This window comes from Empedobacter sp. UBA5924 (assembly GCF_002431085.1).
GTDB lineage: Bacteria > Bacteroidota > Bacteroidia > Flavobacteriales > Weeksellaceae > Empedobacter > Empedobacter falsenii_B.
Genome location: NZ_DJDM01000009.1, coordinates 1 through 112596, shown reverse-complemented (window position 1 = coordinate 112596; position 112596 = coordinate 1). Strand labels below are relative to the sequence as shown.

The 112596-nt window shown below is 32.5% G+C and carries 94 protein-coding genes, 1 other RNA gene and 2 riboswitches; of the genes, 32 read left to right on the top strand and 63 right to left on the bottom strand.

Annotation, left to right across the window (positions count from 1 at the left end; genetic code table 11):
* Positions 1 to 38: 38 nt before the first annotated feature.
* The 3 genes from B3792_RS02555 to B3792_RS02545 all read right to left on the bottom strand — a co-directional run bounded on the left by B3792_RS02555 (position 39) and on the right by B3792_RS02545 (position 1857).
* Positions 39 to 755, bottom strand: coding sequence for a GLPGLI family protein (locus tag B3792_RS02555; RefSeq protein ID WP_115002331.1), 717 nt, complete (start codon positions 753 to 755; stop codon positions 39 to 41).
* A 50-nt stretch (positions 756 to 805) separates the two neighbouring features.
* Positions 806 to 1564, bottom strand: coding sequence for a GLPGLI family protein (locus B3792_RS02550; RefSeq protein WP_291048889.1), 759 nt, complete (start codon positions 1562 to 1564; stop codon positions 806 to 808).
* Positions 1565 to 1638: 74 nt separating this feature from the next.
* Positions 1639 to 1857, bottom strand: coding sequence for a hypothetical protein (locus tag B3792_RS02545; RefSeq protein ID WP_115002328.1), 219 nt, complete (start codon positions 1855 to 1857; stop codon positions 1639 to 1641).
* 405 nt (positions 1858 to 2262) lie between these two features.
* Between B3792_RS02545 and B3792_RS02540 the strand changes: the two genes are divergently transcribed.
* The 4 genes from B3792_RS02540 to B3792_RS02525 are packed head-to-tail and all read left to right on the top strand — an operon-like array spanning position 2263 to position 4825.
* A complete protein-coding gene (locus B3792_RS02540; RefSeq protein WP_221854701.1) occupies positions 2263 to 3618 on the top strand; it encodes a hydroxymethylglutaryl-CoA reductase in 1356 nt (451 codons plus the stop codon).
* Between the two features lie 8 nt (positions 3619 to 3626).
* Entirely contained in the window at positions 3627 to 4058 is a 432-nt protein-coding gene (locus B3792_RS02535) for a pyrimidine dimer DNA glycosylase/endonuclease V (RefSeq protein WP_219034526.1), read from the top strand.
* Entirely contained in the window at positions 4040 to 4537 is a 498-nt protein-coding gene (locus B3792_RS02530) for a YkgJ family cysteine cluster protein (protein WP_171623750.1), read from the top strand. The genes B3792_RS02535 and B3792_RS02530 overlap by 19 nt, the downstream gene beginning before the upstream one ends.
* The gene (locus tag B3792_RS02525; protein ID WP_038333316.1) at positions 4538 to 4825 is read left to right on the top strand and encodes a hypothetical protein; all 288 of its coding nucleotides are present in this window, start codon (positions 4538 to 4540) and stop codon (positions 4823 to 4825) included.
* A 34-nt stretch (positions 4826 to 4859) separates the two neighbouring features.
* On the opposite strand, the gene B3792_RS02520 is transcribed toward B3792_RS02525, so the two are convergent.
* The 23 genes from B3792_RS02520 to mfd all read right to left on the bottom strand — a co-directional run bounded on the left by B3792_RS02520 (position 4860) and on the right by mfd (position 29149).
* Positions 4860 to 5309 carry a hypothetical protein gene (locus tag B3792_RS02520; protein WP_147280029.1) on the bottom strand — a complete coding sequence of 150 codons (450 nt, stop codon included), beginning with the start codon at positions 5307 to 5309 and terminating at the stop codon, positions 4860 to 4862.
* A 154-nt stretch (positions 5310 to 5463) separates the two neighbouring features.
* Positions 5464 to 6504: a PorT family protein gene (locus tag B3792_RS02515; protein WP_286494968.1), complete on the bottom strand. Its 1041-nt coding sequence runs from the start codon at positions 6502 to 6504 to the stop codon at positions 5464 to 5466.
* 29 nt (positions 6505 to 6533) lie between these two features.
* Positions 6534 to 7196 carry a hypothetical protein gene (locus tag B3792_RS02510; RefSeq protein WP_219034523.1) on the bottom strand — a complete coding sequence of 221 codons (663 nt, stop codon included), beginning with the start codon at positions 7194 to 7196 and terminating at the stop codon, positions 6534 to 6536.
* A complete protein-coding gene (locus B3792_RS02505; RefSeq protein WP_219034522.1) occupies positions 7180 to 7755 on the bottom strand; it encodes an RNA polymerase sigma factor in 576 nt (191 codons plus the stop codon). The genes B3792_RS02510 and B3792_RS02505 overlap by 17 nt, the downstream gene beginning before the upstream one ends.
* 145 nt (positions 7756 to 7900) lie before the next feature.
* Positions 7901 to 8674: a type III pantothenate kinase gene (locus tag B3792_RS02500; RefSeq protein ID WP_257468124.1), complete on the bottom strand. Its 774-nt coding sequence runs from the start codon at positions 8672 to 8674 to the stop codon at positions 7901 to 7903.
* The gene (locus B3792_RS02495; protein ID WP_219034521.1) at positions 8674 to 10527 is read right to left on the bottom strand and encodes a M1 family metallopeptidase; all 1854 of its coding nucleotides are present in this window, start codon (positions 10525 to 10527) and stop codon (positions 8674 to 8676) included. The genes B3792_RS02500 and B3792_RS02495 overlap by 1 nt, the downstream gene beginning before the upstream one ends.
* 549 nt (positions 10528 to 11076) lie before the next feature.
* Positions 11077 to 11724, bottom strand: a complete 648-nt coding sequence (locus B3792_RS02490; protein WP_219034520.1) for a DUF6266 family protein — start codon at positions 11722 to 11724, stop codon at positions 11077 to 11079.
* 441 nt (positions 11725 to 12165) lie between these two features.
* A complete protein-coding gene (locus B3792_RS02485) occupies positions 12166 to 12375 on the bottom strand; it encodes a helix-turn-helix domain-containing protein (RefSeq protein ID WP_219034519.1) in 210 nt (69 codons plus the stop codon).
* Positions 12376 to 12648: 273 nt separating this feature from the next.
* On the bottom strand, positions 12649 to 14037 hold the full coding sequence (locus tag B3792_RS02480) for an NADH-quinone oxidoreductase subunit N (protein ID WP_286494973.1): 1389 nt from the start codon (positions 14035 to 14037) through the stop codon (positions 12649 to 12651).
* Between the two features lie 20 nt (positions 14038 to 14057).
* On the bottom strand, positions 14058 to 15476 hold the full coding sequence (locus B3792_RS02475; protein WP_125348902.1) for a complex I subunit 4 family protein: 1419 nt from the start codon (positions 15474 to 15476) through the stop codon (positions 14058 to 14060).
* 7 nt (positions 15477 to 15483) lie between these two features.
* Complete coding sequence (gene nuoL, locus B3792_RS02470) at positions 15484 to 17376, bottom strand: NADH-quinone oxidoreductase subunit L (RefSeq protein ID WP_125348901.1); 1893 nt, start codon at positions 17374 to 17376, stop codon at positions 15484 to 15486.
* A 2-nt stretch (positions 17377 to 17378) separates the two neighbouring features.
* Positions 17379 to 17705, bottom strand: a complete 327-nt coding sequence (gene nuoK / locus B3792_RS02465) for an NADH-quinone oxidoreductase subunit NuoK (RefSeq protein ID WP_125348900.1) — start codon at positions 17703 to 17705, stop codon at positions 17379 to 17381.
* A gap of 16 nt (positions 17706 to 17721) precedes the next feature.
* Positions 17722 to 18240 (bottom strand): NADH-quinone oxidoreductase subunit J, encoded by a 519-nt coding sequence (locus tag B3792_RS02460; protein ID WP_125348899.1) that lies wholly within the window; start codon positions 18238 to 18240, stop codon positions 17722 to 17724.
* Positions 18240 to 18740: an NADH-quinone oxidoreductase subunit NuoI gene (gene nuoI / locus B3792_RS02455; RefSeq protein ID WP_038333352.1), complete on the bottom strand. Its 501-nt coding sequence runs from the start codon at positions 18738 to 18740 to the stop codon at positions 18240 to 18242. The genes B3792_RS02460 and nuoI overlap by 1 nt, the downstream gene beginning before the upstream one ends.
* 22 nt (positions 18741 to 18762) lie before the next feature.
* Complete coding sequence (gene nuoH / locus B3792_RS02450; protein ID WP_019974862.1) at positions 18763 to 19812, bottom strand: NADH-quinone oxidoreductase subunit NuoH; 1050 nt, start codon at positions 19810 to 19812, stop codon at positions 18763 to 18765.
* A 25-nt stretch (positions 19813 to 19837) separates the two neighbouring features.
* Positions 19838 to 20920 (bottom strand): 2Fe-2S iron-sulfur cluster-binding protein, encoded by a 1083-nt coding sequence (locus B3792_RS02445; protein ID WP_260509568.1) that lies wholly within the window; start codon positions 20918 to 20920, stop codon positions 19838 to 19840.
* A gap of 7 nt (positions 20921 to 20927) precedes the next feature.
* Positions 20928 to 22286, bottom strand: coding sequence for an NADH-quinone oxidoreductase subunit NuoF (gene nuoF, locus B3792_RS02440; RefSeq protein WP_291068781.1), 1359 nt, complete (start codon positions 22284 to 22286; stop codon positions 20928 to 20930).
* The gene (nuoE, locus tag B3792_RS02435; RefSeq protein ID WP_038333366.1) at positions 22286 to 22777 is read right to left on the bottom strand and encodes a complex I 24 kDa subunit family protein; all 492 of its coding nucleotides are present in this window, start codon (positions 22775 to 22777) and stop codon (positions 22286 to 22288) included. Before nuoE ends, nuoF begins: the two co-directional genes overlap by 1 nt.
* Before the next feature lie 15 nt (positions 22778 to 22792).
* Entirely contained in the window at positions 22793 to 24034 is a 1242-nt protein-coding gene (locus tag B3792_RS02430; RefSeq protein ID WP_038333370.1) for an NADH-quinone oxidoreductase subunit D, read from the bottom strand.
* Between the two features lie 2 nt (positions 24035 to 24036).
* Entirely contained in the window at positions 24037 to 24576 is a 540-nt protein-coding gene (locus tag B3792_RS02425) for an NADH-quinone oxidoreductase subunit C (protein WP_038333373.1), read from the bottom strand.
* Between the two features lie 9 nt (positions 24577 to 24585).
* Positions 24586 to 25158, bottom strand: coding sequence for an NADH-quinone oxidoreductase subunit B (locus B3792_RS02420; RefSeq protein WP_038333376.1), 573 nt, complete (start codon positions 25156 to 25158; stop codon positions 24586 to 24588).
* Between the two features lie 29 nt (positions 25159 to 25187).
* Positions 25188 to 25553, bottom strand: coding sequence for an NADH-quinone oxidoreductase subunit A (locus B3792_RS02415; protein WP_115002285.1), 366 nt, complete (start codon positions 25551 to 25553; stop codon positions 25188 to 25190).
* Positions 25554 to 25780: 227 nt separating this feature from the next.
* A complete protein-coding gene (gene mfd / locus B3792_RS02410; RefSeq protein ID WP_291048853.1) occupies positions 25781 to 29149 on the bottom strand; it encodes a transcription-repair coupling factor in 3369 nt (1122 codons plus the stop codon).
* A 482-nt stretch (positions 29150 to 29631) separates the two neighbouring features.
* Here mfd and ilvD point away from each other — a divergent pair, with 482 nt between their 5' ends.
* From ilvD to ilvA, 5 genes are read left to right on the top strand one after another with little or no spacing between them, the layout of a single operon-like run.
* Complete coding sequence (gene ilvD, locus B3792_RS02405; protein ID WP_291068779.1) at positions 29632 to 31323, top strand: dihydroxy-acid dehydratase; 1692 nt, start codon at positions 29632 to 29634, stop codon at positions 31321 to 31323.
* Positions 31256 to 33016: a biosynthetic-type acetolactate synthase large subunit gene (gene ilvB, locus B3792_RS02400; RefSeq protein WP_291068777.1), complete on the top strand. Its 1761-nt coding sequence runs from the start codon at positions 31256 to 31258 to the stop codon at positions 33014 to 33016. The genes ilvD and ilvB overlap by 68 nt, the downstream gene beginning before the upstream one ends.
* Before the next feature lie 6 nt (positions 33017 to 33022).
* Positions 33023 to 33616 carry an acetolactate synthase small subunit gene (gene ilvN / locus B3792_RS02395; RefSeq protein WP_180905464.1) on the top strand — a complete coding sequence of 198 codons (594 nt, stop codon included), beginning with the start codon at positions 33023 to 33025 and terminating at the stop codon, positions 33614 to 33616.
* Between the two features lie 41 nt (positions 33617 to 33657).
* Entirely contained in the window at positions 33658 to 35139 is a 1482-nt protein-coding gene (gene ilvC, locus B3792_RS02390; protein ID WP_291068775.1) for a ketol-acid reductoisomerase, read from the top strand.
* Positions 35140 to 35191: 52 nt separating this feature from the next.
* Positions 35192 to 36475, top strand: coding sequence for a threonine ammonia-lyase IlvA (gene ilvA, locus B3792_RS02385; RefSeq protein WP_291068773.1), 1284 nt, complete (start codon positions 35192 to 35194; stop codon positions 36473 to 36475).
* Positions 36476 to 36548: 73 nt separating this feature from the next.
* Here the strand turns inward: ilvA and thrC are convergent, their stop codons facing one another.
* From thrC to B3792_RS02360, 5 genes are all read right to left on the bottom strand, one after another.
* Positions 36549 to 37856, bottom strand: a complete 1308-nt coding sequence (gene thrC, locus B3792_RS02380; protein ID WP_291068771.1) for a threonine synthase — start codon at positions 37854 to 37856, stop codon at positions 36549 to 36551.
* Positions 37857 to 37858: 2 nt separating this feature from the next.
* Positions 37859 to 38842, bottom strand: a complete 984-nt coding sequence (locus B3792_RS02375) for a homoserine kinase (protein ID WP_291068769.1) — start codon at positions 38840 to 38842, stop codon at positions 37859 to 37861.
* 3 nt (positions 38843 to 38845) lie between these two features.
* Positions 38846 to 41299, bottom strand: coding sequence for a bifunctional aspartate kinase/homoserine dehydrogenase I (gene thrA, locus B3792_RS02370; protein WP_286494979.1), 2454 nt, complete (start codon positions 41297 to 41299; stop codon positions 38846 to 38848).
* A 216-nt stretch (positions 41300 to 41515) separates the two neighbouring features.
* A complete protein-coding gene (locus B3792_RS02365; RefSeq protein WP_147280028.1) occupies positions 41516 to 41944 on the bottom strand; it encodes a hypothetical protein in 429 nt (142 codons plus the stop codon).
* Between the two features lie 153 nt (positions 41945 to 42097).
* The gene (locus B3792_RS02360; protein ID WP_038333421.1) at positions 42098 to 42889 is read right to left on the bottom strand and encodes a DUF2797 domain-containing protein; all 792 of its coding nucleotides are present in this window, start codon (positions 42887 to 42889) and stop codon (positions 42098 to 42100) included.
* A 52-nt stretch (positions 42890 to 42941) separates the two neighbouring features.
* Here B3792_RS02360 and B3792_RS02355 point away from each other — a divergent pair, with 52 nt between their 5' ends.
* The 4 genes from B3792_RS02355 to B3792_RS02340 all read left to right on the top strand — a co-directional run bounded on the left by B3792_RS02355 (position 42942) and on the right by B3792_RS02340 (position 48797).
* A complete protein-coding gene (locus B3792_RS02355) occupies positions 42942 to 44453 on the top strand; it encodes a GH3 auxin-responsive promoter family protein (protein ID WP_291068767.1) in 1512 nt (503 codons plus the stop codon).
* Positions 44454 to 44633: 180 nt separating this feature from the next.
* Positions 44634 to 47105 (top strand): phosphoenolpyruvate carboxylase, encoded by a 2472-nt coding sequence (locus B3792_RS02350; RefSeq protein ID WP_286494982.1) that lies wholly within the window; start codon positions 44634 to 44636, stop codon positions 47103 to 47105.
* A gap of 30 nt (positions 47106 to 47135) precedes the next feature.
* Positions 47136 to 47684, top strand: a complete 549-nt coding sequence (ruvC, locus tag B3792_RS02345; protein ID WP_125348885.1) for a crossover junction endodeoxyribonuclease RuvC — start codon at positions 47136 to 47138, stop codon at positions 47682 to 47684.
* 54 nt (positions 47685 to 47738) lie between these two features.
* Positions 47739 to 48797 (top strand): glutaminyl-peptide cyclotransferase, encoded by a 1059-nt coding sequence (locus tag B3792_RS02340; RefSeq protein ID WP_286494984.1) that lies wholly within the window; start codon positions 47739 to 47741, stop codon positions 48795 to 48797.
* A 108-nt stretch (positions 48798 to 48905) separates the two neighbouring features.
* On the opposite strand, the gene B3792_RS02335 is transcribed toward B3792_RS02340, so the two are convergent.
* The 4 genes from B3792_RS02335 to B3792_RS02320 form a co-directional block, all read right to left on the bottom strand.
* Positions 48906 to 49403, bottom strand: a complete 498-nt coding sequence (locus B3792_RS02335; RefSeq protein ID WP_221854727.1) for a hemerythrin domain-containing protein — start codon at positions 49401 to 49403, stop codon at positions 48906 to 48908.
* 60 nt (positions 49404 to 49463) lie between these two features.
* A complete protein-coding gene (locus B3792_RS02330; RefSeq protein WP_286494986.1) occupies positions 49464 to 49898 on the bottom strand; it encodes an RrF2 family transcriptional regulator in 435 nt (144 codons plus the stop codon).
* Positions 49899 to 50037: 139 nt separating this feature from the next.
* On the bottom strand, positions 50038 to 50622 hold the full coding sequence (locus B3792_RS02325; RefSeq protein WP_038336278.1) for a 50S ribosomal protein L25/general stress protein Ctc: 585 nt from the start codon (positions 50620 to 50622) through the stop codon (positions 50038 to 50040).
* A 45-nt stretch (positions 50623 to 50667) separates the two neighbouring features.
* Positions 50668 to 51603, bottom strand: a complete 936-nt coding sequence (locus B3792_RS02320; RefSeq protein ID WP_038336277.1) for a ribose-phosphate pyrophosphokinase — start codon at positions 51601 to 51603, stop codon at positions 50668 to 50670.
* Positions 51604 to 51825: 222 nt separating this feature from the next.
* On the opposite strand from B3792_RS02320, the gene B3792_RS02315 reads away from it, so the two are divergent.
* The 4 genes from B3792_RS02315 (at position 51826) to B3792_RS02300 (ending at position 58270) form a co-directional block, all read left to right on the top strand.
* A complete protein-coding gene (locus tag B3792_RS02315) occupies positions 51826 to 53088 on the top strand; it encodes an OmpA family protein (protein ID WP_286494989.1) in 1263 nt (420 codons plus the stop codon).
* A 106-nt stretch (positions 53089 to 53194) separates the two neighbouring features.
* Positions 53195 to 55135, top strand: coding sequence for a polysaccharide biosynthesis protein (locus tag B3792_RS02310; protein WP_286494991.1), 1941 nt, complete (start codon positions 53195 to 53197; stop codon positions 55133 to 55135).
* Positions 55125 to 55886 (top strand): polysaccharide biosynthesis/export family protein, encoded by a 762-nt coding sequence (locus tag B3792_RS02305; protein WP_125348880.1) that lies wholly within the window; start codon positions 55125 to 55127, stop codon positions 55884 to 55886. The genes B3792_RS02310 and B3792_RS02305 overlap by 11 nt, the downstream gene beginning before the upstream one ends.
* Positions 55887 to 55888: 2 nt before the next feature.
* Positions 55889 to 58270, top strand: coding sequence for a GumC family protein (locus tag B3792_RS02300; RefSeq protein ID WP_286494994.1), 2382 nt, complete (start codon positions 55889 to 55891; stop codon positions 58268 to 58270).
* Between the two features lie 52 nt (positions 58271 to 58322).
* On the opposite strand, the gene B3792_RS02295 is transcribed toward B3792_RS02300, so the two are convergent.
* Positions 58323 to 59018 (bottom strand): hypothetical protein, encoded by a 696-nt coding sequence (locus B3792_RS02295; RefSeq protein WP_219034502.1) that lies wholly within the window; start codon positions 59016 to 59018, stop codon positions 58323 to 58325.
* A 186-nt stretch (positions 59019 to 59204) separates the two neighbouring features.
* Between B3792_RS02295 and B3792_RS02290 the strand changes: the two genes are divergently transcribed.
* A complete protein-coding gene (locus B3792_RS02290) occupies positions 59205 to 60044 on the top strand; it encodes an HAEPLYID family protein (RefSeq protein ID WP_038336266.1) in 840 nt (279 codons plus the stop codon).
* A gap of 138 nt (positions 60045 to 60182) precedes the next feature.
* Here the strand turns inward: B3792_RS02290 and B3792_RS02285 are convergent, their stop codons facing one another.
* From B3792_RS02285 to ssrA, 11 genes are all read right to left on the bottom strand, one after another.
* Positions 60183 to 63377, bottom strand: coding sequence for a DEAD/DEAH box helicase family protein (locus tag B3792_RS02285; protein ID WP_291068765.1), 3195 nt, complete (start codon positions 63375 to 63377; stop codon positions 60183 to 60185).
* A gap of 5 nt (positions 63378 to 63382) precedes the next feature.
* Positions 63383 to 63817, bottom strand: coding sequence for a hypothetical protein (locus B3792_RS02280; protein WP_286474575.1), 435 nt, complete (start codon positions 63815 to 63817; stop codon positions 63383 to 63385).
* A gap of 5 nt (positions 63818 to 63822) precedes the next feature.
* Positions 63823 to 64263, bottom strand: a complete 441-nt coding sequence (locus B3792_RS02275) for a helix-turn-helix domain-containing protein (RefSeq protein WP_291068763.1) — start codon at positions 64261 to 64263, stop codon at positions 63823 to 63825.
* Position 64264: 1 nt separating this feature from the next.
* Positions 64265 to 64792 carry a hypothetical protein gene (locus tag B3792_RS02270; RefSeq protein ID WP_286474569.1) on the bottom strand — a complete coding sequence of 176 codons (528 nt, stop codon included), beginning with the start codon at positions 64790 to 64792 and terminating at the stop codon, positions 64265 to 64267.
* 34 nt (positions 64793 to 64826) lie between these two features.
* Positions 64827 to 67787 (bottom strand): site-specific DNA-methyltransferase, encoded by a 2961-nt coding sequence (locus B3792_RS02265; protein ID WP_291068761.1) that lies wholly within the window; start codon positions 67785 to 67787, stop codon positions 64827 to 64829.
* A gap of 2 nt (positions 67788 to 67789) precedes the next feature.
* The gene (locus B3792_RS02260; RefSeq protein WP_291068759.1) at positions 67790 to 70627 is read right to left on the bottom strand and encodes an SNF2-related protein; all 2838 of its coding nucleotides are present in this window, start codon (positions 70625 to 70627) and stop codon (positions 67790 to 67792) included.
* Positions 70628 to 71137: 510 nt separating this feature from the next.
* The gene (locus B3792_RS02255; RefSeq protein WP_286474559.1) at positions 71138 to 71794 is read right to left on the bottom strand and encodes a hypothetical protein; all 657 of its coding nucleotides are present in this window, start codon (positions 71792 to 71794) and stop codon (positions 71138 to 71140) included.
* A gap of 449 nt (positions 71795 to 72243) precedes the next feature.
* The gene (locus B3792_RS02250) at positions 72244 to 72519 is read right to left on the bottom strand and encodes a helix-turn-helix domain-containing protein (RefSeq protein ID WP_291068756.1); all 276 of its coding nucleotides are present in this window, start codon (positions 72517 to 72519) and stop codon (positions 72244 to 72246) included.
* Between the two features lie 59 nt (positions 72520 to 72578).
* Positions 72579 to 73289, bottom strand: a complete 711-nt coding sequence (locus B3792_RS02245) for a hypothetical protein (RefSeq protein ID WP_291068754.1) — start codon at positions 73287 to 73289, stop codon at positions 72579 to 72581.
* Positions 73286 to 74518 carry a tyrosine-type recombinase/integrase gene (locus B3792_RS02240; protein WP_291068752.1) on the bottom strand — a complete coding sequence of 411 codons (1233 nt, stop codon included), beginning with the start codon at positions 74516 to 74518 and terminating at the stop codon, positions 73286 to 73288. Before B3792_RS02240 ends, B3792_RS02245 begins: the two co-directional genes overlap by 4 nt.
* Positions 74519 to 74666: 148 nt before the next feature.
* Positions 74667 to 75064: a transfer-messenger RNA gene (gene ssrA, locus B3792_RS02235) on the bottom strand.
* Positions 75065 to 75205: 141 nt separating this feature from the next.
* Here ssrA and B3792_RS02230 point away from each other — a divergent pair.
* Both B3792_RS02230 and B3792_RS02225 read left to right on the top strand, forming a co-directional pair.
* A complete protein-coding gene (locus tag B3792_RS02230) occupies positions 75206 to 76711 on the top strand; it encodes an aldehyde dehydrogenase family protein (RefSeq protein ID WP_286474546.1) in 1506 nt (501 codons plus the stop codon).
* Positions 76712 to 76739: 28 nt separating this feature from the next.
* On the top strand, positions 76740 to 77111 hold the full coding sequence (locus B3792_RS02225; protein WP_180905490.1) for a DUF779 domain-containing protein: 372 nt from the start codon (positions 76740 to 76742) through the stop codon (positions 77109 to 77111).
* Between the two features lie 53 nt (positions 77112 to 77164).
* On the opposite strand, the gene gltX is transcribed toward B3792_RS02225, so the two are convergent.
* Positions 77165 to 78673, bottom strand: coding sequence for a glutamate--tRNA ligase (gene gltX, locus B3792_RS02220; protein ID WP_180905491.1), 1509 nt, complete (start codon positions 78671 to 78673; stop codon positions 77165 to 77167).
* 118 nt (positions 78674 to 78791) lie between these two features.
* Here gltX and B3792_RS02215 point away from each other — a divergent pair, with 118 nt between their 5' ends.
* The 4 genes from B3792_RS02215 (at position 78792) to B3792_RS02200 (ending at position 84209) form a co-directional block, all read left to right on the top strand.
* On the top strand, positions 78792 to 79661 hold the full coding sequence (locus B3792_RS02215) for an MBL fold metallo-hydrolase (RefSeq protein ID WP_280061916.1): 870 nt from the start codon (positions 78792 to 78794) through the stop codon (positions 79659 to 79661).
* A gap of 86 nt (positions 79662 to 79747) precedes the next feature.
* The gene (locus tag B3792_RS02210) at positions 79748 to 81421 is read left to right on the top strand and encodes a PSP1 domain-containing protein (RefSeq protein WP_286474538.1); all 1674 of its coding nucleotides are present in this window, start codon (positions 79748 to 79750) and stop codon (positions 81419 to 81421) included.
* Positions 81405 to 81866 (top strand): gliding motility lipoprotein GldH, encoded by a 462-nt coding sequence (locus tag B3792_RS02205; RefSeq protein ID WP_084106949.1) that lies wholly within the window; start codon positions 81405 to 81407, stop codon positions 81864 to 81866. Before B3792_RS02210 ends, B3792_RS02205 begins: the two co-directional genes overlap by 17 nt.
* Before the next feature lie 6 nt (positions 81867 to 81872).
* A complete protein-coding gene (locus B3792_RS02200; protein ID WP_291068748.1) occupies positions 81873 to 84209 on the top strand; it encodes a penicillin-binding protein 1A in 2337 nt (778 codons plus the stop codon).
* Between the two features lie 54 nt (positions 84210 to 84263).
* On the opposite strand, the gene B3792_RS02195 is transcribed toward B3792_RS02200, so the two are convergent.
* Both B3792_RS02195 and B3792_RS02190 read right to left on the bottom strand, forming a co-directional pair.
* Positions 84264 to 84485: a hypothetical protein gene (locus B3792_RS02195; protein ID WP_286501603.1), complete on the bottom strand. Its 222-nt coding sequence runs from the start codon at positions 84483 to 84485 to the stop codon at positions 84264 to 84266.
* Positions 84486 to 84499: 14 nt separating this feature from the next.
* On the bottom strand, positions 84500 to 85024 hold the full coding sequence (locus tag B3792_RS02190; protein WP_291068745.1) for a GNAT family N-acetyltransferase: 525 nt from the start codon (positions 85022 to 85024) through the stop codon (positions 84500 to 84502).
* Between the two features lie 94 nt (positions 85025 to 85118).
* On the opposite strand from B3792_RS02190, the gene metG reads away from it, so the two are divergent.
* Positions 85119 to 87155 (top strand): methionine--tRNA ligase, encoded by a 2037-nt coding sequence (gene metG, locus B3792_RS02185; protein ID WP_291068743.1) that lies wholly within the window; start codon positions 85119 to 85121, stop codon positions 87153 to 87155.
* A gap of 84 nt (positions 87156 to 87239) precedes the next feature.
* Here metG and B3792_RS02180 read toward each other — a convergent pair whose 3' ends face one another.
* From B3792_RS02180 to B3792_RS02165, 4 genes are all read right to left on the bottom strand, one after another.
* Positions 87240 to 88211: an SPFH domain-containing protein gene (locus tag B3792_RS02180; RefSeq protein WP_291068742.1), complete on the bottom strand. Its 972-nt coding sequence runs from the start codon at positions 88209 to 88211 to the stop codon at positions 87240 to 87242.
* Between the two features lie 57 nt (positions 88212 to 88268).
* Positions 88269 to 88595 (bottom strand): iron-sulfur cluster assembly protein, encoded by a 327-nt coding sequence (locus B3792_RS02175; protein ID WP_291046743.1) that lies wholly within the window; start codon positions 88593 to 88595, stop codon positions 88269 to 88271.
* 195 nt (positions 88596 to 88790) lie between these two features.
* A complete protein-coding gene (locus B3792_RS02170) occupies positions 88791 to 89966 on the bottom strand; it encodes a hypothetical protein (protein WP_291059184.1) in 1176 nt (391 codons plus the stop codon).
* Positions 89967 to 90010: 44 nt separating this feature from the next.
* Positions 90011 to 92803 (bottom strand): TonB-dependent receptor domain-containing protein, encoded by a 2793-nt coding sequence (locus B3792_RS02165; protein WP_291059182.1) that lies wholly within the window; start codon positions 92801 to 92803, stop codon positions 90011 to 90013.
* 148 nt (positions 92804 to 92951) lie between these two features.
* On the opposite strand from B3792_RS02165, the gene B3792_RS02160 reads away from it, so the two are divergent.
* Both B3792_RS02160 and B3792_RS02155 read left to right on the top strand, forming a co-directional pair.
* A complete protein-coding gene (locus B3792_RS02160) occupies positions 92952 to 93632 on the top strand; it encodes a response regulator transcription factor (RefSeq protein WP_291068740.1) in 681 nt (226 codons plus the stop codon).
* Positions 93633 to 93641: 9 nt separating this feature from the next.
* Positions 93642 to 94670, top strand: coding sequence for a sensor histidine kinase (locus tag B3792_RS02155; RefSeq protein ID WP_038336818.1), 1029 nt, complete (start codon positions 93642 to 93644; stop codon positions 94668 to 94670).
* A gap of 2 nt (positions 94671 to 94672) precedes the next feature.
* Here the strand turns inward: B3792_RS02155 and B3792_RS02150 are convergent, their stop codons facing one another.
* Positions 94673 to 95074, bottom strand: coding sequence for a hypothetical protein (locus tag B3792_RS02150; RefSeq protein ID WP_038336819.1), 402 nt, complete (start codon positions 95072 to 95074; stop codon positions 94673 to 94675).
* A gap of 110 nt (positions 95075 to 95184) precedes the next feature.
* Here B3792_RS02150 and B3792_RS02145 point away from each other — a divergent pair, with 110 nt between their 5' ends.
* Positions 95185 to 98268 carry a leucine--tRNA ligase gene (locus tag B3792_RS02145; RefSeq protein ID WP_291068737.1) on the top strand — a complete coding sequence of 1028 codons (3084 nt, stop codon included), beginning with the start codon at positions 95185 to 95187 and terminating at the stop codon, positions 98266 to 98268.
* Between the two features lie 252 nt (positions 98269 to 98520).
* Here B3792_RS02145 and yiaA read toward each other — a convergent pair whose 3' ends face one another.
* Entirely contained in the window at positions 98521 to 98910 is a 390-nt protein-coding gene (gene yiaA / locus B3792_RS02140) for an inner membrane protein YiaA (RefSeq protein ID WP_038336823.1), read from the bottom strand.
* A gap of 86 nt (positions 98911 to 98996) precedes the next feature.
* On the opposite strand from yiaA, the gene B3792_RS02135 reads away from it, so the two are divergent.
* The 3 genes from B3792_RS02135 to B3792_RS02125 all read left to right on the top strand — a co-directional run bounded on the left by B3792_RS02135 (position 98997) and on the right by B3792_RS02125 (position 101247).
* Positions 98997 to 99533, top strand: a complete 537-nt coding sequence (locus B3792_RS02135) for a GNAT family N-acetyltransferase (RefSeq protein WP_038336824.1) — start codon at positions 98997 to 98999, stop codon at positions 99531 to 99533.
* 72 nt (positions 99534 to 99605) lie between these two features.
* Entirely contained in the window at positions 99606 to 100298 is a 693-nt protein-coding gene (locus B3792_RS02130) for a hypothetical protein (RefSeq protein ID WP_115002229.1), read from the top strand.
* 7 nt (positions 100299 to 100305) lie between these two features.
* Positions 100306 to 101247 carry a hypothetical protein gene (locus B3792_RS02125; protein ID WP_115002227.1) on the top strand — a complete coding sequence of 314 codons (942 nt, stop codon included), beginning with the start codon at positions 100306 to 100308 and terminating at the stop codon, positions 101245 to 101247.
* An 88-nt stretch (positions 101248 to 101335) separates the two neighbouring features.
* On the opposite strand, the gene metE is transcribed toward B3792_RS02125, so the two are convergent.
* Positions 101336 to 103657, bottom strand: a complete 2322-nt coding sequence (gene metE, locus B3792_RS02120) for a 5-methyltetrahydropteroyltriglutamate--homocysteine S-methyltransferase (protein ID WP_115002225.1) — start codon at positions 103655 to 103657, stop codon at positions 101336 to 101338.
* An 86-nt stretch (positions 103658 to 103743) separates the two neighbouring features.
* Positions 103744 to 103879, bottom strand: a riboswitch (cobalamin riboswitch).
* Between the two features lie 109 nt (positions 103880 to 103988).
* Here metE and B3792_RS02115 point away from each other — a divergent pair.
* Entirely contained in the window at positions 103989 to 104450 is a 462-nt protein-coding gene (locus tag B3792_RS02115; RefSeq protein ID WP_038336827.1) for an Lrp/AsnC family transcriptional regulator, read from the top strand.
* 54 nt (positions 104451 to 104504) lie between these two features.
* Here B3792_RS02115 and B3792_RS02110 read toward each other — a convergent pair whose 3' ends face one another.
* The 6 genes from B3792_RS02110 to B3792_RS02085 all read right to left on the bottom strand — a co-directional run bounded on the left by B3792_RS02110 (position 104505) and on the right by B3792_RS02085 (position 112091).
* Positions 104505 to 106058, bottom strand: coding sequence for a DUF5074 domain-containing protein (locus B3792_RS02110; RefSeq protein ID WP_291068732.1), 1554 nt, complete (start codon positions 106056 to 106058; stop codon positions 104505 to 104507).
* 74 nt (positions 106059 to 106132) lie between these two features.
* Entirely contained in the window at positions 106133 to 106990 is an 858-nt protein-coding gene (locus B3792_RS02105) for a DUF4465 domain-containing protein (RefSeq protein ID WP_052217978.1), read from the bottom strand.
* A 19-nt stretch (positions 106991 to 107009) separates the two neighbouring features.
* A complete protein-coding gene (locus B3792_RS02100; RefSeq protein WP_219035417.1) occupies positions 107010 to 108149 on the bottom strand; it encodes a PKD-like domain-containing protein in 1140 nt (379 codons plus the stop codon).
* 9 nt (positions 108150 to 108158) lie between these two features.
* Positions 108159 to 109295: a YncE family protein gene (locus B3792_RS02095; RefSeq protein WP_221856352.1), complete on the bottom strand. Its 1137-nt coding sequence runs from the start codon at positions 109293 to 109295 to the stop codon at positions 108159 to 108161.
* Positions 109292 to 111289, bottom strand: a complete 1998-nt coding sequence (locus tag B3792_RS02090; RefSeq protein ID WP_291068730.1) for a TonB-dependent receptor — start codon at positions 111287 to 111289, stop codon at positions 109292 to 109294. Before B3792_RS02090 ends, B3792_RS02095 begins: the two co-directional genes overlap by 4 nt.
* 99 nt (positions 111290 to 111388) lie before the next feature.
* A riboswitch (cobalamin riboswitch) is annotated at positions 111389 to 111572 on the bottom strand.
* Between the two features lie 75 nt (positions 111573 to 111647).
* Positions 111648 to 112091, bottom strand: a complete 444-nt coding sequence (locus tag B3792_RS02085) for a cytochrome c oxidase assembly factor Coa1 family protein (protein ID WP_291046770.1) — start codon at positions 112089 to 112091, stop codon at positions 111648 to 111650.
* Between the last annotated feature and the right edge of the window lie 505 nt (positions 112092 to 112596).

The window sequence follows — 112596 nt, the reverse complement described above, 5'->3', positions numbered from 1 at the left end:
ACAAAATTTTGGACAGTGTCTTTTTATATGTTTTTTAATTATTGTTTAAATAATTCATTAAATTTTCTCTCCTCCTCTTTCATCATTTCATCAAATTCTACTTGAGTTATCGATTTACCTTTTGTTGGTTTATTTATTTTTAATTTATCACTCACTTCAACTTTTGTTGCTAAATAAATTTGTTTGTTTACGGAATTTTCTTCTTTATTCGTCAAAATTAATTTTAGAATAATTCCTGGTAATCCTTCATAATTAGAAGGTCCATTTTTTATTTTAATTGTTGACGCATACCAAGCTTCAACAAATGAATTTTCAGAAACTTGTAAAGTTGCTTTTTTAACATCGAACCCTAAAATTTTATCTTTATCTTTTGCTAATATCCAATTTTTGGTTGTTATAGAATCGGTTATTAACATTTTTTTTCCGTTATAGTTCACTTCAGAAAGAGTTGATTTGTCAACTAAATTTTTATAATAAATTCCTCCTGGTCCACTTATAAAGGAAATTGAGACTCCTGATCTACCCTGAGAGTTATCAATTCTATCTATTCTTTGGAAAAGCGATTCTTTATCAGAACTTAAAAACTCAAAATACAATCTATTTTCGTTACTGTTTTTTAATCGTTCTTTGACAACAGCATCTTTTGCATTTTCAATATCAAATTCATTTCGAAATTCGTATTCTATTTGTATTTTTTCTTGACAAAATGTATTTACAAAACACAATAACATTACAAATGAAAGTATATTTTTCATATAGATTCTTATTTTTTTCTAATTTCTGTGGCTTTGGATAGTTAATTGAATCATAAATTATTTTCCCATTCAAATAATAATTCTATATCTATTCTTTCTCCTTTTGGGAATATAAAATTACTGTCTATTTTTCTTAATTTTTCTTTAACTCTTTCTGGCGTTTCAAATTTTAATTGTGGATATTCTTTGATGCTTTTTACAGCATACGTTTTATTTTCTAAAGGATTTTTTATTGTACTTACTTCTATCTTTTTCACGTCCTTTAATTGCCAAGAATATCTCCCGCTGTCTTCATTAACACTTACTATTGCGCCAGGAAGTCCATGCAATTTCCATGGTCCAACATTTACAGGAATATCTAATGTGTACCAAGCTGTATAGTTTCGCCCTCTGAAAGTAGCAGTCGCTTTTTTAAGATTATAATCATTTTCTACTTTTGTTTCATTTGATAATTCCCATTTGATAGTTGGTATTTTTTCTGTAAAATTCATCATTTCAATATCAATCTGTTCTTGAATGACCATTTCTAATTTTTTGAAATTACTATAAATTAATTCATTATCAATCACCTTTTCATCTATAACTAATGAAGTGCTGTTTTTTTCACTCTTTGTTTTTTCTTTTAGTTTTATTACCGTATATAAACTTACCTTATTAGGAACGTCATATACTAATGTTGTGTTATATGTATTTGTTCTATTCAATATTGAAACATGATTATTGAACTGATAATCAAGCTTATAGATTTGCGCATAAATAGAATTAGCAATACAAAATAAAACTATTAATAATAGTGGCTTTAATTTCATTTATTATTTATTTTATAATAGCCTGATTAATTATAATCAGGCTATATTAATGTAGTTGATATTAGTTAATTCAATTATGAATGATCTGCAATATATTGCTCTAAATACTTATCAGCTTGATAATTACAATTTAACTCTGAAGTAGCATAAACTATTGTATAAGCAAGTAATTTACCATTACCATCACGAATTGTTATTTCACAATTATTAACATCTTCAGAAGTATTATAATTTATAACTGATGATAATTCTTTAACTTCATTTGTAATTTTTGTTTCTGTTTCGTTTGCCATAGCAAAAGTTCCGATAAGTGCAAAAGCACTTGCTAATAAGATTTTTCCATTTTTTTTAGTTTAAATATTGTTGTTAATATTTCTAAATTAATATTTTTTTTAAAAAACAAAAAATTTTAAATACTTAATTTAAGAAATATTTAAAAATGAAGTTTTTTACATTAGAGTTGAAATATCTTATAACACCTTTTATGTTAAGTAAAAGGTGTTTTTTATATTTTAGAATATCAATTTTCAAGTGGATATTTTCTTCAAAAATTTATAGTACAATAGCTAATTCTACATTTATTGTGTTTAACCAAATCCACTACTCTACTAAATCGTTAAAAATTAATCAAAAAACAGAAGAAGTATCTTATAACATTCAAAACGTTTGTACTTTTGTCTTATAAAAAAATATCCAATATGAAGCATCAAGCAGTAGAAGGTTTTTCGAAATTATCGAAAGAAGGAAAAATTGAATGGGTTGTCAATGAATATTTGAATGGCGATGAAAAAGCAATTCAAATCATGAAACAATATTGGAATGATGATGCAGATTTACAAAAACTGCACGACGAATTTTCAGAAAATACAGTTTCTAATTTCTATATGCCGTTTGGTTTAGCACCAAACTTTTTAATCAACGACGAATTATATGCCATTCCAATGGCTGTTGAAGAGTCGTCTGTTGTTGCTGCGGCTTCTAAAGCTGCGAAGTTTTGGCAAACACGTGGTGGTTTCAAAACAACTATTTTATCCACAACAAAATTGGGTCACGTTCATTTTATGTACGAAGGCGACAAAGAAAAGTTACAAAATGCATTTGAAACAACGATTAAAAATCAATTAATCGAAACGACAAATGATATCACCAAAAACATGCGTGCGCGTGGTGGTGGTATTTTAGCTTTGGAATTAATTGATAAAACTGCTGATTTAGAAAACTATTATCAAATAAAAGCGTCTTTCGAAACAATGGATTCGATGGGTGCAAACTTTATCAATTCTTGTTTAGAACAATTTGCCAAAACATTACGCAACGAGATAGAAGCTGATTCTACTTTTACAGATGATGAAAAAGATTCAGTTCAAATCGTGATGTGTATTTTATCGAATTATACGCCAGATTGTATTGTTCGTGCAGAGGTTTCTTGTCCTGTTGAGCAATTGGCAGAAGGAAATGTAACCTCAGAAGAGTTTGTAGAAAAGTTTTTGCGCGCTGTTCGCATTGCAGAAATAGAACCATATCGTGCAACAACACATAACAAAGGAATTATGAACGGAATTGATGCGGTTGTGATTGCAACAGGTAACGATTTCCGTGCTGTAGAAGCTTGTGCGCATACATATGCGGCGAAAGATGGGCAGTATTCTTCGTTAACACACTGTGAAGTGAAAGATGGAGTTTTTCGTTTTTGGATTGATTTACCAACTGCTCTTGGTACAATTGGTGGATTGACAGCTTTGCATCCGTTAGTAAAATTAGCAATGGGAATTCTTGGGAAACCGAATGCTAAAGAATTGATGGGATTTGTTGCTGTTGCAGGTTTAGCGCAAAACTTTGGTGCATTACGTTCTTTGGTTACAACTGGAATTCAGAAAGGTCACATGAAAATGCACTTAATGAATATCTTGAATCAGTTAGAAGCAACTGAAGAAGAAAAGAAATATTTTGTCAATTATTTTAAAGATAAAACGGTTTCTCATCACAATGTTATCGAAGAGTTTTGCAGATTACGTGGTGTAAAAAATGTAGAAGAGATCAAAAAAGAGAAGTAATCTAACAAATGCGAATTTGGTCTGTTCATCCGAAATATCTCGATGCAAAAGGAATTGTAGCACTTTGGCGCGAAACGCTTTTGGCAAAAAATGTTTTGGAAGGCAATACAAAAGGTTATAAAAATCATCCGCAATTAACTCGTTTCAAAGCAATTGAAAAACCGCTTGAAGCGATTAATCAATATTTAGCAAAAGTTTGGGACGAAGCCACAAGACGAGGATATAATTTTGACCGAAATAAAATTGATTCTGATTTTACAAAGATTAAAATTGAGGTTACAACAGGTCAAATGCAATATGAATTCAACCATTTATTAAAGAAGTTAGAACAAAGAGATCCTGAGCGATTCAAACAATTTGAAAACCTTAAAATGGTTGATTGCGCGGAGATTTTTGAAGTAAAAGAAGGAGAGATAGAAAAATGGGAGATCATTTCTTAGAAGAATATTTTGCGAAAGCAAAAGAAAAACAACGCGAACACAAAAAGTTTTTGGAGAAGTTGAAGAAGAAACCGCCTAAAAACTTGGATCAGAAAATGGAAGAAATCCACGAAGATGTTTTCAATCGTATTGATTGTCTTTCTTGCGCGAATTGTTGCAAAACAACTGGTCCCCTTTTTACACAAAAAGATATTGAGCGTTTAGCGCATGTTTTTCGCATTAAACCAAGTCAATTTATTGATAAATATTTGCGAATTGATGAAGACAACGACTATGTTTTGCAGCAAGTTCCTTGTCCTTTTTTGGATAGTGAAAATTATTGTTTGGTTTATGAAGATCGCCCGAAAGCTTGTCGTGAATATCCGCATACAGATCGTAAGAAATTTTACCAGATTAATCATCTTACCATAAAAAACACGCTAATTTGTCCTGCAACTTACGAAGTTGTGGAACAAATGCAGAAAGAAATAAAAGTATAAATGGAAACACCTCTAAAAATAATCGCATTTATTATGTTGATATTTCCGACAATTTATCAAGGAATTGCTGGATTTAGAACAAAAGATGCAGCTGTTGTAAAAAAAGTGGCTTGGCGCGCCGTTTTGATGCAAATCATGGGAACACTTTTGGCTTATTTTATCTTCATAAAAATTGGTCAAGACAAGCAAGTTGCCATTTATGTTGGCTTTATGTTTTTTACGTCGGTTGCAATTTTAGTGCTGATTCAAAACATTTTGATTTACTTAAAAAATAATAGTAATAATTAAAACGTCGTCTATGAGCGACGTTTTTTTAATATCATTAAGCTAATAAATTAACGTATTGTTCTGCTTTTTCGGTTAGTTTAGTTTTTACTTGATCATAATTTGAATCAAAAAAACTTCGTAATCTGAACTTTGATTTTTTGGTTTGAATAGTTAGAATTTGATTGCGATTCAAGCGAAAAATGTCTTCTTCTTCGTACAAATAATAAATTGCTCGATATGGAATTTCATCTTTTTTGAAAATTGTTCTGATTTCGAACGTTTCTTCTTTTAACGTAAATAAGGTCAAATTAAACGTTAAATCGTATAAAATAGACATCGATGCAAGTAAAGAAATCATGAAAACGCCAATGCGTAAAAAAGGTTCGTCTATCCAAAAATTTCCTCCAAACCAAAAAGCTTTGACAAACGTGAAGTTAACCATCATTAATAATAGAAAAATGATGACGAGAAGAAGTGTTTGCCAACTAAGTTTAGATTTTACCATCTCTCATTGGATTTGTACTAATTTACAATTTTTTTGAACAGGTTTAGAAAATTTTTCTACAAATAAAAAACCTCAGATAAATCTGAGGTTCATTATATTAAAAAAAATGTTATGTTATAAAATTTCAATACTAAAACTATGATTGAGATAATTGTTATAATCCAAGATTTATGCCAAACTGAATCATTTTACGATTATCGAATGTATTATCTTTAAAATAATTATTAAAATCCTTTCTCACAAAGACATCAATCAATCCTAAACCAATTGTTACTTCGGCTCCGTAGATAAAATTATTCACATTATAATTTCCACGATTTTTGCTGCGAACACCATCTCCTTTGTAAATATTATTCGATGATAACAACGTTCCTCCATACATATATGCTGCGATATAGTGTTTTCCTTGCGGACGATATGCAAAATCTTCGGTAATATTTTTGACTTTCGAAAAATTGTATTTAAATCCAACTGGAACCATAAAATAAGCCGAGCGCAACTTCGATTTGTCTAACGATTTGTCATGTTTTATTAAACCAACATCTCCATTTTCATCACGATTAAAACGCATATCATCGTCAATTCTGTAAGTTCTCCAAGAGAATAATGCTCCTGCTAAAAAGTTAACTGGACTCGTTAAGGATAATTGTCTTTCATACATTAAACCTACTGTTAAATTGCTCGAAAACTTCTCGTGTTTGTTCAATTCTTCGTCTTTTTTTCCTGTAAACGCCATGTATCCAAAAGAAGCATAACCGTTAATTTGATTCGCAATTCGGTAACGTTTCGTCACATCTTGTTTCGTTTTTGGCGTAATTGGATCTTCGCCATTCATAATCGAAAATGCAACTTGTTGTTTGATGATATCATCTAAGTTAAAATTCACTTCCTGAATACGATCATTTATCGTTCCCGAATACACATTTGCAATCGCTTCTTTCTTCGCTGTAGCCTCAGAAGCATTCAGTTTTCCTTCTGCTAATTCTTTGTCAACTGCCGCAATTTTCTTTTCCATTGCAGATTTTTCTTCCTGCACAATTTGACGAATCACTAACGTAAATTCGCTAATGCGATCTTTTACAATTGGACTGATTTTTTCGTCATTTTTATCATTCAAATCAAATGTAAATTTTTGAGCATATAGTGATGTAGCTGATAAGCATAATAATCCTGCTACGATAAGTTTTTTTATCATAATCTTGCTAATTTAGGGATATTAATGTTTTATTTGAAGCCGATAGAAACCACGCGCGATTGGTTTGACTCCTTTAGATTTTCTTTATTTTCGATCGAATACAACAACATATTTGGATCTACAAAATTCTTCTTCTTTTTGTTCACTTTTACAGAATCTAATGTTGTGTTAGCTGCAATATTTTTCTTTGGTTGAGCTTCTGATTTTAACTCTTCTTTCTTCTCTGCAATAGCTTCTTTCTTCGTTGGAAAAGCCATTTCAACTTGTTGAGATTCTTCGTTTATCGCCACTTGAACTTTACCATGTTGAATTGGTTTCTTCTCTTCTTGAGGCTGAATTTCAACTTCTTTTTTAGAAGAATCAATCTTTTCATTATTCGCTAAAATCGATTCTGAAGAATGAACTGTATTAGAATCTGATTGAATTTGTTGCGGATTATTTTGTTCCTGATGATTTACCAATTCTTTTGGTTCATCATTTTTAGATTGATTCGTAAATAAATAAACAGACGTAGTAACTGTAAATAACGCCACAACCGCAGCAGATAACCACCATTTGTAGTTTGATTTTTGTGGTGATGGAGCGACATCCATACGAGCCTGAATTCTGTCCCACGCATCGTGCGAAGGTTTTAGCTCACGATTTTCTAAATCGTTTTTTATATAGTTTGATATTTTATCGTTGTTTTTCATTTGTCATTTTCTTTTTACTTAGAACAATTTCTTTCAGTTTTGCCTTTGCTCGAAACAATTGCGTTTTGCTGGTCGATACCGAAATATTGAGCATTTCTGCAATTTCTTGATGCGAATAATCTTCGAGAATATGAAGATTAAACACCAGTCTATAAGGTTCTGAAAGTTGATCTAACACGTCTTGCACATTAAAATTTAACCATGTTTCTTCTACTTCTTCATCTGCTTCATCATAATTAGAAACTCTTACATCATCAACATAAATCAATGTTTTATTTGCACGTAAAAAAGTTAAACATTCGTTGACCATAATTCGACGCATCCAACCTTCGAAACTTCCTTTATTTTGAAATTTCTCGATATGATTAAAGACTTTACAAAAACCGTTAATCATACAATCTTCTGCATAATGCATGTCTTCGATGTAACTTCTACAAACGCTCAGCATCTTTTTGGAGTTTTGTTCGTAGAGTTCTTTTTGCGCCAAAGCATCGTTCTTTTTTAGTCGATCGACTAAAATTTCTTCTTTACTTTTTCGATTTAGTACAAATAATTTCACGTGTGTTAATTGCTTTCTTACTTAATAGACTCAAGGTTTGTAAAAAGGTTACAGAAAATTAGACATTTTTTTGAAATGATTTGATATAAAATGAAAAAAGCTCGCAATGAGCGAGCTTTTTAATTGTTTTTATCTAAAAATAGATTTATTTCTGAAATGAATCTTTATTCAATTCGTATAATATTTTAAGACCTTTTATTGTGTGTAGACGATCATCGATATCAATTTTATCTGTCAATGATTTGTAAACACCGCCAACTCCTCCTGTTGAAATTACATAAGATTGTTCTCCTTCTTCGGCATTGATACGATCGATCATTCCTTCGACCATACTTAAAAACCCATAAACCATTCCTGATTGCATGCAAGATTCTGTATCTGATCCTAAAACAGTTTTTGGTGCTTTTAGTTCGACTGTTGGTAATTGAGCTGTTTCTCCTACTAAAGAATTTAAGGCAGTAATAATTCCGGGAGCAATTACTACTCCACCGACATTTGCTGATTCGTCTATGCCTAAGAAAGTTAGTGCAGTTCCAAAATCAATGACAATTTTTTTGCCTTGATAATTTTGATAATGTGCAGCTACGGCATTCGCATATAAATCTGTTCCCATTTGGTTTGACTTATGCTTGATTGCTGATGGCGTATTACGATCTACAACCATTGGTTTGAACTTGTGAATCTTTTGTAATGCAATCTTAACGCTTGCTGTAAGTGGTGGTACAACCGAACCTATCACAATATCTGTAATATCATTTTTCGAAATTCCGAAAGGCTCGTACATGTTCGAGAATTTTGCAAAAAACTCGTATTCGGTACGGTAAGGTTTTGAATTGATTGTCCATGTAATAATCTCCGTTTCACTTTTGAAAACTGCGAAACGAAGATTAGTATTTCCAATATTTACTGCTAATAACATTATTTTGTAAATACGTTATTTTTATCGTTTACATCTGCCAAACGTTTTGTTGGATCGATGGTAACTTGTTTAACTTCTTTCGAAACTTTAACATCATAGGTAGGTTTTGTCCAGAACCAATCTTCTAAAATAATTCTTTTTGCACCTTGGTATTCTACTAAGTTTTCTGCTGGTTTTTCTCCACGCATTTCACGTAAAGGAATGTAGAATAATTCTTTTGAGCCATCTGTATATTCTACCAACAAATCGATAGGCATTGCAAAATCTGATTTGTTTGCAATTGTGATTGTGTTTCCGTTTACAGCTTCTACAGCGTAATCAATTTTGCGTGTTGTGTTCAAGAATAAATTGAAGTACCATTTAAGATTAATTCCAGAAACTTCTTCTGCTACACGTTTGAAATCATTCCCTGATGGATGTTTGAATTTCCATTGTTTATAGAATTCTAGGAATGTTTTGTTTAAATTATCATTTCCAATAATATATCCTAATTGAATTGCTAAAACTTGACCTTTGTAATATGCTTCTAAAGAGTATGCATAGTTTGTATTATAATAGTCTGCTAATAAACTTGCAGGTTCTTCTTTACCAGAAAGTGCTAAATTAATATATCCTTTGTAGGCATCTGGATTTGGATTAGAAGGCATTACTTTTAATTTATCTACAACATTAAGGTGCGCCATTTGCTCTACATATGATGTAAAACCTTCGTCGAACCATTCGTTGTATGTTTCATTGATACCAAATAATTGTTGGTACCAAGAGTGAGCTGCTTCGTGGAAAATAGTTCCGATTAAGCTATTTAAATTACTTCCTCCAGCAATTAAAGTTGCAGTACCATATTCCATACCACCGTCACCACCTTGAATGATTGAATATGTTTTCCAAGGATATTCGCCAAAGTGTTCAGAATTATAATCGAAGAAACCTAATGCGTAAGGCATTGCTTGTTTCCATGCAGAAGATTTATCATTGTCTTGGTAAACTAAATATACCTCAACACCATGCTTTGATTTTGCATGTTCTACAATAAATTCTTTGTCTGCAGCCCAAACAAAATCGTGAATATTTTCAGCTTTGAAATTCCAAGCTACTTTTCCATTCTTTGTTTTGATTGTTGGATTTTTTACATAACCTTTTACACTATTAGGGTCTTGTAATTCTCCTGAAGCTCCGATTACATAATCTTTATCGATGTTAATTGTGACATCAAAATTACCAAAAGGCGCAAAAAATTCGCGACCAATGTATTCATCTAAATGCCATCCTTCTGGATCGAATTCTGCCATTTTAGGATACCATTGTGCCATAGAAAATTCTACACCATCTTTCGAATTACGTCCAGAACGACGAATTTGTTCGGGAACTTGTGCATTCCAAACCATATCGAAAGTAGAAGTTTGTCCTTCTGCAATTGGTTTTGCTAATGTAACTTCTAAGATTGTTCCGTCTACTTTATATGAAACGGCTTTACCATCTTGTTTAAGAGATGTTACTTTTTGATAACCAATTTGATCTGGTTTTAATTCAGAAATACGGCTAACATATTTAGGATTTTCTTTTGTTCCGATATTTGTTGCCATTCTTTTATCAGGATCTGAAATGTTTTGTAAACGATTATCCATCATACTTCCTGGTTGAAAAGCATTAAAATATAAATGAAAATAAACTTTATTCAGGCTTTGACCTGAATTGTTGGTGTATTTCAATTGCATTTTTCCATCGTATTGATATGATTTTTCTTTCATATCAACATCTATTTTATAATCTACCTTTTGTTGCCAATATCCTTTACGTTGTGCAAAAGCTAATTGAACCAAACATAAGCAGATTAGTAAAGTGAATTTTCTCATTTCTAACTAATCATTAAACTTTAACTTCAAAAATACAAAAAAGATTGAGATTAAGGTGAAGGTTGGGGGTTGGTTGTTTTTATTTAGTTAACAACCTTCTGTTACTTTTTTTATTCATTGAATATCTATTTTAATTAATTGGTATTCATATGCCCTTCGGGGAACAGTCAAAAAAAGTAACCAAAAAAGACTTGGCTGTAAATCGATTGGACTAAAAATGGTTTTCGCTTCGCTAAAGATTTTAAAAACTCTACGAGCTAAAATCTTTTTAACGCTGCTCTTCAATCATTTTCTTAACGTCATCGATTTAATGCCAATTTTTTGATTTGGAATTTGATTAGAAAATAATGTGAAGCTGAAATGAATTTAGCTTGATAAGTTAGGGTTTACACTCTTCTATGCCCTCTCGAGAGGGATTTTTTTTTGTGTCTTTGGTGAAGTTTTTTCTTTTGATAAAAAAAGAAAAACCGTTTGTATCTTGGACATCAACTTATGTGATTTGTTATGATATAAACGGTTTTTTCTCTCTTTTCTGAATCATAGTCAATGTTAGTTTACTATGATTTTTCCTACGTAAACAGAATTAGATGCAAATAGGTTTTCTGGATTGACAAAGGCAATCCATATATGTAATTCTTTACCTTGATATCTTGGTAATAAACTTAGTTGATATGTTAAGTCTACACGGATTGCATTGGTTTGAAAAAACTGGGTTCCTACATTAAGGTCGTTGTCTTCTGCAAGTAATGCCACCATGTAATCTGTTTCGCCATTAGAGCCCATGGAGTTGTTTTCCCAATCGATCTGAATTGTTAACGGAGTTGGAGAACTGATGGCTAAGGGTTGTAGATCTATTCCTTTTCCTTTTGAAAATTGAATTTGATGATAATTAGGTAGTATTTGTAAATTATCCATATCACAGACTAATGCATTCATGACATTGCTCATTGCAGAATTGTATGTGGAACGTAATCCTACTTTTGTTCCGAAAAATGCTTTTGCATATTCTTTGTAACTCGCAAGAAATAAGACTGATTTGTTGAAACGTTCTTTGATTAATGCTTGTTTTGGAGTTGGTGCTTTTGATAATTTTTTAGGACGAATGCGTGATATTTCGTAACCGTTGACATTTGCGACTACTATTCGACCTGTACGACCGGATGTACCTGAAATGATACTGTCAATAACTTTACCCATACTTTTTGGTTTTAAATGTTTTACTTGATTTTTAATTTCTATGGTGAAGTTCGTAATGGATATCCGTATTAATTCAATTATTGCATACAAATGGAAACATTTGGAATGATTTGCAATGCTTTGGAATGAAATGTACTTATTTGTATTCGTCTGTATATTTCTGTGGTTGTGCTGTGGTTGTTCTGTTGATAAGTACCGCAGCGCTTCGGTGTTTGTTCGGTGTTTGTGTGGTTGTAGTGGTTTTGTTTTACATTTGATTTACACTCTCCTGACCTCTTTCAAACGGGGAAGTTTTTCTTTTTGGTTAAATCTTCTGTCTCTTTTTTTGTCTAAAAAAGGATTCAAAAAAAGAATTGGTTGTTAATTGTTATCTTTAATGATGATCTTATTGAGTATTATTAAATTTATTATAAATAAAAAGAGGCTTAAAAGCCTCTTGATTTATTTGAGTAATTGATTGATTATTGCTTGGTAAACTTCGTGTCTTAAGTAGACGTTTCGACCAAAATAATTGTAGGCTTTTAAAAGGTTTTTCTTTCTGTAATTGTATAATGTACTTTTGCAAATTTTTAGGTATTGCAATACATCCTCCTCTTCCATTAGGTACAAATCTAAAGAACTAATGTTTCCTTCTGCAAATGCTTGTTGCATTTTATTGATTTCTTCTGCTAATTGTTGAAACTAATTGACTGAGTTAAACGCTTGACTTTTCATCTGAAGAATCGTAAGATTTACTCTAAAGATAAATTGATTATCGAAATGATTTTATGGGTTTTAACTTTATTTATCAATAATGTGTTGTTGATAAGTTAGGGTTTACACTCTTTGCAAAATAATCCCATATAAAAAAAAGCTCGTGTCAAGTACTTGACACGAGCTTTTAAATAATAAATAATAAAAAACTATATAATAATCATTCTCCAATTACCACATTGGCGTTTGTAAAAATGACGATAATATTCCTGGAAAAATTCCCATCACAATTAAGATTACCATTCCGATAATTAAAAGGAAATTTGTTAACCCGTCTTGTGTTTTTAATTTGTTTTTCCCTTTTTTGAAATACATGTAGTTGATGATTTTGAAGTAATAATACATACTCAAAACTGCCATAACCAATGCAATTACAATCAAAAATAGGTTTTTATCGTTTGTTCCTCCAATACTCAACGCCATAAATTTCGCAAAGAAACCTCCTGTTAATGGAATACCTGCTAATGAAATTAATGAAATTGTCATCGCTGCTGCTAAAACTGGATTTGCTTTTCCTAAACCAATGAAACTCTCAAATTTTGGATTTTTGAATTGATCAATCGCATAGAAAATAATGAAGTTCGCAACTGAATAAGCAATCGTATAGAACATCAAAGCCTCTTTAGAAGCTGAATTGATATTGAACAAAACAAATAACATGAAACCTGCTTGCGCGATTGATGAATAAGCCATCAAACGTTTGACAGATTTTTGAGAAACTGCTCCGAAGTTTCCGATAAATAACGTCAAAATGATAATTGACGCGAATAATAAACGGTAATATTCGGCATATTCTACATTTGTTGGGAATGATTTTAGGACTAAAATAAATCCTAAAAATGATCCTCCTTTGATGATTGTCGACATAAACGATGTAAACACAGTTGGTGTTCCGTCGTAAACGTCTGGTGTCCATGCGTGGAACGGTGCTGCAGAAACTTTGAAACAAAATGCGAAGATGATTAAACACCATCCTGCGTAATAAATTGTTTCGAAATCTTTGTTATAGTTTACCAATTGATCAACCATAAAAGTTCCTGTTGCGCCGTACAAAAATGTTACACCTAACATCAAAATTCCTGTTGAGAAAGCTCCCATCAAGAAATATTTTACAGAAGCTTCTGTACTTCTAAGACTTTCTTTGTTTGTTCCTGCAATAATGTACATTGGAATTGACATTAATTCGATTCCTAAGAACATAATTACTAAGTTGTGGAATTGTGCTAAAACTGCGATTCCTGTAAAAGAGAAGAAAATTAAGGCATAATATTCTGCCACGTGTTTTCCTACTTTTCCAAACAAATCTTTGTTCAATAATAAGTAAAAAATTGCCAATCCTGCCAATGCGATAAAGAACGAAACGCCGTAAAGCGATTGTCCAATCATATTATCGAATTTTCCTGCGAACATTGAGCAACCTTTCAATTCGAAAATTCCTCCTACAATCATTCCGAAAAACAGAACAACAGAAAGTATATTTAAGGCACGATTATTTTTGATGTAGAATCCACTAAACATCAAAATAATACCTGAAAGTGCTGATAAAATAATCGTATTCATATCTATTTATTCAAAAATGATTAATGTGCTAATAAATTAAAAATTGGTGTTGGATAAACTCCTAAAATAATCACGATGATTGCGATTACAGAAATAACTGCAATTGGTCCAAAACCTCCTTTTTGAGCATCTTTTTGTTTGATGTTTTTCACTTCTCCAAACAATAATGCGCTTGATAATCTCAACGTATAAACGGCAGATAAAATAACACCTAAACAAGCTACTACACATAAAACTGGATTGTGTGTAAATAATGCAGAAAGCATCATAAACTCTCCGATGAATGAGCTTGTCAATGGTAATGCTACGTTTGCTAAACCGAATATCATGAATAAGATAGATAATGTTGGATCAACTTTTGCTAAACCACCAATCGATTTGATGTCTGTCAAATCATATTTTCTTTCCATAATATCTACACATAACCATAATCCTAAAACAACTAAACCATGTGAAAACATTTGGAAATAAGCTCCTGCTACACCATTTGCTAATTCAGAAAATAATGACACAAAAATTAAAGCTAAGTGAGCAATCGAGCTATATGCAATAATTTTCTTCACATTTTTTGCACTCAAAGCTATTAACGAGGCATAAACTAATCCGAAAATTGCTAAATAAGTAATGTATTTGAACAATTCTGAAATCGTTGGAAACATTCCCAAATACCAAGTAACCACTGCAAATAATCCCATTTTCGCCATCAAAGCTGAAAGTACAACTGTTAATGGAGTTGGTGATGTTTTATAGATTGTTGGTTGCCATGTATGAAATGGAAAGATTGGAATTTTAATCACAAAAGCGATTAAGAATAACAATGCCAACGCTGTGTTTGTTGAATAATGCGGTCCTGTAACTTGTACAACATCTGTTAATAAAAATGATGCTGGTTGTAAGAAAAATCCGATGTAAATAATTCCTCCTAACATAAACATCGATCCTAAAATCGTGTATAAGAAGAATGTCATATTTGCGCGAATTTTGTCTTTTCCAATTCCAAATAATCCGATTAAGAAATAAACCGGAATTAAGACAACTTCCCAGAAGAAATAGAATAAAATTAAATCTTCTGCTAAGAAAACTCCGTTTAATCCTGCTAAAGTGATTAACAATAATCCATAGAATGTATTGCTATATTTTTGTTTTGTTGTTGATAAATAAACAAAAAGAGCTAAGTAAGTAAGGTTAGTTAATAGAATCATTAATCCTCCCAAACCTTGAGCATTTAACGCGAAATAAGTTTTAACGCTGTTGAAATTGAACCATTGTGTTTGAAACGTTAACTCGTTGTTTCCACCTTTGCAAGTGATAAACAAGTACAACGCCAACAACGCTCCACCAACGAATGCTCCTAACCATCTTTGTGGTTTTTGACCTTGCATTAATAGCATAAAAACTCCTACTATTAATGGTAAAATGATAAATAAAGATAAAAGCATTACTAACCTATTTTGAAATTAAATACCCCATAAAAAAGATTGCGATACCTGCCACGATTCCTACAACCATTAGCATAATATAGAATCCTACATTTCCGTTTTGTAGCTGACGTACATTTTTTGATGCGCGACCAGAAACAGTTCCAACTCCTAAAACAAAAGCTGCAATTCCTGCTTTTTCTACATATTTTTTCAAGACATCACCCAACTCGAACAATGGTTTTACAATTGCATTGTCATATAACTCGTCGATGTACCATTTGTCTTCAAAGAATTTTGCAATTCCTGTTGCTTCACCATCTACATGGTTTGTGTATTTCTTGATTGCATAATAAATTGCACCAAGTACACAAAGTAATAAAGCTCCCATCATCATCCATTCTGTTGCATGAGAAACATGATGAGCTTCTCCGATTGATACAACTCCACTTAAGAAAGTTTGAAGTTTATGTCCGTCTTGCATAAACAACGCTGGAATTCCGATATAACCTGCAAAAACAGAAAGAACTGCTAAGATGATTAATGGAATTGTCATTGCAGCTGGACTTTCATGCGGATGAGCTTCTTTATCTCTTAAATCTCCTAAGAAAGTCATTGCATATAAACGGAACATATAGAATGCTGTCATCACAGAAACGATAAATCCGATTCCGTAAACAACTGGATTAGAAACAAACATTCCTAATAACATTTCGTCTTTCGAGAAGAAACCTGATAAACCTGGAATACCAGCGATTGCCAAACATCCAATCAAGAAAGTGATATGTGTAATTTTCATGTATTTGCTCAAACCTCCCATTTTGCGCATATCTTGCTCGTGGTGCATTCCGTGAATTACAGAACCTGCCCCTAAGAATAATAATGCTTTGAAAAATGCATGCGTCATTACGTGGAAAACTGCTGCGATATACGCTCCAGATCCAATTGCTGCGAACATTAATCCTAATTGAGAAACTGTAGAATAAGCCAATACTTTTTTGATATCGTTTTGACGCATTGCAATCGTTGCAGTAACAAAAGCTGTTGCAATTCCTACGTACTGAATAACTTGTAATGTGATTGGTGCTGCCGAAAATAATTCGTTACAACGTGTAATCATAAAGATACCTGCTGTTACCATTGTTGCAGCGTGAATAAGTGCTGAAACTGGCGTTGGTCCTGCCATCGCGTCTGGTAACCATGTGAATAATGGTAATTGAGCCGATTTACCTGTTGCTGCTAAAAATAACAATAATGTAATTCCTGTCAATACAAAACCTGTAAATGCAGATGGATCAATTGCTAATTGGCTGAATACTTTTACATATTCTAACGTTCCAAATTCTTTGAAAATCCAAAACATCGCCAATAAGAATCCAACATCTCCGATACGGTTCATGATGAAAGCTTTCTTTGCTGCTTTGATATATTCTGGATTTGTAAACCAAAAACCAATTAATAAGAATGAACAAAGTCCAACCCCTTCCCATCCAATAAACATCATCACAAAGTTGTTTCCCATTACAAGAATCAACATGAAGAAGATGAATAAATTTAGGTAAGAAAAGAATTTTGCAAATCCTTTGTCTTCGCTCATGTAAGCCGAGCTGTACACGTGAATTAAAAATCCAACTCCTGTAATAATTAACAAAAACAAACTCGTTAATGCATCAATTTGAAATGCAAACGGAACTTGTAAAGTTGGAATATTGATAATATCAAATGCCTTAAAAATTAATGGTTGTGCATCTGCTCCTGATGGAACTGACATAAAAACCATGATTGATAAAATGAAACTTGCCAAAACTGCTCCACTTCCGATGAAAGTAACTAAGCTTTTTGAAAGTACATTTCGTCCTAAACCGTTAATCAAAAATCCTATGAATGGAATCAAAGGAATTAACCATATATACTGCTCCATTCTTAACCTTTTAAACGATTTAACACATTAATATCTACCGAGTATACTTTTCGGAACAATAAAATTATTACTGATAATCCTACAGCAACCTCAGCTGCGGCTACAACCATAATAAAGAATACTAAAAGTTGTGCATCTGTTCCTTTTTCTAATACTGAATTTGCGTGATAGTGCATTTTTGAGAACGCTACTAACAACAAATTCACAGAATTTAACATCAATTCTATACACATAAAAATGACAATTGCGTTACGACGTAGCATAACACCTGCCATTCCTATTCCGAATAGGATTAATGATAAAGTAATATAATAACTGATTGGTAACATCTTTTACTTTTTATATTTAATCCAATAATTCTTCGTCCTTTTTCGATAACATCACCGCTCCAATCATTGCAGAAATAAACAAAATACTGCTCAACTCGAATGGTAAAACATATTCTGAATATAACAATGATCCTAAGTTGTGAATCAATCCTAAATCACCTGTTCCCATTTCTACAGCTGTGTTTGCAGAAGCTTGATTTTGTGAGAAAATACCAATTGTCAAGGCAACAAATAACAAAGAGATTAAACTCGCTGCTACTATTTTTGCTGGTCGACCAAATGATTTCTTTTCACTATTCAAGTTCATCAACATCACCACGAATAAGAACAATACCATAATTGCTCCGGCATAGACAATGACATTTACAATTGCCAAAAACTGTGCGTTTAGCAATACATAATGTCCGCTGATGCAGAAGAATGTTACGATTAAATATAAAATGGAATGTACAGGATTTTTACTGAACACCATTAGTAGCGCACTTAACACCGTTAAGCTCGACAAAACATAGAATAAAATGATAGGTAATTCCATTAATTTGTAGCTTTTTTCGGGATTAATAAATCTTCTTTCGAATAGATAAAGTTTTGACGTTTGAAACTTGCTGGTGGAACTGTTTGCGATAAATAAACAGCATCTTTTGGACAAGCTTCTTCACAGAATCCACAGAAAATACAACGTAACATGTTAATTTCATATTTCGCTGCATACTTTTCTTCACGGTAAAGGTTTTCTTCACCAGGAAGTCTTTCTGCCGCTTCCATTGTAATCGCTTCTGCTGGACAAGCCAAAGCACAAAGTCCACAAGCCGTACAATTTTCGCGATCTTCTTCGTCTCTATTCAAAACGTGTAATCCTCTAAATACAGGACTAAACGGTCTTTGTTTTTCTGGATAACTAATTGTTGCTTTCTTCGAAAAGAAGTGCTTCAATGTAATCATCAACCCTTTTGCGATAGAAATCAAATAGATACTTTCCCAAAAAGTAAGGGGTTTACGTTCTACTTGTTTTACTCTATTTGTAATTGGTTTCATACTTTTAATGATTTTGATGATTCTACTTGTTTAATAATAAAATCACTAAGCCTGTAATTAACATATTGATTAATGCTAAAGGCAATAATTTTTTCCAACCTAAATCCATTAATTGGTCATATCTGAAACGAGGAATTGTCCAACGCACCCACATATAGAAGAAGATGAAGAAACAAGCTTTACCGAATAATGAAAGGAAATTAAGAATTGCCGTTCCATTCACTCCGATAGAGTTTACTAATGTTGCATCGTCTACAAATGGGATATCGTATCCACCAAAATAGATGGTAGAAATTACCACAGAACTGATAAACATGTTGATGTATTCTGCAAATAAGAAGAATCCCATCTTCATCGAAGAATATTCTGAGTGATAACCTCCAATTAATTCATTTTCTGCTTCTGGTAAATCGAACGGAGTACGGTTAGTTTCTGCAAACGAACACACCAAGAAAATGATAAATCCTAATGGTTGTAATAAGATAAACCATGCATGTTCTTGTTGATAATGTACAATATCACTCAATTTTAGAGAACCTGTCATCATCAAAATTGTGATTAACACAATTCCCATTGGTAATTCGTACGAAATAATCTGCGAAGCTGCACGCAAACCTCCCATTAAAGAGTATTTGTTGTTCGATGCCCAAGCACCGATCATAATTCCATAAACACCTAAACTTAACACACCTAAAATGTATAAAAATCCGATGTTAACATCTGCAATTTGAGGAACAACTACACGATCTCCAATCTCGAAAGCTGTCGACCATGGAATAACCGCACCTGTCATACAAGCTACAATCATTGCCAAAGATGGACCTAAGATGAATAAAAATTTATTCGAATCTTTTGGTGTAATTTCCTCTTTCGAGAATAATTTTAAACCATCGGCAAGAGGTTGTAATAAACCAAAAATACCTGCACGGTTTGGTCCGATACGATCTTGTAAGAATGCTGCAACTTTACGCTCAGCCCAAGTAGAGTACATGGCAACAACTAATGCAAAACCAATCATTACGCCTACTAAAGCTAACTTTTCTAATGCATCAGCAATAAATTCTTCTGTCATTTTTGTTAATTTTATTTACGAATGATTAATCTTTAAAATCTTTACTTGTTGCTGGTCCATCAATTTTTGATAAATCACGATTTGGTTCATTTACTTTTGAAACCGAGTGAATATCTAATAAAATCTTTGGATCGCGTTTGATAACTTTCGGAAGTGTTTCTTTTGGCTCCACTTTATTCTCAAAGTAATGACCTTGACGAACAACAGAATCTTTAGAAATTTCTGATGGTTTTTCTAACGTCCAATCGTTGATATCTTTTTTATCGAAACGACATGTGTTACAAATCCAATCTTTTACTTCGTTAAATTCATCTTTGCGAGCTGTTACACGGAAAACTTCATTCCCACGGAACCACACTTGTGCTTTACCAGAACAAGTCGGACAATCGCGATGCGCATCAACTGGTTTCAAGAACCAAACACGATTTTTGAAGCGGAACGTTTTATCTGTTAATGCTCCTACTGGACAAACATCAATAATATTTCCAATGAATTCGTTATCTAAACTTTTGTTGATATGCGTTGAAATTTCAGCGTGATCTCCACGATTCATTACGCCATGCTCACGACAACCTGTGATTTGATCCGCAGTTTTTACACAACGATAACACAAAATGCATCGGTTCATGTTCAACTGAATATTTGGACCTAAATCTTCTTTAGGGAATGTACGACGATCAAATTCGTAACGCGTCGCTTCTGCTCCGTGTTCGTAACTTAAATCTTGTAATTTACATTCTCCTGCCTGATCACATACTGGACAATCTAAAGGATGGTTGATTAATAATAATTCAACAATACCTTTACGTGCCTCAACTGTACGCTCAGACGTTTTATTGCCTACAACCATTCCATCCATAACTGTTGTACGACAAGACGGAACCAATTTTGGCATTGGGCGAGGATCTGCTTCACTACCTTTTGATACTTCTACCAAACATGTTCTACAGTTTCCTCCTGTATTTTCTAATTTACCGTAGTAACACATCGCTGGAGGTGCTACTTCTTTACCAATCATACGAGCGGCTTGAAGGATCGTTGTTCCCGCAGGTACTTCAATCGTTTCGTTATCGATAGTAACTTTAAATAATGGTGTTTCTTCTGCCATCTTCGTATTAATTTGCGGTTTCTTTAATTTCGATTGGATCAGCATAATGTGCTAAACCAAAATTACGCATCAAACATTCTTCCGGATTATTAATATGCCATTCAAACTCATCACGGAAGTGACGAATTGCCGCTGCTACTGGCCAAGCCGCTGCATCTCCTAATGGACAAATTGTATTTCCTTCGATTTTACGTTGAACATCCCATAACAATTCGATGTCAGACATTTTTCCTTTTCCTTCATCGATTCTTTTCAATATTTTCTCCATCCAACCTGTTCCTTCACGACATGGTGAACATTGTCCACACGATTCGTGACGATAGAAACGAGCTAATGTATACGTATGATAAACAACATCTTGATCTTCATCTAAAACAATAAATCCTCCAGAACCCATCATTGTTCCTGTTTGGAAACCTCCTTCTGATAAACTTTCGTAATTCATGTAACGAGGTTTACCTTCGGCAGTTTTTAACAATAAGTTTGCTGGAACAATTGGCACAGAACTTCCTCCAGGAATACATGCTTTAAGACGTTTTCCGTTTGGAATACCTCCACAATATTCGTCTGAATAAATAAATTCTTCAACCGTAATTGTCATATCAATTTCATAAACGCCTGGTTTATTAATATTACCACAAGCTGAAATTAATTTTGTTCCTGTAGAACGTCCAACTCCAATTTTAGAATACGCTTCTCCTCCAATTTCAATAATTGGAACAATTGCAGCAATTGTTTCTACATTATTTACAACCGTTGGTCTTCCCCATAAACCTTTAACAGCTGGGAAAGGTGGTTTAAGACGTGGATTTCCACGTTTACCCTCTAACGATTCTAACAATGCCGTTTCCTCACCACAGATATAAGCTCCACCTCCACGTTGAACATAAATTTCGCAATCGAAACCTGTTCCTTGAATGTTTTTACCTAACCAACCAGCAGCTTTTGCTTCGTCGATTGCTTCTTCTAAAATTTCTGCAACCCACGCATATTCTCCACGGATATAAATAAATGATGTATTAGAACCTAAACAGAATGATGAAATCAAAACTCCTTCAATTAATAAATGAGGAATATATTCCATCAAGAAACGGTCTTTGAACGTTCCTGGTTCAGATTCGTCTGCATTTACCACTAAGTGTCTTGGAACACCTTCTGGCTTTGCCAAAAAGCTCCATTTCATTCCAGTTGGAAAACCTGCACCACCACGACCTCTTAAACCTGAAGTTTTTACTTCTTCTAAGATTTCATCCGTTGTCATTTTAAATGCTTTCTCAGCATTTGCATAACCACCGTTTTCGCGGTAAGCTTGGTAATGACGAATACCTGGAACATCAATATTTTTTAACAGTAATTTTTGTCCCATTATGCTAATTTTTTCAATTCCTCGATTAATTCGTCTACTTTCTCGATCGTTAAATTCTCACGATATGTTTTTCCTAACTGTAACATTGGTGCGTAACCACATGCTCCTAAACATTCGGCTGGTTTTAATGTAAATAAACCATCTGCCGAAGTTCCACCAGCTTCGATATTTAATTTTGTTTTGATGTGTTCGATAATTTTGTCTGAACCTCTTAACATACAAGGTCCTGTTTGACAAACTTCTAACACAAATTTCCCTACAGGATTTAAGTTAAACATCGAATAAAATGAAGCTACTTCGTAAACTTCTACTGGTAAAATATTCAATACTTCTGCAACATAATCTAAATGAGGTGTATCTAACCAACCACCAAACTCAGCTTGTGCCACATGAAGCAAAGGAATCAATGCACTTTGTTTTTTATCCTCTGGATAACGTGCAATGATTTTATCTACTTTTTGTTGTGTCTCTTCTGAAAATTGAATTGCCATTTTTAATAATTTTTATTAAGCATCTAATTCTCCAGCGATCAAATTCAAACTACTCATTGTAATAATGGCATCTGAAATCATTGATCCTTCGATCAATTCTGGATAAGCTTGATAATAAATGAAACAAGGTCTACGGAAATGTAAACGGTATGGCGAACGTCCACCATCAGAAACGAAATAATAACCCAACTCACCATTTGCAGCTTCTATTGAATTATAAATTTCTCCTTTTGGCATATCTACTTCTCCCATAATAATTTTGAAGTGATAGATTAACGCTTCCATTTTTGTGTAAACATCTTTCTTTAGTGGTAAATAGAAGTCTGGAGCATCAGCATGATATTGCGTTGCTTCTTCTCCTTCTAATGCATCAATCTTTGCAATTGCTTGTTTGATGATGCTTAAACTTTGCCACATTTCTTGACCACGAACTAAGAATCTATCGTAACAATCTCCCGTTGTACCAACTGGAATATCGAATTCGAATTCTTCGTAACGAGAATATGGTTTCGCAACACGAACATCATAATCTACACCAGCCGCACGTAAATTTGGTCCTGTGAAACCATAATTTAATGCACGCTCAGCCGAAATTCCTCCAACTCCTTGTGTACGATCCATAAAAATACGGTTACGTAAAAATAAGTTTTCAAACTCTGTTAAGACATCTGGAAACTCTCTCACGAAACGATGGATTTTTGTCCATGCAACTTCAGAAAAATCACGTTCGAAACCTCCGATACGACCAATATTTGTTGTTAAACGAGAACCACAAATTTCTTCGTAAATCTCATAAATCAACTCACGATATTTCATCATATAAAGGAATCCTGTAAATGCTCCTGTATCAACTCCCATAATCGAATTACATACGATATGATCTGCCATACGAGCCAATTCCATAATGATAACACGCAAATAAGAAACACGTTTTGGAACTTCAATTCCAACGAATTTCTCAACTGTCATGTGCCAACCTAAGTTATTTAAAGGCGCCGAACAATAGTTCAATCGGTCTGTTAAAGGTGTAATTTGGTACAAAGGTTTGCGTTCAGCAATTTTCTCAAAAGCACGGTGAATATACCCAACTGTAGGAACCGCAGATTTGATGATTTCACCATCAATCTCTAAAATATTTTGAAACACCCCATGTGTTGCAGGATGCGTAGGTCCTAAGTTTAAGGTAATTGTGCTTTTTTCTAACGAACCATCTGGAAGATCAAGATGCTTTAATTTTTTAGTTTTCTCTTTTCCCATGGTTAATTTGCTTTTACATTAAAACCTCCATAATTGAAATCTCCACCACGACCAAACATATCGTCGTCTTTGTCTTTACGTGTTTGATCCTCTAATGGGAACTCTTTGCGTAACGGATGATAATCCATTTCTGGAACATTCATGACACGAATTAAATTTGGATGTCCTACAAAATCAACTCCATAGAAATCATACGCCTCGCGCTCTAACCAGTTAGCTGTTTCGAATAATTTAGTTGCGGTAAAAATCGAAGGTTTTTCGATTGGTAAAGCAAATTTTAATCGAACCTCAACTCCTTCATATAGATTATAAACTAAATAGGTTACAACCAATTCTTCTCCAACATTATTAGGATAATGAATAGCAGTTAAATCCTTCAAAAATTTGAAAGATAATTGCTCATCATCATATAAATATTGTAAAATCTTTAGATTGAAATCTTTGTTAGCGTATAAAGTCAATACACCGAAATGCTCTTCGTATCCGTATATATTTTCTTGAAACTTCTGAACCAAACGGTCTTTTATAAATGAATTGTCCATTATTTCAACTTATTTAATTCCATAACTTGCTAAAAGTTGTTGATATTCTTCGCTACTTCTGCGACGAACACTTTCGCTCTCTACCAACTCCTGAATACGCATTACACCATCGATAATTGCTTCTGGACGAGGCGGACAACCTGGCACATATACGTCTACTGGAATTACTTCATCAATTCCTTGTAAGACCGAATATGTATCAAAAATTCCTCCCGAACTTGCACAAGCGCCAACAGCAATCACCCAACGAGGTTCTGCCATTTGGATGTAAACTTGCTTCAGAACTGGTGCCATTTTTTTAGAAATTGTACCCATTACCATCAACAAATCGCACTGACGAGGCGTAAAAGCCAAACGCTCAGATCCAAAACGTGCCAAATCGTATGTCGAACCCATAGTCGCCATAAACTCGATTCCGCAACAACTTGTCGCAAATGGTAAAGGCCAAATAGAGTTTTTACGCGCTAATCCAACTACTTTTGATAGTTGCATCGCCATAAAACCTTCACCTTCAAAACCTCCTGGAGACTCTACAATCTTCACATTGGTATTGTGTGTTACTGGTCTTTTATTATGAATCATTATACTATTATTTTAGAATTTTAATCGCTCTATTTTTCCCAATTAAGAGCTCCTTTTTTGCGTACATACAAGTACATCACAAAGAATAATCCAACGAATGTTACAACTGCTGCAAAACCTTCCCAACCTAACTCTTTAAAATTCGCTGCATACGGGTAAAAGAAGATTACCTCTACGTCGAATAACACGAATAAAATGGCTACTAAGAAGTATTTAATTGCAAATGGCTGTCTTGCATTTCCAACTTTCTCAATCCCAGACTCGAAATTCTCTAATTTTTCGTCTGTCTTTCTCGATGGCCCAAGAAAATGTGTCGCAACGATAGTACCCGCTACAAACGCAAAAGCAATCACAAAAAGAATGAGAATAGGAATATAACTTGATGCTGTTTCCATAACTACTTTACTATTTTTCCAACTAATATTTTATCGATAAAAATAATAATAAAATATCATATTATTTATGTAAATTAGTTTTCAGCTAGTTACATTTCTTTATATGATAAATTATATATTATTTATTTATATCGGAAGTTTGATAATTGAATAAAAAAAGGAGAACTAACAACTTGGTCAATTCTCCCTATGTATTTTATTAGATTACTAATTAAAACTTAAAAAAGTTAATGAATTAATAAATTTTGTAGACCTTGTAGTGCTTCATTCACAGTTTTAATATGTTCAAATCGTACTAACAATGTTGGGTACTCTTCTCCTTTTTTGGGTGATTTTTCCTTAAAACTGATGTTTTTAGGGTTATTTTGAACGTAATTTAAAATTAATCTAAATTCATCTGACTGATAAAATTCGCTTTGTGGTTTATTAATAAAATAAGCCAATAAAACACCATTTTTCATCACCAAACGTTCGAAACCTAATTTTTTACTGATCCATTTCAGTTGAATTGATTCCAATAAATTTTCGGCTTCAATTGGTAATTTTCCAAAGCGGTCAATCAAATTATTTTTAAACGTTTGTAAATCTGTTTCAGTTTCGACATCAGCTAATTCTTTGTACAGCAATAAACGCTCTTCCGAACTTTCAATGTATTCGTCTGGGAACATAATTTGTAAATCCGAATCAATTTGCACATCCGACACATACGATTTTACTTCTTCCGATTTTTGATCTTCGAACAAATCTTTGAAATCCGTTTCTTTCAATTCTTCTATCGCTTCATTCAAGATTTTTTGATACGTTTCGAATCCAATATCCATCATAAATCCTGTTTGTTCAGCACCTAAAAGATTTCCAGCTCCACGAATTTCTAAATCTTTCATCGCAATATTGAATCCTGATCCTAAATCAGAAAACTGCTCAATTGCTTGCAAACGTTTACGCGCTTCGTCCGTTAAAACCGAAAGTGGTGGCGCAACCAAATAACAAAACGCTTTGCGGTTACTACGACCAACACGTCCACGCATTTGATGCAAATCTGCCAAACCGAAATTCTGCGCATCATTAATTAAAATCGTATTCGCATTCGGAACATCTAAACCAGATTCGATAATAGTTGTTGACACAAAAACATCATATCGACCATCAATAAAATCGAGTAAAACGGCTTCTAATTCTTTCCCATCCATTTGTCCATGACCAATCGCCACACTCGCATCAGGAACTAATCGTTGTACCATTCCAGCAATATCTTTTAACGATTGCACACGATTGTGAATGATATAAACTTGTCCACCACGTTGCATTTCATACATAATCGCATCACGGAAAATCTCTTCATTAAAACCAACCAATTGCGTATCGACAGGTTGTCTATTTGGTGGAGGAGTTTTGATAACCGATAAATCACGCGCAGCCATCAACGAGAATTGAAGTGTACGCGGAATTGGCGTCGCAGTCAAGGTTAATGTATCAATATTTTCGCGAAGTGTTTTCAATTTATCTTTTACACCAACACCAAATTTGTGTTCCTCATCCACAATTAATAATCCCAAATCTTTGTATTCAATTTTTGGATTAACCAATTGATGCGTTCCTATCACAATATCAACTTGACCAGATTTTAAACCATCTAAAACAGCTTTTTTCTTTGCTCCTGTTACAAATCGATTGAGATAAGCAACTTTCACAGGCAAATCTCGTAAACGCTCTGAAAATGTCTTGAAATGTTGAAAAGCTAAAATCGTTGTTGGCACTAAAACAGCAACTTGTTTTCCATCAACAGCTGCTTTCATCGCCGCACGAATCGCAACCTCTGTTTTCCCGAAACCAACATCTCCACAAACCAAACGATCCATTGGGCGTTCAGATTCCATATCCGTTTTTACATCTTGCGTCGCTTTGTACTGATCGGGCGTATCTTCATAAATAAAAGATGCTTCCAACTCATTTTGCAAATACGTATCAGGCGAATACGCAAAACCTTTTCTGGCACGGCGTTTCGCATATAATTTAATCAAATCGAAAGCAATTTCTTTTACTTTAGCTTTGGTTTTATTCTTTAAATTTTTCCAAGCTGGAGATCCAAGTTTTGAAATTTTTGGCTCAGCGCCATCTTTTCCTCTAAACTTTGCAATTTTATGCAACGAATGAATATTAACATACAGAATATCATTATTTTGATAAATCAATTTGATTGATTCTTGCGTTACGCCATTATTATTCAATCGTACCAAACCTGCAAATTTTCCGATCCCATAATCTATATGAGTCACAAAATCTCCAACTTGCAACGAATTGATTTCCTTTAGCGTAATCGCTTCTTTTTTGGAAAATGAATTTCGAAGATTGAATTTATGATATCGACCAAAAATCTGGTGATCTGTATAACACGTTAATTTGATTTCTTCGTCAATAAAACCTTGATAAATAGATCCCAAAACGGGAATATATGAAACTTCTTTTCCGATATCATCAAAAATTTCTTCGAAACGTTTGATTTGATTTTCATTGGAACAAATCAGTGCATTTTTGAAACCTTCGGCTTTATGCTCATTCAAATCATCAATTAATAACTCGAATTGCTTATTAAAACTTGGTTGAGGTTTGAATGGTGATTCTATTTCTTCAACTGTTTCAAAATAAGATTTCATGGAACATTCAATAACTCCATAAGATGAAATTTGTTGAAGAAATGCATTCTCATTCAAAAATAAATGATTCGGTTCTGCTTGTTTAATTTCTCCTTTCAATTCTGAAAAAGCAACTTCCGCTTGTTCAAAATTCTTGGTGATTTGTTTCGCTAAAACAGAAATATTTTTCGCGATAACTAAACTATCTTTCGAAATATATTCTAAGAAACTTTCTCGTTTTTCGTTAATCGATTTACTCTCAAGATTTGGAATAATCGTAATTTCTTTTGTCGTTGCAATGGACAATTGATTCTCGATATCAAACGTTCTGATGGTTTCCACCTCATCACCAAACAACGAAATTCGATAAGGATGCTCATTCGAAAACGAAAAAACATCTATAATTCCACCACGAATCGAGAATTCTCCCGGTTCAGAAACAAAATCAACACGATGAAAATTATAAGAAGATAAAACCTCCGTTAAGAAATCAATTCCTAAATCATTTCCAACCTTCACTTTAAGTGTATTCGTAGAAAGCGCTTTTTTTGTCACTACTTTTTCAGACAAGGCTTCCGCATATGTCACCACAATTTTTGGGCGTTTCGAATGCGATAATACATTTAAAACCTCTGTTCTAATAACAACATTTGCATTATTTACTTCCTCAATTTCGTAAGGACGCTTATAAGAAGACGGAAAAAATAGAATTTGTTCTTTATCAAACAAAGTTTCCAAATCATTTAACACATAAGCCGCTTCTTCTTTATCATCAAAAATTAGAATCGTAGGACGCGCAACACGATCATATAAATGACCAGTTATAATGCTCAATCCTGAACCTAAAAAACCTTTGATATTGACTTTATGCTGTGGATTATTTTTAAAATTGACAATAAGCTTCTGTACGAAATCTGAAGAATCGTATAAGCTAAAAACGTTGTGAATAGTTTTCTGTTCCAAAGTTTTGCAAATATAAAATTTTATAAACTTATTTTTAAACAATCTTTAAAAAAAGCAATGTTAAAATGCGAATTTTCAATTAATGAAAATTTTTCGGAAAATTTATAAAAAAAGTTGAGCTAAGTTAAAAAAATTAATCCTAGCTTTGATTTATCAAAAAAAGAAAATGAAATTAGTTCACAACATTATCAACTTGATTATTTTAGTCATTCTTATTCCAAGGAGTGGTAATTAGTTGTGTACGTACAAAATAACAATTAAAGCCACTTCTTAACGAGGTGGCTTTTTTTTATGGAGAAAAATTAATTAAACAATATTATGCAAAACAATTTCGTCATTATTATCATTATTATTTTAGTCTTGGTCTTACGATTAGGAAAGGTGGTTTTATGACGAATTTTTTGAACGATTTTTTATGAGCCACCTTAATTTAAGGTGGCTTTTTTTATGTTTTTAATACAAACAATGTCAAATAAACAGTGATGAAAAACAACAACGAAGCACTAAACAAACACAGCCGAACCGTTACGCAAGATGACACCTTACCCGCGTCACAAGCGATGTTACATGGGATTGGCCTAACGAACGAAGACCTAAAAAAACCACTAATCGGAATTGCAAGTATGGGGTACGATGGAAATACTTGCAATATGCATCTGAATCAATTTGCACAGTTGGTACAGGACGGAATGAAAGCCGAAAACCTAATCGGATTAAAGTTCAATACAATCGGAATTAGCGATGGAATTACCAACGGAACTTCTGGAATGCGTTACTCTTTGGTAAGTAGAGAAATCATCGCAGATTCTATCGAATCCGTTTGTGCAGCACACTTTTATGATGGCGTAATCACAATTCCTGGTTGTGATAAAAACATGCCGGGTTCTATCATGGCAATGGGACGTTTGAATCGTCCTTCGATCATGATTTACGGTGGAACAATTGCTCCTGGACACTACAAAGAAGAGGAATTAAACATTGTTTCTGCTTTCGAGGCATTAGGTAAAAAATTAAACGGAAATCTTGATGACAAAGATTTTTGTGGAATCATTCAAAATGCTTGTCCTGGTCCTGGTGCTTGTGGCGGAATGTACACAGCAAATACAATGGCAGCGGCGATTGAAGCAATGGGGATGAGTTTACCTTATTCATCTTCTTATCCTGCTCTTAGTCAAGAAAAGAAAAACGAATGTACAACTGCGGCACATTATCTAAGAATTTTATTAGAAAAAGATATTAAACCAAGTGATATCATCACAAAGAATTCGTTAGAGAATGCAATTAAAACAATTGTTGTTTTAGGCGGGAGTACAAATGCTGTTTTGCATTTATTAGCGATTGCCGCTACTATGAATATCAAATTATCATTAGACGATATACAAGCAATCAACGATAAAACACCTGTTATAGCAGATTTGAAACCAAGTGGAAAATACTTGATGGAACATTTGAGTAAAGTTGGTGGCGTTCCTGCTGTTTTAAAATATATGTTACAAGAAGGATTAATCGATGGAAGTTGTTTAACAGTTACTGGAAAAACATTAGCAGAAAATTTAGAGTCAGTTCCTGATTTAGATTTTACGAAACAATATATTATTCGTCCATTATCAAATCCTGTAAAAGAAACTGGACACTTACAAATGCTTTACGGAAACCTTGCTCCAGGCGGATCAGTATCGAAAATATCTGGAAAAGAAGGTTTTTATTTTAAAGGAAAAGCACAAGTTTTTAATAGTGAAGTTGAAGTTTTAAAAGCAATTGAAGATTTAAAAATCAAAGCTGGAAGCGTTATCGTCATCCGAAACGAAGGTCCGAAAGGTGGTCCTGGAATGCCAGAAATGTTGAAACCAACCTCTGCCATTATTGGAGCTGGATTAGGAGATAAAGTCGCTTTGATTACAGACGGACGATTTAGTGGTGGAACACACGGATTTGTCGTCGGACATATTACACCAGAGGCTTTTGAAGGAGGTCCAATCGCATTAGTCGAAAATGATGACCTCATCGAAATTGACATCAACAAGAATGAATTGAATCTTTTGGTTGATGAAAAAACATTAGAAAATCGAAAAAATAACTGGAAACAACCCGCATTAAAAGTAAAAAATGGAGTCTTATACAAATACGCAAAGCAAGTCGGAAACGCTTCAGAAGGATGCCTTACTGACCAATAAACCAACTCAAATTTCAGGTTCACAAGCAATCATTAATGCTTTATTAGCTGAAGGAGTTTCAACAGTTTTTGGCTATCCTGGTGGTGCAATTATGCCTATATATGATGCTTTATATGATTACAAAGACGAGTTAGAACATATTTTAGTTCGCCATGAACAAGGAGGTATTCATGCTGCGCAGGGCTATGCAAGAACTTCAGGAAAAGTAGGTGTAGCTTTTGCTACGAGTGGGCCAGGCGCAACGAACTTAGTAACCGGAATTGCTGATGCCATGATTGATAGTAATCCTATTGTATGCATCACGGGGCAAGTTTTCGCCTCTCTTTTAGGAACGGATGCCTTTCAAGAAACTGATATTATCAACATCACTAATCCTATTACGAAATGGAATTATCAAATTACAGATGCGGAAGAAATTAATGATGTTTTAGCAAAAGCTTTTCATATCGTTCGCTCTGGAAGACCAGGACCTGTGTTAATTGACATTACAAAAAATGCTCAAATACAACTTATCGAAAAGAAAAAGTACGAGAAATGCACACATGTTCGCAGCTATAGACCAGAACCAGAAATAAAAACTGAATATGTAAAAGCTGCTGCAGAACTTATTAATCAAGCAAAAAAACCATTTGCGATTATTGGTCAAGGAATTCTGCTTGGAAAAGCAGAGCAAGAATTAAAAGATTTCTTAGAAAAATCTGGAATTCCAGTGGCTACAACTTTAATGGGATTAAGTTCTTTAGATACAGATCATCCACAATATGTTGGTTTATTAGGAATGCATGGAAATTATGCGCCGAATGTCAAAACAAATGATTGCGATGTATTAATTGCTATTGGGATGAGGTTTGATGACCGCGTAACTGGACGCTTAGACAAATATGCTAAACAAGCGAAAGTTATTCATCTTGATATTGATCCTGCAGAAATTGGTAAAAATGTAAAAGTTGCTGTTCCTGTTTGGGGAGATTGTAAAAAAACACTTCCATTATTAACAAATTTAATTGATCCTAATGATCACTCTCAATGGTTAAAAGAATTTAGAGATCTCGAAAAAGAAGAACGTGCAGAAGTTATTGATAAAGAATTCCACCCAACAACTGATGTGATGTCTATGGCTGAGGTTATCAATACCTTAAATGAGTTAACAAACGGAGAAGCAGTAATTGTGACAGACGTTGGGCAACATCAAATGTCTGCTTGTCGTTATGCTAAATTCAAAGACTCTAAACTTTTGGTTACATCGGGCGGATTAGGAACAATGGGCTTTGGATTACCTGCTGCAATTGGAGCATGGTACGGAGCACCAGAAAAAGACATTGTCATGGTTTGTGGAGATGGTGGCTTCCAAATGACGTTACAAGAAATGGGAACGATTATGCAATTCGGAGCTAAAGTAAAAATGTTAATCCTAAACAATAGCTTCCTTGGAATGGTTCGTCAATGGCAAGAATTATTCAACGACAAACGCTATTCTTTCGTAGATATTACAAGTCCAGATTTTGTTGCACTTGCAAAAGCATACCAAATAGAAGGTCAAAAAATAGAGGCAAGAAATGAATTGAAAAATGCTTTAAAAGAAATGTTAGAACACAATGGCTCTTATCTTTTAGAGGTTATGGTAGGAAAAGAAAATAATGTATTTCCTATGGTAGAACAAGGCACAAGTGTTTCTGAAATTAGATTAAAATAAATTATTATGGACTCAAAACAAGAATATACAATTACGTTATATACAGAAAATTCCATAGGAATTTTAGGAAGAGTTGCAGGAATTTTTACTCGACGAAAAATTAATATTGAAAGTTTAAGCACTTCTCCATCAGAAATAGAAAATGTACACAGATTTACAATTGTTATTGAAGAATCGGAAGAAGTCGTTCGAAAACTTTGCATGCAAATTGAAAAACAAATCGATGTTCTTAAAGCTTATTTCAATAATAATGATGAATTAATCTGGCAAGAACAAGCTTTATACAAAGTGCCAACGAATATTATTGCAGAAAAGGCATACGTAGAACGTTTATTACGTCAATATGGTGCAAATACAGTTGTGATTCGCAATGATTATACGGTTTTTGAAACAGCTGGTCATCGTGAAGAAATTGATAATCTAACACAAGAATTAACGAAATATGGCTTAATAGAATTTGTTAGAGGAGCCAGAATAGCGATTATCAAAGCGAGTGCTGGTTTTCATGAAAAATTATTACAATTCGAGAAAGACGAACCATCAAAAGAAGTAATCGAAAATGAATTCCTAAACGAAGGAACCTCAGTTTTCACAATGTAAAGACAAACAATTCAACAAATAATTCATTAAAAAACACAAAAATGACTAATTACTTTAATTCTCTATCATTGAGAGATCAATTATATCAACTAGGACAAGCAGAATTTCTAAATAACTCAGAATTCGCAAAAGGTACAGACGCATTAAAAGGTAAAAAAATTGTGATTGTAGGTTGCGGTGCGCAAGGATTAAACCAAGGATTAAATCTACGCGACAGTGGTTTAGACGTTTCGTATGCCTTACGCAAAGAAGCCATTGAACAACAAAGAGATTCTTGGAAAAATGCAACAAGTCATAATTTTACAGTTGGTACTTTCGAAGAATTAATCCCAAATGCTGATGTTGTGGCAAATTTAACGCCAGACAAACAACACACGCAAGTTATCAATACTGTTCAACCACTTATTAAACAAGGTGCTACACTTTTATATTCTCATGGATTCAATATCGTAGAAGAAGGTGTGCAAATTCGTAAAGATATTACAGTAATAATGGTTGCACCAAAATGTCCAGGTTCGGAAGTTCGTGCAGAATATTTAAGAGGATTCGGAGTTCCTACATTAATTGCCGTTCACCCAGAAAATGATCCCGAAGGAAAAGGTTTTGATCAAGCAAAAGCATATTGTGCAGGAACTGGTGGTCACAGAGCGGGAGTTTTAAGATCATCATTTGTTGCGGAAGTAAAATCAGATTTGATGGGAGAGCAAACCATTTTATGTGGTCTTTTACAAACAGGTTCTATTCTTTCTTTCGAAAAAATGATTGAAAACGGAATTGATGCTGGTTATGCTTCAAAATTAGTTCAATATGGTGTGGAAGTAATTACAGAAGCCTTAAAACATGGTGGAGTTAGCGGTATGATGGATAGATTAAGTAATCCTGCTAAAATTAAAGCTTTTGAACTATCAGAGGAATTAAAAGATATTATGCGTCCATTATTCCAAAAACATCAAGACGACATTATTTCTGGTGAGTTTAGTAAAACAATGATGGAAGATTGGGCGAATGATGACAAAAACTTATTAAAATGGAGAGCTGAAACTGGTGAAACTGCTTTTGAAAAAACACCAGCTGGCGATGCAAATATTACAGAACAAGAATATTTTGACAACTATACATTAATGGTTGCTTTTGTTCGTGCTGGAGTTGAATTAGCTTTCGAAACAATGGTAGAAGCCGGTATTAAACCTGAATCTGCTTATTACGAATCCTTACATGAAACACCATTGATTGCGAATACAATTGCGCGTAAAAAATTATTCGAAATGAATCGAGTGATTTCTGATACAGCAGAATACGGTTGTTATCTTTTCGATCAAGCTTGTAAACCTTTGTTAAAAGATTTCATGGCAAAAGTAAACGTAGACGTTGTCGGTAAAAATTACAACGAAGGAAAAGACAATGCTGTTGACAATGCGACATTGGTACATATAAATGATGTTTTACGTAATCATCCTGTCGAAACTGTAGGAAAAAAACTTCGTAAAGCAATGACTGCTATGAAAACGATAAAAACGGTGTAGTCAAACATCAAGATTACAAAAAAAAGTTAACAGAACTAACAAACAGTGAATTATGGCAAATGGACTTAGAAATGAAAAAACTGAGACCTTAGGCGTTTCGCTTGACGAAGTAAACTTAGCACAAATGAATTTGAAAGGAGTTGCCAAAAACACTCCTTTCGATTTCAATGAAAATTTAAGTCGTCAATTTGATGCGAATGTCTATCTAAAACGAGAAGATTTACAAGTCGTCCGTTCGTACAAATTACGTGGTGCTTATAATAAAATCGTTCAGTTATCAGAACAAGAAAAAAATAATGGTGTGATCTGCGCAAGTGCAGGAAATCACGCACAAGGTGTGGCGTATTCGTGTCAACAATTAAACATCAAAGGTAAAATTGTGATGCCTACAACGACACCTCAACAAAAAATAAAACAAGTAAAATGGTTTGGTAAAGATCAAATCGAAATCATTTTACATGGTGATACATTTGATGATGCATCGGCTTTTGCGCATCAATTATCGCAAGAAGGAAATATTACATTTATTCATCCTTTTGATGATGAAAAAGTAATTGCAGGACAAGGAACGGTTGCATTAGAAATTTTGAATCAATGCAATCAACCAATCGATTATATTTTCGTGCCAATTGGTGGTGGAGGTTTAGCATCTGGCGTTATTTCTGTAATGAAAACACTTAGTCCAAACACCAAAATTATTGGTGTAGAACCGAGTGGCGCAGCAAGTATGGCAGAAGCTATCAAACAAAAACAATCTGTTGCATTAGCGAAGATTGACCCTTTTGTAGATGGCGCAGCTGTAAAAAAAGCAGGTGAAAAAACATACAAAATCTGTGCAGAAGGTTTAGAAACAACTTGTGCTGTTCCAGAAGGAAAGGTTTGTTCGAGCATTTTGCGTTTGTACAATGAAGACGCAATTGTTGTAGAACCAGCAGGCGCTTTGAGTGTTTCGGCTTTAGATTTTTTCAAGGAAGAAATCAAAGGAAAAAATGTGGTTTGTGTGCTTAGCGGAAGCAACAACGACATTACGCGAATGGAAGAAATAAAAGAAAGAAGTTTGCAATATGAAGGTTTGAAACATTATTTCATTATCAATTTTCCTCAACGTGCCGGCGCTTTGAAAGAATTAGTGAACGAAGTTTTGGGTGAAAATGATGACATCACCTATTTCCAATACACGCAAAAAAATAACAAAGAAACAGGTCCAGCAGTAGTTGGCATTGAATTAGAGAAAAAAGAAGATTTAGATGGTTTAATTTTTAGATTAGAAAATCATCATTTCGATTATCAATATCTTAACACAGACAACACACTCTTTTCGTTAATGATTGGATAATTTTTCCATCATTAATATACTATTCAAAAAAAGCAAAGCTTCTATTTAGTTAGAAACTTTGCTTTTTAATTTATTAATTATTCAACAACCAATTTTTTAACTCATCAAAATTATTGTTCATTTCAACTTTATTCGATTGTTTCAATTTCAATTCTTCGACTTCTTTTGGATAGACAATTTTATCTCGTATTTCTTTCGGAAAAACTTCAGGAAATTTACACGGATGCGCTGTCGATAAAAACACCACTAACTCTTTTTCATCTTGCTTTTTCGCTTGGTATTCCTTCGCCGCCAACCAGGCAATTGACGTATGAGGACAAGCAATATAATTGTATTCTTGATTAATTTCTACGATTGCATTTATTGTTTCTACATCAGAATAAGCTTTTGAAACCATTTTTGATTTTAATTGCTCCACATCTTGCTCAAAAAATTCCATCACGCGAACCCAATTACTCGGATTTCCAACATCCATTGCATTCGATAACGTTTGTACAGAAGGTTTTGGTTGATAATTTTCGGTTTTTAAAAATGAAGGAACTGTATCATTCGCATTTGTAGCCGCAACAAATTGTTCTACTTCCAATCCTAATTTTGAAGCCAAAATACCTGCTGTAATATTCCCGAAATTTCCACTCGGAACAACAAAAGAAACTTTCTCAAAACCTTTTCTTTTTGCTTGGGCAAATGCCTCGAAATAATAGAAAGATTGCGGAATTAAGCGAGCAATATTAATTGAATTTGCTGAGGTTAAGTTTAGATTTTTCATTAAATCTTTGTCTAAAAAAGCTCGCTTGACCAATGCTTGACAATCATCAAAAGTTCCGTCGATTTCTATGGCACGAATATTTTTTCCATTCGCCGTTAATTGCAATTCTTGTATCAGCGACACTTTTCCTTTTGGATACAAAATCGTTACTCTCGTTCCTTCTACTCCCAGAAAGCCAAGTGCTACAGCGCCTCCTGTATCGCCAGAAGTTGCGACCAAAACATCTAACAATTGATTATCTTTTTTTGAATAATGTGCCATCACGCGACTCATAAATCTTGCTCCAAAATCTTTAAAAGCAAAAGAAGGTCCGTGAAATAATTCCAAAATAGCTAAATCATCTTCTAAAAACACCAAAGGCGCAGGAAAATTAATTACATCATCAATTAAATTATTAATCGTTTCTTCAGAAAAATCATCTTTTAATAAGTGATTTGTCACCTTTTTCGCAATCTCTTGAAATGAATAATTTTCAATAGAATTCAACCAATTTTCATCTAATTTTTCCAACGACAAAGGCATATACAATCCTTTATCTTCTGGCAAAGATTGGAAAACCGCTTGTTTAAAATCGACTCTGTTATTATGATTATTTGTACTATATAATTTCATTTTTAGTGTTTTATGTAAGGTCCTTGTTGATTAATTTTAGAGACAAATGATAAATGTTCAATTTCTTTTATCGTCAAAAAATTATTTAATTTTTGTTCGATATTTTCTGCATCCAATTTACTTTTAGATAACGCCATAACTGTTGGTCCAGAACCAGAAATACCGAATGTTAATGCATTATTTTCGAGCGAAATACTTTTCATTTCATTAAAATACGGAATCAATAAAGAACGATTTGGTTCGACAATATCATCCTGCATCGAACGACCAATTTCTTCGTAATCATTCTCATAAAGCGCTGCAACCAAACTTGCAATATTTCCCCATTGCTTTATTGCTTTACTCAATTGCACTTTATCTTTAATTAATTTGCGCGCATCCTTTGTTGGCACTTCTACTTTTGAGTAAATCAGTGTGACATATAAATTTTCAGGAACAGGTAAAGAACGCACCAAAATCGGCTCATAAGAAGGAATCAACGTAATTCCTCCAAACAACGATGGCGCAACATTATCCGCATGAGCAGCGCCACAAGCCAATCGTTCGCCTTCCATACAATAAGGCAAAAGCTCATTTTTAGAAAGTGGTTTTCCTAATAATTCATTCAATGCAAAAAGTCCAGAAACTGTGCTCGCCGCGCTTGAACCTAAACCACTTCCAATTGGCATTTTTTTGTGTAATTCTATCGATAATCCAAAAGAATCTTGTAGACCTAAATCACAAAATAATTTCCATGCCGAATGAGAAACTGTATTTTTCATCGCATCCAAAGGCAATTTACCCTCGTCACCTGTAATTGTCAGAATTTCGATTCCTAACTTTTCTGTCTTTTTCATGATTACCTCATCACCTGGATAATCCACCGCAAAGCCCAAAATATCATATCCACAGATCATATTGGCAACTGTTGCAGGAGCAAAAACATGTACTTTATCTAAAAACTTCGCTTGATCAAGCTTATATTTATTTTCGATTATTTGATTCATCTTTTATCGTATTGAACTTATATTAACTAAATCTGCAAAAACGCCAGCTGCTGTAACTTCTGCACCAGCTCCAGGTCCTTTCACAACCAAAGGACGTTCCTTGTAACGCGCTGTTGTAAAAGAAATAATATTATCGCTTCCAGACAAGGCATAAAACGGATGTTGATTATCCACCAATTCTAACGAAATTGATATTTTCCCATCTTCTAAAATCCCGATGTAACGAATCACTTTCTGCTCCTCATCTGCTTGATGTTTTATCTTTTCGAAATAATCATTTTCGTTGACTAATTCTTGATAAAAATCTTCTACAGTTGCAGCTTCTAAACAAGATTTAGGCAAAATAGAATCGATTTTTACATCTCCCGCTTCAATTTCGTAACCATTGTCACGAGCAAGAATCAACATTTTTCGCATAAAATCTATTCCACTCAAATCATCGCGAGGATCTGGTTCTGTATAACCTAATTCTTGCGCTTTTTTTACAATTTCGGCAAATGTATTTTCACCTTTAAAATGATTAAATATATACGAAATTGTTCCTGATAAAATTGCTTCAATTTTTAAGATTTGATCTCCACTCATTCTTAAATCTTTCAACACGCTAATAATTGGTAAACCTGCTCCAACATTCGTTTCATAAAGGAAATCAATGCCATATTTTCGAGCAGTTTCTTTCAATTTTTTATACTCTTGATAAGAAGATGAATTCGCAATTTTATTACATGTTACAACCGAAATACTGCTTTCAAAAATTTGTTTGTAATAATTTGGCAAATCAGAACTCGCAGTATTATCTACAAAAACACAATTTGGTAAATTATACTGTTTCATTTTTTGGATAAATTCATTCAAATCAGCTGGAGAAGAAGAATTTTCTAATTCATTTTTCCAATTCGATAAATTAATTCCGTTTTCATCAAACATCATTTTTTTTGAATTTGATAATCCAACCAATTTTATTTCGATATCATTATTTTTTGCTAAAAAATCTTTCTGTTTTTCTAATTGATTTAAAAATGTCGACCCAATATTTCCTACTCCAACATTGAAAACATGAATTGTTTTTTTCAAATGATTAAAAAACGCATCATGTACCGCATTTAAAGCTTTTGACAAATCATTTTCGTTAATCACAACCGAAATATTATACTCCGAAGAACCTTGCGCAATCGCTCTGACATTGATTCCATTTCGTCCTAATGCATAAAATAACTTGCCCGAAACACCAACCATTTTCTTCATGTTTTCTCCAACAATTGCAATAATTCCGAGATTTTCTTCAATTTCAATTGGTTCCAACCATTTTACTGCAATTTCCAAACAAAACTCTTCTTCAATTAATTGCTTTGCTTTTTCGACTTCATTATGATGAATGGCAAGCGTGATACTATGCTCTGACGAAGATTGCGTAATCAACACAATGTTGATATGATGTTGCGCTAAAAGTGAAAAAAGTTTTCCACTAAAGCCCAATTTGCCAACCAAGCCGCTTCCTTTTATATTGACTAATGCAATATCTTTGATCGACGAAATTCCTTTAATTGGATAATCTGTTGGTTGCGAATCGAACTGAATTTTTGTTCCCTCAAAATCCGGTTGAAATGTGTTTTTAATTAAAATCGGAATTCGAAGTTTAAAAGCTGGAGCCATTGTTGGCGGATAAATCACTTTCGCACCGAAATACGACAATTCCATCGCTTCTGTATACGATAAATTTTCTAACGAAAAAGCTTTGTTCACAAAACGAGGATCCGCCGTCATCATTCCATTTACATCTGTCCAAATTTCAATTTGTTCTGCATGTAAAGCCGCACCAATCAAAGCCGCAGTGTAATCAGAACCTCCTCTTCCCAAAGTTGTCACTCGTCCTTCTTCATTAGCAGCAATAAACCCTGTTACAACTAATAATTTATCCGAATAATCTTTTGCTAATTGTTGAATATTCTGAAACGATTTTTCCTCGATAACATTCGCTTGACCAAAATTATGATCAGTCAAAATATAATCTGATGCATTAATCGCCAATGAATTTCCAACATGCTCTTGCATTACTTTTGCTATTAATAAAGCACTACATCTTTCGCCGAAACTCAAAATCAAATCTTTTGTTTGAGGGCTTAATTCTTTCAGAATTTCCACCCCTTCTAATAATGCTTCCAACTCATTCATCAACAATTTTAATTTTGTTAAAATCGGATTTTGATTCGGCACATCGATTAAAGCTTTTACAATTTCGAAATGTTTGTCTTGAAAAAGTTTTAAATCATTTTCATCAAAATTTCCTGATGAAGCTTCTTCAGACATTTTGGTTAATAAATTGGTCAAACCAGAAATAGCAGACACAACCAAAATAATCGAGTTATTTTGTTGCTTTTCCTGTTTAACAATTTCTACGACCGCGCGAATACCTTCTACCGATCCGACTGATGTTCCTCCGAATTTTAAAACTTTCATAATTTAAATTTTGATCATAAAAAAAGCATCTTCCTTTTGAGAAGATGCTTTTGCATTATTTTTTTAGAATTAAATACATAACAAAACTCCTCTAAGTGTGAACACTAGAAGTCGTCGTAATTGAAATGATTGTATCTAATCCGTTTTGTTTCATTATTGATAACGAATATACAAACTTTTTCAATAAATCATTACGTATTTATTCTTTTTTTATATTTATTTCACCGAATCCTTTTTTACAGCCAATGAATCATTTGGTTCAGCAACAGGTTTTACATCACTTGCATAGCCAACAACAATTCCGTCTAGTTTATCAATTTTTCGTACTTTAAAAGTTTCTGTACCTTCTGCTCCTTTAAAAGATACTTTATAAACTGCTTCGTAAACTGTTTTGTCACCATCTTCAAGAGGCGTCATTTTCTCAAAGTTGTAGACATCAACTGGCCCATATTGTTTAACCACCGCATTCAAATCATCCACATTTACGCCTTCTACTTTCGAAAAAAGTGAATCTGGCTTATCTGCTCTGTATTTGTAAACATCTAAAACTGCTTCTTTCACCTTATAATCTGGCAAATCTGATTTTTTATTACATGCTGTTAAAGCCAAAATACCACCAACCATAAGTAATGCACTTGCTTTCATAATTCCTATTTTTTGTGTTAATTGATTATAACTAATGTAAAAATAAATAAGATAAAAAACAAGTATTTTTATTGAAATCAAATAGATAGAAACAAAAAAAGTCGATTCTGTTACAAAATCGACTTTTGAATATATTTTATTGTAAAAAGAAGTTTATACTTCAAAATTGACATAAAAACCTTCATGACCTCGAACATTGAAAACTGTATTGTCTTCAAAAATCAAGTATTGACCTTTTATTCCTTTCAAAACACCTTCTATTTCTGGCGTTTTTTTCAGGTTTAATGATTTTACTTTTTCTGGATAAGATAAAACTGGATAGTCTAACTTCCAAACTTCTGGCTCATCAACCAAAAATTGTTGAAAATCTGGATTCACTTCATTTCTGATTTCTTGATACTTTTCGAATAGATTAATTTCTGGTACATCATTTTTTAACATTCTTTGCCAATTCGTTTTATCAGCAATAACATTTTTCAACGAAACCTCTATCATTCCAGCTTCGTAACGATTATCCGTTCGCGCAATAATAATAGCTTCTGAAGCTCCTTGATCGATCCAACGTGTTGGCACTTGAGTTAAACGTGTTACACCAACTTTTATTCCCGACGAATTTGCCAAATACACAATATGCGGTTGCAATTCGAATTTCGTTTCAAACTCTAAATCACGCTGTGCAATTCCCAAATGTGCTGTAGAAAGTTCTGGATTGATAATACTTGGATTAGCTTCTGGAACTGTAAAAAAACAATTTTTACAATATCCCATCTGATAAATCTCTTTGTCCTCGTGACAGTTTAAACATTCGTAATGATCAAAGTTAATCTTGATTTTTTTTCCTAACAATTGATTCATAACGATAAAATCATTCTTGAAATTCCAATAATAATTGATTGGCGTTCCATTTTCAGTTGTCATTTTACGAATTTGTCCTTCAAACTGCATCTTGCTAAAAAAGTTTAATTAATTTTGTGTAAATCTACAAAACTTTTAGCGGATGGGAATAGTCAATAAGATTATGGAAATTATGATGCGTAGCCGAATGAATGTCATCGAGGAAAGCATCAAAAATCCAGTTGGTACACAAGAACGTGTGTTATTTGAGAATATCAAAAAAGCCAAATCGACTATTTACGGAAAAGAATTTCATTTTGACGAAATCAAAACGACACAGAAATTTCAAAAACAAGTTCCTGCGGTGCATTACGAGGATTTTCAACCTTATATTGAATTAGCGAGAAAAGGTGAAAAAGATGTCACTTGGCACGGAAAAATAAAGTGGTTTGCGAAATCTTCTGGAACAACAAATGCGAAAAGTAAATTTATTCCGATTAGTAATGAATCCTTAGAAGATTGCCATTACGCAGCAGGAAAAATAATGTTTGCGTTGTACTTAAATGCTTATCCCGAAACGGATATTTTTATGCACAAAAATCTAAGAATTGGCGGAAGTAGTGAACTTTATCAAAAATATGATACGCGTTTTGGTGATTTATCAGCTATTTTGATTGATAATTTACCTTTTTATGCTGAGATGAAAAATATTCCGAATCGTGAGATTTCTTTAATGTCTGATTGGAATGTGAAGATGAATGCGATTATCAATGCAACAAAAAATGAAGATGTTGGTTCTTTAACTGGCGTTCCTTCATGGATGCTGGTTGTATTGAACAAATTATTAGCCGAAACTGGAAAGAATTATTTGGACGAATTATGGCCAAATCTCGAAGTGTTTTTTCATGGTGGAATCAGCTTCAAACCTTATGCAGAAAACTATAATTTAATCACTCAAAAAAAATTAAATTATTTCGAATTATATAATGCTTCCGAAGGTTTTTTTGGTATTCAGGATCAATTGCACAGCAAAGATTTATTGTTATTATTAGACAACGGAATCTTTTACGAATTTATTCCAATGGAAGAATTTGGTTCAGAAACTCAACGGTTTTTAACAATTGGAGAAGTTGAAGTTGGTAAAAATTACGCCATGGTGATTACAACAAATGGAGGTTTGTGGCGCTATATTATTGGTGATACGGTTCGTTTTACCTCAACTAATCCACACAGAATTGTTGTTTCTGGACGAACAAAACATTATATCAATGCATTTGGCGAAGAATTGATGATAGAAAACGCTGAAGAAGCTTTGAAACGTGCTTGTATGCAAACAAATTCAATTGTTTCTGAATATAGTGCTGGTCCAATTTTTATGCAAGGAAAAGAAAAAGGCGCTCACGAATGGATGATAGAGTTTGATAAAGAGCCTGAAAATTTTGAGCAATTTATTGATTGTTTAGATAAAGGTTTGCAAGAAGTTAATTCCGATTACGAAGCAAAACGTTACAATAATATGACACTTAATCGACCGATTGTACACAAAGCACGCACAAAATTATTCATCGAATGGATGGCTTCAAGAGGTAAATTAGGTGGACAAAATAAAGTTCCTCGTTTATCAAATACAAGAGACTTTATTGAACCATTAATTGAATTAAATAATCGATCATAATAAAAAAGAGAATCAATATGATTCTCTTTTTTTGGTTTAAAATAAATAGGATAATTACCTCGAAACAAGTAAATTTACTATTAAGAGAAAAAATACCTATTAATGCGAAGTACGAATTTATCTGAACTTAAATTCCACCAAATTGTGGAAAATAAGTTTCAAATTTACAACAGTCTCTTTATGAGTCTTCCCTACGAAAAAATGCAAAACATCGGATCATTGATTCCGTTTTTGTATGATGAAAGTCAAAAAGGTTTACCCGAAGGTAAATCACCAAATGAAATCATCAACAATTTTTTTGAGAAATACACTGATTTAAAAACCGAACAAGAGCAAATCGATTTGATGTTTCGAATGATACAATACATCGAGCGACAAGTTGTTTTGTTTGATAGTATCGAAGATGCTGCATTTCCGTCATTACATTCCGAAAATGAAAAAGGAAGTTTGGAAAGCATTTATCATATTGCACAAGCGCAAGGTAAAATGGAGCAAGTAAAAACCAGAATCGAAGATTTTGTAACAAGAGTTGTTTTTACAGCCCATCCAACGCAGTTTTATCCAACAAATGTTCAACAAATTATTCAAGATTTACGCGACGCAATTCAACAAGATTCGGTAAGTAAAATTGATTTATTGTTGCAACAATTAGGAAAAACACCTTTTATCAACGAAGAAAAACCAACTCCTTACGATGAAGCTGTTTCTATTATTTATTATTTGAGAAATGTATATTATCAAACAATTGGACGATTATACAACGAAATCAACCAATTGTTTTTTACAGAAAGTGAACCTCTAAAATCTCCTGTTATTCAATTAGGTTTTTGGCCTGGAGGCGATCGCGATGGAAATCCGTTTGTAACAGCAGAAATTACATGGAAAGTTGCAAGTTTATTGCGTACAAGTATCTTAAAAAATTATTACAATCATCTTAAAATTGTTCAACGTAGATTAACATTCAAGCATGTTACAGAACCTTTAAAAGCGTTGAGTAATTTGATTTACGAAAATATGTTCAATGAAAATGGAACAATTACAATTGATGAAATCAAAACGCGCTTACAAACGATTCGTACAATTTTAATTGAACAACACAATGGTGTTTTCTTAGATATTTTAGATGATTTTATCACACGTGTTGATATTTTCGGATTGCATTTTGCTTCTTTGGATATTCGTCAAGATTCGCGTGTTCATCAAAAAGTGATTAACCGAATTGTTGAAAAATATACTGGAATTAATCTGAAAGATTTAAGCGAAGCAGAACAAATCGAATTGTTAATAAATCCGTCTTTTACAGCTAAACCAGAAGATTTTGAAGATGATATTGTGATTGATACAATCAAAAATGTTTATCAATTAAAAAAAATTCAGCAACGAAATGGTGAATTAGGTGTTAACCGATACATTATTTCAAATTCTGAAACCATTTTCGATGTTTTAAATGTTTATGCTTTATTCAAATTTTGTGGTTATCAAGACGATGAAATTAAGTTTGATATCATGCCACTTTTCGAGACGATTAGAGGTTTAGATGGTGCTGAAAATACGATGAATAAATTGTATAATTTACCTATTTATGCGCAACATTTAGAACGTAGAAAACAACGTCAATCGATTATGTTAGGTTTTTCGGACGGAACAAAAGATGGTGGTTACATCAAAGCGAATTGGGAAATTTATCGTACCAAAGAAATCCTTTCGAATGTTTCGGATAAAAATCAAATCGAAGTTATTTTCTTTGACGGTCGTGGTGGACCTCCTGCGCGTGGTGGTGGAAAAACGCACGAATTTTACGCTTCTCAAGGGAAAACAATTGCGAATCACGAAATTCAAATTACAATTCAAGGACAAACAATTACGTCGAATTATGGAACAATGCCGCAGGCAAAATATAATTTTGAACAATTGTACACAGCTGGTATTATTTCGGATGTTTTCTCGACAAGCACAAGTCAGATTTCGCCAGATGAGCGAATTTTGATTGATAAATTAGCCACAATTAGTTATCAGAAATACGAAGATTTGAAAGCGCATCCTTCATTTTTACCTTATTTAGAAAATATGAGTACGCTTAACTATTATGGAAAAACGAATATCGGAAGCCGTCCGAGTAAACGAGGTGGTGATAAAAAATTAGAGTTCGATGATTTGCGTGCTATTCCATTTGTGGGTTCTTGGAGTCAATTAAAACAAAATGTTCCGGGATATTTTGGTGTTGGAACAGCTATAAATGAATTGAAAAAACAAGGTCATTTAGAGGATGTAAAAGATTTATTCAAGAATTCGAGCTTCTTCAAAACATTGATCCAGAATAGTATGATGTCGATGGAAAAAACTTATTTTCCATTAACATCTTATATGAAAAATGATCCTGAATATGGTGAATTTTGGAATATTTTGCACGATGAATTTGAATTATCAAAAGCATTATGTTTAGAAATTTCGGGTTACACAGAATTGATGCAAGACGAACCATTGAACAAATCTTCGGTACAAATGCGCGAAAAAATTGTGTTACCATTATTAACGATTCAACAATTTGCGTTGAACAAAATTCATCATGAAAGTGAGTTCAAATCAATCTATGAGCAAATTGTGATGCGTTCGTTATTCGGAAATATTAATGCGAGTCGAAATTCGGCTTAATTTTCAGAATATCTTAATACCTTCGCAACGATGGAAAAGATTATTTTAGGGATTGATCCTGGAACAATGGTGATGGGTTTTGGTTTGATTGAAGTCAAAAATAACAAAATAAAGTTGATTACTTTAGACGAATTGTTGTTGCATAAACTTCCGAACCAGCAAACGAAATTGAAAAAGATTTTCGAAAAAACTTTAGCCATTATCGATCAATATCATCCTGATGAATTAGCCATTGAAGCGCAGTTTTTTGGCGTTAATGTTCAGTCTATGTTAAAACTTGGACGTGCACAAGGCGTTTGTATTGCCGCTTGCCTGCATCGCGATATGCCTGTGGTAGAATATGCGCCAAAAAAAATTAAGATGGCGATTACTGGAAACGGAAATGCATCAAAAGAACAAGTTGCGGGCATGTTACAACATTTACTTGGTTTGAAAGAAATTCCGAAACGTTTGGATGCCACAGATGGTCTTGCCGTTGCGGTTTGTCATTATCTAAATTCGGGTAAAACAACTGGGACGTCAAATTCTTATTCGAGTTGGGATGCCTTTGTAAAAAATAATCCGAATCGAACAAAATAAAATATATTTGTAGTAGAATTAGCAACCTAATTCGTAAAACATAAAACACATCAAATGAAAAAATATTTAATCGCAGCATCAGTTTGTGCAACAGTTTTCTCTTCAGTGTTATTTTCTTGTAAAGATTCGACTGGAAAAAACAATACTGCAATCACTGAAATTGTTTCGAAAATTGAACAAAACAAATACAAAATTGGCGACAAAATCGATATTCCTTTAACTAATTTAGATGGAATTACGAAAGTTATTGTTTCGGTAGATGGACAAGAAGTTCCTGCTGATTTTACGATTGACGGAAAAACAATTGGATTAGGAAATCATACGGTTAATTTGAAATTCTTCAAAGGAGAAGAAGAAACAAATTCGCGCGATTTTACGTTTGTGGTTTATGCAAATGAGCCGGCTGCGCAATGGAATTATGAAATTGTAGGAACTTATCCACATAATCCAGATTATTTTACGCAAGGTTTTTATTTCAAAAACGGAAATATTTTCGAAGGAACTGGACTTCGCGGAGGAAAAACACGTTTGATTGAATATAAATTGGGGGCAACTGAACCTACAAAATTATATCAAATCAAAGACGATGTTTTTGGAGAAGGAATTACAGAACTGAATGGTTTTATTTATCAATTAACATGGCAAGATCGTGTGATTTATAAATATGATTTAAACTTTAATCAAGTTGAAAAATTTGATATGCCAGCTCAAATTATCGAAGGTTGGGGAATTACAACAATTGGAAAAGAATTGGCCATAACAGAAGGTTCTCAACGTATTCATTTCTTTGATGAAAACTTTAATTATCTAAGAACTGTTCAAGCTTTTGACAGTCAACAACCATATAGTTATTTGAATGAAATTGAATACCACGATGGTTTAATTTATGCAAATGTTTACCTAAAATCTGGACATGCAGATAACAGTAATATTGTGGTAATTGATCCGCAAACTGGCGCTGTAAAAGTAGAGTTTAACTTCGCTGAATTGAAAGGAAAACAAGGAAATCCGCAAGCACAAGAATTGAACGGAATCGCTTTCAAAGACAACGGAAATATGTTATTAACAGGTAAAAACTGGGATAAAATATTTGAAATTAAGATTAAGAAATAATTTCCTTAACACATAAAAAAGCAAAAAGCTCGACCTGCAAAATCGAGCTTTTCTTTTTCAAAAATCATCTAAAAAATTATAAGTAAAAATTTATGGTTATGAAAGATCCTATAACCAAAATTGATCTTTCCAATCTGTGTTAGTTAAAAGTGAATTAAATTGTTCTTTAATTACTTTTAACTTTTTTTGTGTTGCATTTTTCTCAAATTCAGGAAACATTTGTTTCTCCTCAAATCTGATGTGCAAATCCAATTCTTCTTCGATATAAATCAAACTTTTCATCGGATTTTTTGCATCTATTTTGAACAAGCGTCTCAAACGTCTATGTTCTTTCAATGCTCTTTTTACCAAGTAATGATCTTCATCTAAAAGCGAAAACAAGTAATTTTCTTCTATCTCAAATTTTTTGAATAATACTTTTTCCCCATACCAATTTACATAATCAACAATTCGTTGAATATCGACTCCTTTATCTATTCCAGCACGAATATTCCAACAAAAAAATAATGTTTTATGATGCCTTTCGCACGCTTCATTTAGATTTACTGTTACAGTATAACTCATCTGAGAAGCAGTTGTTTGAGGAAGTTCTATTAATAGGTTCATTGTTATAATTTTTCAATTCGGATAATCGGATATTTTTATCTTATTTTTAATCAAATTTTTTTAATGCTTAAGAAAAGCAATTCCTTTCTCTAGATCATCAATCAAATTAAACATCGATGTCTTTTCTAGCATACCTCGCAAATCATTACGAATTGCAAAAACACGGCTATGTAAAGCACAAGGTTTGTTAGTATCGCATTCTACTAAACCTAAAATGCAACTATGATAAAGACCATCTCCGTCAATCGCTTTGATGATATTCACTAATTTGATATCTTCTAAATGCGCTGCATCCATTTGGAAACCTCCCATTTTTCCTTTGACAGATGAAATCACATTTGCTTTAACTAATTGTTGAAGAATTTTGGCTGTGTAAGCTTCTGGAGAATTAATAGAATTTGCAATTTGTTTTAAATTGACTCTCTTTCCTTCTACAGATTCTTGTGCAATAAACACACAAGCCTTAATTCCATATTCGCACGCTTTAGAAAACATTAATTTCTTTTATTCATTATAAATTATGAAGCAAATATACAACTAATTTTAAATCGGACAAATTTATCTTATTAAATTTTTAAAAATAAAAAAACCACTCAAAAATGAGTGGTTTAATATTATCTGAAAAGAAAATTTCTTAATCTTCGTCTTCGTCTTGATCAGCATCCTTAACTGCGTTACGAGAAGTACGAATAGCTACTACTACTGCGTTATCTGGATGAGCGAATGTGTAGTTATCATTTTTCAATGTTTCTACATACATTTTGTGACCAATTCTCATTGGAGTGATATCGATTTCGATTTCGTCTGGTAAGTTTGCTGGAATAGCACGAACTTTTAATTTACGCATATTGAAACGTAAAACCCCACCAGCTACTAAACCACGAGCACGTCCTACTAAACGAACTGGAACTTCCATAGTTACTGGTTTGTCCTCGTTTAATTGGTAAAAATCTACGTGTAAGATTTTATCCGTTACTGGGTGAAATTGGATGTCTTGTAAAATTGCTTGAATTTTAGCTCCATCAGCTAACTCGATAGTTGCTGTATGAGCATCTGGAGTGTAAACTAATGATTTGAATGCTTTTTCATCAGCTGAAAAGTGGATAGGCTCTCCAGAACCGTAAACCACACAAGGTACTTGTTCAGCATTACGTAGGTTACGTGTAGCCACTTTACCTAAGTCTTCTCTTTTTACACCTTGAATTGTAATTGACTTCATAATAATATGTATATAATAAAAATAATTTAATATTTAGTTAAACCACTAGATAACAAAACGTTGACTAATAGATTTGTTGCTATGTACTAGATGCATAACATCAGCAAAAAGCGGAGCGCAAGATAATACTTTTATTTTAGATACGGAAGTATTTTTTAATGGAATACTATCAGTTATAGCAATTTCCGTTAATAGAGAGTTATCAAGACGCTCATAAGCTGGTCCAGATAAAACTCCATGCGTTGCAATCGCACGAACAGATTTTGCTCCTTTTTCCATAATCAATTCAGCCGCCTTTGCAAGTGTACCCGCTGTATCAATCATGTCATCCACTAAAATAACATTTTTACCTTCAACCTCACCGATTAACATCATGCTATCAACTTGGTTTGCAACTTTACGTTCTTTGTGACAAATTACGATATCTGCATTAAGGTATTTAGCATATGTATTTGCACGTTTAGCACCTCCCATGTCTGGAGAAGCAATACAAATATTATCTAAGCCTAAACCTTTAATGTATTCAACAAAAATTGTTGAAGCAAATAAATGATCAACAGGAACTTCAAAAAATCCTTGAATTTGATCAGCGTGTAAATCCATAGTCATTACACGAGTTGCTCCAGCTGTCATTAACATTTTTGCAACTAATTTTGCTCCAATTGGCACACGTGGAGCATCCTTACGATCTTGACGAGCAAAACCAAAATAAGGAATAACAACTGTAATACTTTTAGCAGATGCGCGTTTTGCTGCATCACACATTAAAAGTAATTCCATTAAATTGTCTGTTGGTTGCATTGTAGAACCAATTAAGAAAACGCGAGCTCCGCGAATTGGCTGTTCAAAAGCGGGTACAAATTCTCCGTCGCTAAATTCTACAATTTTAGATTTACCAAGTTCTTGACCATATTGATCGGCAATTTTTTGTGCTAATTCTAATGATCCTCTGGTCGAAAAAAGAAATGCTGATTGTTCCATTGTTTGTTTTGGGAAATATTTATGCAAAAATAATTTAAATGATTTAAAAATGATATAAGAAAATCAAAAATTAATTTCGGCACAATTATTGAATATTTTTTAAACAAGTTAAAATAATCATAAAGACATAATCATGACTTTCGTTAGTTATAGTGTTTTTTAACAGTTTTTGATTGATTCGTTTTTAAGTATTTATATAAATTTGCAATTAAATATATCCTCATGAAAAAGATTTCATACCTATTAAGTGTAATTGGATTAGGAATTTTTGCTCACGCGCAAGAAACTACTGAAACAATTAACAACGATTACAACAAATGGTCTATCGAGGCCAATGGAGGTGCGGTAAAAGCAAGAAAAGCATTCGCTCCAGGTTATTATTCAGAAACACCAAGTTTTTTCCATGCTGATTTTGGTGTACGTTATATGTTCAATCCAAAATTTGGTTTAAAATTAGATGGTGGATATGATCGTATCAAAGAAGGCGAAGATGTAGCTCGTTTCCGTTCTAATTATTACCGTGTAGATTTACAAGGGGTTGCGAACTTAGGACGAATCATGAATTTTGAAACATGGACAAATAGAATTGGATTATTAGCTCATGGTGGTGCAGGTTACTCTTGGATGAATAATGATGCGACAAAAGGTGCTGATGGTAAAGTTTTCGACGACAATGATAACATGGTAAATGTTATGGTTGGTTTAACACCACAATTAAGATTAACTGATCGTGTTGTTTTAACAGGAGATGTATCTTACGTAAGAAATATTCGTCAAAATGTAACATTTGATGGCACAGCTAACACATCAGGTTCAGGATTTGGAGGTGAAATTTGGAATGCTACTTTAGGTTTAACATTTTACTTAGGTAAAAACGAAAAACATGCTGACTGGGTTTACGAACCAACTCGTTCTGACTTAGAAGATCGTATTTCTAACATCGAACAAATGTTAAAAGATACTGATGGTGATGGTGTTGCTGATTACTTAGATCAAGAACCAGATTCAGCTCCAGGTGCAGTAGTTGACACAAAAGGTGTTACTATCGACCACAACGGAAACGGAATTCCAGATAATATTGAAGAATATATCAAACAAAATGCAGGAGGAAACACAACTGTCATTAACGATGCTGATTTCTTAGAGCAAATGATTAATTCAGGTATTATCAACGTATACTTCGATTACAACTCTGACAAACCATACCAACAATCTGTTGGAGGTATCAAATTTGTATCTGAGTACTTAAAAGCTAAACCAAATGCTCAAATTGACATTTTAGGTTTTGCTGATCCAGTAGGAGGAGATGCTTTCAATAAAGACTTATCTCGTAGAAGAGCAGAAAATGTTAAAGCTATTTTAGTTAGTCAAGGAGCTAATGCTTCTCAATTAACTACTGTTGGTGAAGGGGAAGATAAAGAGTTCAAAAACTCTCAAGTTTCATCTCATCAATTAGCAAGAAGAGTTGTTTTCAGAGTAAAATAATTCTCTCTTAATTTAAGATATTAATCAGGGATAGATTTTTCCATTTTTTGGAGTCTCTATTCCTGATTTTTTTATTATCTTTACCACCACTTAAATTACTAAAATATTGAATCCTTTTAACCAACACTTTAATGCTCCTAGATGGGTAGTATTAGTGCTAGACATACTTATTGTTTTCTTTAGCTATGTAATAACCAATTTTATACTTAATAGTTTTCTAAATTCTTTTAGTTTAGAAAAATTATTATTTAAATTACCATTTGTTGTAGCAGCATATACTCTATGTTTCCTATACTTCAAAACATATAAGGGAATTGTAAAAAAAACGGGGTTAAAAGATGCTGAAAATGTATTTGTATCTAATACTACGGCTTTTCTGATTCTTTTCTTCATCTCTTTTATCTATAGACAATTCATTGAATCTAATCTTTCGGAGAACACTCCTGTTTCATATGTTTTCAGAATGTCTTACTCTGTTATCTTTGTCCATTTATTTATTTCAACAGTAATAATGGTTATTGCCAGATTATATTATAAATGGATTTATAATTATTTTTTCTCAAAAAATAAGGAACAACAAAAAATATTAATTTACGGTGCAGGAGATTCAGGATTAATTACTCGAGATATTTTACAAAATGATACTCAGTTTAATTATAAAGTTGTAGGTTTTATTGATGATAAACCTTCTAAAATTGGAACATTTATAGATGGTGTTAAAATTTATTCTATAAATGATATTGATAATAAATTCATTGAACGAAATGATATTTCAGAAATTATTATTTCTATTCAAAATATTAAAACGAATCAATTATTAAATCTATCCAAATCATTAGAAGATTTGAATGTAAACATAAAAATAATTCCACCTATTTCTAATTGGATTGATGGTACATACAAGCCTGCTCAAATCAAACAATTAAAAATTGAAGATTTATTAGGTCGTGAATCAATTAAGTTGAAAAACCCTATTATTAATGAAAATGTACAAGGTAAGGTAATACTTGTTACTGGTGCTGCAGGTTCTATAGGAAGTGAAATTTCAAGGCAACTTGCTATGATGGATTTTGCTCAACTAATTTTGATTGATCAGGCAGAATCGGCTCTATATGATGTTCAACAGTCTTTAAAAAATGAAATTTCTGAAGAAAAACAAAATAGAATAGATTATATCGTTTCGAGTGTAAGAGATCGAAAACGAATGTTAAGCCTTTTTGATAAATATCATCCGCAAATTATTTTTCATGCAGCTGCATATAAACATGTTCCTTTAATGGAAAGATTTCCATATGAAGCAATTAATACAAATATTTATGGAACAAAAATTATTGCTGATTTAGCGAATGAATTTGGTGCCGAAAAATTTGTTATGGTTTCAACAGATAAAGCGGTTAATCCGACTAACGTGATGGGAGCAACCAAACGTGTGGCAGAAATTTATGTAAATTGTACAAATGAAAAATCTAAAACAAATTATATTGTTACTCGATTTGGCAATGTCTTAGGATCTAATGGTTCTGTAATACCTTTATTCAAACGTCAATTAGAAAACGGAGGTCCTTTGACAGTAACACATCCCGATATTACACGTTTTTTCATGACTATTCCAGAGGCCTGCCAATTAGTATTAGAAGCGGCTATTATGGGAAAAGGTGGTGAGATTTTTGTATTCGACATGGGCGAATCAATGAAAATTATTGATCTTGCTAAAAGGATGATTAGATTAAGTGGCTTTAAATATCCTGAAGAAATTGATATAAAAATTGTAGGTTTGCGTCCAGGTGAAAAAATCTATGAAGAGTTATTGGCTAATGATGAAAATACAGTAAAGACCCATCATGAAAAAATAATGATAGCAAAAGTTAATACAAACAAATGTCAAGACAATAAAAAACTAATTGAAGAACTATGCTTAATGTCTTCAACCATAGAAAAACATGAGCAAGTCATGCATTTAGTGGCTAAAATAAAAGAGATTGTACCAGAATTTAAATCTCAAAACTCAGAATTTGAAAAACTTGATAACTTAATTTATGAAAAATAAAATTTTTAATCTTTTAATTGTAATAGTTATACTCACTATTTCTTCTTGTGCATCAAAAAAAGAATTAGTCTACTTTCAAGGAGATCAACAATCTACTACGAAATACGAAGAATATATTCCTAAAATTCAATCTTCTGATATGCTAGCAATCAGTGTAAGTGCTGCTGATATAAAAGCTACAGAACCTTTTAATCAACAAAGTGTTTATCAAGTAAATTCTGGGGTGCAAAATAATCCTTATGCGAAGGTTTATACTGTTGATGAAAATGGTTATATCAACTATCCGTTAATTGGTAATGTGAAAGTAGGTGGATTAACTAGAACAGAAGCTGAAAATGAATTAAAAGCAAAAATCTCAAAATATATCGTTAATCCTGGGGTAAATATTAATTTTACAAATTTTAGAATTAGCGTTTTAGGAGAAGTTGCTAAACCTGGTAATTTTACAATTCCAAGCGAAAGAGTAAGTATACTTGATGCTTTAGGTATGGCTGGTGATTTAACTATTAATGGTGTTAGAAATAATATTATGGTTATTCGTGAACAAAATGGACAAAAACAAACATATAACGTCGATTTAACATCCAAAGAAATACTAAACTCTCCTGTTTATTATTTAGCCCAAAATGATGTTATTTATGTAGAACCAAATAATGCTAAAATTTCATCATCTAAATTTACACCAAACTATTCATTATGGATATCTGTTGCTGGTGTTATAATATCTGTAATTGCTGTTATTTCTAAATAAAAATGAGTACAAATAAAAATAACCTAGAAGACCAATACTTCGATGAGTCTGAAGAAACGATTAATATCAGACAAATTTTAGAACAATATCTTTATTACTGGAAATGGTTTGTATTTGGAGTTATTATTTCTTTAACCTTAGCCTTTTTATATGTTAAATATACTCAGAAACAATATCAAGTTTCAGCTAAAATATTATTAAATGAGAAAGAATCTGCAACAGGTGAATTAGCTGGTTTAATGGATCAAGCTATGCTTGGAGGGGGATCTTCAACAAATGCTGAAGTTGGTGATCAAATTGATGTTTTAAAATCAAAACGACTAATTACTAAGGTTGTAGAAGAAAATAATTTAAATATTCAATATTTTAGTAAAGGTCGTGTAGCTGAAGTTGAATTAACTCAAGAGAAATCTCCTATTAAAATTATTTTTCTAAACGAAGCTGATAAAACCAATGAAGATTTAGAAGCTAAATTTATTGTTCAAATAAAATCTACAACAAAATTTATTTTAACAAACAAAACAACTTCTACAGAAAAGGAATATTCTTTTGGACAAAAAATAAATGATAAGATTGGAAGTTTTGTTATCAGTCCTAATAAAAACTTAGCTAAATCAATTGATAATGAATATCTGATTGTTTTAAATTCTATTGATAAGACTGTAGATAATTACCAAAAGAAACTTGCTATAGATCCTAACAGTGAAAAAAGTTCTAAAATTATTAACTTCTCATTAGTAGGTCCTGTTCCTGAGATTTCTAAAAAAGTAATTAATGATTTAATTATTAATTACAACAAAGATATTGTAGGCGATAACCATAAATTAACTGAAGCTACATCTAAGTTTATTGATTCAAGGTTAGCTATTGTTAGTGGCGATTTAGATGGTGTTGACAAACAATTAGAACAATATAAACAAAGTAATAATATTACAGATGTTACCTCTGAAGCAAATATTTTTTTAGAGAGTGCTGCTGATAATGAAAAGAAATTATTAGATGCTTCTACACAACTACAATTAGTTGAATATATGAATGGAGCTCTTAATACGTCTCGTACAGATTTACTTCCTTCAAATATTGGTTTAGAAGATAAATCTATTTCATCAGAAATATCTTCATACAACGAACTAGTCCTAGCTAAAGAAGATATGTTAAAATCTGTAACAAATGAACATCCAAATGTTATTAAATTACAAGAGCAAATAAATGATGTAAAAAGAAACCTGAAGAATAGTTTAAAATTATATAGAAATAACACACAAACTATTTTAAATACAATACAAGGAAAGCAAAATCAAATTGCTGGAAAAATTAAAAAAGTACCTAGTCAAGAGCGTGGTTTTAGAGATATATCTCGCCAACAACAAATTGTAGAGGCTTTATATTTATTCTTACTTCAGAAAAGAGAAGAAAATGAAATAAAAGCTGCTGCAACACCAGAAAATATTAAAGTAATTGATTATGCTTATGGTATAAAAGAACCTGTTTCCCCTAAAAAAAGTATTATATTTTTAGGAGCGCTTATTGTAGGTCTTATAATACCTTTTATAATAATTTATATATACAAATTATTAAATAATACAGTTAATTCAAAAGAAGATGTAGAAAATGCCGTAGGAGCACCTATCGCAGGACAAGTACCGAAAAGTAATATTTCTATATTAGAAAATAATGATAACTCAAGTGCTGCTGAAGCTTTCCGAATCTTAAGAACAAATGTAAATTTCTTATTAAAGAACTCAACAGATCCTCAATGTATTTATATTACATCTACAACTAGTGGAGAAGGAAAATCATTTATATCAACTAACTTAACTCAGATTTTAACAATGTCTGGAAAATCAGTATTGTTAATCGGAGCTGATATTCGAAGTCCAAAAGTATTAGATTATTTAGGTATTTCTGATCAATATATACATAAATATGGTGTAACTGAATATTTAATTTCTAATGATGTTAATATTGATGATATTATCATAAAAAAACCTGCACATTATAAATTCGATGTTATTTATTCAGGTCAAATAGCACCTAATCCATCCGAATTATTAATGAATGGACGATTTGATGATATTATTAAATATGGAAAGGAACATTATGATTATGTAATAGTTGATACAGCTCCTGTAAGTTTAGTAACTGATACACTATTAATTTCAGACGATGCAGATATTACAATGTACGTAGTTCGTGCCAACTACTTAGATAAACGTATGCTAGCAATTCCAAGAGATTTATATAGAGAAAATAGACTTAAGAATATGGCTATGGTTATTAATGATGTTGACTTTACAAAAGGTTATGGCTATGGTTATGGTTATGGTTATGGAGAAAACCATAATAAAGGTGGATTTTTTAAAAACCTTTTTAAACGTAAATAAAATAAAAACCTGAAGTTAATCTTCAGGTTTTTTGTTCTATAAAATATATACACTATTGACCTTCCTTCTCCAATCTCTCTAATGCTTTTTCGTGAGCTGATTTTACATCATTTTTGATCTTTTTATCTTGTGTAGATTTTCTAATCTTTTCTGCATGATAAGCCAAATCATCTAATGTCATTTTATAACTCACATAAAATCCGCGATTATATCTTGAATATGAAGCTAATCCCCAACCAGCAATTAATTGATTCTTAATCTTTTTGGTTTGATATTCGTTCAAATAACGTTGAAGTTTTGGAGAAATTTCTTCTTTCGCAATTGATTTTACAGAACCATTCATTCGGCTAAACCAATATTTATTATCCAATTTTATATATGATTTTGCACCTAAAATGCTTTTAAAAGCAAGATCCCCAAGCAGTAAAACCTTTTCAAATTCAGATTTTTCATTGGTCATATAATCCCAATACATTTCAGAAGTCATTCCAACCATCGGACTTTTATCTATTGTTGCTTCATACAAATCTTTACCATTTTGATAAGCTGCTGCAACATTTTTAAATTCGATTCCAAAATCATCACAAGCCTTCTGATAACCTGTAAAAGAACCCGAATATTTCTCGAAATTATCTATAAAAACTCTATAAATACAATAATGTGAAATATCAATCAAAACTTTTTTAGAATCATCTAAAAAACCGTTTATCAACTGTATCGGAAAGTTATAATATTCGTAGGAACTCATAATTGTTTGATTGTCTTAAATGTGGTGTTAATTCATCGACTAAGATAAGATAGTTTTTATTATTCTTAAAATGATAAGTATCAAAAAACTTCAAAATTTAATAGGTTAGATTTTTAAAGGGGTAAAACTTCAATTCCTAATTTCTTCCTAAATCTTCTTTGTCCTTTGTCTCAAAATAATAAACAAATGAAATTTTTCTTAACAATAATTACAAGCACTTTCTTAACAATTACTACGATAGCTCAGACGAAAAATGATTCAATTATCACCATTCAACCTCAACAAAAAACATTAAAACCTAAAGTTGAACATGCAGAACCTCTCTATACAGATTTGATGCGTGATTTGGGCGCACGAAAAGGAGAAGCTGAGATAAATGTAGGATTTGGAGTGACCTCAAAAAAAGGATATAATGAATATAATGGTTTTATTGAGTATGAATGGGCTGTTGCAGATCGTTTGGGATTGGAGGTTGAAGTACCTTTTTCTTTTAATCACAAAAGCGATAATAACGATGGCTCTATTTATGTTCCGAACAATAAAATTGAAGGTTTAAAATTAGCAACTCAATATACTTTTTTAGTAAATGAAAAACAAAAAATGTCTTTGGCTGTAGCTTATGTTCATGAATTTGAGTTTAATAATTTTAAAGAATTAGGACATCAAGGTTCTGTATTTACGGGTATGAAAATGAATCCTGTTTTTATTGGAGCAAAGAATTTTAAAAATTTCAACACGTTAATCTATACAGGTCCTATTTTTGAACATCATTATAAAGAGCAAAAAGTAGATGTTGGAGCAACTATAAATGCAAGTATGATGTATGTTTTACCAAATTCGAAAAACTTTATTGGACTTGAAAATAATATGGATATTGACCGCGATGGATTTCATTATACTTTAAGACCTCAAATTAGATTGGCTATTCAACACAATTTAATGATTGGTTTGGTTACTGGAGTTTCTATCACCAAACATACAGGAACCAACCTTGATGTGATGACACGTATTATTTGGGAACCTTAGTTTTCTTAATAAAAAAACCTCCTTTAAAACTTTTTAAAGGAGATTTGTGGAGCTGGCGGGACTTTCAACAACTCTCTATTTTAAATAAATTATACAGTTAAATTTAAAAAAACGGATGATTTAACGGATGAAAATAGCTTAATTAACTAAAATCTCACCAATATATCTGCCAACATTCTCCTTTTGAAAATATACGTGGTTCTTGTTAAAATCCTCAATACTTAAAGTGTCCTTCCAATTCACATCTAAATATGATGTATTGGAAACTATATAGGAATCCAACTCAATATTCGCTTTTTGAACTTGCGGTTGAATCTTATCTTTTAGTACTTTATAGAATTGAATTTTTGGATCATTTATTCCTTTTGAATTACGTATTCCTTTAGGATCAATGAACTTAATGATTTGTTTATCACCTTCAACAATCCATACTATAAAATCCGGATAGAAATTATTACCATCTGTAAAGAAACCTAAGCCTTTTTTGCTTTGATTTCTAAGAACATGTATATCCTTACCTTCTAAAGAAGCTGGTTTTGTTCCAACATATGTAATAAGGTCATCTAAAAATTGTTTTTCCGAAGCATCTAAAGGAATTGGACTTACTTGCAATTTCTCCTTATAACCTTTTCCTACATATACTAACGGCTTGTACAAGTGTAATAGATTATCAAATGCATCTATCTCAGATCCAATTTGAACATTTGTAAATGCAGGTTCTACTACATCCAGTTTTAATTGCTCTATCTTGTTTTGATAATCTTCAATTTCTTCCTCTGTATTCAACCTAAAGTCATATTCTAAAACAAAGTTATCATCTGATCCTGTTAATTGAATTGCTTCTACGTGGTCTGAGCTAAACTCATTTTTATAGAATAAATAAAACTGCTCAATGTATTTTTTCAGCAATGTTATGACTAATTCTTGCCAAATGAATGTATTTGAAAACTGTGAGAAATTGACTTTATGCTCTGGTATTAATAATTTATACCAAGACACTTGATGCATAATATCTTGTAATTGCTCTAACTCAATTTTCAAATTATGATATCCTTTATCTGCTTTAAAATTTTGAAGTTCTAAATAAACAGAATTCCAATTGATTATCGAAAGATGGAAATCATTCAAAATCGCTTCATTCTTAGTAATTGCAACTCCAGAGTTATTCTTCTCCAACACATCAATTTTAGGATACCAATCTAATTCAACCAACTTCCCATTAAAAATTGAAGCATTATAGATTAAAGGCACAATTACTTTTTGTTTAAAATTTTCAGAATCTTTAACCGCAATCAGTTTTAATTTGTTTTGCTGAACAATCTCCTTTTGAATCGTCGGTACTTTAATCGTTATCCAAGATGAATCATTAATTGGTAGACCTTCATCTTCCAGAAACTCCTTGAACTTCTCCATATAATCAGCTTTTACACCAAAAATCTGAAGCGTTTCTAAGTGTCTTAGATATTTTTTTAAGATTTTGATATTATTAGGCTTTTGGTATTCATCTAATCCTGTAGAACGTTTTAAGGAAAAATTATATCCTTTTAAACGAACTCCACGTCCGAATAATTGAATAATTTGTGAACCTTCACTTTTCCCTACATTCATCAATCCCATAGACGAAACACGCCAAGACGACCAACCTTCTGAGAATTTTTTAGAACCGATTAATAAATTTATTGATGATGATTCTTCATTAATCATTTTAAATAAAGAATCGGAAAAATCACGTTCAGTACCCAAAACTTTATTGTTAATGGCTAAATCATGTAATTTCTTTTCATCACCAACATTAATTACTCCAAAATACTCATTATCTCCTACACGCAATCCTAGCTCACCATCTGCGCCTTTTAGATTATCTAAATACAAATTGGCGCCAATTGTTGTATTGTTAAATACCAATTCATTAATCAAACTGAAAATCGTGGTGGCATCTAAATTTTGCTCTTGAATATACGAAAACGAATGTTCGAATATTGAATAGCCTTTACTATCTACTAAACCTGCTCTGTTGTTAACAACTGCGTCAATATTTTGAATAGATACCGTAGGGTTCTTTAAGAAATCGGTGAGGAAATAAATAATTTCTAAAACATCAGAAACTTCTTTACCTCCTTCCTTACGTACTGCATTTACTTTACCTCCAACAAAAATCCATAAAGGTTTATGCAATAAGAAATCCTTTAACTCGGCTTTCTTTTCTTTGTACAACAACTGCTGTTGGAAGAAGGATACTAAATTTGCTGTAAGATATAATTGTTGATAATCTGTATTATCCTCTTTTAGGTTTAAAATACGATAATCTTTTCCATAACCATCTTCATAAAAGTATTTGTAAGAATAATCGAATAGAATACTTTTTGCATATTCTTGTGTAAACTCGGTTTTTTTTGCTCCAGAAGCTGCATTAATTGCTTGACCAAATGTTGCGGAATATTCAAAAGCAAAACCTGTTAAACTTAACTGATCTCTAAATCTTTTCCAAGAATCACCAGACATTCCACCATGACCTTCGTCAATCAATACTAAATTGTCTGTTTCGAAACTTTCAACGGCTACGGTTTTATCACCGCTATTTTCAGCTAGTTTGGTAATCTCCAAAATTTCAACTTGCTTACCAGAGAACATTCCAGAATCATTTTTAGAAAAATTATTAGCGCGTATATCTGATAATTTGAATTCCTCTAAGTGTTGTTTTGTTAATCCTTCGTTTGGCGTTATTAACAACACTTTATTTTGGTGATGCTGGTTGTAATGATTCGCATAATGCAAATATTGCTTGATATTGATGTGCATCAACAAGGTTTTTCCGGAACCTGTTGCATTCCAAAATGCCAGCTTATTTAAGCTTTCTAAAGTAAAAGGTTGCGCTACAAAAGTATCTTTACCTTTTTTCTTACCCTCCTTCGCTTCTGCTTGTTTCAAATTAAATTCATTTACAAATTCATTTAAATCAGCCAAAAGTTTTACTTTATTCTGAAAGTATTTATCCAAATACACTTCGGTAAATAAAAGCGATAGATATTGGAAGTATTTCCAAGTAATCAGTTCGCTTCTCTTTTCAGAAATTTGTTTCGTATATCTTACAATATTCTCATCATACGTTTGCAACATCGTAGCTGTCATGTACTCCGAGTTGTACATATGACTAATCAACGACTGCAAATATTTTGTATTTCCTTCTTCGGTATAACCTTCGTTGGAAGAAAGTTTGAGATCGGTAAAAATTTCTACACCATTTTTACCTATAATTTTTTTCCCAACGCTATCAATCCCGAAAAGAAATAGCATATATTTATTGAGTACCAGTTTTTCGTGGAAGTTTGCCATATCTTTTAATATTCAATATGAACATCTTCTGTAAACATTTTATCTACATTTACTAAACCAATGATAAACTTATTAAATTCTGTATTCTTTGTATTTGCAAATAATACTCCACGAGCAGTTCCCATAGTAATCATAGCCAAATGCTTTGTCAAACTACAAGGCAATACAACACCATCAGCTTGTACTAATTTTTCTTGAAACTTTTGAGGCTCTATCTCAAAATAACAAGCAATTTCTAATTTAATTAATGGTTGATTTTGTTTGTGCAATACAAATTCCATAGATACTACAACAATTCTGCTTTCAGCATCTATTCCAAAACCAAAACCAATTTGTTGTTGGATAGGTTCTTCTAAAACCAATGTTTCTTCGAAAACCGAAAATTGATTTTCTTCTACCTTAACAATTTTAAACGGTATCGGTAATTCTTTTTTATTCATATCAATTAAGCTGTTAAGGATTCATACTTATGCTCATAAACCCTATCATCGCTCATTGTAATTGCAGGCTTTAAGGATTTGATTGTGTTTAAAATTGCATAATCTTCTGAAAAAGAAACTTTCACATCTTCTCTTTTATTTGTTGAAGATTTTGTAACCACATCAATCAATTCTACTCCTAAAACTTCCCCAAGTAACACCAAAGTTTCTAAAGTAAAATTTTCGTTTCCTTTTACCCATTTGTTTACTTGTTGTGGCTTTACCCCTATTTTTTCAGCTAATTCTTTTTGTTTCCAGTTTAACTCGTCTAAACGAGCTAAAATAGTTAGGGCTATTCTTTTAGAAAGTCTTGTATATTTTCTACGCTCAGAGCGAGCTTTTGTTCTTTCAACTGTCTTTGTTTCTGCGTTTGAAACTAAAGTCAAAAATTTTTCTTTGTTGGTCATTTTAATTTTCATTTAAAAATTCAAAAAATGAGTCGTCGTCAAAAATCCCATTTTCATTAAGATAGGCTTTTACGTTTTCTAACTTTTGTAATTCGAAACTTGTGTGTGTTCGATCTTCCATCAAATGGTGCAATGGTAATTTTATTGCTCCACCTGTTATTACAAAAGTATCATCGTCTATTCTAACAGCGTAAATTCTAAGGTAGTCTTCTCTACCTTTTTGTAAAGACAAAACTTTTAGTTGATATTCTTGGTTATGTAATGGCTTGAAAAATTGTGATAGTGTCTTGTCTGATGTTTCGGTAATTTCTAATAACGTATCCTCGATAGCATAGGCGTCCTCTATAATATCTTCTGCAATATCCTTTATATTTTTTCCTTTCGGAATATCAGCTATATTTTCCTTTAAAAAATCATAAATATATGCAGCATCGTCCCACAAATCCATCAAACGATCGTATTCATTATACGTCTCATTTTGATAGTGAAGTGCGAACAATCTGTTTGCAAATATATTAACTATTTCCATAAAATCAACTTATAAGTTTATTTTTAGCAAAACTTTACAATTCCGAAATGTTAAACATTTGCTTAAAGAAGGTTTCTTCTATCAATTTTACTTTGAAAGTATCTTCACCTGTTCGCATATTATCAAAGTGATGATCGCCGTTGATATAGATTTGGTCGAATTCTGAAGATCGTACGCTATCATAGATTTTACGGAAACGTTTCTCTGTTTCTTCGTTGGTTGTTGTTTCTAGGTTACGCCAAATGATTAAGGTTTTTGCACCTTCGCGTGTTTTCCCTTCTACAAATTTGATGTCGTCGACGCGTTGCATACGCTCTACGTATAAACCGATTAGATAATTGAAGGTTTCTACCAAATCTACTTTTGTTGCAACCAACTCGTTGTTTTGGGTAACTTTTAATTGATAATTGAACGGATTGCGGAACATCTGGATATTGAACAAATGATCTTGTGTTTCTACATCCAACATATAGTTTAATAAATATTCTTCTTGCGCTTCCTCTGAAAACTGTAAGAAACCATCTTGTGTTTTTGGTGCAATGCTTAAATTGTTTAAAGCATCTTCATAGGATTCTAATACTTGGTATTTGAAGATTTGAGAGATCCCTTCTTTATCTTGCGGCTGACCATTTTTCCAATTGTCCGTATAAATCACTTTCTGAATACGTGGTTTGGTTACCGTATTAAAATACGTTCCCATTTCTACCAAAATATATTTACGATTACCACCATCCTCACGATTTAATTTAATCGTTGCATGACCTGTAGTACCAGAACCCGCGAAATAGTCTAAAATCAATGAATCCTTTAAAGAAACAATTTTGATAGAATCTAAGACAGTATAAACGGATTTAGGAAATGAAAATTTAGCCTCACCCAATATATCTTTGATTAAATTCGTACCATTAAACTCAGATTGATATTTTTTCTGATGCCAGAAATTTTTAAAAACCTGTTGCTCTCTATATTTGTGTTCTATTATTATACGACCATCTTCATTTCTTATCCTAAAATAGCCATCTTTATTTAGATCTATAAATGAATCTTTTATTGCTTTCCAAGTAAATTCACCTGTATTAGTAATTGGGTAAATTTCTAAATCGTTATCATTATAAATGTGAGATATTGTTCCTTTATCAATATTCACATATAATGGATACCAATTATTAGGTTTTTTATCTTTACTCCATGAAGTTCTTGCTCGTATAAAATTCTCCCATCTATATCTTCCAATATCATCCTGTTCTGTAAATGTGTCTAGAACTTCTTGATCGATTGCTATCATGTTAAATTTTGCATGAGCTTTATCATTCGCATAACATAACATGTATTCAAAATTCTCAGAAAAAAATTCTGCTTGATTCCTTCCTTTTGGGTTATGCTGAATAGCAACTATGGCAATTCTATTATTTTCACCATAAAGGCCATCTGCAATTTTTCCTAAATTATAAAGTTCAGCATGATCTATTGCAATAAAATTAAAACCAATTTTACTAATTAGACTTTTGCCAATTATCATTCTATCATGTATTAAAGAATTCCATGACGAGTGTTTGTATTCATTCTTATATACAATTGGTGTTGCATTGGTATTATATGGTGGATCAATATAAACTGTATCGATTTTTTCTTGATACTTCTCCTGCATCAGATTCAAAGCTTGGAAATTCTCTGAATTGATTAATAAACCGTTGGTTTCTTCTTCTAAATTATCGAACTCTGCTAGTAATTTGTCTTTGAATTCTTCAGAGAAGAACTTGGTATCTACCACTAAGAAGGGTTCGTTACGAAGAGATTCCTCACTTCCGTTCGGAATAACAATGCTAAATAATTCTTTCCATTCTGTTAGCTGTGCTTCATTGGAAGCAATTTCAAGATAATATTTCTCAGGGATACGGTCTAAGGTAATACAGTAGTTGGTACTGATGACAAACTTTTTCTTTAGCCATAATTTCTTTTGAAAATTTTCGATTTGAGCCAAGAAGTTGATAATCTTAGATGCTACCAATTTCAACGCTTTTATCTTCGATAACTGCGCTGTAAAATAGGCAGGATTTTCCGTATTGATATCGTCAATGTATAAGACTTCGTTTTTGATGTAGAAGTCTAATTCACGCGATAAGAAACCACCTAAATCCTTATGAATAAAATAATCGAAACTGTTACGCGAAATAAAATCATTCAAATGTTTTTCTAATACCGTACGGTTTTTGTTTTTCTCCGTTGGAGCTTTGTCAAACGCCAATGTAAATTCAGTAGGAATATTAGATTGAATTACTTCAAAAGCGTGTTTAGACAATTCGTCTTGCTTAACTGTTTTCTTATGCTGTTCGTAAGTGAAATTGATAAACAATTCACCGTCTACTACTTCAATCGGTTGATCTTCAAATATTGCAAAACGACGTTCGGCATCTCCTTGCGTTTTGTTATTATTTTGCTCTGTAGAGGCTTCTTTAAGTTGGAAGTGTACTTTTTTGCCATCGCTTAATTTAAAGGCATAATTCTTTAAATATTCTGATGTTTTGATATAGTACTGGTCGGCATTAGCCCAATGTAATTTTACTTCTTCACCTTCATAAGGAATAGCATACACATCTTTTTTGTATCTACGCAACGAAATAAAATCGCCGTCTTTGTAATATCTTTTGAAGAAACTAGCTAAATAAGAAAATACCTCCTGCTCTAACGCATTGGTATCAACTGCGTTTTCTAATTGTGCTTTTAGCGCTACATATTTAGGTGCGGATTCTCGAGCTACGCCAGCATCGTCTAGTGATTTACCCATCTGATCTAATTCTGCCTGAATACTTGCAGAATCTTTGGATTGGGTCTGAGACAATATATCTTTGATGTCTTTTGGTAATTTACGATCTACAAAGTCCATTACCTGATCGCGTTTTTGATTCATAATGCGGTAGATCCCAAAATCTAAATCCGCTTTATCCATCTCAAATATCTCTTTTAAAACTTCTTGTAATTTTATGTAATTGCTCATACTTATATCAACTCAAAAGAAATGGTAAACACTTCTTCTTCTTTTATTGTTCTGTTTAATTTGCTTTTTGCTTCCGCAATCATTTGATCACGTTCCTGTTCAATTTCTTCTTCTCGATCAAACAGTTGTCTTTTGAGACGAGAAACTTTTTTCTTGGCTTTTGCCAATTGCTCTTGTAAAGCTAAAGCTTCGGAACCAGACAAACCTTCTTGCATTGCTTGTTTGTCGATTTCTTTTTCTTGTTTCTTGGCTTCTCTTAACTCAGCTTCTGTTTCTACAATCTTATCATCCGCCCAATTATGAAACTTCTTAAATTCACGTTGCATCAATGCCGCATCGGTATCATTAAGATAATTAAGACGCTCAGTTTTAACTTTCAAATGAATTTCATCAATATTTTCTAAATTCCTTTTAAAACTATCTTGCACTGTAGAATTGAGTGCTAAAATATAGCGACAAATATCGTCATTTAAAAGTTCGCTTGCATCAGTTATTCCTGAAAAAAGTAATACGGAATGAGATTCTATTTCTGAGATTACCTCCAGATTGCTTATTCTAATTATTCCAGATTTAGCCTTTAAATTTTCAATTTCTGAATGTGTAGCTTTAGCATCTGACCAATTAAATGAAAGATGCGCCAAAGGAGTTCTTTCATTTTTACCTTGAAGAATTAATTTTTGAGCAACAGCACCATTAATTAAAAAACGTTTGGCTTCTTCTTTTTTCTTATTTAATGTATATCTCTCTCCATTATCGAGAACAAAAGTGTAATCATCATCTATGAAACGAGCTTTATTTTGTAAGTAGAATTTGGTTAATTCCCACAGCCATTTTTCAAATTTTTCAATAAAGACTTTTGTTTCCGAATAAGTCGTTCGTAGTTTATCTATAACACTCGCTTCAAAATGATCAAAGAGTTTGGATTGCGTCTCTTTAACCTTTTCGTTGATCTGATCTTCAAAATCACTCTGTAATTGATTGAAATAGGTTTCAATTTCTTCCTTTGTGCGGCATTGTTTGTAAACTTCTATAATACGTTTTTCGAAATCTACACCATTTTCAATTGTCCCCAAAACCTCATCCGAAGAACCAAATACTCCTTCGAATAATTTAAATTTTTGCTCTAACAATTCATAAACTCGCGCTTCAACTGCATTTGCAGAATTTATAAAATTGACAACCACTACATCATATTCTTGTCCATAGCGATGACAACGTCCAATACGCTGTTCTACTCGCTGCGGATTCCATGGTAAATCGTAATTCACGATCATACTACAAAATTGTAAATTGATACCTTCTGCAGCTGCTTCCGTAGCAATCATAATATCATAATCATCGCTTTTAAATGCATCCACTAAAGCTTGACGAATATCTACAGCTTTAGACCCTGTAACTTTACCTGCATTTTTGTCGTCTGCAAGCCAATTTCGATAAATTTGATTAGAAATTGGATCTGAATTATTTCCATTAAAAATTAGGATTTTACCAGCATATTTTTCTTTTGACAAACGCTCCAGTAAGTATTGTTGAGTTCTGGTAGACTCTGTGAATATTAATGCCTTTTGTTGAGCTCCTAATTCTTTCAATTTAGAAAAACCATTATCTAAAGCAATCAACAATTTTTCGCCTTTCTCATTATGCTGAATGCTATTGGCTAAAATGAGAAACTCTTCCAATTGTTTAATTTCTTCTTCAATAGCAATCTTATCATCTAAAGTTATTTCTGTAAAATCCTCTTCCTCTATAATTTCTCCTTCATCAAATTCATCATCCAAATTTTCATATTCTTCTAAAAACATTTCGTACAAATCATCTTCTACTACCTTAGAATTTTCAAGTAGCATTTTTAATCGTTTAATTAATGATTCGAGTGTTCTACTAATTGCGAATGATGAGGAACCTAATAATTTAAAAATTACAGATTGCATTAAATGTTTTTGAGCTGGAGGAAATGCATAAGTTCGCTCCTGCCTTAGATAGTCTAAGACCTTTTCATAGAGTTCTTGTTCCTCTTTAGCTGGCGTGAATTGTTGCGTTATTGGTATACGCTCTCTATAATTAATAAACTCTTTGACATCTCGACGTAACGTACGATGCACTATAGAATTTAATCTTTCTTTTAATCCGTCAATATCCCTGTTACCTGATTCTAATATGTAATTGCGTCTAAAACTTTTGATATCACCAAAAATCTCAGGATCAATAAATGATACCAAACCGTATAATTCATCAAGCCTATTTTGAAGCGGAGTAGCAGTTAGCAAAACTTTCTTATAATCACGAATAGCATTTTGAATGGTTTGTGCTGTTACATTACCATACTTGTATGCATTTCTTAAGTAATGCGCTTCATCTAACACTACCAAATCCCATGAAGTCAGCTGAATTTCTTCTGCACGTTTTCTAGCAAACTGATAGCTACAAATTTTGATTGTGGAACCGTTATCAAATGGATTTTTAATACCCGTTTTTGTTTTTTTGTTGTAAGAGATGTTGTCTAATACTTCAGCTTTTAAATAGAATTTATCTTCTAATTCATTTACCCATTGTTTACGAAGTGATGAAGGGCAAATAATTAATATTTTTCTTTTTCCTTCAGCCCATTTTTGACTTAATAGAATTCCAGCTTCTATGGTTTTACCTAAACCTACTTCGTCTGCGAGTATTGCACCTTTAGAATAAGGTGATTTGAAAGCAAATAATGCAGCTTCAACTTGATGAGGATTCAATTCTACTTTAGCATCCATTAAGGTAGCTCCAAACTTCTCTGGGCTATCTGAAGAAGCTTTCTTTGATAATTCGTATGCGTAATATTTAGCTTGGTATTGGTTGATCATATTAATTTTTGCAATATTGTAATTTTGTAAAAATATACAAAAAAAAACCACATCAATCAAGATGCGGTTTTCTATACTCAGATAACCAGTTTATAAACTTCTGGTTTATTCTTATTTTAAATGCTTTCTGTTTTTCGGTAAGCTTTCGTTTACTTTTTCTGTCAAGGTAAAATCGGTATTCGTAGTCGTTGATAATGTTGATCTCTCTCAAATAATGGACAACATCTATATTAAGACTCTTAGTTAAATCTTTCTTTAATTTGGAAGCTGAAGTAAATATTTTATTACTAATGGGTATATCCATAAATCTAGTGATGCAGAAGTTTCCTACAACCATTGTCTTTGGTTGATCGACGTGCTTAATCACACAGATATTCCGGATAGGAAATTTTCCACAGCAGCAGCCTATATTTCTAGTATCATCACAATAGAAGTCAAATGGAAACCATTCTTTTTTTTGCATCTAACCAACTATCAGAATTACTTTCTCTCGTGATAGCTTCGAATAATTTAAAATTTTCTGCCATCCTCAAATAGTTTTAAATTATTTCTCTTCAAAAGAAACTCGATATTTCCATCCTTCTTTAAATAATCAAGATACGCATTTTGATTTCTGATTATTGCCACATTAGTTTGTTTTGAGAATAAATTTTCTTCTTCTCCATCATAATCGTGAAGATGGAGATTATCGTAAGTATGTTTTAGAACTAATTTTAGCTCCTCCGGATCTCCTTTTAATCCAACATGTAAATGGTTGAATCCGCTAGAATCTTCTTCTATCACATAAAATATATCAAATTCGGAACGAATAAATAAATCCTTTACAATGTAATCATAATAGTTTCTGTCATAGTCATCTTTAAAATTAATACCCAATTCTATGTTGTATTGACTAACGTCTTCTGGAACCGTTAATGTCGATATAACTCTCCTAACCTTCTTTTCCATCCTCTGGTTAAACCCCTCCTCATTGGATTTAACCTTTCTCTTACGTTGAAAATATTCGTGAATGTAATCGTAATTAATTTGCCATGTTTCCCTCCCTTCAATTACCTTTTTCTTTACTATGTTAATATCTCCTGATATACTTCCTAGTTGTCTCATTATTGTTCTATAAGACATATTTATGATGTTTGTTCTTTGATAGAACTCTATTGTTTTCCACATAATTTTACATTTAAACTTTATGAGCCCCATGCTCATTTTATAATAAATAGTCCCTTATGTCAGTTTGAACAATAAAATTTTAAAAAAGTTTTAAAACACTGAAAACCAATATCCATAACCTGTTTTATATGTTCAATTCACATTACATAATGTATATTCTTATGTCACATCAGATTCAACTTTTAAAAAATACACTTCATCTATGATTAAGCACCAGCTTTACAATCGAATAATAAATTGAAACACAGCTTCCAAAATGACACATGATCATTGGGATACGTTACATATAGGCAATACTAAATGCTGCCTAAGTGTATACGAAAGCCTTATTTTTCAATATTTAAAAAAAATTTAGAAATTTTATTGAGCGACCTGCTCGATTTTTAATGAGTTACATAGGCACCCCATATTTTAGCGGATACGTAGGTACCCCTCCCATAGGGAGGGTCTTATCTACTTTTACCTTTCTTTTGAAGGATTAGAGAATTCTTTAAATCGAAAAGAGTAAAACGTACTGCTCGACCGATTTTAGAATATGGAATTAAATTATTTCTCTTATAGTTATCTAGGGTAGAAACTGAGATACCAAACATTGATGCCGCCTGTTCTTTTGTTAAATAAATATCTTTTTCTTTTAATTCATTTCTTTCTTTAGCAAGTTCTTTAGCAACTTGATCTTTTACCATTTGGTGAACGAAAACCTCGTTAATAATTGCGTTGTGCATAGTTTTAAATTTTATACTCCAAAACTACCCTGTATAAAAATTAGGGATTCCCTAATTCGTCAATCCTTAATTATTTTTGCACCAATTTTATTTAGAATTTTCTCAACATCAGTACAACTCTTAGCGGATTTCAGTGGATTATTTTTAGAAACATTATTTTTCACCATACCATTTAATGCAGACTGTATTGTCGTCACATTCTCTCCTGTAATTAAACTAATTACTCTAGCCTTCGCATTGGTTGATGTAACTAACTCGTTAACATTATCAAAGTGATCAAGGATGCCAAGTTTGTACAATGCAATTATTTTTTTAGCGACAGATTCAAACTTTAGATCATCAACATTAAAAATGTTTGGATCATTAACCTCCGCATTCATACGATCTAAATTTTGCTCCAAATATTGAAGCTTTTTATATTGTTGGAGTTTTACATCGCCCACAATTTTCGAATCTATAAATTCAAAAAAATGATCTTTTAAATTAATCGTATGATAAGATCCTCTTTCATAATATAATCGATCAAGAATTTTTTCTTTTTCTAACTGAAGCAAATTTTTAGCTTCGTATAGATCAAGAGCATTTAACTTCTTATTTATAATTAACTCGAAGGATTCAAACTTATTGAAGAACCAATCAATACTTTCTTCCTCCCCTGCTTTAGTTAATTTTACAAAAAGCTCTGTATAATCAACTGGATCTTTAAAGTCCTCTTCTATTGATATTTCTAATAATCCATCAAAAACATCCCAATATTCTAAAAATTTCATTCGTTTGTAATTTTAATTTCTACGTCTTTTAAAACCATCTCCAGCAGTTTTGATTCTTGTGTTTTACTCATCTTTATGTAGCCCTTAACCGTTTTCTCTTGCTTGTGTCCAGTTGCTAGCATTATAACATCCAAAGGAACTCCTTTAGAATAATAAATTGTGACAAAAGTACGTCTTGCTGTATGAGATGAAATTCGATCCATTCTCTTAATATTTTCATTATTTACCAATGGACGCTCTAACAAACTACATTTTTTAGCTATATCCTGAAGCTTTTTATTGAACTTTTGATTAGAATATCGAATAGGCCAACCTAAAGGATATTTTTCTAAAATTAATTTCAGATTTTTCATCAATGGAAACTGAATTGATACGTTGGTTTTTTCTTGAATAAATTTTAGTGAATAATCATCCACAACATAGTTTGAGGTTATCTTATTAAGGTCAGAGAACCTTTGACCAGTTATAACAAGCGATAAGAATTGATCCCTCACTAATGCAAGTGAACTATCATAATTTAGATCTAAATTTATAATTTCATTTAATTCGTCTTCTGTTAGTGCTATCTGGTAAGACTCCTCATCTTTAGTTAAGAATGATTTTGCTTTATAGTACTGATGAACCACATGTTCTAAATCTTCTGCAAATCTTAATATTGTTCTAATATATTTTAATCGACGATAGATAGTTGTCCCAGCATATTCTAGTTCAAAAAGATAGTCTACAAACCCGTTTCTCATATTAACATCGAATTTATCTAAGGTGATTATTTCGTTGTTACGTAATTGATAATTAATGATATTATTCTTTGCTAGGTTAATAGTTTTAATTGAAGAATCTGCTAAATACTTTTGAGTTCTAATATACAAGTCAAATGCCTCCGCAACTGTTTTAATTTTTGCTTTAGATTCAATTTTACCACCATCGAAGAAATGATTTTTAAATTTCAATTTAAACTCTTGCTTTAATGGTGATCTTCCTAAATCATTATCAAGAGACAAGTATACGTCTGTAGCTGCTGATTTCATTTTTTCTAAATGTGAATTAATTTCTATACCAATTCTATTATAACCAGAATCTTTCACCTTCATTTTTGATGGATTCCAATTCTTCGGAAGAATTTTCTTTTTAGAGCTTATTCTAATTTGTTGCGAATCCCATCTCACTACCATTTCTATTGTCGTTTCTAAGTTTGAAGATGGTTTTGCTAATACGAAAGTTATATTCATGATACTAAGCGTTTCTATAAAATTACAAAAACGGATGGAAAAACGGATGAAAAATTTAATAGTTGTTAATAGAAGAAATTTTATAAAATAAAAAAACCTCCTAAAAATAGAAGGTTTAGATACGATACATAATAAGTAACATTTAAAGTTGTGGAGCTGGCGGGATTCGAACCCGCGTCCAAACAAGCAACAAATAAGCTTTCTCCATGCTTAGTTTATTATTAATTTTCGACGATATCCTGAGAATAAACACTCTGTCAACCGCTTATCATCTAAAATCTCGAAACCTATCCGATGCACTAAGGTTTCTATTCTTACTTTCCCGTGTCCCTGTATCAAACGCCGTAAGTCAAGGCTTTTGAGGGACATTCAGCTTCTATACCTAGTATAGACGTGGCGTATTCTTACTAAAATTCAGAATTATGCAGCTAAAGCGTACTCTTCGTTGCCAGTTAAAAAGTTGAAGTGCCTGATTAAAGTGAGTACACAACCTATCACTGCATGCTTACTTACCCATTGGCCCTGCTGTCAAAACCAGTCAGCCCCATAAAGTAAATTGTCAATAAATAATTGACGGATGCCAAATGTACAAATTTTATACCAAATAGAATTAACTTTTTCTAAACATAATTATTGAACAAATTTGAATAAATTAGAGAAAATTCAATTCACAAAAATTTTAATAAAATGGGAAACTTAGTTAATGTACCTACATTCAAAGATCATTATGACAATTACATCAATGGTCAATTTACGCCACCTACAAACGGAAAATACTTTGATGTTGTAACGCCACTTACTGGAAAAGTTTTTACAAAAGCTGCTCATTCTTCGGAAGAAGATTTAGCAAAAGCGGTAGATGCGGCTCACGAAGCTTTCAAAAGTTGGAGTCAAACTTCGCCAACGCAACGAAGCATTATTTTGAATAAAATTGCAGATCGAATCGAAGAAAATTTACAAAATGTTGCGGCTGTAGAAACCTACGATAACGGAAAACCAGTTCGCGAAACGTTGAATGCTGATATTCCTTTAGCTATCGATCATTTCAGATATTTTGCTTCAGTTATTCGTGCTGAGGAAGGTTCTATCAACGAATTAGATAAAGATACTGTTTCAATTATTATCCATGAGCCAATTGGTGTTGTTGCGCAAATTATTCCTTGGAACTTCCCAATTTTGATGGCGGTTTGGAAATTAGCTCCTGCTTTGGCTGCTGGAAACTGTGTGGTTTTAAAACCTGCTGAATCTACTCCTATCTCGATTTTATATTTATTCGAATTAATTGGAGATTTATTACCTCCAGGAGTTGTGAACATTGTAAATGGTTTCGGTGGAGAATTAGGTCGCGCATTGGTGACAAATCCTAAAGTATCGAAAGCTGCATTTACAGGATCTACAGCTACAGGGCGTTTCGTGATGCAATATGCAACAGAAAATATTATTCCAGTTACGTTAGAATTAGGTGGAAAATCGCCAAATGTATTCTTCGAATCTGTAATGGATCATGATGATGATTTCTTAGACAAAGCAATTGAAGGTGCAGTATTATTTGCACTTAATCAAGGTGAAATTTGTACATGTCCTTCTCGATTATTGATTCAAGAATCTATTTATGATAAGTTTATTGCACGAGTTGTAGAGCGTGTAAATATGATTAAAGCAGGAAATCCTCTTGATCCTGAAACAATGATTGGTGCGCAAGCTTCTCAAATTCAATATGACAAAATTTTAAGTTATATTAAATTAGGAAAAGAAGAAGGTGCAGAAGTTTTAACTGGTGGAGATGCTAATCATTTACAAGGAGATATCGAAAATGGTTATTACATCAAACCAACATTATTTAAAGGAAATAACAAGATGCGTATTTTCCAAGAAGAGATTTTTGGACCTGTATTAGCTGTAACAACTTTCAAAGATGAAGCAGAAGCGATTGAACTTGCTAATGATACAATTTATGGTTTAGGAGCTGGAGTTTGGACGCGTGATGCACATCAATTGTATCAAGTTCCACGCGCTATTCAGGCTGGTCGTGTTTGGGTTAATCAATATCATAGTTATCCTGCTGGAGCGCCTTTCGGAGGTTATAAACAATCTGGAATCGGACGTGAGAACCACAAAATGATGTTAGACCATTATCGTCAAACTAAAAATATGTTAGTTTCTTATAGCAAAAAGAAATTAGGTTTCTTCTAAATCAATAATTAATTAAAAATCTCAAAAAATGAAACGTGTTGATGCAACAGAAAAAGCAATTAATTTATTGAATGAATTAAAAGCAAAACATGGCGATTTAATGCTTTATCAAGCGGGAGGTTGCTGTGAAGGAACGCAACCACAATGTTTCAGAAAAGGAGAATTTTACCTTCGATACAAAGATGTTTGCATTGGAGAAATTGATGGAGTTGAATTTTGGATTGACAAAGATCTGTTCGAATATTGGAAACATGCACATTTCGAATTAGATGTAATTGATGCGATTGGCGCAGGAGGTTTTTCGTTAGAAGTTCCGCTTGGCAAAACATTTAAAGTCAATTATCGAATATTCTCTCAAGAAGAACTTAATCAATTAGACGAAGTTAAAATCAATTTATAACAGAAAAGCCATTTGCAATGCAAATGGCTTTTTTATTTATGATAGAAATAATTTTATCCTAAAACTTCAATCGCTTTGTTGATACGTGCAATCGTTTCCTCTTTTCCTAAAATTGCCATAATCACAGGAACATCTGGTCCTTGTAACGCACCAACTAAACTAAGACGTAAAGGCATTCCGATTTTTCCAAATCCAATTTCTTGAGCTGTAACAAATTCTGCCATTGCATCGTGTAAAATTTCTGAAGTAAATTCTGATGAATTTAAAACTTCAACAAATTTTCCTAAAATCTCTTTCGAATCATCTTTCCATGCTTTTTTAGCTGCTTTTTCGTCGTAAGTAGAAGGAGCTATATAAAAGAATTGACCTTGCTCGAAAATATCTTTTACAAAGTTTGCTCTTTCTTTTAACAATTCAACCACTTTTGCATCTAAAACTGGATTCGGTTCGATTCCGTTTTCTTTTAAAACTTCTTCGAAAGATGGCAATAATTCTTCAACAGATTTTTGTTGTAAATATTGGTGATTAAACCAAGTTGCTTTTTCTGGAGAAAAACGTGCACCTGATTTCGAAACTTTTTCTAATGAAAATAATTGAATCAATTCTTCCATTGTAAAAATCTCTTGATCAGTTCCAGAATTCCACCCCAATAAAGCTAACATATTCAACACTGCATCTGGAAAATAACCTTCTTGTTTGTATCCTTTTGCAATTCCTTCTTCTGTTTTCCATTCCATTGGGAAAACTGGAAATCCGTGTTTGTCTCCATCACGTTTGCTTAATTTTCCTTTTCCTTCTGGTTTCAAGATTAATGGTAAATGTGCGAAACGAGGCGCTTCCCAACCAAATGCATCATACAATAATTCGTGTAAAGCCATTGATGGTAACCATTCTTCTCCACGAATTACGTGAGAAATTCCCATCAAATGATCGTCCACAATATTAGCTAAGTGATACGTTGGCATTCCATCAGATTTAAACAAAACTTTATCATCTAAAGTTGCTGCATCAATCGTGATTTTTCCACGAATCATATCATCCAATAAAACTGTACGCGAATCATCAATTTTGAAACGAATCACATAAGGTGTTCCATTCTCAATTAAAGCTTTTGTTTCATCTTCCGTCAACGATAAAGAGTTTTTCAAATTTCCTCTTGTCGACCAGTTATAAATAAATGTTTCTTTATTTTCTTCTGCTTTTGCACGTGCAGCGTCTAATTCTTCTGCCGTATCAAACGCATAATATGCATTTCCTGAAGCTAATAATTCGTCTACATATTGTTTGTAGATTTCTTTACGCTCTGATTGACGGTAAGAACCTAAGTCTCCACCAAAACCAACACCTTCATCAGGAGTTAAGCCTAACCATTTCAACGAATCGATAATATATTGTTCAGCACCTTCCACATAACGTGTTTGGTCTGTATCCTCTATTCTTAATAAGAATTTTCCGTTATTATGTTTTGCGAAAAGATAATTGTATAACGCAGTACGGACTCCTCCGATGTGTAACGCACCTGTTGGACTTGGCGCAAATCTTACACGAACTTCTTTTGCCATTGTATCAAAATTTTTGCAAATTTAAGTCGTTCAATTCTATAATAGATATTTATTTTAAATAATATTCTATTTTTTATCTTCGTGAAAGCAAAATTCAACAAAATAAAACCACATAAAAATGAAATTATATTCAATAGAAACAGGAAATTTTAAATTAGATGGCGGCGCAATGTTCGGTATTGTACCAAAATCGATTTGGAATAAAACCAATCCTGCTGATGATAGAAATTTAATCGATCTTGCAATGAGATGTCTATTAATCGAAGATGGCGAACGATTAATATTAATTGATACCGGAATCGGAACTAAACAAGATGCAAAATTCTTTGGGTTTTATTATTTGTGGGGCGATGCTACTTTGGATAATTCTCTAGCCAAACATGGATTTCATCGCGATGATATTACAGATGTTTTCTTGACGCATTTACATTTTGATCATTGTGGTGGCGCAATTCAATATAACAAAGAGAAAGATTATTTAGAAGCTTCATTCAAAAACGCAAAATTTTGGTCAAATGCGAATCATTGGGATTGGGCTGTAAATCCAAATCCTCGCGAAAAAGCATCTTTCCTGAAAGAAAATATTTTACCTCTACAAGAAAGTGGACAACTTAATTTGATTGATTTACCTCAAAATGGAGCAATTATAGAAAATTCTCCACTTGGTTTTGATATTTTATTTGTAGATGGACATACCGAAAAACAAATGTTGCCAATTATTACCTATAAAGGCAAAAAAATAGTTTATATCGCAGATTTAATCCCAACTGTAGGACATATTCCGCTAATTTATGTGATTGGGTTTGATACACGACCTTTAATAACAGTTGAAGAAAAAGGAACGTTTTTACAAAAAGCAGTCGAAAATGAATATATTTTGTTTTTTGAACACGATCATGTCAACGAATTAGCTACGTTAAAATTAACAGAAAAAGGTATTAGATTAGACCAAACCTATTCATTCTCAGAAGTTTTTGATTCAATTTAAAATCAATTTCATAACCGAAATGATTTCACAAATTCAGAAAAATATTTTCATACCTTTGTGTTGTCATTTAAAAAAATTATAGAAGCATGGGATGTGGATCTTGTGGAACTTCTAATGGCCTTCCGAAAGGATGTAACAATAATGGTGCTTGTGGCACTGATGGTTGTGGAAAATTATCAGTTTTTGATTGGTTATCGAATATGCAACTTCCAAATGGACAAGAAAAGTTCAATTTTGTGGAAGTTCGTTTCAAAAACGATCGAAAGTTTTATTATAAAAACGAAAACAACATATCTCTAAATATTGGCGATGTAATCGCTGTTGAAGGAACACCTGGTCATGATATTGGGGTTGTTACACTTACGGGTGAGCTTGTTAGAATCCAGATGAAAAAAAAGAATCTTTCGTGGACTGCGGAAGATGTCAAGAAGGTTTATCGTAAAGCGAACCAAAAAGATATAGAAACTTGGGTAGAGTTTCGAGATAGAGAAAAACAAACAATGGTTGATTCTCGAATTATGGCGAAAAACCTTAATTTGGAAATGAAAATCTGTGATGTTGAGTACCAAGGGGATGGAGCGAAAGTTACATTTTATTATACAGCAGAAGGACGTGTCGATTTCCGTCAATTAATCAAAGAATACGCAGGTAAATTTGGCGTAAGAATTGAGATGAAACAAATCGGATATCGTCAAGAAGCAGCAAAAGTTGGTGGAATTGGATCTTGTGGACGCGAATTATGTTGTTCGACTTGGTTAACAGATTTCCGCTCTGTGAGCACTGCTGCGGCACGTTATCAACAATTGTCAATTAACTCGCAAAAGTTAGCTGGACAATGTGGTAAATTAAAATGTTGTTTAAATTTTGAATTAGATTCATATTTAGATGCATTAAATAGTTTTCCGTCGATAGAAAGCCGTTTCGAGACTGAAAAAGGTTGGGCACATTGTGTTAAAATAGACGTTTTCAAGAAAGAAATGTGGTTTGCTTATGACAAAGGAGGAATTGTTTGGTACAAATTTTCGGTAGACGATATTCAAGAATTTTTAGCAATTACTGCAAAAGGTCAAAAAACTGAACCTTTAGAAGATTTAGCTAAAAATGTAGAAGAATCGAAACCAGATTTTACAGATGTAATTGGAGAAGATTCTTTAGAACGTTTTGAACGTAAAGAAAAGCAAAACAAAAAACGTAAAAGAATTAAGAATAATCAAAATTCTGGAAACGAAAAAGTTGCGACGAATGCTAATAATCTAAAACCTCAGAAGGCAAAACAAAAACAGCCTAACGAAGCGAAAGATAAGGCGAATCGTCTTGAAAATAAACAAGGAAAGAATCCAAATCAGTCTAAAAAGAATAATCAAAGTAGACCGAACAAAAATTCGAATCCTAATCAGAATCAGCAACAACAAAATCAGCCAAAAGAGAAGCAACAGCCAACTCAGGCGAAAGAGCAACAAGCTCAACCAAATACTGATCAGCAAAAGCCGCAAGGAAATAATCGCAATCGCAATCAACAAAAGCGAAAACCGAATAATCCGAGCAATAATAGCCAACAAAATAATCAAACAAATCAGGCTAATCAGTCAACTCAACAACCAAAAAAACAACCTCAGCAAAATAATCAAAATGCTGAGCAAAAACCGAAAACTAAGGACGAGAATCAAGCAAATAATTCTCAACCGAAACCAAATAAATCGAAGAATCGAAATAAAAAAAGATTTAATCGTGGGCCAAAACCAGATGATACGCAACAGTAGTTTGCTTTTTATTTTAGTCTTTTTATTGTTTAGTTGCGAGGCTAAACATTATTATCAAGACACAAAAGATGTGAAAGACGAATGGAAGAGTAATCAGCCTCAAACCTTTACGTTTGATGTAAAAGATCCTAAACCTTCGGCTGTTAACATTGGATTTGTGTTAAGAAATAATACGTCGTATGAATATAGTAACTTATATTTGTTCACGAAATTCATCGATCCTAAAGGAAATGAAATGATTGATACCTTACAGTATTACATTGCAAATCCTGATGGAAGCTGGATTGGTAAAGGAATGACAACAAAAGAAATGATGTTGGTTTATCGCGAAAATTTACCAATAAAAGACTCTGGTCGCTATCAACTAAAAGTTTGGCAAGGTATGCGAACAAAGAATTTGAAAGGAATCGAAGACATTAGTTTGATTGTTGATAAAGCTGAATAATACAGAATGGAAAACAATAAAAATCCTAAAACAAGCACAACTTCTAAAGCAAAAAAGAAGTTCAATAGCTTTTCATTAGCCAAAAAAATAATCGTTACCATTTGGGTACTGTTTTTTTGTGCCGTATTAGGAATTTTCGGAATCTTTTGGGCGACATCTAACGGATGGTTAGGTGAAATTCCCAATGTACGTGATTTAGAAAATCCTGATATTTATGTTTCATCAGAAATTATTTCTTCTGATGGTGTTTTGTTAGATCGTTTCGAAGCAGAACGCAGAACACCAGTCGATTACAAAGATTTACCACCACATTTAGTTGATGCATTGTTAGCAAAAGAGGACGTTCGTTTCTTTGATCATTCAGGTGTAGATATTAAAGCTGCTTTCCGTGCTATATCTTCAGGAGGTGATTCAGGAGGTGGATCTACAATTACACAGCAGTTAGCAAAACAGTTGTACACAAAAGATCCTTCTTCTAATAAAGTGAAACGTGGTTTACAAAAACTAAAAGAATGGGTAACATCTGTTCAATTAGAAAAATTGTATACAAAAGAAGAAATCATTGCGATGTACTTCAATAAGTTTGACTTTATCTATGGTGCAAAAGGTATTGAATCTGCTTCTAAAGTTTATTTCAACAAAACAACAAAAGAATTAAACTTAGATGAAGCTGCAACATTGGTTTCAATGTTTCAAAATCCTGTAAAATTCAACCCTGTAAAAAATCCTGCATTATCTACAGAAAAAAGAAATCTTGTATTAGATCAAATGATGAAATACAACAAAATTTCTCAAGCTGAAGGGGAAGCTGCAAAAGCTACACCATTGGTTACAGATAAACAAGATATTATGCAGCATGATGAATCACATTCAGCATATTTCAAATCTGCTTTGAGAAAGGAAATTCAGCAATGGATGGTTGATTATGAGAAAGAAACAGGAAAATCTTATAACCTTGAAAAAGATGGTTTAAAAATTTATGTAACGTTAGACTCAAGAATGCAGAATTTAGCTGAAGAAGCGGTTAAAAAACAATTAAAAGTTTTACAAGATCAATTCTTTGGAGAGCAACGTGGACGTAGTTTAGCACCATTTTATAATATTTCTGCTGCAAAAAGAACACAAATCTTTAAGCAAGCAATGGCTCGTACAGATTTGTATAAAAAGATGAAAGCCGAAGGAAAATCTGAAGCTGAAATCGAAACTGTTTTCAATACACCTCGCGACTCTGTTCAGTTCTTTACATGGAACGGAATTCAGTACAAAAAAGGAAAAACATTGATGGATTCAATCGAATATCACAAACATATTTTACAAGCTGGTTTAATGTCAATGGATCCAAAAGATGGAACAATCAAAGCTTGGGTTGGAGGAATCGATTGGAATTATTTCAAATTTGACCACGTAAAACAAGCACGTCGTCAGGTAGGTTCTACGTTCAAACCGTTTGTTTATGCAACAGCGATTAATCAATTAGGATTAACACCTTGTCATACTGTTTCTAATGAGAGAATTCCAGGAAATTGGTCTCCTCGAAATGCTAATGGTAAATATGGTGGATCTCAAGATTTAAGAACTGCATTAGCTTATTCAACAAATATTGTCGCTGCTCGTTTGATTATGCAAACAGGTACAGAACCTGTAATTCAAATGGCTCGTGACCTTGGAGTTGAATCTCCTATCGTAAAAGACCCTACAATTGCATTAGGTTCTGCCGATTTATCATTGTATGAAATGGTTGGTGCGATGAGTGCTTTTGCAAATGGTGGTATTTACATTAAACCGCAATTAATCTTAAGAATAGAAGATAAACAAGGAAAAGTTATCAAAGATTATACACCTCAAACACGAGAAGTTGTTAATGAAAACGTAGCGTACACTATGATTGATTTGATGAAAGGTGTTGTAGAAAGAGGTTCTGGTTCGCGTCTTAGAAATAGATATAACATCACAGCAGAAGTTGCTGGTAAAACAGGTACAACAAACGAAAACTCTGACGGTTGGTTTATGGGATTAACACCAAATTTAGTTACTGGAGTTTGGGTTGGTGCAGAAGACCGATTTGCTCACTTTGCAAGTACAGCCACAGGACAAGGAGCTAATACAGCTTTACCTATTTGGGCTTACTATATGCAAGGCGTTTACAAAGAAGGAGGAAAGTTTGGCGTAACAGCTGGAGATAAATTTGACAAACCTAAGGACATTGAAAAACACTGGGATTGTTCGAATACATACGGATTCCATCAATATGATGAAATGTATGATCCAGGTCCAATTATTGAAGGAAGTGGAAGTGAAAGCGTAGGCGAAAACTATGAAGTTCCTGATGAAGAAGGTCAATAAGTAAATTCTATAAAACAAAATAGCCACTCAAATTTGAGTGGCTATTTTTATGATTTATAATTCTTCTTTTTCCTCTGCGTTATCAAACTGATTGTTGTACGCTTCACGTTCTTGTGCCAATTTCTTTTCGCGTTGTTTTTTCTTAAAATCTCGAATTGTCATATACGTTAACAACACAACAAGCGCTGCAACCAAAAAATAATTAGCATACGTAAATAAGTTCGTAATTGTATCCGTTACCACCTCATCTGGTGTTACAACAGCTTTTTCTTCCATAGGAAATATTTTAATTATTGATAGAATTCTTTCGGATATTCTACCATTCCATTTACATTTTTCAGCGCATCTTCCACTAACTCAATTGCCATACAATTTTCATCTGGAACATCAAAAGGTAACTGAATATCAAAGTCAGATGCTTTTCTGTAACCAAATTTAGGATAATAAGTTGGATGACCTAACAAAATAATCGATTCAAAACCTAATTCTCTCGCTTTCTTATGCGCAAATTTTATTAAATGACCTCCAATTCCATTTCCTTGATAATTAGGTAAAACCGCTACAGGAGCAAGTGCTAAAGAATCGTAAGAAAAATCTGAATGATTAATTTTAATCTTTGTCAATAAAATATAACCAACAATCATTTCGTTCATTTCACATACCAAAGACAAATCAGGAACAAAACTATCAGAATTTCGTAATCGTTCTACTAAAAACTGCTCACGATGATCACTATATTCTTCATTTTCAAATGCCTTTTCAATCAATTTAAAAACTTGTTTATAATCGCTTTTCTCCTCTTTCCTAATATTCATTCCTTCATAAATTGATTAACTTTATAAAATTAGAAAAAGGTTTTAACAAAACAAACAACAAATCGTATCTTTGTCGCTTATAGATTTTAAGCAAATGAGTCAACCAAAAAGATATACAATTACAGCGGCTTTACCTTATGCTAACGGACCATTGCACATTGGTCACATGGCAGGTGTTTACGTTCCTTCTGATATTTATGCGCGTTTTTTACGAAGAAAAGGAAAAGATGTAGCATTTATTGGAGGTTCTGACGAACATGGTATTCCAATTACAATTCGTGCCAAAAAAGAAGGCGTTACGCCTCAAGACATTGTTGATCGTTACCACGAAAATATCAAAAATACATTGGCTAATTTTGGTGTGACGTTCGATATTTATTCTCGTACAACATCTGATAAACACAGAGAAGTTGCTCAAGATTTCTTCAAAACGTTGTATAATAACAACAAGTTTACAGAAGATGTTACGGAACAATTTTACGATGAAGATGCGCATGAATTTTTAGCGGATCGATACATTCGTGGTGAATGTCCGAAATGTGGTAATCCTGATGCTTACGGCGATCAATGTGAAAAATGTGGCTCTACATTAAGCCCAGAAGAATTGATTAATCCTCGTTCTGCTTTATCTGGAAATACTCCAATCAGAAAAGAAACAAAAAACTGGTATTTACCATTAGATCAATACCAAGATTTCTTATCAAAATGGATTTTAGAAGGTCACAAAAATGATTGGAAATCGAGTGTTTATGGTCAAGTAAAATCTTGGTTAGATGATGGTTTAAAACCTCGTGCAATGACACGCGATTTGAACTGGGGAATTCCTGTTCCTGTTGATGGAGCTGAAGGAAAAGTAATGTATGTTTGGTTCGATGCGCCAATTGGTTATATTTCTTTCACACAAGAATGGGCAGAGAAAAACGGTAAAAACTGGAAAGATTATTGGCAAAATGAAGAAACGAAATTGGTTCATTTCATCGGAAAGGACAATATCGTTTTCCACTGTATCATTTTCCCAACAATGATGAAAGCGCATGGCGATTACATTATGCCTGATAATGTTCCTGCAAACGAATTCTTGAATTTAGAAGATGATAAAATCTCAACTTCTCGTAATTGGGCGGTTTGGGCACACGAATATTTAGAAGATTTCCCAAATCAACAAGATACATTGCGTTATGTGTTGACGGCAAATATGCCTGAAAATAAAGACAATAACTTTACGTGGAAAGATTTCCAAACAAAAAACAACTCAGAATTAGTTGGAATTTTAGGAAACTTTATTAACCGTGTAATGGTGCTTTCTCACAAATATTACGAAGGAATTGTTCCTGCAAAAACAATTGAATTTGAAGAATTAACTGAAATCAAATATTTTGCAAAGCGCATTGGTGATCATTTAGAGAAATATGAATTCCGTGCTGCGTTGACAGAATATATGAATTTAGCTCGTCTTGGAAATCAATTTTTACAAGCGCAAGAACCTTGGAAAAAAGGTGATGATCCAGAAGCTGTAAAAGGAATTATGTATGCTGCGACGCAAATTGCTGCGGCATTAGGACAATTGGGAGAACCATTTATTCCATTCGCTTCTGAAAAAATGTTGGCTATGATGAATGTAGAAAAAATGAGTTGGGATGATTTAGAATCAACAGACGAATTTGTAAAAGCTGGACATCAATTAGGACAATCTGAATTAATTTTTGCAAAAATTGAAGACGAAGCAATCGAAGCACAAATCAATAAATTAAACGAAAGTAAAGTCAAAAATAATATGACAAATCCAAACGCAGAACCTCAAAAAGAATTGATTTCTTTTGATGATTTCCAAAAAATGGATATCCGTATCGGAACTATTTTAGAAGCGAAAAAAGTTGAAAAAGCAGACAAATTATTCGAACTAAAAGTGGATACTGGAATGGACGTTCGTACTATTGTTTCTGGTATTGCAGAACATTTTACGTTAGAAGAAATCGTTGGAAAACAAGCAATGGTTTTAGCAAATTTAGCGCCTCGTAAAATTCGTGGAATCGAATCGAACGGAATGTTATTATTCGCTGATAAAGCAGACGGAAAATTAACGTTTGTAAATCCAGAAGAAGAAACGCCAAACGGTGTTCAAGTTGGGTAGACTTAGATTTTAGATATAAGTATTGAGATATTAGAAAGCCACTTCGATGAAGTGGCTTTTATGTTTAATAATATAATTTTATTTCTAAGGATGTTCTGGAAAAGTAAACGAATCGCCTTGAATTGGTTTATTTTTTCGTTGAGCCGGATTATCTTCTTTTGTTATTTGATGTTCATTCAACTCATGTGCTGCGGTAAACGAAGTTACCATTGTATTAAGCATTTCCGAAGCTGCAGTTGGTGAATTTGGTAACAAAACTAATTTGCTTCCAGATTTTTCTCCAATCGCTTGCAAGGTATCATAATGTTGCGTCACCACAATTAACGCAGAAGCTTCTTGCGACGTAATTCCTGCTCCATTCAATACATCTACAGATTCCAATAAACCTTTTGCAATTTCGCGACGTTGATCCGCAATACCTTGTCCTTGCAAACGCTTCGATTCTGCTTCGGCTCTTGCTTTTTCTACAATCAAAATACGTGCAGCATCACCTTCATATTGCGCCGCTAATTTTTCACGTTCCGCAGCATTAATACGATTCATCGCATGCTTTACTTGCTCATCTGGATCAATATCGGTTACCAACGTTTTGACAATTTCGTAACCATATGAATTCATTGCTTCTTGCAATTCACTTTTTACCGCAACCGCAATATCATCTTTCTTCTCGAAAACATCATCTAAACGAAGTTTTGGAACCTCAGCTCGAACAACGTCAAAAACGAAAGAAGTTATTTGAGTATAAGGATTATCTAATTTGTAAAATGCATCATAAACTTGAGTTTTGATGACTTGATATTGAACAGAAACTTTCAATCGAACAAATACATCATCTTTTGTCTTCGTTTCGACAACAACATCTAATTGTTGAATTTTAAGAGACATTTTTCCAGCAATTCTGTCCACAATCGGAATTTTGAATTGTAATCCTGGGTTACGAATACTATTAAATTTCCCGAAACGCTCTATTACAACTGCAGTTTGTTGTTTTACTGTAAAGACGAATAAAAAAAGGAAAATAATTCCAAGAAAAACGATCACGCCTAAATATCCCATAAGTTTTAGTGTTTTGAATTTGTTGGATTAAGATACAAAAAAATTAGGAATGTTAAGTTATAACATTCCTAATTCGAATTTTGCTTCTTCGCTCATCATATCTCTATCCCAAGGTGGATCGAACGTAATTTCTACGTAACATTTCGTTACATATTCTATCTCTTCTACGCGCTGTTCTACCTCTAATGGTAAACTTTCTGCAACTGGACAGTTTGGAGATGTAAGAGTCATGGTAACTTTTACTTCACCATCTGCATTTACTTGCGCATCATAAACTAATCCTAACTCGTATATATCTACTGGAATCTCCGGATCAAAAACGGTCTTGAATTTTTCAACCAATTTTTCTCCAATCGAATCTAATTGTTCTTCTGTTAATGCCATTATTTCAATTCTTAATGGTACAAATGTACAAATACTTTATCTTACGTGGAATTTTTCTAAATAACTATTTTTAATGACTTAAAATAAAATAGTTATAATAGAAGAAAATCGCTTCTTTGGAGAACCCAAAAAAGCGATTTACAAACACGAAGAACTTTTTTATAAGAAAAGTTTAATCATTCATTATATAGATTTTTATTTTAATCCTGTCCAAGCTGCCCATGTTGGGATATCTGCTCCGTTACCAGCTCCTGTAGCATTCGGATTAGTTGTATATGCTTTAGAAACATCTACAGCTTCTTTTTTACTATTTGTTCCTTTACTTTCTTTATCTACATTGATAAAACGAACATTTGTCAATTTTCCTCCTTGATTAAACCAGTTAACAGAACGATCTGTTTCAATATCTAAACCTGTAACAAAATTTGCAATAACTAAGTTGTCAATATTCCCATTAGTACCTGCTCTTAATTTTGCACCTTGAGATTCTGGCCCTTCTTTAGTTCCTACAACCGTTACATTTTTAAGTGTTGGGTTAGAAATTGGTGTTGCATCAGGATTTGTATCTTGATTATCCGCTTCTATACCTCTATTCCCCATTTCTCCACCGATTGCTGCAGGTCTTCTTTTTGCGTACCAATTTGTACCCGTACCCGACCAACCTTCTGTCCAGTCAAAAGAATCGTCTCCAACACCGTTTACAATTATGTTACTTGCATTTACAGTTCCTCCGAAGAATTCAATTCCATCATCACCTCCATTTTCAATGTAGATGTTATCGATTTTTGTTCCGTTACCAACACCAAATAATGAAAGTCCATTAAATTCTTTTTGATCATTATATCTTGCTCCTGAATCTTTAATAATTACATAAGTTAACGATCCTGAGTTATCTGCACTCTCTTTACCTCCATAAATTTTATCTCCTAATTCTGAAGTTGATTCACCTGAAGCACTACGATTAGATGGAGCTTTTCCTAAGATAACAATTCCTCCCCATTCTCCTGGTGTATGATTAACTCCTTGAAAAACAATAGGACTTGCAGATGTTCCATTTGCATATATTTTACCTCCTCTATCTACAATAATGTAAGAAGCAGTACCTCCTTTTGTAATAAACTTAGTTCCAGCAGGAATCGTTAATGTTGCTCCATTTTCAACCGTTACTTTACCTGTTAGGTTATATGTTTTCGAAGGATCTAATGTTAAAGACTTTCCTGTTTTTATTGTACCTTCAAATTTTTCAGGTGTTAAAGGGTTTTTATCATCAATTACTTCACCACTATCATCATTGTTGCTACATGAAATTACCATTGCAGTAGAAGATAAAATTGTTGCACAAAAAAGTGCTTTAAAGATTAATTTTTTCATTTGTATTGTTTTTGTTTGTAATTTTTATATTCTATTGTTGATTTTTAAAGTGTGTGAGAAAATCCTAATCCAACTTGGATTCCTCTGTTATAATTTTCGAGAATGTAGTTTGTTCCTCTATTATTTTGTTCGATCGTGAAATTTGGATTTAATAAATTCTTTCCAAATACTGATAAAGTCGTTTTTTCTGATAAATTGAAACGTATATTAGCATCTAGCAAATTGATTGCTTTCAGCATTTGAGAACCTCTTTCTTGAGAACCAATTGCATATACGTTTTTACCTACATAACCATAAACAAGCATTGCGTCTAATTTCTTTTTACCTCCTAAAGAAGTAGAATAACCAAGACTTGCATTTCCTGAAAAGCGAGCTGCTCCAACCATTTCTTGGTCTGTCTTAGTGAAATTGGTTGCAATTCCTGTTTCATTTTTAACTTTCTCAAAATCTAATTTTTGGTTAGAATTTAATATAGCTGCGTTTAGGATTGTGTATAATTTTGACGTTGTAGAAAACTCAACAATATTTTTTCTCGCCTCTATTTCTGCACCATAAACATATCCGTTATCTCCAGTGTTAATGTATGTTAAATCATTTGCAGATGCTGAAGAAACGTTAACCCTTGAAATTGGATTTTTGATATATTTTCCAAAAGCAGTAATCGATAAGACTTCGTCTCTTTTTGGAAAAAATTCCCATTTTAGTTCTGCATTATAATTATCTGATGGATAAATCTTTGGTTGTCCGTATGTTGTATTCGTTACATCATCATAAGCAAAAGGTGCCATTTCTTTGATTTGTGGCAATGTATAAGTTTTAGATGCTGAAAAACGTAGATTTTGATTATCCGTTAAACTATATTTTAAATTCAATGCTGGTAAAATTTTGTTGTAATTCTTGTCAACTTTACCAGTCATCTCTCCAATATTTGTATTCCAGTCAACCATCAAATTGACATTATCATTTCTCAATCCAATTTGAACTAAGAATTTATCACTCAATTCATATTCTATGTTAGCAAAACCAGAGTAAATTTTTTGTTCTGCAGTATAACTTAATGGATCTAATAAATTTGGCAAATCTGAAGTTCCTGTTCCTCTAAGAGTGGATAAGGTAAACATCCCATTGTTAAAATTATTTTGATTAAAAAATGCATCTAAGTTATTTGGGTCTACAATTTGACCATTTTTTGTACCAATACTAATTTGGACTGCACCAAAATCACGCTTTTTATAAAGACCATACCCTCCAACGGTTAATTTTAGTCGATCCCATTTTTTCGTAATATCGGCTCTACCTTGAAAATCGTTTCCAGAAAATTCATCGTAATAACGGTGATTATCTCCTGGTGAATTACTAATTAGTATGTATTGATTAATCTTTTCATCTAACATCATCGTGTTTTGCATACGATTTGGACGTTCACTGTTGATATGATTAAAGGCTCCACCCCAATTCAATGTTAAGTTATTTCCAAATTGATGCTCACCAAAAAGTTGATTTGCAAAAACTGTTGTGACTTTATTATCTGCACGATGTACAAGACCTTGTCCATTTTCAGCAGTATCTCTCAAAAACCCTCTTAAGATTCGAAAATCTTGTTCTGATGCATGAATAGTATTTGAAGTTAACGTAATTTTATTGTTCGAATTGATTCTATAAATAAAATTTAATAAACCGTTTGTATTAGTTGTATAAGAAGAACGATCAACATTCAATTGCTTTAAATAATCTCCTGCAGCTGAAACGTTATTTTCCTGTCCTTCTCTGTATGCATAATGATTATCAAATCCTATATATCCATAGATAGAAAGTTTACCTTCTCTTCCAATATTTACATTTCCACCAGCCTCTAAATCAATTCCTGTGTTGAATGGATTTTTGGCATTTTTATAATCCCAATTTGTTTTAAAAGCATATTGCTTTACAGGATTGGTACTTGTTGGTAACTCTATTTTTTTGAATCCAAAAAAATTTGGACCATCTTGTTGTTTAAATTTATTATTATCTATTGTCTGTAAATTGACAGAAGAACCTACACCTATTTTTACATAAGCTTTTCCTGTATATTCTTTGGAAACGATGTCGATATTTGCTCCTGTAAAATCACCAATCATACGAGGATAAAATGATTTTTCAAGTGAAATATAATCGACCATATTTGTTTTGAAAATACCTAAATTAATATTCTTATTTTCAGGATCATCTGATGGAATGATAAAACCATTTAACGTAGTCGAATTGAAACGATCTCCTAATCCTCGGACGAAAATAATTCCCGTTCCTTCTTGTTTTATCGTTCCAGAAGCTTTAGTAATAGCAGTTGCAACATCCCCAATACCTTGTTTTTCTAATTGAGCTGCTCCAACTCGCTCTACAATTTCTGTAGATTTCTTCTGCATATTCAACAAGTTAGACTCAGCTGATTTACTTCTTACTCCAGTCACTACAGCTGTCGACAAATCAATTTTTCCATCTTTAAAATCTTCCGGTTGCAAATACATGTTAAGATTCGTCTCCTCTGTTAAAGTTTTCGTAATGGTTTGATAACCGTCAACTTTTACATCGATTTGATAAACATCATCCGGAATAGAAATTTCATAGTACCCTTTCTCGTTTGTTTTTGCTTGAATATTTAATCCTTCAACCACAAAAGTTTTTTCAGAAAGTGGTTGGTTTGTTTTTTGATCAAATAAAGTTCCTTCTAATTTAATATTAGTTTGCGCAAATAATGCTGCAGAACCTAATAATAAAAGTAAAGTTAAATTGCGTTTCATTGCGATTGTATAATTCGTGTTTGTTTGATGGCAAAGTTGCGGCAATCCAATGAAAAACATTTTTAAAAATTGTAAAGGTTTTGTTAGGTAAATGTTATGAAATTATCGTAACTTTAAATGAATGTTAAGAAATGTTTTTACCTAATTTCTCCTAAAATTTAAGCTTAATTTTACATCGACTAATTTTATTTAGTTATTACAAACAATTATGAAGAACATTAAAATTTTATTAGTTGACGACGAACCAGATATTTTAGAATTTATTGGTTACAACTTAAAAAAAGAAGGTTTTGAAGTAGAAACAGCTCAAAACGGACTAGAAGGTTTGAAACAAGCCAAAATTTTTCGCCCAGATTTGATTCTATTAGATGTAATGATGCCACAAATGGACGGAATGGAAATGTGTGCGGAATTGAGAAAATTAGATTCTTTTCAAGATACTTTGGTCGTTTTTCTTTCTGCTCGCGCCGAAGATTTTTCTCAATTAGCAGGTTATGATGCCGGTGCAAATGATTATATCTTAAAGCCTATCAAACCAAAAGTTTTAATCAGTAAACTAAATGCTTTATTAAAATTAAAACAACCTAACGAATCGCCAAAAGACGAATTTATCAAATTGAATAATTTCGAGATTAACCGCGAAACCTATAAAGTAAATTACCAAGGACAAGACTTTTTATTACCACGAAAAGAATTTGAATTGATTGCTTTATTAGCTTCAAATCCAGAACGTGTTTTCAAACGTGAAGAAATTTTGGAGAAAGTTTGGGGAAATGAAGTTGTAGTTGGCGGACGTACAATTGACGTACATATGCGCAAATTACGCGAAAAATTTGGGAACGATCGTTTCTCTACAATCAAAGGAATTGGATACAAAATAAATGACTAAAAGCTCGTAATGGCTTCAACTTTCAAAGTTCAAAACATCTTTCTATTTGCCTTTCTCAGTACATTATTCTTGGCTTTAGGATTTGTTTTGTTCTCTTTTTTATGGTTTGGAAATATTGATTTTATTCTCCAAGAAAAACTATTTTTCATCAGTTTAATGCTTCTTTTATTGATTGGATTATCAATATTTTATTGGTTTTCTTTAAAAAATCAACGAAGAAAAGATTTTACTGAAATCTCGAAAAATATTCCTCAATTTCAATCCAGCACAATGGATTTTGAAGAACTTTCTCAAAAAATTTCTACAATTACAGAAGATCAATCCAAAGAAATTGATGTTTTGAATGAGAGAGAAAATTACAGAAGAGATTTTCTTGGAAATATTTCGCATGAATTAAAAACGCCCCTTTTTTCAGTTCAGGGATATTTATTAACCTTGATTGAAGGTGGAGTTGAAGATGAATCTATTCGCGATAAATACTTAAACCGAATCAATAAATCGGTTGATCGATTGATTTATTTGGTCAAAGATTTGGACATGATTGCAGAGCTTGAACGTGGACGAATCAATATCGAATTTTCAGTTTTCAACTTGACGGCGCTTGTACAAGACGTTATTGATTTATTAGAAATTAAAGCTGAAAAAAATAACATCAAAATTTCTCTAAATTATCCTATTCATCAACCAATAAAAGTTGTAGGTGATATTCAGAAAATTCAACAGGTTTTAATCAATTTGATCGTAAACGCCATCAATTATTCTAATCCAAATACAGAAATTGACATCGATTTTGAAGAATATGATGATAAAATTCAAATCTCAATAAAAGATCAAGGCGTTGGGATAAAACAAGAAGACATTGACCGAATTTTCGAACGTTTTTATCGAATTGATAAATCTCGAAATCGTAACAATGGTGGATCTGGATTAGGTTTGGCAATTGTAAAACATATTTTAGAAGCTCATAAACAGAAAATTTATGTGACAAGTAAAATAGGAAAAGGCTCTACTTTTTCGTTCTATTTACAGAAAGCTTAATACTATTCTCGCTTCGTAAACTTCAAGGTAATGTTGTGTTTAAAAACTTTCAACGTGTCGTTTTTTGCCTCTTTCCACAAAAAATAAGGAGGTTTCAAATTCAATACATTTCCTTTTACAGCCAATGAATCCTCAAAAAGTTCAGCATAAAGAACTGTATCTTTTTTTAAGAATGCTTTGTCTTTATAATCAATCAAATAATAATCACTTCTGACATAAATAGGATCTTTGACACGAAGTGTTGAATCCTTTTTATCAAAATTCCATTTGATATTAATAGGATTAAAACCATCTTCGTACCCCACAAAAATACGTGTTGTATTTACAATATGACGAACAGAAAAAATAAGGACAGTAAAAAAAATAAGGATACCGATATAATATAATATCAATTCTTTTTTCATGGATTTGGTTTAGTTGTTGATTGTTAATGTACAAATATCGCCATTCTATCCTAAAAGATACATAAAAAATGTAAATTTGCATAAATTTAATTTTAATATAACTTCCAATAATGCAATATAATCCGAATGAAATCGAACCAAAATGGCAAAAATTTTGGATTGAAGACAAGACGTTCAAAGCTGAAAATCAATCAGAAAAACCTAAATTTTACGTATTAGACATGTTTCCTTATCCTTCTGGAGCTGGATTACACGTAGGTCATCCACTTGGATACATTGCGTCTGATATTTATTCTCGATACAAAAAATTAAAGGGTTTCAACGTTTTACACCCAATGGGTTACGATTCTTTTGGTTTGCCTGCGGAACAATATGCTATCCAAACTGGTCAACATCCTGCGATTACAACAACAACGAATATCGAAGGTGGTGTTGATAAACAAGGAAATGTGATTGCTGGTTACGAGAACCAAATGAAAAAAATTGGTTTGGGATACGATTGGGATCGTGAAATCAGAACTTCAGAACCTGAATATTATAAATGGACACAATGGATTTTCAATCAATTATTTGATTCATATTATGATAATTCAACCGATAAAGCTGAATCCATTTCAAAATTAGTTGAAACATTCAAAACTGAAGGTAATGCAAATGTAAATGCTGTGGCAGATGATGATATTGAAATCTTTACAGCAGAGCAATGGAATGCCTATTCTGAAAAAGAACAACAAGCAATTTTATTAAAATATCGTTTAACTTTCTTAGCAGAAGCAGAAGTAAACTGGTGTCCAGATTTAGGAACTGTTTTAGCGAATGACGAAGTAATTAACGGATTATCTGAACGTGGAGGATTCCCTGTTGTGCGCAAAAAAATGACACAATGGATGATGCGTATCACGGCTTACGCTGATCGTTTATTAACTGGTTTAGATAAATTAGATTGGCCAGATCCGATCAAAGAATCTCAAAAAAATTGGATTGGTAAATCGCAAGGTGCATCAATCTTTTTTGATGTTGTAGGAAACGATGACAAAATTGAAGTTTTTACTACTCGTCCTGATACTGTTTTTGGTGTTTCTTATGTAACATTAGCGCCAGAGCATCCTTTAGTTTCTCAAATTACAACAGCAGAAAACAAAGCAAAAGTTGATGCTTATGTCGATTATACTTCAAAACGTTCTGAACGTGATCGTTTAGCGGATGCTAAAAATATTACAGGAGAATTTACAGGCGCTTATGCTATTCATCCTTTCACAGGAAAACAACTTCCGATTTGGATTGGTGATTATGTATTAGCTTCTTATGGAACTGGTGCTGTAATGGCTGTTCCAGCTGGTGATGAGCGTGATTTTGCTTTTGCAAATCATTTCGATTTACCAATTATTAATATTTTCAAAGGGAAAGATATTTCTGAAGCTGCTTTTACAGAAAAAGGTGGTTTCGAATTACAAGATTCTGATTTCTTAAACGGATTAGATTATAAACAAGCGGTTGCAAAAGCAATTGAAGCTTTAGAAGAAAAAGGTTTTGGACAAGGAAAAACAAACTTCCGTTTACGCGAAGCTGTTTTCTCTCGTCAACGTTATTGGGGAGAACCAGTTCCGGTTTATTTCAAGGACGAAATGCCTTACACAATTCCAACAGCAGCATTGCCAATTATTTTACCAGAAGTTGACGAATATTTACCAACAAAAGATGGTGAGCCACCATTGGGACGTGCTACAAAATGGGCATTTGATACAACTACAAATGAAGTTGTAGACAATAGTTTAATCAACAATGAAACAATTTTCCCTATCGAATTGAACACTATGCCAGGTTGGGCGGGTTCTTCTTGGTATTGGTTACGTTACATGGATGCGAAAAATGACAACGAATTTGTCTCAAAAGAAGCGGTTGATTATTGGCAAAATGTCGATTTGTACATGGGTGGATCTGAGCACGCGACTGGTCACTTGTTGTATTCTCGTTTTTGGCAAAAATTCTTGTTTGATAAAGGATTCGTTCCTACAGATGAATATGCAAAAAAACTGATTAACCAAGGAATGATTTTGGGAATGAGTGCATTTGCTTATAGAGTTAGTGTTAATTATGATTCTAACATAACGAACTTCATTGAAAATATTGATCAAGTTCAACTTCCTAATAATATTTTTGTTTCTAAAAAATATAAAGATATTATACAAGAATACCATAATGAAGTTAATAGACAAAATGCTTTAGGCAAACATTATAGTGAAGTTAATACACCTGTTGAATTTCAAGAGATAGCAAATATCTACTACACTGAAATGCAAAAAATAAATAATAATTCTCAACCTGTAAAAGATTTAGAGAATAATTATTTCAATATTATCTTAACTCCAATCCACGTCGATGTTAATATGTTGAAAGATGGAGGAGATGAATTAGATACAGAAAAATTCAAAGCGTGGCGCGAAGATTTTGCTAATGCTGAATTTATTTTAGAAGATGGTAAATACATCACAGGACGCGAAGTTGAAAAGATGTCAAAATCTAAATTCAATGTCTTAAATCCTGATGATATTTGTAATCAATATGGAGCAGATTCTTTACGTTTATACGAAATGTTTTTAGGTCCAGTTGAGCAATCTAAACCATGGAATACACAAGGTTTATCTGGCGTTTATTCATTCTTGAAAAAATTCTGGAGATTGTATCATTCAGGAGCAGAAGAAACTTTCTTCGTTTCGGAAGATGAGCCAACAAAAGAAGAAATGAAAGTATTGCATCAAACCATCAAAAAAGTGGATGAAGATGTAAACAATTTCTCTTTTAATACATCGGTTTCTACTTTTATGATTGCGGCAAACGAATTAGGAAAATTAAAAACAACTAAACGTGCAATTTTAGAGCCTTTGGCAATTATTATTTCGCCTTATGCACCGCATATTGCAGAAGAATTATGGTCAAAATTAGGACATGAAACGTCAATTGCGCATGCAGATTTCCCTGTTTTCGAAGAAAAATGGTTAGTTGCTGATGCAAAAGAATATCCAGTTTCATTTAATGGTAAAATGAAATTCTTGTTAGAATTACCTTTATCATTATCAAAAGATGAAATTCAAGAAATTGTAATGAACGACGAACGTACAATCAAACAATTGGGTGATCGTACACCAAAAAACATCATTATTGTTCCTGGAAAAATCATTAATATCGTTGGATAAAATTCGTCAGTTCGAGTGATTTTTAGAAATGAAATGTATAAAAATTGTATCGAGAACAGAATTTTAAAACCTTATTCTCGATACTAAATTCTTTCAGAATTTCACTCGAATTGACGGTTTCAAAAATAAAAGTAAAATCCTCGCAATTGCGAGGATTTTATTTTTTATTGCGTTAGGGATTGTAGTGAAAATCCTTTGCTGAATAGCAAAGATTGTAACGAAAAGCCCGCCCGTAGGAACGCCCAAAACATATTAATTAGCCATGTTGTCCCTTGTATTTTTTTGTACAGCAATAGCTCCAAAAATTGCCAATAAAAAAGCAAATGCATAGAAACCTTTCTCCGAAGGTAGGATTGTTGCATTCCAAAGACCTATAATTAAAAGTGTGATTGAAGCAATAGTTCCAAACCAACAAATTCCGTAATAAATATCAGTTACAGGGATTTGTTCCAATCGGTCTCGAACTGCTTTTTGCAAAGATACTACGGCGAAAAGTCCAAATAAAAGAACGGTAAAGTAATAACCTTTCTCGTTCAATTCCATTTCGGCGCGCGTCAATCCAATAATATATCCAATCATTCCCGAGCCTAAAGCAATCCAAGAAGCTGCTATAAAAGCATTAGATACTTTTTGTTGTTTCATTTTATGTATTTTAGTAATAGATTAGCTGTAAATATAAAAATAATTTAATCTGATTTACAATAAAGATTATTCTTAACTCAATAAATATGAAATATTTACCAACTTTAGAAACGGAGCGTTTAATAATTCGTCCAATTACGATGGATGATTTGCAGGATTTTTATGAGATGGATTCTCAACCAGAAGTGCATACATTTCTGAAAAATCAACCAATTAAAACGATTGATGAAACAAGAGAAATCATCGAAAACTTATTGATTCAATACAACGAACTTGGACATGGACGAGTGGCTGTTATAGAGAAAGAATCGGGAAAAATGATTGGTTGGACTGGTTTTAAATACATGACCGAAAAAGAGGCGATGAATAATCGATTTGATTTCTTAGATTTTGGCTATCGTTACCGTAAAGAAACTTGGGGAAAAGGTTATGCAACAGAAGCTGCGAAAGCTTGCATGGATTTTTATAACGAAAATATGATTGATTTTAAACTAAATGCCATAACACATACAGAAAATGCAGCATCAAGAAATGTTTTAGAAAAAATAGGTTTCGAAGTCACTGAAACTTTTCATCTGGACATGTGGGATTTGGATTGCTTTTGGTATGAATTGAAGAAATAATTAACTTCAAAATAATCTTGGTTCACGCAACCTTTTAAGTAAATGATTCTCTTTCTTTTAAACACTATTTATATGAAAAAGAATTTTTTACTTTTTTTATTCGTCATTGGTTTTGGACAATTGATTTCTGCACAAGAAAAATCAAACGATGAACGCAAAAATGTCATCACTTTTAGCGTTCTTTCAGCAGCTTTATCGCCTCCAAGATGGACTTTTGGATACATCTATAAACTGAACGAGCGTTATTGGATTGGCTCTGAAATTGGCTACGGAAGTTATCATAGCATTCCTGTTAGCCACAAACCAAAATATAAAATCAACGAAGATTATCAACTTTTTGAGATTCGACCAGAATTTTTTATCAATCTAAGCGAAAACAGACGAGTAAAACATCTTATTTCTTCCGAGTTTTTCTATATTCATCACACCGATCATCTTGAAAATGGTGAATATTACCGAAATGATGCTCAAAATTTTTCGTATTTATATTCGTATGACGAAGCCGATTATAAACGAATAAAATATGGATTGAATATCAATTACAATATTTTTATTCCAACTCATAAAGGATTAGTTTTTATTCCAAAAGTTGGTTTGGGTGTAAAAAATAGAAATGTAAAATATTCGAATGTTACAAATTTAGAAAGTGTTGATACTCGAATTTTTGATGATTTTATGGGCGGTTTAGAAAATCATTATAAAAAAGAAGGTTCTTCTACAGATTTCAATTTAAATCTTAACTTTAAGATCGCTTATCAATTTTAAACAAAACATGAAAAAAATAATTTTAACGACAATTTGTTTGGCTGCATCACAAGCTAATTTTGCACAAAAAATTTCGACAAATGATTATGAAGTTAAAACAACTTTAGCTGATTTTAATCTGAAAGGAAAGGTTGAAAAAGTGACTTCAACTGCAACAGATGCAAAAGGAAATACCACAACTTTACCTTTTTTGGAGAATGAATTTTACAATCAAATTTCGTTAGAATTTAATCAAAAAGGATTGTTAACAAAGCGAACAAATTATTTGGATTATCAAGGAAAATTAGCTGTTTATAACTATGTTAATTACGACTACAATAACTCAAATTTTATTGATAAACAGACAAATACAGTTATTAACAATGGTGAAGATCCAAAACGAATTGCTTCCGACAAAACCTTTGTTTATGACAATAAAAATCGGTTGATAAACTTGACAGAAAATATTGAAGGGAAATCGTCAAAATCGAGTTATGAAACGATTTTTAATTATTCGAATAAGTTGGATAAAATCACGACAAAAGTGGAAGGTTCTACGATTAGTGAGAATAATTTGACATATAACAAAAATGGTTTATTGGTTTTGGATGAAATGACTTCTTTTGATGGAAAAAAAGGGCGAAAATCGTATTATATTTATGATAAAGAAACACCTATTTTTCAGGAAGAAATTGCTGGAAATTCGAGCAAAATAATGTTTTTTGAGAATGGAAACATTTCAAAATTACAATCATTTGACGCCAATAAAACGTTAGCTTATCAAGCTGATTTTGATTCGAAAAATGAAATTGTAAACTTCAAAAAACAATCCTTCCGAAATGGACAAACTGTTTTAACTTCTTATCAAGTTTCGTATGAATATGATTCGAAAAATAATTGGATAAAAGCTTCTATTTCAATCAATGGAGAATTGAAATATGTTGTAAAACGAACGATAAATTATTATTAAAACACAAAAGGTTGAGCAATGCTCAACCTTTCTTCACAAATAAATAACACAACACTACTTATTAAGTCATTAAAGTAGGATGTTAAGCTTAAATCGCTTTTGGCGTATATATTTTTCTTAATTCTTTTGTCGCCGCAACCATTTCGATTAATGCTTTTTCGGTTTCTTCCCAATGACGCGTTTTTAGTCCGCAATCAGGATTTACCCATAATTGATCTGCTGGAATAACTTTTGCCGCTTTCTCTATCAAATCAACCATTTCCTCTTTCGACGGAACGCGAGGCGAGTGAATATCATAAACTCCAGGTCCAATATCATTTGGATAATTGAAATCTGAAAAAGCATTTAATAATTCCATCTGACTTCTCGAACATTCAATTGTAATGACATCCGCATCTAAATCAGCAATATTTTGAATAATATCGTTGAATTCTGAATAACACATATGCGTATGAATTTGCGTAGAATTATCAACATTACTTGAGGCTAATTTAAACGAATCAACAGCCCATTTCAAATAATTTTGCCATTCATCTTTTCTTAATGGTAAACCTTCTCGAATTGCAGGCTCATCAATCTGAATAATTTTAATTCCAGCTTTTTCTAAATCCGAAACTTCATCTCGAATCGCCAATGCAATTTGTTTACACGTCGTAGATCTTGGCTGATCATCGCGAACAAAAGACCATTGTAAAATCGTAACTGGACCAGTCAACATTCCTTTTACTTTTTGTTCTGTGATAGATTGTGCATATTGTGACCAATAAACCGTCATTGGAACTGGGCGATAAACATCACCAAAAATAATCGGCGGTTTTACACAACGCGTTCCATAACTCTGAACCCAACCATTTTTAGAGAAAACAAATCCGGCTAATTTTTCACCAAAATATTCCACCATATCGTTGCGCTCATATTCACCATGCACCAAAACATCAATGCCAATTTCTTCTTGCCATTCTATCGTACGCTTCGTTTCTTGTTTCAATAAAGTATCATATTCTTCGGCAGATAATTCCCCTTTTTTATACTTCGCACGCCAACTTCTCACCTCTTGCGTTTGTGGAAAAGAGCCGATTGTTGTCGTAGGAAAAGGAGGAAGATTCAATACATTTTGTTGCACAATTTTTCGGTTTCCAAAACTATTTGCACGATTATAATCTTCATCTTTTATTGCATTTACTCGTTCTTTAACTTGAGTTTGATGAATTAATTGAGAATTTTTTCTATTATTAATAGAGAATTGATTCGCTTCATATTGTTGAATCAATTTTTCGTCATTCGGGTTTGAAAAATAATTTTTTAAGAAAGCAACTTCTTCTAATTTTTGCTTCGCAAATGCAAACCAATCTTTAATTGTAGTCGGAAGATTTTTTTCGTTTGTTTCTAAATCTAAATCACAAGGTGAATGTAATAATGAACAAGATGTTGAAATAATAACTCGTTTTTCTCCAATTTTGTTCACAACTTTTTCTATCGTTGAAAGTGATTTTTGAAAATCATTTTTCCAAATATTTCTACCATCAACTAAACCTAAAGAAAGTTTTAATTGAGAAGGAGCTTGATTCAATATTTCATCAAGTTGATTTTCGTCTCGAACCAAATCAAGATGCAAAATATCAATTGGTAAATTGATTGCTAAAGCTGTATTATCTTTCAATCCATCAAAATAAGTTGCGACCTGAATCGTAAGTTGAGGAAATTCTTTTCTTATTTTTTTGTAAACTTCTTGATAAGCCGTTTTCGATTTTTCGTCTAAATCTAAAGCTAAAAAAGGTTCGTCGAACTGAATTGTATTTGCTCCATGATTGATTAAATCATGAATAATTTCAAAGTAAACTGGCAATAAATTCTGAATTAAATCAATTCGATCAAATCCTTCTTCTTTTTCTTTTCCTAATAATAAATACGTAATCGGTCCAATTAAAACAGTTTTTGGATTAAAACCTTCTTTTTTGGCAGCGATAAATTCATTTACAATTAAGTTTGAGAAATATTTAAATTCTTGATTTTTTACAAATTCTGGAACGATATAATGGTAATTGGTATCAAACCATTTTGTCATTTCCATCGCTGTAATATCTAAATTATCTTTTTGATAGCCTCTTGCCATCGCAAAATATAAGTCTAATTCAGTATTCTTTTTATTTAAAGCAACTGTATTGAAACGCTCTGGAATTGCGCCAACTGATAACGTAAAATCTAAAACTTGATCGTAAAAAGAAAAGTCATTACACGGAATTAAATCAATTCCGGCAGCTTGTTGCAATGCCCAATTTTGTTTGGTAATTGTACGGCTTGTTTGCAATAAAGCTTGTAGTTCAATTTTACCTGCCCAATAATTTTCGCAGGCTTTTTTTAGTTCACGGTTAGCGCCAATTCTTGGATAACCTAAAATTTGTGTTTGCATTTTGATTGTTTTTTAATGTTCAAAAACACAAACGCGAGTTGATAAATAGTAAACCTATTTTGACAGACAGACTTCAAATCGCGAAAGTATCATCTTTTGTTTCTATTGGTAATCTGACTTGTAATTTGCATTACTTACAGTTGCGCGACAGCTCGTGATTCTCACACGATTCCCCAATAATTTGTTGTTTATTTCTTCACAAATGTAACAAGACAAAATAAACGATTGTAAAACTTGAAAAAATAAGATTATACTACTTATTATGACTAATTTTACAAAACAAAACACTTAAACAACGATAAAATATCGTGTTGAAAAGAATATTATTTGGATGGAAACATTAGATCAAACCGATTTAGAATTATTAAGAATTCTACAAAAAGATTCGAAATTGACAGTAAAAGCAATTGCTGCTTTAGTTAATTTATCTCCTTCACCCGTTTTTGAACGTATAAAAAGGTTGGAACAACAAGGTTATATCAAAAATTATAGAGCGGTTTTGGATGCAGAAAAGCTGAACAAAGGCTTTATGGTTTTTTGCAGCATCAAGCTAAAACAACATGATCGCACGATTGGGAATAAACTTGTAGAAGATATTTTGTTGATTGATGAAGTGGTGGAATGTTATAATATTTCGGGCGAATATGATTTTATCTTAAAAGTACAAGTTTTGGATATGAAGCAATATCAAGATTTTGTTTTCAATAAATTGGGCGCTTTAGAAAGCATCGGAAGTACGCACAGCTCTTTTGTGATGGCCGAAATAAAAAATACGTATGGAATAAATATTTAATAAAAACAAAAGGTCGAGCAATGCTCAACCTTTTTTCCACAAATAAATAACACACTACTTTTTGATTACTTTGAAAGTAGAATTGTTAATTTTTATGATGTAAACACCTTTTGGTAAAGAAGAAACATCTAATTGATTTTTCCCTTTTTGAAGTGTTTTCTCTGTCATTTTGTCTCCTGTAATAGCAAAAATTTCGGCTTTTGAAGCTTCATTTGTTTCGATAAACAATACATTGTTAACAGGATTTGGATAAACATTAATTGATGATTTATTCAGATCACTTATTCCTAAAACAGCTGATGAAATTGTGATGTTTTGTGAAACAACTTTTCCATTCGAATTGAAAGAAATTTTGATTTTAGCTGTTCCATTTTTTAATGGATTAATGACTAATTCTTCCTTATCATTAATCGAAATTTCAGCGACATCATCATTTTCAATAATTTCTAAATCTTTTACAATTGCTGCTGATAAATTATCTAAATCAGAAACTTTATCTTTCAAATCAATTGTTGTTGCTGAGTTGATTTGATAAGTCGTCTCTAAATCATTAATAATTGGTGCTGCATTATCTGGAAAAACTGGTATTGAAGGAAACCAATAATATTCACTTAATTTCACAGATTTTTTAAGACTTCCGTTATCAGAAAATCTATGAACAAAATTAATTTGTGAATTAGTTCCCCAACCTGAACCAATAGTAGTTAATACTAGTTCGTTTGTCAACGGATCAATCCTTAAACCTGCTCCATAATATGTTTCCTTTGGTGTCGTATCTTGACCAGGAATTTCTATAAAACTTTCTTCAAATTTATTGTTTGTTACATCGTATTTCACAACATTGATTCCTGATAGAAAATAAATACTATTATCTTGTGTGGAAGAACAAAAAGTACCAGCATTCCAAGCAGAAGGAGTTGGAACTGTTTTCGTAGGAATAGCAATTTCTGTAGTTTCTAAAGTCGTAGGATTTATTTTGACTAATTTTTTAGATAAAGCTCCCCATACATTTCCATCTTTAGATTGTACAACCGAAATAAAACTTCCTGCAATCGTTTGTTTTATTTGGTGTGTTTTTGGATCGATAACTAAAATTCCTCCAGTACTTGAAACAGCAAAAACAAATTTAGATGTACGAATCATATTTCCTACTTGACCAACTTTAGAAGTTCCATCAATCAGAGAACCAATTTTTAAATTCTCAATATCAAAAAGATAAATTCCTTTTGCAGATCCTATATAACCTTTTTTACTATTAACCCCAAGAAAACTTCTACCATCAGCACCAATTGTTTCGAAACTTGCTTTTTTCTGTAATGTTTTCGAATCTGCAACAACTAAACGATTTCCTTGTTTCGAAACAATGTAAAAATTATCGCCATATATTGTTCCATATTGAGAAGTTACACCAAATTCTTCACCAGGATTAACTGTTTTATAAACATTATAATCAACCGAATCGTTTGCATTAATAAAATTAATTGATCCATTTGCTTTACCAAACCAGTCTTCATTCACAATAAAAACGCCGTTTGTATATTCTTTTGTTTGTGCAAAACTTGTTTGAATTGCAGCTATTGTAAAAATCGAAAGTAAAAATTTCTTCATGTATTGTTTTTTTAGAAATCCGAAACCATCATCCAAAAATGATAGCCTCGGATAAAAATATTTAGAATGTTAGATTATTGAATTTTTTCTACTTTTAGTTTATCCATTGTAAAGTATAATGCTGTGTTTGCTCCCCAATCTCCTACATCTGTAGTTTCTAAAAAGAACATTAAATATTTAACTTCTCCTAAAGCAGAAAGATCCACATCTTGCCAATTTGTTGAAATATTATTTATTCCATTTCTAAAATCAACAAAATAATGAGTTACAGGTTTTTCTGTAGTCAATTGTTTATTTGCTGAAACACCATAAATATGAATCGCGAAATAATCTCCTTTTACAAACTTTCTTGCATATGCATCACCATTCAGAATCCCATAATAAGACCAAGGGCTTATTGCTAATTTTACATTTTTTGCTTTGTATTTATTAGCTGTATCAGTAATTTCTACTACACTCGAAAATCTGTCAATCTTAACTTCTTCTCCATATTTCAAAACTTTCTCAGATGGTTTGTGATCAGCGAAAGAGACTAAAAATGGTGTTCCTTGTCCATCTGCACCACCTTTTGCCATTGTACCCCATTGATTATCTAACCAACCGCCTTCTTTATCTATTTGATCAGAATTGTCATTACTATTAGAAACCGTGAATCCCATCCATGTTAAATACTCTGGCCAAGCTGTATGTTTAAACTTGAAAATACCTGAAGTTAATTCAGCGTCTTCTGTATAAGTACCTTCCCAAATTTTTCCTCCGGCTGTAGTAGTTCCTTTTGTTAAATCAAACTTTGATAAATCTAAGGTTTCATATTTTTGTTGATCTACTAATTCAGTATTGTCGTCATCATTATTACAAGAAGTCAATAAAAAGATTGATGATGTAGCAAATAAGAAATTAAAGAATAGTTTCTTTGTAAAATTAAAATTCATTTTATTTAGTTTTGTTATATTATAAATGCAAATCATAAGCACCTGCAACTTCTGTTGAGATTTCGCCTAACCAACCCGCTTCTTGATTTGTTGCTGTGTAAACTTTGATAAAATCGATTCCTAATAATTTAACAGGATTTCCATTTTTATCAACAGCCCAATCAATATCAATATTTGAATCTTCGCTGTTATTTGGTGCATTGTCTACATAACCATAAGCCAATTGTTTACCAGTCCAAATACCATTTTTCTCTGTATAATTGCTTGCCAAAAGTGTACCTGAGAATTTTAACTGATCCGAACCAAACCACAATGGATAATATGATTGTTTATGATAAGAATTTTTAGTTTTATAACCTGAATTTCCTTGATTATCTGTCCATTTTACATATTCAGGATTAGGTATTTTATCTTCTTCGGTTGGTTTTTGATAAGAAATACTATAATTTTTTATTGTATTTGGATTCGTGTACTCACTTCCTGCAATTTCGTACCATTCGTCGTCATCTGGTTTTCCGTTTTTATTTTTATCATATGCAACCATCACAATTCCAGGTTCAGAAGATCCAGCAAAACCATTTCCTAAAACTTTAAAATCGCGTTTGTTTGGTTGGTTCATAATCGTATGGTCAAAACCAAATACCACATATCCTCCGTAACCTCCAAGTGTAATCATTGTAGATTTTTCTCCTACTAAAGCCTTAGCAGCTTTGGCTGTCATATCAGCTTGAGTTTCTCCTGTTACATAAGATGGTAAAGCATTTGTGAATTGTCCAACTGCTGGCAAATAATCAAAGACTTGAGAAATATATTTACTGTAAGTAGATAATTCTTGTGTAACATTAACCTTTGTTTTTATCGTTTTAGAAGTTACTCCTGAAGTAATTTCTAATGTTAAATCGTAAGCACCAACTTTATCAGAAACAAAACCTAAGGTTTTCTCATTACCAATAATTTCATTGCCAAGTTTCCATGTATATGTTGCATTTTCGAAACCAGAAACAGTTGGTTCAATTGAAACAATTTTTAAACGTGCTGCATCATAAGATACTTGTAATGTAGCATTATCAGGATTAGTCTCGATAATGTTTTCATCATCACTACAGCTTTGTATTAAAGCAAAACTTAGTGCGGTTAGTAAGATTTTAGAATATTTCATATGTAAATTTTATTTATAGACAAAAGCAAAGTGAGCAGGAATATTTCCAGCAGCAGTTTTCCATTTAAAAGCACCATTTTTATCAAAACAATAGATGTAACCCATCGAAACATAATTTCCGACATCGGTTAGAAAAAGATCTTTGGTTTGAGGATTTACAGCAATTCCGTAAGGTGTTTCGATTTCATTAATAACAGGATCATTGACCAATGTTTTGTTGATAACTTGTTCTGTTTTGGTATCAATTACACCATAAGTTTTTGTGTATTCGAAAGTTGTGTAACTAAATTCGTTTGAATAATAATAGAGTTTGTTATCAACAATTGTAAAGTTAGAAACAGGAATATCAAATTTCTTTTTGATTTGATGCGTTTTACTATCCAACACATATAAATTTGATGGAACGTTGTAATAATCACCACGAGAAGTCACATATAAATCGCCATCTGCATCTTTTTTTAAACGATGAAGGTTTACTTCAACATCAATTTTTTTAGTTTCTTTAAACGTTGATAAATCAATCACAGAAATCGTTTTATCATATTCAGGAACTCGATATCCTCCTGAGTTTGCTACATACAAATTATTCCCAACAACTTCTAATTCTTCTGGCTGATAACCTACGGTCACTTGTCGCGTAACCGATAAATTAATCGTATCTATTTCGACCACTTTTCCCAAAGGCGCTTTCGGATCGATTGTAACAGGACCAGCATACGAAGATGCATACGCTTTCCCATTTGCAAACGTGATGTAACGACCATTTTCTAAAGGAATTGTTCCCAGATGTTTGGCTGTTCTTACATCCATTACCTCGATAAAATTTGATACGTTGATAACCGCATATAACTTATTTCCATAAATTTTGATATCATTCCCAACATCTCCCAATTCCTTTACCATAGTAGGATTTACGGTTGCATATATATTTCTATTATAGGTTCCTGTTGTAAAATCCATATAATCTACCGTAGCCATATTACTTCCCATTTTTCCTTCGTTTAGTAAATAAAAACCAACGACATCTGTTTTTTCGGGATCGGTTACACCTTCTTCCTCTTTCTCGATCAAATAAGTATCTTGCTGACAAGCATAAAAAGTAATTGCTGTTAAAAAACAGACGAATAATTGTTTGAAATTTCTCATAAGTTTGCGCTTAATATTAGCTTGAATTGTCTTCCTGGCATTGGATAATTTAAAACCACATCATATTGTTGATTCAAAATATTATTTAATTCAAAAGAAACTTTGAATAGACTTTGATTCAACCTAAACTCTTTATGTATCCCTAAATCATTTGTAAACCAAGGATTAAGACGATTTATTTTAATATTATCTTGATGAACATTGTAACGTTCTCCCACATAAATAAAACTGTAATTAAAATTCCATGTTTTATAAGAAGCCGCTAAAACAAAAGAGCCACTATGTTTTGGTGTATATGGAATTTGATTTTTGTAGTAACTTTTTTTAGGATTCGAATAATCTAACGCTTGCAAAAAACCGTAGTTAAGCATTGGCGAAACCTCTATTTCTCCTAATTGAAATGTTGATCGAATTTTAACATCCAACCCTTTTATTCTGACTTCATCCAAATTGAGCATAGTGAAACGAAACAAACTTCCAGAAGGCGCAGCCACAATTTTATCAGTTACTTCATTGTAAAAAGCATCGGCTTGAATCGTAATATTTTTGAAGAAATTTTGAGATGATTTAGAATAAGTAAAACCAACATTATATTGTGTAGAATATTCTGGTCGAAGATTCGCATAACCAATGTCTGTGTAGTACAAATCGTTGAACGTTGGCATTCTAAAAATACGTTTATAAAACGCTCTGATATTAAAATCGTGAGATTTGAATGGTTGATAATTGGCGATAATCGTTGGCGTCCATATATTTTTATCAGGCGCACTTGTGTTCATTTCTACTGATTCTTTTACAAAAGTTCCAAATAAACTTCCTTGTAAACTCAAACGTCCAAGACGATAAGTAGACGCGAACGCAACAAGATTTGTATGACGAGTAGGAAAAGAAAAATTCTTTAAATCTGCTCCCATATTATTAAACTGATAATCTGTTGCAACATTCACATCCCAATTATCTGTAATCGAATAAAGATTCGCCCAAGACACATAAAACTCGCGTTGTGTGTACTTATTTTCTATTTTTACTGTCGAAATTGTATCTGTATAATGGGTGAAATCGTAAGCAAACTTTGCGTTTATCTTCGATTGAAAATTTCTGAATCGTTTCTCATATTTACCTTGAACAAAATAATTTCGATCAACCAAAGTTTGTCCACGTCCATCAAATCGACCACGCACAATTGCAGCAGGAATTCCACGATCCGAATCATACAAATATCCTTTTACATTCCAATTCGATTGATTTCCTTTTCCGATCAATCCTAATTCCAAACGTTTTGCATCAACTTGTCCATCTCTACGTTTCAAAAGTGTATCGTATGCAGTAGTTCCATCCAAATTTTTGCGTTGATAACGGAATTTATATATACCATTCGTTTTAACATATTCTGCACTCAAAACAGCTGATAATCTATCCGTAATTTTCTGTTCAATACGAATAGAAGGATTGATTAATTGAATCGAGCCTAACTTATAACGAAGTGTAGCATTCGTTTTTTTATCACCAATAAAAACAGGTTTTTTGGTTTGAAGATAAATAGCAGAAGCAGAAGCATAATCTTTCGCTGATTGAAAAATATTACTTTTTTGACCATTATATAAAGAAATCATTTCCATATCGTCTAAAGAAAATTTTCCTAAATCGACAATTCCATTCTGCGCATTTCCAAGTTGAATTCCATCATAAAAAACTGCAACATGTTGAGATCCCATCCCACGAACATCAATAGTTTTTAAACCTCCAACTCCACCGTAATCTTTAATTTGCACTCCTGCAAAAAAACGAACAGCATCTGCCACAGAATGGCTATTTAAAGCCTCTAGTTCCGCTCCTTTCAATTCCTGAACAGGAACAACGGCTTTTACATTATTTTTTAAAATATTAACTTGCTGAAGCTCTAAAATACTATCATGAATAATTTGCGCAGAGGCTATGCGACATGAAAGCAAAATCAAGCTGCAACAAATAATTATAGTTTTTAGATTTCTCATTTAGCAATAATCAATTGTTGCTAACGAGAGTATATGAAGAAGTATTGAAAGGACGAACCTATCCAAAATTTGAACTTCACGCTTTAGTCCCCGAAAGCATTCAACATTTATCATTTTGGTAGGTCTTCTGACTTACTCCTTTTTTAGAAATCCTTCCCATTAAAAACAGTGGATATAATGTATCTAAAAAATATGGAGCTTACAGCAGCGGGTCTGTTCAGGATTTTCACCTGATTCCCTGTTACCGAACGGTTAAGTTCGCACCAAATGTTAATCAAAAGTAAAATTATTATTTTGAATAAACAATTAAATCTTTATCAATAATAGCTAAATAAAAAAAGCTAACTCATTCGTTAGCTTATTCTTTTACTTTATTTATTTCGATCACTTCTCCAGTTTCATCAACCTGAACCGCAATCTTTTCATAATTCCATTTATCAAATTCTTTCTCTCCTACAATAATTGCAGTTCCAGAACCTTTTGTTCCTTTTATAGGTACAGAAATGTTAGCTTCACCAATATCATTTGTAATAGAAATATTTCCAGTAAAAACTCCGTTCGTTTTAACATCCGTACCCAATTTCTGCTGAACTTCAACATTTTGATTAATAATATTAATTGCATGTTTCGTTACATCACTATCCGAAGTTATCTTACTAAAACCCCAAAAAGCACCACCAATTAACAATCCAAAAAATAAAATCACAAACGACAAACAGCCAACAGGCACAACCCATTTCCAATTACGTTTAAACCAACTTTCCTTTGGTAACAATTGATTATCATACTGATTTTCTTCCATAATATATAGGTTTTGAGTAAAGATAATAAATTTGGGCGTTCCCTCGCTCTTTGCCTTCCATTTATATTATTCATAGAATAAGCAAAATAATACAAACACAGCTAATGCAAATCGCTCGGTCGGGCTATCCGTTGCAATCTTTTGTAAAAGAAGATTAGAAGTGATTACAGGAAATACAATTTCTACAAAAGGATTTCCACTGCTATCCCTAACGCGGGTTTTAAGTTCTGAGTTTTGAGTAATAAGTTATAAGACATAAGATTTAAGACTGACAATAAAAATCTACAAAGGAGTGTTATCGAGTTATGAGTTGTAAGTTCTGAGTTAGTTGTAAAAAGGAAGCTTCCTTTTTATCAAGAAGAAGCTTCTTGTTGACTAATTAGAAGCCTCTTGTTGGATGAAAGCAAGCTTCTTTTTTTATAAAACATAGTCTGGAGATGCGTAAAGCTTACAGCGTTCAGCTAAAGCGCGACGTATAACCACAAAAAAAGCCTCAAGAAATAAA

Coding starts and splice junctions, on each gene's coding strand:
- B3792_RS02340 (WP_286494984.1), top strand. CDS start 47,739: ATGAAAAAATATTTAATCGCAGCATCAGTTTGTGCAACAGTTTTCTCT.
- B3792_RS02095 (WP_221856352.1), bottom strand. CDS start 109,295: ATGAGAAATTTCAAACAATTATTCGTCTGTTTTTTAACAGCAATTACT.
- B3792_RS02260 (WP_291068759.1), bottom strand. CDS start 70,627: ATGATCAACCAATACCAAGCTAAATATTACGCATACGAATTATCAAAG.
- B3792_RS02530 (WP_171623750.1), top strand. CDS start 4,040: ATGGGAGATCATTTCTTAGAAGAATATTTTGCGAAAGCAAAAGAAAAA.
- ilvA (WP_291068773.1), top strand. CDS start 35,192: ATGGCAAATGGACTTAGAAATGAAAAAACTGAGACCTTAGGCGTTTCG.
- B3792_RS02280 (WP_286474575.1), bottom strand. CDS start 63,817: ATGAATAAAAAAGAATTACCGATACCGTTTAAAATTGTTAAGGTAGAA.
- B3792_RS02205 (WP_084106949.1), top strand. CDS start 81,405: ATGATACGCAACAGTAGTTTGCTTTTTATTTTAGTCTTTTTATTGTTT.
- yiaA (WP_038336823.1), bottom strand. CDS start 98,910: ATGAAACAACAAAAAGTATCTAATGCTTTTATAGCAGCTTCTTGGATT.
- ilvD (WP_291068779.1), top strand. CDS start 29,632: ATGAAAAACAACAACGAAGCACTAAACAAACACAGCCGAACCGTTACG.
- B3792_RS02535 (WP_219034526.1), top strand. CDS start 3,627: ATGCGAATTTGGTCTGTTCATCCGAAATATCTCGATGCAAAAGGAATT.
- B3792_RS02360 (WP_038333421.1), bottom strand. CDS start 42,889: ATGCAGTTTGAAGGACAAATTCGTAAAATGACAACTGAAAATGGAACG.
- B3792_RS02290 (WP_038336266.1), top strand. CDS start 59,205: ATGAAATTTTTCTTAACAATAATTACAAGCACTTTCTTAACAATTACT.
- B3792_RS02500 (WP_257468124.1), bottom strand. CDS start 8,674: ATGTTATTAGCAGTAAATATTGGAAATACTAATCTTCGTTTCGCAGTT.
- B3792_RS02165 (WP_291059182.1), bottom strand. CDS start 92,803: ATGTTTTTCATTGGATTGCCGCAACTTTGCCATCAAACAAACACGAAT.
- B3792_RS02210 (WP_286474538.1), top strand. CDS start 79,748: ATGGGATGTGGATCTTGTGGAACTTCTAATGGCCTTCCGAAAGGATGT.
- B3792_RS02190 (WP_291068745.1), bottom strand. CDS start 85,024: ATGAATATTAGGAAAGAGGAGAAAAGCGATTATAAACAAGTTTTTAAA.
- B3792_RS02215 (WP_280061916.1), top strand. CDS start 78,792: ATGAAATTATATTCAATAGAAACAGGAAATTTTAAATTAGATGGCGGC.
- B3792_RS02320 (WP_038336277.1), bottom strand. CDS start 51,603: ATGGAACAATCAGCATTTCTTTTTTCGACCAGAGGATCATTAGAATTA.
- B3792_RS02510 (WP_219034523.1), bottom strand. CDS start 7,196: ATGAAAAACAACGATAAAATATCAAACTATATAAAAAACGATTTAGAA.
- B3792_RS02540 (WP_221854701.1), top strand. CDS start 2,263: ATGAAGCATCAAGCAGTAGAAGGTTTTTCGAAATTATCGAAAGAAGGA.
- B3792_RS02330 (WP_286494986.1), bottom strand. CDS start 49,898: ATGTTTTCTAAAGCGTGCGAATATGGAATTAAGGCTTGTGTGTTTATT.
- ilvC (WP_291068775.1), top strand. CDS start 33,658: ATGACTAATTACTTTAATTCTCTATCATTGAGAGATCAATTATATCAA.
- B3792_RS02430 (WP_038333370.1), bottom strand. CDS start 24,034: ATGGGAAAAGAGAAAACTAAAAAATTAAAGCATCTTGATCTTCCAGAT.
- nuoL (WP_125348901.1), bottom strand. CDS start 17,376: ATGGAGCAGTATATATGGTTAATTCCTTTGATTCCATTCATAGGATTT.
- nuoF (WP_291068781.1), bottom strand. CDS start 22,286: ATGGGACAAAAATTACTGTTAAAAAATATTGATGTTCCAGGTATTCGT.
- B3792_RS02350 (WP_286494982.1), top strand. CDS start 44,634: ATGAGTCTTCCCTACGAAAAAATGCAAAACATCGGATCATTGATTCCG.
- B3792_RS02515 (WP_286494968.1), bottom strand. CDS start 6,504: ATGATAAAAAAACTTATCGTAGCAGGATTATTATGCTTATCAGCTACA.
- metE (WP_115002225.1), bottom strand. CDS start 103,657: ATGCAAACACAAATTTTAGGTTATCCAAGAATTGGCGCTAACCGTGAA.
- B3792_RS02270 (WP_286474569.1), bottom strand. CDS start 64,792: ATGGAAATAGTTAATATATTTGCAAACAGATTGTTCGCACTTCACTAT.
- B3792_RS02155 (WP_038336818.1), top strand. CDS start 93,642: ATGGCTTCAACTTTCAAAGTTCAAAACATCTTTCTATTTGCCTTTCTC.
- nuoE (WP_038333366.1), bottom strand. CDS start 22,777: ATGGCAATTCAATTTTCAGAAGAGACACAACAAAAAGTAGATAAAATC.
- nuoI (WP_038333352.1), bottom strand. CDS start 18,740: ATGAAACCAATTACAAATAGAGTAAAACAAGTAGAACGTAAACCCCTT.
- B3792_RS02355 (WP_291068767.1), top strand. CDS start 42,942: ATGGGAATAGTCAATAAGATTATGGAAATTATGATGCGTAGCCGAATG.
- B3792_RS02295 (WP_219034502.1), bottom strand. CDS start 59,018: ATGAGTTCCTACGAATATTATAACTTTCCGATACAGTTGATAAACGGT.
- B3792_RS02335 (WP_221854727.1), bottom strand. CDS start 49,403: ATGAACCTATTAATAGAACTTCCTCAAACAACTGCTTCTCAGATGAGT.
- B3792_RS02480 (WP_286494973.1), bottom strand. CDS start 14,037: ATGAATACGATTATTTTATCAGCACTTTCAGGTATTATTTTGATGTTT.
- B3792_RS02325 (WP_038336278.1), bottom strand. CDS start 50,622: ATGAAGTCAATTACAATTCAAGGTGTAAAAAGAGAAGACTTAGGTAAA.
- B3792_RS02300 (WP_286494994.1), top strand. CDS start 55,889: ATGAGTACAAATAAAAATAACCTAGAAGACCAATACTTCGATGAGTCT.
- thrC (WP_291068771.1), bottom strand. CDS start 37,856: ATGAAATTATATAGTACAAATAATCATAATAACAGAGTCGATTTTAAA.
- B3792_RS02160 (WP_291068740.1), top strand. CDS start 92,952: ATGAAGAACATTAAAATTTTATTAGTTGACGACGAACCAGATATTTTA.
- B3792_RS02115 (WP_038336827.1), top strand. CDS start 103,989: ATGGAAACATTAGATCAAACCGATTTAGAATTATTAAGAATTCTACAA.
- B3792_RS02265 (WP_291068761.1), bottom strand. CDS start 67,787: ATGAGCAATTACATAAAATTACAAGAAGTTTTAAAAGAGATATTTGAG.
- B3792_RS02180 (WP_291068742.1), bottom strand. CDS start 88,211: ATGGGATATTTAGGCGTGATCGTTTTTCTTGGAATTATTTTCCTTTTT.
- nuoH (WP_019974862.1), bottom strand. CDS start 19,812: ATGACAGAAGAATTTATTGCTGATGCATTAGAAAAGTTAGCTTTAGTA.
- B3792_RS02415 (WP_115002285.1), bottom strand. CDS start 25,553: ATGGAAACAGCATCAAGTTATATTCCTATTCTCATTCTTTTTGTGATT.
- B3792_RS02275 (WP_291068763.1), bottom strand. CDS start 64,263: ATGACCAACAAAGAAAAATTTTTGACTTTAGTTTCAAACGCAGAAACA.
- B3792_RS02175 (WP_291046743.1), bottom strand. CDS start 88,595: ATGGCATTAACAGAAGAACAATTAGATTCGATTGGAGAAAAATTGGTT.
- B3792_RS02445 (WP_260509568.1), bottom strand. CDS start 20,920: ATGGCAGAAGAAACACCATTATTTAAAGTTACTATCGATAACGAAACG.
- B3792_RS02085 (WP_291046770.1), bottom strand. CDS start 112,091: ATGGAAGAAAATCAGTATGATAATCAATTGTTACCAAAGGAAAGTTGG.
- B3792_RS02125 (WP_115002227.1), top strand. CDS start 100,306: ATGAAAAAAATAATTTTAACGACAATTTGTTTGGCTGCATCACAAGCT.
- B3792_RS02145 (WP_291068737.1), top strand. CDS start 95,185: ATGCAATATAATCCGAATGAAATCGAACCAAAATGGCAAAAATTTTGG.
- B3792_RS02100 (WP_219035417.1), bottom strand. CDS start 108,149: ATGAAATATTCTAAAATCTTACTAACCGCACTAAGTTTTGCTTTAATA.
- B3792_RS02365 (WP_147280028.1), bottom strand. CDS start 41,944: ATGAAAGCAAGTGCATTACTTATGGTTGGTGGTATTTTGGCTTTAACA.
- B3792_RS02520 (WP_147280029.1), bottom strand. CDS start 5,309: ATGGTAAAATCTAAACTTAGTTGGCAAACACTTCTTCTCGTCATCATT.
- B3792_RS02240 (WP_291068752.1), bottom strand. CDS start 74,518: ATGAATATAACTTTCGTATTAGCAAAACCATCTTCAAACTTAGAAACG.
- gltX (WP_180905491.1), bottom strand. CDS start 78,673: ATGGCAAAAGAAGTTCGTGTAAGATTTGCGCCAAGTCCAACAGGTGCG.
- B3792_RS02545 (WP_115002328.1), bottom strand. CDS start 1,857: ATGGCAAACGAAACAGAAACAAAAATTACAAATGAAGTTAAAGAATTA.
- B3792_RS02225 (WP_180905490.1), top strand. CDS start 76,740: ATGAAACGTGTTGATGCAACAGAAAAAGCAATTAATTTATTGAATGAA.
- B3792_RS02135 (WP_038336824.1), top strand. CDS start 98,997: ATGAAATATTTACCAACTTTAGAAACGGAGCGTTTAATAATTCGTCCA.
- B3792_RS02285 (WP_291068765.1), bottom strand. CDS start 63,377: ATGGCAAACTTCCACGAAAAACTGGTACTCAATAAATATATGCTATTT.
- B3792_RS02200 (WP_291068748.1), top strand. CDS start 81,873: ATGGAAAACAATAAAAATCCTAAAACAAGCACAACTTCTAAAGCAAAA.
- B3792_RS02090 (WP_291068730.1), bottom strand. CDS start 111,289: ATGAGAAATCTAAAAACTATAATTATTTGTTGCAGCTTGATTTTGCTT.
- B3792_RS02305 (WP_125348880.1), top strand. CDS start 55,125: ATGAAAAATAAAATTTTTAATCTTTTAATTGTAATAGTTATACTCACT.
- B3792_RS02110 (WP_291068732.1), bottom strand. CDS start 106,058: ATGAAGAAATTTTTACTTTCGATTTTTACAATAGCTGCAATTCAAACA.
- metG (WP_291068743.1), top strand. CDS start 85,119: ATGAGTCAACCAAAAAGATATACAATTACAGCGGCTTTACCTTATGCT.
- B3792_RS02485 (WP_219034519.1), bottom strand. CDS start 12,375: ATGCAACAAGCATTTGCAGAAGGAAACATTAGTTCTTTAGATTTGTAC.
- B3792_RS02315 (WP_286494989.1), top strand. CDS start 51,826: ATGAAAAAGATTTCATACCTATTAAGTGTAATTGGATTAGGAATTTTT.
- B3792_RS02490 (WP_219034520.1), bottom strand. CDS start 11,724: ATGGGTAAAGTTATTGACAGTATCATTTCAGGTACATCCGGTCGTACA.
- B3792_RS02195 (WP_286501603.1), bottom strand. CDS start 84,485: ATGGAAGAAAAAGCTGTTGTAACACCAGATGAGGTGGTAACGGATACA.
- B3792_RS02245 (WP_291068754.1), bottom strand. CDS start 73,289: ATGAAATTTTTAGAATATTGGGATGTTTTTGATGGATTATTAGAAATA.
- B3792_RS02475 (WP_125348902.1), bottom strand. CDS start 15,476: ATGCTTTTATCTTTATTTATCATTTTACCATTAATAGTAGGAGTTTTT.
- B3792_RS02375 (WP_291068769.1), bottom strand. CDS start 38,842: ATGAATCAAATAATCGAAAATAAATATAAGCTTGATCAAGCGAAGTTT.
- ruvC (WP_125348885.1), top strand. CDS start 47,136: ATGGAAAAGATTATTTTAGGGATTGATCCTGGAACAATGGTGATGGGT.
- ilvN (WP_180905464.1), top strand. CDS start 33,023: ATGGACTCAAAACAAGAATATACAATTACGTTATATACAGAAAATTCC.
- B3792_RS02105 (WP_052217978.1), bottom strand. CDS start 106,990: ATGAATTTTAATTTTACAAAGAAACTATTCTTTAATTTCTTATTTGCT.
- ilvB (WP_291068777.1), top strand. CDS start 31,256: ATGGAGTCTTATACAAATACGCAAAGCAAGTCGGAAACGCTTCAGAAG.
- B3792_RS02425 (WP_038333373.1), bottom strand. CDS start 24,576: ATGGACAATTCATTTATAAAAGACCGTTTGGTTCAGAAGTTTCAAGAA.
- B3792_RS02230 (WP_286474546.1), top strand. CDS start 75,206: ATGGGAAACTTAGTTAATGTACCTACATTCAAAGATCATTATGACAAT.
- B3792_RS02250 (WP_291068756.1), bottom strand. CDS start 72,519: ATGCACAACGCAATTATTAACGAGGTTTTCGTTCACCAAATGGTAAAA.
- B3792_RS02460 (WP_125348899.1), bottom strand. CDS start 18,240: ATGGAATTACCTATCATTTTATTCTATGTTTTGTCGAGCTTAACGGTG.
- B3792_RS02550 (WP_291048889.1), bottom strand. CDS start 1,564: ATGAAATTAAAGCCACTATTATTAATAGTTTTATTTTGTATTGCTAAT.
- B3792_RS02150 (WP_038336819.1), bottom strand. CDS start 95,074: ATGAAAAAAGAATTGATATTATATTATATCGGTATCCTTATTTTTTTT.
- B3792_RS02495 (WP_219034521.1), bottom strand. CDS start 10,527: ATGAGAAAATTCACTTTACTAATCTGCTTATGTTTGGTTCAATTAGCT.
- B3792_RS02525 (WP_038333316.1), top strand. CDS start 4,538: ATGGAAACACCTCTAAAAATAATCGCATTTATTATGTTGATATTTCCG.
- thrA (WP_286494979.1), bottom strand. CDS start 41,299: ATGAAAGTTTTAAAATTCGGAGGAACATCAGTCGGATCGGTAGAAGGT.
- B3792_RS02170 (WP_291059184.1), bottom strand. CDS start 89,966: ATGAAAAAATTAATCTTTAAAGCACTTTTTTGTGCAACAATTTTATCT.
- B3792_RS02420 (WP_038333376.1), bottom strand. CDS start 25,158: ATGATTCATAATAAAAGACCAGTAACACACAATACCAATGTGAAGATT.
- B3792_RS02130 (WP_115002229.1), top strand. CDS start 99,606: ATGAAAAAGAATTTTTTACTTTTTTTATTCGTCATTGGTTTTGGACAA.
- nuoK (WP_125348900.1), bottom strand. CDS start 17,705: ATGTTACCAATCAGTTATTATATTACTTTATCATTAATCCTATTCGGA.
- B3792_RS02255 (WP_286474559.1), bottom strand. CDS start 71,794: ATGTGGAAAACAATAGAGTTCTATCAAAGAACAAACATCATAAATATG.
- B3792_RS02555 (WP_115002331.1), bottom strand. CDS start 755: ATGAAAAATATACTTTCATTTGTAATGTTATTGTGTTTTGTAAATACA.